This is a genomic window from Achromobacter spanius (assembly GCF_029637605.1).
Classification (GTDB): Bacteria; Pseudomonadota; Gammaproteobacteria; order Burkholderiales; family Burkholderiaceae_B; genus Achromobacter; species Achromobacter spanius_E.
On sequence record NZ_CP121261.1, the window covers coordinates 3,533,769 to 3,647,020 of the forward strand.

A 113,252-nucleotide genomic window follows, 5' to 3' on the forward strand; every position below is an offset into this window, starting at 1 on the left:
CCGCCGGGGCGACGAAGTCACCGTGATCGTGCCGCCCGGCATGCCGCAGGAATACCCCGCCGCCACGGACCTGATCGAAGGTGATCCCTCCAGTGTGGAGGTCTTGCATAACGCCGGCGTGACCCGCGCGCGCTATGTGCTGGCGCTGCGCGACGACGACGCCGAAAACGCATTCATCGTGCTGGCCGCCAAGGAAGCAACGGGCGAAGGCGGCGCGAAAACGGTGGCGCTGGTCAACACCAGCAAGCACCTGGAGAAGATCCGGCGCGTGCAGCCGGACCTGGTGTTTTCGGTGCAATTGCTGGGCGCGGAGTTGCTGGCGCGCGCCATCAACGGCGAACCCATGGACGGCCAAGCCATCGCGGACCTGTTCTTCGCCAAGGTCGAGCCGCAGGCGAAACCCGCCTGATCCTGCCGGCGCGCTTTACTGCGAGCCACGCCATGTGCAGCCGCTACGCCGCTTGCGCGCCAGGCGGCGAATGCCGCGCATACCAGGGCACGAAGTCGGCCGACGGCATCGGCCGCGCAAACAAGTACCCCTGAATGAAAGCCACGCCGCGCGTCGTCAGATAATCAAACTGCTCTTGCGTTTCGACCCCTTCGGCCACCACCGCCAGATTCAGGCGATGCGACAAGGTAATGATGACGTCGAGCACCGGCGCCTCTTCTCCGGACGGCATGATCGCCTGCACGAAGCCCTTGTCGATCTTCAAATAGTCGACGGGAAACTTCTGCAGGTACGACAGCGAGCAATGGCCGGTGCCGAAATCATCAATGGCCACGCGCACGCCCGCCGCGCGCAGCGTATCGATATTGCTGCGGGCCTGGCCGCTGTCCGAGATCAGGCTGCGCTCGGTGATCTCAAGCACAATCAACGGCCGGCGCGCCGCGACCTTGCCCACGAAGGCCTGGATGTCGGGCACCAGCGCAGCGCTGGACAGATGTTCGGGCGCGATGTTCACGCCCACATGAAAGTCGGGCGGCGTCACCCACGACTGCATGTCGCGCTCGATCAAGCGCAGCAGGTGCTGCGTCAAGGGAATGATCATGCCCTCCGCCTCGGCTGCGGCGATGAAAATGTCCGGGCGCACGAAGCCAACGCCAGGGCGGTTCCAACGCATCAGCGCTTCGACGCCTTCGCACTGCCCCGTCAGTTGTCCATACACGGGCTGATAGTGCACCTGGAATTCGTCGGCAAGCATGGCGCGGCGCAACTGCTCCTTGAACGACAGCCGGTTCAATTGCAGCCGATAAGCGGCGAAAGCCAAGCCCGCGCCAATCAACAAGGCCGCGGGCAGATAGCCCAGCAAGAGCTGCCGCCAGGCGTCGATCAGGCTGGCCGTGGGCGCCTTCACATGGATGGTCAGCGCCACGCGCCCGTTGTTGCGCGTGATCTCGTCGTACACGGGTTCAACGCCCGCGTCGGACGCCCCCCAGGAATCGCTACGGATCGGCGCCCCCTTGCCCACGATCAATTCCAGGCGATAGTCGCCCAAGGTGGCGACGGCGTTAAGCAAGTCCAGCACGTAGCGTCCATCCACGGCGACGGCGCCGCTGTATCCGGGCGCGCCCGGCTTGCCCAGCAGGATGGCGGGGCGATCCGGCGCCAACGGCGTACCCGCCACGGAAAACAGCCAGCGGTCGGGCGTGCCTTCGATGGGCCATTGGCGCAAATCGCCCAGTGCAAAATCCACTTCGCCGACGGCCGACGAACAATAGATGTGCCGCTCGTTCGACAAGACCAGGGAGCGAAAGTACGGGTTCAGCGTGCCCCAGCGGCGCAGTTGGGGCAGCACATCGGCACAGGGCTGCGGCGTCAGGTCCGCCACCTGGTCCAGCACGGGCCAGGCCTGCGCCAATATGTTCTCGACCTGCACACGGACAATCTGCGCGGCCGCTTCGGCTTCCATGCGCTGCTGCTTTTTGGCATAGAACCAGGTCTCTACAGCGCACACCACAACCGGAAGCACCAAGGCGAAGGCCACCGGCAGGTATCTCCAGGAAGGCACACGAACCGTCATTCCTGATGTGGGCAAAACCGCCTCGCTGAAAAGTTCAAACAGCGCCAAAAGGGCGTCGCTGCATGACACACCAAGCATGGCGTAACGTCAAGTTACTTTGGCGCCATCCCCGCGCGCGCTCGCGGCGCGCGCCACGCTGTGTTTGCGCCAGGTCATACATGGGCAAAGAGACGACGGACGCACGCTGGTATTACGGGCCCGCGCTGGGCTATTGTTGACTCACGCCATGCGCATCGCGCCGGCTGCCCCCAACCTGACGGCTTGAGGACTGATTCGTTACCCCTTACCCACTTCGACAAGGACGGATGATGAAGAAACCTACTGCCTCCAATCCCCAAGGAATCGCCGACGCCAACGCCGCCTACTGCCAACGGCTGGCGCAGCTTGCGCAAGACAGCCAACAACGCTGGCTGGAACTTGGCCGGCGCCTGGCCGACGAGAACGCCACCAAATACCTTTCCGCGCTGGCTCCGCTGCAGCAGCCCGGCGGCTGGCAAAACATCGCGCCCGCGTGGGGCGAAATCACCCGCAAGCAATGGCAAAGCCAGCTGGAAGCCAGCCAGGCCATCACGCACACGGCGCTGCAAGAACAAGCGGCGCTGGCAGCCGGGCTGGGCGAGGCCATGAGCGGCTGGTTCAAGACTGTCACCGGCGGCGGTATGACGCTGGCCTCGTCGCCGATGACGCAAATGTGGTCGACCATGTCCGACCAGATGGCCGCCGCGTGCTCGGCCATGCGCGACGCCAGCCAAGCAGGAGCGCACCATGACGGCTAAACGCACGGCACTGGTGACAGGCGGCGCGGGCGGCCTGGGCCGGGCCATCGCGCAAGCCCTGCACGACGCCGGCCACGACGTCATCGCCACGTATCACACCAGCGAAAGCGCCGCGCACGCCTGGGCGGAAGAGGAAGCGTCGCACGGCCGACGCTTCGCGCTATACCAGGTAGACGTCGGCGACCATGCCTCATGCCAGGCGTTGATGCAGCGGCTGGAACAGGACGAACGCACCATCGACATCCTGGTCAACAACGCGGGCATCACCCGCGACGCCCGGCTAGCCAAGATGAGCCTGGAAAATTGGACCGAGGTCATGCACAGCAACCTGGATTCCCTGTTCCACATGACGCAGCCACTATGCGGCGGCATGGCGGCGCGCGGATGGGGCCGCATCGTGAACATTTCGTCGGTGAACGGCAGCAAGGGCGCGTTCGGCCAGACCAACTACGCCGCGTCGAAGGCCGGCATTCATGGCTTCACAAAAGCTCTGGCGCTGGAACTGGCCAGCAAGGGCGTCACCGTCAACACCGTGTCGCCGGGTTACCTGGACACGCGCATGGTGCAGGCCGTGCCCGAAGACGTCTTGAAAGAAAAGATACTGCCGCAGATCCCGGTCGGGCGGCTTGGCCAACCCGAAGAGGTCGCCGCGCTGGTGGCGTTCATTTGCAGCGACGCCGCGGGCTTCATGACCGGCAGCAATGTCGCCATGAACGGCGGCCAGCATATGTATTGAGCGTCTGGTCCACCCTGCAGAAGCGCCCGCCCACGGCTTCCGTCGGCGGGCGCGCGGCGTAGACGCCTTGCTGCTTAGGTCCTGATAGACCTGAAGGCCCGCCCCGCGCGGGCCTTCCGCCGTTCAGCCGTTCAGCCGTCCTGGCGCATGCGGTGCATGGCCACCAGGTTCTTCTTGGTTTCAATGATGTGCGCTTCGACCAGGCTTGCCGCCAACGCGCCGTCCTGCTGCCGACAGGCTTCCAGGATGCGGTAGTGGTCCGTCTGCGGGCCTTCCTTGCCGGTGGCCTGCGACATCATCTCGTGCGTGTAGCGGTCGGTATTCAAGCCGTATTCCTCGATCAGCCGACGCAGCCGCGTGTTGTTCGCGGGCGCGCACAAGGCCAGATGGAAGCGGCGATTCAGCTCGGCCCATTCCGACACGGAATCGGCCTCGTCATAGGCCTTGAGGATGGCTTCCAGGTTGTCCAGGTCGGCCCGCGCCATGTTGGGCACGGCGGCACGCACGGCATAGCCTTCCAGCGCGATGCGAATGTCGAGCAGTTCGCAGATCTGGTCCACGTCCATGCGGATGACGACGGCGCCGCGGTTCAGGTGATAGGCCACCAGGCCTTCGGTTTCCAGCTGGCGCAGCGCTTCGCGCACGGGAATGCGGCTGGCCTGGAAACGGGTGGCCAGGGCGTCCTGCTTGAGCGGAGTGCCCGCTGGCAAGGCACCCGTCAGGATTTCGTAACGCAACTGGTCGCGGATGCGGTGCGGCAAGGCCTGGGCTTTACTGGACGTGCCCTTCGTTTTGGTCATGCTCATAACTATCGGGTATCTCTGGGCGAAGGACGGCGGCCTGCGGCAAGCGTCGATGAAGGTTGTTCCAACAGCGGGCTCCCATCGTAGCCGAATGGACCGCCGGCTGGAACCGTGGCCCAGCCTGGGCCAAAAGCCGCCGCCTGCCCCGCCCTGGCTGGCCTGATCTGCTTATTCAGGGCCATGCACGCCACTTGCAGCTAAGCGAAGCACAGCGCCCGCGCCTGCACCCTGCCTGGTTTTGGACGCACTTCCGGCCCAACTGATCCGCTTTTTTATCTGGATTCTGAATCTGTACTACATCGCGCCCCGGATCTACCGTTCGAAGCGTAGGACACCGCTTATCAGGAAGACCGCTATGCATGGCGACGCGCTATTGCTTGCCCGAATACAGTTCGGGTTCACCATTTCATTTCACATCGTATTTCCCGCCATCACGATAGGCCTGGCCAGTTACCTGGCCGTGCTGGAAGGCTTCTGGCTGCGCACGGGCAAGCCCGTCTATCGCGACCTTTACCACTTCTGGACCAAGATCTTCGCCGTCAACTTCGGCATGGGCGTGGTGTCCGGCCTGGTGATGGCGTACCAGTTCGGCACCAACTGGAGCTTTTTCTCGGACTTCGCCGGCAGCGTCACGGGGCCGCTACTGGCCTACGAAGTGCTGACCGCCTTCTTCCTGGAAGCCGGCTTCCTGGGCGTGATGCTGTTCGGCTGGACACGCGTAGGCCCGGGCCTGCACTTTTTCTCGACCATCATGGTGGCGCTGGGCACGCTGGTGTCGGCCACGTGGATCCTGGCGTCCAACAGCTGGATGCAGACGCCCGCCGGCTACGAAATCCTGGATGGCCGCGTCGTACCCACCGACTGGCTCGCCGTGATCTTCAACCCGTCGTTCCCGTACCGCCTGGCGCACATGGGCATCGCCGCGTTCCTGGCGACCGCGCTGATGGTGGGCGCGTCCGGCGCGTGGCACCTGCTGCGCGGTGACCGCAGCCCCGCCGTGAAGAAGATGTTTGCCATGGCGATGGGCATGCTCTTGCTGGTGGCGCCGCTGCAAGCCGTGGTGGGCGACTTTCACGGCCTGAACACGCTGAAGCACCAGCCCGCCAAGATCGCCGCCATTGAAGGCCATTGGGAAAGCGAACCCGGCGCCGGCGTGCCCCTGACGCTCTTCGGCATTCCCGACATGGAGCGCGAAGAAACGCGCTTTGCGCTGAACGTCCCGCGCCTGGGCAGCCTGATCCTGACGCATAGCTGGGACGGCCAGTTTCCCGGGCTGAAGTCGTATCCGCCCGAAGACCGGCCCAACGCCACCGTGGTGTTCTGGTCGTTTCGCATCATGGCCGGACTGGGCATGCTAATGATTCTGCTGGCCGGCTGGGCGCTGTGGACGCGCTGGCGCGGACGGCTGTATGAGTCGCGCGCGCTGCAACGCTTTGCGCTGTGGATGGGGCCATCAGGCATCGTCGCGATGCTGGCCGGCTGGTACGTGACCGAAATCGGCCGCCAGCCGTGGATCGTCTACGGCGTGATGCGCACGGCCGACGCGGCCACGCCGCATGGCGTCGGCGAACTGACGCTGACGCTGGCCTTGTTCGTGGTCGTGTACCTGCTGGTGTTTGGCGCCGGCGTGTCGTACATGCTGCGCCTGATCCGCATGGGCCCAAGCCCCGCGCCCGGCCACGCGCCGCTCTCGGGCGGCCCGGGTGAACCGCGCCAACCCTCGCGCCCACTGTCCGCCGCGTCCACGCTGGCGGGCATCGAAGCCGCGCCTCGCAAGCCTTCCGGAGTCTGACGCCATGGGTATCGACCTTGCATTGATATGGGCCGTCATCATCCTGTTTGGCGTGATGATGTACGTGGTCATGGATGGCTTTGACCTGGGCATCGGCATCCTGTTTCCGCTGATCCGCGACCGCGAAGAACGCGACGTCATGGTCAACACCGTGGCGCCTGTCTGGGACGGCAACGAAACCTGGCTGGTGCTGGGCGGCGCGGGCCTGATGGCGGCGTTTCCGCTGGCGTATTCCGTGATACTCAGTGCGCTGCACCTGCCGCTGGTGTTCATGCTGCTGGGCCTGGTGTTTCGGGGCGTGGCGTTCGAATTCCGCTTCAAGGCCGACGAACACCATCGCCCTTACTGGGACCTTGCCTTCGTGTTCGGCTCGGTCACGGCCACGTTCTTCCAGGGCGTGACGCTGGGCGCCTACATCGAAGGCATCGCCGTGGTGGGGCGTGCTTACCAAGGCGGCGCATGGGACTGGATCAGCCCGTTCTCGCTGTTCACCGGCCTGGGCCTGGTGGCGGGCTACGCCTTGCTGGGCTGCACCTGGCTCATCATGAAGACCGAAGGCCGGCTGCACCGCCACATGTGCGCTATCGCGCGGCCGCTGACATACACACTGCTTGCCGTGATCGTGGTGCTAAGCGTGTGGACGCCCTTGGCGCAACCGCAGATTGCGCAGCGCTGGTTCAGCCTGCCCAATATGTTCTGGTTTCTGCCCGTGCCGGTGCTGGTGGCCGCCGCCGGTTTCGACCTGATCCGGCGTGTGCGCGGCACGCCCGCCGCCGGCCCCTTCCTGCTGTCGCTGGCGCTGGTGTTCCTGGCCTACACCGGCCTGGGCATCAGCATCTGGCCCGCCATCATTCCGCCTGACATCTCGATCTGGACGGCGTCCGCGCCCCCGCAAAGCCAGGGCTTCGCCTTGGTCGGCGCGCTGCTGATCATTCCGATTATCCTGGTCTATACCGCCTGGTCGTACTACGTATTTCGCGGCAAGGTCCGCACCGGCGAGGAATTCCATTAATGCCTGCCTTGATGACACCCCCGGGCGCCACCCGCCCGACACCGGCTTCGTGGCGCAGCCGCCTGCTTTGGCTGCTGCTGATCTGGGCCGCCAGTGTCGCGGCGCTGGGCGTCGCGGCCTACGCGCTGCGGCTGCTGATGCGTGCCGTCGGCATGTCAACATGAGTCCGCGCGCCCACGCCTGCCCCACCCTTTTCCCTTTGAATCGGAACCGCCATGAAGCGCTATGAAAGGCTGACGGAAGACATCACCGCCTCAATCCGTTCGGGCTTGCTGCAAGTGGGTGACCGCCTGCCCTCGGTGCGGCAGACGAGCGCCAGCCGGGGCGTCAGCCCGTCCACGGTGTTCAAGGCCTATTACCTGCTGGAAGCGCGCGGCCTGATCCGCGCGCGCGACCGGTCCGGCTACTACGTGCTGCGTGCGCCGCAGGCCGCCCTGCCCGAGCTGGACGGCTTGTCCAGCGCCCCCGCCGGCCGTCACCCGGTGGACGTCAGCGACAACGTGCTGCAAGTGCTGAACGCCACGCTGCGCCGCGACATGACGCCTTTTGGATCCGCTTTTCCCAGCCCCTCGCTGCTGCCCTACGCGCGGCTGGGCAAATTCATGGCGTCGGCTGCACAGCGGCTGGACCCCTGGGGGTCCATCGACGACCTCAGCCCGGGCGACGCGGCGCTGCGCCGCGCCATCGCGTTGCGCTATCTGGCCGATGGCCTGACGGTGCCGGTGGACGACATCATCATCACCAACGGCGCGCTGGACGCGCTGAACCTGAGCCTGGCGGCGGTGACCCAGCCCGGCGATGCGGTCATCGTGGAATCCCCCACGTTCTACGCCGCCCTGCAATCGCTGGAACGCAACCAGCTCCACGCCATCGAAGTGGCCACGCATCCGCGCGAAGGCATCGACCTGCAAGCGCTGGAAGACGCCATCGTGCAGCACCGGCCGCGCGCCTGCTGGTTGATGACCACGTTCCAGAATCCGCTGGGCAGCCTGATGCCCGACAGAAAAAAGGAAGCGCTGGTCCGACTGCTGACCCGACATGACATTGCGCTGATTGAAGACGACGTCTACGGCGAACTGTATTTTGGCGAACACCGGCCGCGCCCGGCCAAGGCCTTCGACAAGGAAGGCATCGTGATGCACTGCTCGTCGTTTTCGAAGACGCTGGCGCCGGGTTACCGCGTGGGCTGGGTGGCAGGCGGACGCTATGCGCGGCAGATCATGCGCAACAAGCTCACCACCAGCCTGGCGACCGCCGCGCCCACGCAGGCCGCCATTGCCGCCTATCTGGAAAAAGGCGGCTACGACCGCCACCTGCGCCAGTTCCGCCAGGCACTGGCCGTGCAGCAAGGCGAACTGCTGCAAGCCGTGGCGCGCTATTTCCCAAAGGGTACGCGCGCCACGCGGCCCGCGGGCGGGTACTTTGTGTGGGTGGAATTGCCTGCGCACATCGACACGCTGAAGGTCCACCGCGCGGCGCTGGATCACGGCATCAGCATCGCGCCGGGGCCGCTGTTTTCGTCGTCGGGCGCCTTTCGGAATTTCCTGCGCTTGAACCATGGGCACCCGTGGAACGCCGACATGGAACAGGGGATGGCGACGCTGGGCAAGCTGCTGGGGGGTGGTTAGGGTCAGCGGTTTGTGATCAGCGGGTTCGTGGTGAGCGGGGTTGTCCTTAGCGACCCGTAGGCGCGGCCGCCGCGCGTGCCGCCTCGACCTCGCTCAGCAAGGATGCCGCGTCCGGTCTCAGGGGCAGGGCCAGCTTGCCCTGGCGGTCGATGGCGCCCCATTGGCCGCCCGTCATGTAGCTGTGCTCACCGTCCGGTGTACGGGCCGTGCGGCAGCCTTCGCACACCACGGCCAGCCCGCCGCTGTAGCGGTCGACCCATTCGTAAGGGGTGGCCAGCACGCGGTTGAGCCGCGTGTCGTAATAGGCCATGCCGCCCGACCACGGCCCGCGCGTCAGGCCGTCTTCGAAGTCATCCGCGAAATTGTCGAAGGTGACGACGGCTACCGATTTTCCATCGGGCCGTACCCAGCGCCACGATCCTTGCGTGAATACCGGCGACAAGCCATCCTCGTTGAAGTCCATGCGCCCAAGCACATCGGCCGCGAACACGACCGTGTCGCCCTCCATCCACGCACAATGATCGGCGGGTTCCAGCATGCCGCCGTCCTGCTTGGCGGCGTACAGGCATTGCTGGTCATGAGAGGAAGATGAACGCGTGGAGGCGGCATCCGTGGACGCGGTGTTCGCGGGAACAGGAGTCGCGGCAAGAGCTGCTGCCGGCAGGGCCGCCAGCAGCGTAAACAACAAGGTTTTCAGCATGCCGGAAATCCTAGCATGCGCCCCGCCGGCCACCGCCCCGCTTCAGTTTGCAGTCGCGCCGGAATCCTTCACCGCCTGTGCCCAGGTTGCAATCTCGGTCTGGATGAACTTGCCGAACGCGGCCGTGTTCACGTTGGAGGCCTGAGCGCCCTCTTCCATCAAGCGTTGCTTCACGGCGGGCGCGGCCAACGCGCCGCTCAAGGCCTGGTTAAGCTTCGCGACCACGGCGTCCGGCGTGCCCGATGGCGCCACCACGCCGTGCCACGACACCGCCTGAAAGCCCGGCAGGCCGGACTCGGCCATCGTGGGCACATCGGGCAAGGCCGGCGACCGTTCGGGCGACGTGACCGCCAGCGCGCGCAAGGTGCCCGCCTTCACATGCGGCAGCACGCCCGGAATGGTCGTGAACATGAAGTCGATCTGGCCGCCGATCAAATCGGTAATGGCGGGGCTGCCGCCCTTGTACGGCACATGCGTGAACGCCAGCTTCGCCGAACTCTTGAACATCTCGCCGGCCAGATGGCCCGGCGTGCCCGCGCCCGCCGACCCCATGTTGGTCTTGTCGCCCTGTCCACGGATGTAGCCGATCAGCTCCTGCACATTGGCGGCCTTGACGTTGGGGCCGATCACCAGCACGTTGGGCACCGTGGCCAACAGCGTGACGGGCGTGAAGTCCTTGACCGCGTCGTACGAAATGCGCGAATACAGTGACGGGTTGATGCCGTGCGTGCTGGCGGTGGCCAGCAGCAGCGTGTAGCCGTCCGGCGCGGATGTGGCCACCTGCTTGGCGGCGATGGTGCCGTTGGCGCCGCCCTTGTTCTCGATGATGATGGTCTGGCCCAGCGTCTTGCCCGCTTCGGCCGCGACGGTGCGCGCCAGGATGTCCGACGTGCCGCCCGCCGAGTGCGGCACGACCAGCGTGATGGGCTTGGTCGGGAAGGTCTGCGCATGCGCCACCGGCAGCAACGGCGTGAAACAGGCGGCCAGCGCAACGCGCGCCAGCAATCGGGGTTGGCTCATTGATGTCTCCTCGTTTGTAATCGAATGCGGCGCCCTTCCTGGGCGCCGTCATACCCGTGGCGGATAGGACCGGCGCTCAGTCCGACCCGAGTTGCAGCTTGTTGGGCTGGCGCTTTTCGATCGACCACTTGAGCAGCGCGGCCGAGCGGTAGATGCCGTGCGCGAACTTGCCGTAGGGCAGGGTCAGGAACAGCGCCATCACCACGCCCAGGTGAATGGCCAGCAGCAGCGCCATCGCGCTGCCATCACGCCCGGCCAACAGCGCCAGGCCGGTGGCGCTGGTCAGGAACAGCAGCACGATAAAGCCCCGGTCCATCGGTTTTTGCGCGGCATCGCCTTGCTGCGGATGGCGCTTGATGTTCAACCACAGCAGCCCGGCCGGCCCGATCAGCAGGCCGATGCCGCCCACCGTGCCCAGCAGCACCGGCGCGCTGAAGAACGGATACGGCGCCTGCTGGCCCAGCAGATAGTGGTACAGCGTGGCCACGCAGGTGGCCGCGAAACACAGCATGAAGCCGTAGAACGTGAAGTGATGAAAGCGCCGCCGCCACAAGGTGAAGGCGTCGTCCGCGTTGTTGCAGCCCTTGCCATGGCCGCCGTCCAGATAGCGCAGCCGCAACGCGTCGTGCGCGGCTTCAGCCACGGCCGCGCCGGACGCTGCCCCCGGGCTGACGTTGCGCCAGAAGCGTGTGACGCCCACCGCCAGGGCCAGCATCGAAAAACCAAATACCACGCCAAACATCAGCGCCAGCGTGTTGTGCGGGAACACGGCGTAGAAGTTGCCCGCCATGGGCTCATGAAACAGCCCGCCCGCCATCAGCACGGCCAACACCAGGAACAGCGCCAGGCCGCCGGCGGTGGCCAACGACAAGACCAGCCCGTTGCGCTTGTACAGCGTGCCCAGCGCGGCGGGCCAGGCGTAGTCGGTGTAGGTCTGCACGCGCACCTTGGCCATGGCCTGCGGCACGTTCACCGCGAATTCATGCGGCGGCGCGTACTGGCAGGCGTGCAGACAGGCGCCGCAGTTGTGGCACAGGTTGGCCAGGTAGTTCAGGTCGGCCTTGCCGAATTCCAGCCGGCGCGTCATGGCCGGAAACACCGCGCAGAACCCTTCGCAATAGCGGCAGGCATTGCATATCTGCATGACGCGCGCGACTTCGGTTTCGTCTTCGGTCAGCAAGTCGGCCTGTGGCTTGGCGGTCTTGCCGCGCCACTGGACGGGGTGCTCGACCATGGCGGCCGACATCGCAGGTTGCTCCGCCCCGGCGGGGCCGCCAGGCGTCGAGGAATGCGGGGTGGAAAACGACTGCGCCTCGCGGGCCAGGGCTTCAAGCTGCTTCATATCGTGCTCTTCGCAAGGGTCTGGGCGCGCGCGGCGGCGGCGGCCCGGGTGCCGGCAATACGGCCGAACGCCGTGCCGATGGACATGCCCACGCCCGCCGTATAGCCCTTGCCCAGCACGTTGCCGGCCATCATTTCGCCGGCCACGAACAGGTTGTCGCTGGGCACGTCGTTAAAGCGCACGGCAGCGGTGTCGTCCACCTTCAAGCCCAGATAGGTAAAGGTGATGCCGGGGCGCAGGGCGTAGCCGTAGAACGGCGCGGTATCGATCGGCCGCGCCCAATGTGTCTTGGCGGGCGCGATGCCTTCGGTGTGGCAGTCGTCCAGCGCGGTGTGGTCGAAGGTGCCGACGCGGCAGGCGGCGTTGTAGTCGCGCAGGGTTTGTTCAAAGGTGGCGGGGTCCAGCCCCAGCTTGTCGGCCAGCTCGGGCAGCGTGTCGGCCTTCACGCCGGGAAACACCGGCGGCATGAAGCGGCCGATGGCCTTGGCGTCGATGATGGAATAGGCGATCTGGCCAGGCTGCATCGCCGTCAGGCGGCCCCAGATGGCGTAGCGCTTGGGCCAGAAGTCTTCGCCTTCGTCGTAGAAGCGCACGGCGTCGCGGTTGACCACCACACCCAGCGACACGCAATCGATGCGGGTACAGATGCCACCGTCGTACAGCGGGGCGCGCGCGTCGATCGCCACGCAGTGCGATTGGGACGGGTCGCCGATGCCGTCCGCCCCCGCGTCCAACATGAATTTCAGCAGCACGCCCATGTTGAAGCGCGTGCCACGGATCAGGAAATTGTCGGCCGGCCATTCGCCGCGTTCGTTCTGGCCCCAGGCTTCGCGCAGCCACTCCCGGTTGGACTCGAAGCCGCCCGCGGCCAGCACACAGGCGCGGGCCTCGATGCGCTCATCCCCGATGCGCGCGGCCTTGAAACGGCCGTCTTCCAGTTCCAGCGCATCCACCGGCGCGTTGTAGCGGATCTGCACGCCCAGCGCCTCGGCGCTGCGGTAATAGGCATTCACCAGCGCCTTGCCGCCGCCCATGAAAAAGGCGTTGGTGCGCGCCACGTGCAGCGCGCCCGACAGCGGCGGCTGGAAGTTCACGCCGTGGCGGCGCATCCAGTCGCGACAGGTGGAAGATTCGCGGATGACCAGCCGCGCCAGGTGTTCGTTGGTCTGCCCGCCCGTGACCTTCAGCAGGTCTTGCCAGTATTCCTCTTCGGGATAGGCGTCGGTCAGCACGTCCTGCGGGGCGTCGTGCATGCAGCGCAAATTGCGCGTGTGCTGCGAATTGCCGCCCCGCCATTCGCGCGGCGCGGCCTCCAGCAGCAACACGCTTGCGCCAGCCTCACGCGCCATCAGGGCCGCGCACAGCGCCGCGTTGCCCCCGCCCACCACCAAGACATCCACCATGTCATTGCCCCTCACATCAAGGGGACGACTCTACCTATTGGATGGCCCGTGCGATATCAGGCGGGCGTCAACAGGTCTTCACGAATCGTGAAGAGCCACCACCGCCCATTTGCCGTCGCGCGCCAGGGTGCGCGACACATCGGCCAACACCAGCCGGGCGGCCAGCGCCGCGGGCGACAGTTCATCGTCGGACAGGCTGACCAGCAGATTGGGGCGAAACAGGTGGGCGTCTTCAATACGCGCCATGTGCAACTGCCCGGGCGCGATGCGCGCCGTGGCCGAACTGGGCTGGATGGTGGCCGCGTTGCCCAATTGCACCACGTCCATCAGCAACGACAGGCCATCAACTTCGGCCACCACGCGCGGCGTCTGCCCCAGTTGCAGAAACGCATTGTTGACCAGTGCCCGCAGCCCGTGGCGCCCGCTGGGCAGCACCAGCGGCAGATGCGCGATATCGGCCAGCCGCGTCGTGTCGCCGTCCGGCACGCCCGGCATGTCGCGCCGCGCGCACAGGAACAGGGGCTCGTCCAGCAGCGGCATGATGCTCCAGCGGCGCGCGGATTCGGCCTGGAACACGATGGCCAGGTCCAGCAGGCGGCCGTTGAGCATGTCGGCCAGATGGCCCGACAACGCCTCGACCAGATGCAGCCGAATGTCGGGGTAGCGCTCGTTCATGGCTTGCAGGAACGGCGCGCCCAGGATGGCGGCGGTGGTGGACGACAAGCCCACGCTGACATGGCCTGCCAGCCGCGCCTGCTGCGCGGCCTGCACGGCGTCATCGGCATGGCGCAGCGCCAGTTGCGCCTGCCTGAAAAACGCCAAACCCGCATCCGTTGGCACCACGCCACTGGCGCTGCGTTGCAGCAGCCGGGTGGACAGCTCGCCTTCCAGCCGGCTGATCTGCTGGCTGAGCGCCGACGTGACCATGCCGATGGACGTGGCCGCGCGGCCGATGCTGCCCGCTTCGACCACGCGCACGAAGTAACGCAGTTGGCGCAGTTCCATGCCTAGGCCGGAATGGTCAGGCCCCGCACCACGGCCGGACGAGCAACAAACGTTTCCAGCACGCGGGCCACGTTCTTGAACCGCGAGAACTCGACCAGGTTGCCTGCGTCGTAAAAGCCCACCAGGTTGCGCACCCACGGCAGGATGGCGATGTCGGCCACGGTGTATTCGTCGCCCATGACCCAGTCGCGGCCTTCCAGGCGCTGGTCCAGCACGGCCAGCAGGCGCTTGGATTCCGCCACATAGCGTTCCAGCGGACGCTTGTCTTCGTAGTCCTTGCCGGCGAACTTATGAAAGAAGCCCAGTTGGCCAAACATCGGGCCGATGCCGCCCATCTGGAACATCACCCATTGCAGCGTCTCGTAGCGCCCGGCCGTGTCCGTGGGGATGAACTGGCCGGTCTTGCTGGCCAGGTAGATCAGGATGGCGCCGGACTCAAACAGCGCCAGCGGCTTGCCGTCCGGGCCATTGGGGTCAAGGATGGCCGGAATCTTGTTGTTCGGGCTCAGCGACAGGAACTCGGGCGAAAACTGGTCCTGCTTGTCGAACGCGACCCGGTGGGCCTCGTAGGGCAGGCCGATTTCTTCCAGCAGGATCGACGCTTTCACGCCATTGGGCGTGGGCAGCGAATACAACTGGATGCGGTCAGGATGCTGGGCGGGCCACTTCTTGGTGATGGCGAACGAGTCTAGGGCGGTCATGCGGGGTTTCTCCAGGGGAGGCGGAAGTCGTGACGGGTTATTGCGCCGATCATCCTAGCGCAAATGCCGGAAAATCCGCTGAAATACCCACTTGCCGACCCGGCTGAACAGGGCCTGTCGGCCTGGTGCCCAGCGCTGTCGGCGAAATAGGGGTTCGTGACACAATTCGGCTCGCCCAACCCCATCCCCGGACGCCGCCCCGCAGCCCCCATGACATTTCCGATGCAGCACCCGTTTACCCCGCTATTGCTGGCCGCCGCCGCACTGCTGATGCCAACCGGCGCCCAGGCCGACGTCACGGCGGCGTCAAGCGCCACCCCGCCCCCCGGCATGGCCCAATACGGCGTGGGTCCGCATGGCCAGAGCCTGACGCTGACCTTGCTGAACAACCGCGACAGCGCGCCCGCGCCCAACACGCCCTACCGCCTGTTCCTGACGGGCAAGCAGGACGCCATTCGCAACACGCCCAGCCAGGACGGCATTCTGCACGGCACCACCGACGCCGAAGGCCGCACCGCCTGGGTGTGGACGGACAAGGCGTTCCAGCCCGAAGATTTCACGCTGATCCGCCGCGTGGGCGACGGCCCCTGGGGCCACTTTTTCCAACTGCATTCCAGCGGCAACGACAAGGAACCCGTGCCGGCCTGGCCCTACATCCTGACCATGCACCAGCGCTGGGGCGAACAATGGGTAGACCTGGGCTACACCACCCGCCAAGGCGCCACGGCCTATTTCAGCCACAACGTGCCGGCAGCCTCCCTGTCCCTGTCCATCGATGCGCCCGTCACCGACAACAGGGCGTGCTTTGACGAGCTGGACGCCATCAACCGCAAGTTCAGCCAGAACGATGCCGCCGGCGCGCAGCAGTTGATCCAGACCATGCAATGCGCCGACACCCTTCGCCAGCAACTGGATCTGGCTCAGCTATTGCTGATGGTCGGCCGGCAAGACGACGCGCGCCACTGGCTGATGCAATCACGCAAATGGCGGTTTCCGGAATCGTTCGCGCCCGTCGAAACCCCGCTGCTGAGCGACCGCCTGGGCCTGGAACGGCTGCTGGGCATGCCCGACCTGGCGCTGGCCGACGCACAGACGCTGCAACGTCGCCAGACCAAGCCCGGCCGCCCGCCCCGGGCAAGCGACACGGATTGGCCCAACGATATTGCCTATTACCTGGCGGACTTTCCCGACTACCTGCCGCAAGCCGAAGAGGAAGCGCGCCGGTCCATCCGCCTGTGGGGTCCCAACCCCTACAACCAGGGCACGCTGGGCTGGATCCTTAGCTTGCGAGGCGACACCGAGGAAGGCCTGCGCCTGATGCGCGCGTCGTACCGCGAGATATCGCGCAACGAGGAAATCGTGGCCGACTACGGCTTGGCGCTATGGCGCAACGGCCAGCCGGAACAGGCGACGCGCTTGTGGGACGAGGCCCAGGCGCAGTGCGTATGGGGCCGCCGCCTGTACGCGGCGATGCGCGAGGCGCAGTACGACGACCACCCCTATTTCCAGCCCTCGGATTCCGACGCGGTGCAAGCGTATCGGCAACGCTGCGACGGGCCTCGGATAAAACGCAAGACCGTAACTATTGGCCCGGCGTTGCCACCCGCCCCCGCCGCATGACGTTGCGTTTTCACCCGTCGTCGCGTTTTACTTTTCGTCCTTCATCTTCACGTCGCTGGCCGTGTCGGCCTTCAAGCCGCTGGTGTTGATCTTGCCGGGCGGCGGCGCGTCGATCTCGTCCAGATTGGCGGCGGCGGCAGCAGGCGCGGCCACGTCGTCCAGGTTGACGGCATCGGCCACGGGGGCCGTGGGCGCGGCGGGCTTGGCCTTGGGCGGCGCCTTCGGGCGCGGTTTGGCCGGCACACGCGGCTTGGTCACTTCAAGCGGGCGCGTGTACAGATTGCCGTCCTGGTAGACCAGCATGTAAGGCTTGCCGACGGCCGGCTTTACCGTTTGGCGCGCCGTCCACTGGCCGTTGGCCACTTGGAACGACAGCGGACCTTCGCAACTGCGATAGCTGTTCTGCCACTTGGACGATTGCACGCCCGACACGCGGTACACGTGATAGACGTGATTGCAGCCAAGTTCCGGCACATCCAGCGTGATCAGCGTCGCGCCCGGCACTTCGGACACATTCGCCACCATCATGGACGCGCCCTTGACCTCAAGCTCCATGACCTTCTTCTGGCCATACAGCTTGATGTCGTACGAATCGTTGTAGTAACGGCGCAGCGCCGCGCGCTCGCCATTGACGGTGAAAACCTGCTGTTCCTTGGCCAATACTTCGCCGAAATCCAGGCCCATCTTGCCCGAGCCGGTACTGACGCAACCGCTCAACGCCATCACGGCGGAAAGGGACACTATTGCGCAAAATGCACGGCTGCCATCGGACCCATTTGCCGCTTTTGCCGAAACCCATCCGATGAAAGCTGAAGACACTACACAACCCCTTGATATTGTTGAGTTTTACCCTGAATAGGAACATTCAAAATATACGTATCATTTAATGTCAAATGATTCGCAATGTTATACTGTAAACCAAAGCGAACAGGGGCAAGGCGAAAAGCATGAAGAAGGTTTGCGTGGCCGCGGCAATAGCCGCAAGCGTCGGCAGCTTGCCGGCGCACGCCGAGGCGTATCGCCTGGCATATTCCAAAGCGGAAAACATCGAGATCTTCATCGACCACGCCACCGGTTCGCCGTGGTGCGGTCCGCATCTGGATCTACGCGCCGTGTACGGCGCCGCCCCCGACGCCGCCGCGCTCGGCCGCTTGCTGCCCAAGATCGGCGTGCTGCTCGGCAAACAATGCCCGCAAGCCGTTGACCTGCGCTGGACCAGCGTTACAAACGCCGGCGCGCGCGTCGCGGACGGCACCAGCACCAAAGCCGCGGGCTGGGCGATGCAAGTTGCAGCCGCTGCCGCGCCGGCTGCGCCTGCAACACCCGCTACACCCGCTACACCCGCAGTAGCCGCAACTCCAGATGCCGCGCCCGCCGTCGCCGCAGCGCCAGCCGCAACGCAAGCGCCGGCTCCCGCAGCCGCCGCGCCGCAGCCCGCTCAAGTGGCAACGCCTGCGCCCACGGCCGCGGCACCGGCCGCCGCCGCACCGGCCGCCGTCGAGCCTGCCGCCCCCGCCGTGGCGGCAGCACCGGTTACCCCGCCCCCTGTTGCCGCTCCGGCCACTACCGCGCCTGCCGCTGTGCCTGCTGCCGCGCCTGCCACCGCACCTGCCGCAACCGCAGCCCCCGCCGCAGCCCCCGCCGCAGCCCCGACTCCCGCCCCCGCCGTGCAGACCGCCTTCGCCGTCAACGGCTGGACGCCGCCGTCGCCCGCCGCCGTCATGGCCGGCACGCAGCGGCTGAAGACCATGCAGGACCAGAACGGCTGCAAGGTCGTGTCGACGTTCCGCCTGGGCGAAGGCGCCCAATACATCACGCTGAAAACCGATGGCATGTCCTGCGGTCCCGACGGCTACGCCACGGGCAAGGGCCGGCTGCGGCTTGAGCGCTCCGACGGCGCGCGCATCGCGCAAAGCAACGACGTCTGGATGGCGGGCGGCATTCCGTTCACCTCGCCCGTTGCCGCCACCCGCCTGGCGCATGTCGACGACGATGGCTCCCTGTGGTTCCACCTGGACAGCGATCCCGCCAGCCGTTCCCATTATTTGCTGCGTGCCGAACGCATGTCGTATGGCAGCGGCCTGGATGTGTGGCGCTACACCCGCATCGACGTCGTCACCGAAAACGCGGACGTGTTCCGCAACGCCACCGACATCAAGGTGGCCGTGGACGGCGCACTGCGCGTGCTGGAGCGCACCGCCGTGCCGGACGCCGGCAATGCCCGCATTGTGTTCTCGGACGATTTCGAGCAAGGCGCTATCGGCGACAAGATCGAGCATCTGCTCTACATGATCACCGCCGACCGCCCGACCGACTGGCGCACCGGCAAGCCCCGGGGCGAGTGGCGCTACAACCTGCAGTACGCCCAGAACTACCTGTTCAAGCGCGACGAAATACTCGCCCGCAAGAAGCGCGAGGAACGGATGCGCCTGGCCAACCAGGAACGCGACAACCTGCGCCAATATCAAAATCTGGTTGATCAGGCCAAGAGCGACCCCAAGGGCATCCTGGGACGCATGCAGCGCGACGTGCGCTACGACCTGCTGACCGGCGGCGACTACAAGGCCCTGATGGCTGGCCGCAAGGCCGCCGTGCGCATGGTGATCCATGTGGACGACCACCAGGACAACGACGCCGTGGCCGACTGGCCGTATGAGATCCGCCTGCCCGGCCAGAAGGCCATGAAGGAAGGCTGGTATCTGGCGCCGGGCGAGCTCACGCTGGACACCAAGCGCCAGGACGACAACGGCCTGCCGCTGACCTTGCTGACGCTGGGCCAAGCCGCGCCCGTCGCTTGCCAGAAGGCGGGCTGCGCCGACCTGAACGACCCCTTGGTCGGCGCCCGCATGATGCTGGGCCTGCCGGACTGGACGCCGGAGAAGGCCCAGGCCGTCATCGACCAAGCGAACCAACCCTAACCGCCAGACGAGCAACCCAATGATCAAACAAAAGAAAGGCCTGATCGCAGGCGGTGTCGTCGTGGTGCTGGCCTGCGCCTGGTGGGGCTTGGGCGCCTACGCCTCCGGCAAGGCGGAAGACGAAATCGTGGCGCTGCTGGACAAGACCGGCCAGCGCGACATGGTGCGCTGGCAGAGCATTTCGGCGTCGCCCTTCGGGTCCGCCAAACTGAAACAGGTGACGGTCGGCCCGGCGGGCTCGCCCATCGCCCTGATCGACACCGTCAAGATCAGCGGCCTGCGCAACACCAGCGACCGCCGCAGCGGCGACGTCACGATCGAAGGCGCCGCCCTGCCCAACGGCACCAGCGTGCTCAGCCAGACAGACCTGGCCCGCCGCGCCGGCAAGCTGGACCTGCCGCCCGCCAACCTGCGGGTGCGCTGGGACTATCAGCGTGACGACGACAACGCCGAACTGCAATTGACCCTGGAACAACCCGAGGCGCTGAACGCCGAACTGGCGTTAAACCTGGAACGGGTCAACGGCGCGGTTTCCCTGGCGGAAGACCGCGACGCGCTGGTCGGGCTGGCCATGATGGGCATGATGGGCATGGGCCGTATCGACCGCGCGCTGGCGCCCTTGGCGGAACTGCGCGTCATGTCCGGCAGCCTGTCCGTGAAGGACGACGGCTACGTCAAACGCAGCGTGGAACTCTTCAAGCGTTACAACCTCACCGCCGAACCCGGCGAAGGCAACCCGGACAAGCAGCGCGCCAAGCAGTTCGACAAGCTGGTCAGCGACAGCCAAAAACGCTGTGAGGACCAAAAGTCCCTGGCCGGCTTCGACGACAACGACGACGCCTGCCAAGCCATCGCCCGCTTCGCCAGCGGCGACAAGCGGACCATCGCCCTGACCCTCAATCCCCGCAACGGCGTGTCGATCGCCGAATTGCTCTCCAGCGCCAACAACCAAGGCAAGGTTTTCGCCTTGCTCGCCCCCACGCTTGAGAACTGATCGGCGCCTATAATCTTCCGCACACGCTGCGTACGACGCGCTTGCCAAGGCGCAGCCGCGGGAGACTGACATGACACGCTCATTGATTCGTTTGCTTGCCCTGCTGGCAAGCGCCGTGGTGATAAGCGGCTGCACCTCCAGCCCGGGCGGCCCGCCTCACCCCGGCGCCGTCAACCCCTACAGTGAAGGCGGCTTTCACGACGCGGGTCCGAACTATCCGGATACGGGTCGCTGAACGAAGCCACGATCAGCCCGCATCCTGAATGGCCGCGATCACGCGGCCTAGCTCTGCATCGCGATCCGGCTCGTTGGCGCTGAGATAGCGGGGTTCCGGATAAGCGGCCAGTTGCACCACCACCAGCGCCCGACGCCGGTCTATGTATATGCGCTGCCCGGAATGGCCCATCGCCATCATCGCGCCGTCTTCGCGCAGCCACCAGCTATAGCCATAGCCCGTCAGCCCCAACGCCTGGCGGCTGGCGGCATGGAACGCTTCCGGTACCGCGTGCGCCACCGTTCCCGCCTGATCGATCCAGCCCTCCGGCAACACGCGCCGGCCACCGATGACGCCGTCATCCAAGACAAACTGCCCCACCCTCCCCAGATCTCGCAGCGCCATGCCGGCACGGCTACCGCCGATCTCCTGCCCGTTCTCGGATTCCAGTGTGTAGAAGGCGTCGAACTCCATGCCATAGGGCTGCCAGATCTTGCGCGACAGATAGTCGGCCAAGGTGCTGCCGGTTGCCGCTGAAATCAGTGCGCCCAGCAAGTACGTGTCGCCCGTGTTGTAGTGCCAGACCTCGCCCGGCGCATGCAGGCGGCGGCAGGCGCGCAGCAGCGCCAGCACACCGCCTGGCGTCTTGTCCGCCAGCGACTTGCTGTAGCGGTTCACATCCGACTGCTTGTCCGTGTAGTCCTCGGTCCACGCCATGCCCGAGCACATCGTCATCAGGTGGCGCACCGTCACCTGTTCGTAGGCGCAGCCTTGCATGGCGGGCAGATAGTGCGTGACGGGGTCGTCGATGCTGTGGATGGCGCCGTCCTGCACGGCCGCGCCCACCAACAGCGCGGTCACGGACTTGATGGTCGACATCGTGGACCAGCGGTCGCTCGGCCGCAGGCCCAGGCCGTAACGCTCCAGCACCACACGCCCTTTGCGTATCGCCAGCAGGCCGGCCACGTTGTTGCGGTCCATGAATTCCGGCAGGCCGCGTTGCACGCCTTCGGATTCGTACTGGACCTGGACTTCAGGACCGCGTTCCAGCTCGCGCGTAACCGGCCCGCGCGCCACGCTGCGGGTGGCGAACAACTGGTCGACGATGCGATAGCCGTAGGACTGCAAGCACGGCGGCCACAGCAGAAAATCTTCGCTGCGAGGCAAGTGAACCGTGGGTTGGGCAATGACCGCGGCGGCGGGCGGGGTAGACAAATCAGTCATGGGCAAGGCTCGATACGATGCCGCGCCGCAGGCATGCTGGAGCGCGGTCGGGAAAGGACGGGGTCAATCGTTCTGGATGCCCAGGCGCTTGATGATCGGCCCCCAGGTGGAAGCTTCGCGCTGCATGGCATCAGCCACCGCCGGACCACCAAAGGTCGCGGGTGGCAGCATATAGATCTGGGCCATCTGCGCGCGCGCGCTCGGGTCGGCCCAGAATGCCCGCGTTGCCTCGGTCAACCGAGCCAACACGGCGGGCGGCGTGCCTTTGGGCGCCATCAGGCCATACCAGCCGTCGCTGGGAAAATCCTTCGCGCCCACTTCGTAGATGGTGGGCACATCAGGGAGTTCGACCACGCGCTGGCTGCCGAAAACGACTAGCGGCACGGCCTTGCCCGTCTTGATCTGCGGGATCGCGCCCGACAGCGCATCCGCCGTCAGGTCGATCTGCCCGCCCACCAGATCCATCATGGCCGGCGCCGCGCCCTTGTACGGCACGTGCGACATCTGCAGGCCAAAATGCTGCGCCAGGAAAGCCACGTTCAGGTGCGTGGAATTGCCCATGCCGGCCGACCCGTAATTCAGGACACCAGGCTTGCTCTTAGCCACCTTGACCAGATCGTCAACGCTTTTGATGCCGCTGGCCGGATTCGTAACCAGCACTTGCGACGTGCCGGCAATCATCGTCACCGGATCAAAGTCGCGCACAGGGTTGTAGGCCAAGGTCTTGTACGAGAACGGATTCAACGACATGTTCGACGTGCTGCCGAACAGCAGCGAATAGCCGTCCGCCGGCTGCTTGGCGACGTAGGCCGCGGCGATGCTGCCATTGGCGCCGGGTTTGTTCTCGACAATGACGGTGCCGCCAATCGACTTGGCGACGTAGCTGGCCCAGGCGCGCGCCAACGCGTCCGCCGCACCACCGGCCGATACCGGCACCACGACCGAAACCGGCTTCGTTGGGTAATCCGCCTGCGCGGCAAACGGCGAGATCAAGGCGCAGGCCATGCTCAGGCCCACCAGCCAGCGGCGCAGCGGACCATCGGGATATTGCGTCGTTGCGGCATCACGAAAACATCGCGTCTGGACCATAGCGGCTCACTGAAAACGGGTGCCGGCATGCGGCGGAAATGAAGCGATCTTAGGATCGCCACTAATTGCCGTCCAATGCATAATCGGCTTACCTTGCATAATCAAAATGAATAATTTCCAGCAAAGGCGCATGAACCTTCAGCAGTTGGACCATTTTCTGGCCGTGGTCGAAACCCAGTCTTTCAGTCGCGCTGCCGACAAGCTGCACCTGACGCAACCCGCGCTCAGCCGCAGCATCCAGGCGCTGGAAGAGGAATTGGGCGGGCCGCTGCTGGAACGCGGCAAGAACAAGACGCTGACCGCGCTGGGCCAACTGGCACTGGCCCGCGCGCGCCGAGTGCGCGTCGAATTGGCGGAACTGCGGCGCAGCGCCAAGATTCTGGCCGACGTCGAAGGCGGCACCCTGCGCCTGGGGCTTGGCCCCGCGCCCACCGCGATGCTGTCCGTGCACCTATTGCAGCACCTGATGCAGCGGTATCCCGCCATCAAGGTGCAGCTCAGTGGCGGCACGGCCGACATGCAGTTGCAGGAACTGCGCGACGGCGAGGTCGACGCGCTGATCCTGCACCGCAGCCAGGTACCCGCGCACGACGACCTGACCTTGGATCTGTTTCCGCCCACGCCGCTGGGCTTTGTCTGCCGTGCCGGCCATCCGCTGCTGCAACATCAGCACGCCCTTAGGTTTGCCGAACTACGCAAATATCCGCTGGCCGCGAGCGGCCGCGCGATGAGCAATGATGTGCTCCACCGTCTGAACGAGTACTTCGGCAACCGCACCCACTTCCACGACGCCATCCAGTACCAGTCGAACGACGTCAACGCCCTGGTCGAAGTGGTGCGGCGCAGCGACGCTGTATTCTTCGGCGTGCTGCAAGTGGCCCGCGCCCTGATGGAAAGCGGCGAATTGGCGCCGCTGCATTTGTCGCCGCCGCTTGCGCTCAGCTCGCAATTCATGTTCGTCACCCTGGACGGCAAAACTCCGCCCCCCATACTGGAAAAAGTCCGCGACTGGTGCGCGGCACAGATGGCGGGCGGGCATGAATCCAGCGAAGCGGATAAGCCCGGCCAATCCGCTTAGCCCGACAATCCGATCAACCCGGCTGCGCCAACAAGCGCTGAATCTCCGCCTCCGTCTCCGCATACTTGCCTTCCCCAAAATGCCTGCGCGGTAAGCGGCATCACCGAGGCGGCCAGCGACGTGGCCAACAGCGCGCCCAGCGCGATTTTCTTGAACGTAGCGAACATGGTCATGCTCCTTGAATTGACGTGAGGGACGGTCAGTTGAAAAGGTTGCTGATCCAGGCGTAGGCCAGGAAGTCGTACTGGAAATAGATGGTGGCGGCGGTCAGGATCAGCAGCACGCCAAAGCCTTGCTGCAAGCGCTGCGTATAGCGCGACAGGCCACGCACCCTTGCCGCGATGGCCTGGCCGCCGTAGGCGATCACCAGCATCGGAATGCCCGCGCCGATGGCGAACATCAACAACAAAGTGCTGGATTGCGTCAGGTTCTGCGCCTTGGCGGCCAGCACCAGAATCGACGCCAGCACTGGGCCGGCGCTTGGCGTCCATACCGCCCCCACGGCGACTACAAGGCGCTGATGGCTGGCCGCAAAGCCACCGTGCGCATGGTGATCCATGTGGACGACCACCAGGACAATGACGCCGTGGCCGACTGGCCGTACGAGATCCGCCTGACCGGCCAGAAGGCCATGAAGGAAGGCTGGTATCTAGTGCCCGGCGAACTCACGCTGGACACCAAGCGCCAGGACCACAACGGCCTGCCGCTGACCTTGCTGACGCTGGGCCAAGCCGCGCCCGTCGCTTGCCAGAAGGCAGGCTGCGCCGACCTGAACGACCCCTTGGTCGGCGCCTATAATCTTCCGCACACGCTGCGTACGACGCGCTTGCCAAGGCGCAGCCGCGGGAGACTGACATGACACCCTCATTGATTCGTTTGCTTGCCCTGCTGGCAAGCGCCGTGGTGATAAGCGGCTGCACCTCCGGCCCGGGCGGCCCGCCCCACCCCGGCGCCGTCAACCCCTACAGTGAAGGCGGCTTTCACGACGCGGGTCCGAACTATCCGGATACGGGTCGCTAAGACTTTCCCCCATCCGCCCCGCGCCGCCGCCCTTGACGGTGCGCGAAACGCATAACAGCTTTGTGCGCCGGGTGCATCCCGCCGCAAGCCGGAAATCCTAGACTACCTGCACACAACAGGAGTCAAGGAGAAGGCTTTGCAGCCGCTGTTATCAAACGTGAAAGTGCTGGACCTGAGCCGCATTCTGGCCGGCCCCTGGGCCAGCCAGATCCTGGCCGATCTGGGTGCGGACGTCATCAAGGTCGAGCGGCCGGGCCTGGGCGACGACACCCGATCCTGGGGGCCTCCGTTCCTGAAGGACGAACAGGGCCAGGACACCAGCGACGGCGCCTACTTCATCGCCACCAACCGTGGCAAACGCTCCATCACGCTGGACCTGCAGACGCCTGAAGGCCAGGCGCTGGTCAAGGACCTATGCCGCGACGCGGACGTGGTGCTTGAGAACTACAAGGTCGGCACCCTGGCGCGCATGGGGCTGGACTATGACTCCCTGTCGAAGATCAACCCGCGCCTGGTGTATTGCTCGGTCACGGGCTTTGGGCAGACCGGCCCGCGCGCCGCCGAGCCGGCCTACGATTTCCTGATCCAGGCCATGGGCGGCCTGATGAGCGTGACGGGCGAACGCGACGACAAACCCGGCGGCGGCCCGCAGAAAGTGGGCGTGCCCATCGTGGACCTGACCACTGGCGTCTACGCCGCGCTGGGCATCGTCGCCGCCCTGCTGCGGCGCTCGCAAACGGGCCAGGGCGAGTACATCGACGTCGCCATGCTGGACGTGCAGGTCGGCCTCTTGGCGAACCAGGCCATGAACTTCCTGTTGGGCAACCGCGTGCCGCGCCGTACCGGCACCGCGCACCCGAACATCCAGCCGCAACGCACCTTCGCCTGCGCCGATGGCGACATCGTCATCGTGGTCGGCAACGACGCGCAGTTCGCCACCCTGTGCCGCGTGCTGGGCAAGCCCGAACTGGCGCAAGACCCCCGCTACGTCAGCAACAGCCAGCGCGTGACCAATCAAGCCACGCTAGACCCGATCCTGGACGCCATCATCGTCGCGCAGCCGCGTGCGCACTGGCTGGCGGCGTTAAAGGATGCCGGCGTGCCGGCAGGGTCCATCAACACCGTTCCCGAAGTATTCGACGACCCGCAGGTGGCGCACCGCGCCATGCTGCGCCGCCTGCCGCATCCGGCCGCCGGCACGGTGCCGCAAGTGATGAACCCCTTGCGCTTTGCCACGGCGGACTTGCGGGCGGACCGCGCCCCCCCGCTGCTGGGCCAACACACCGCTGACGTGCTGGCGGAACTGGGCCTCAGCACGCAACAGATCCAGGACTTGCGCCAGCGCAAGATCATTTGAACAAGACGGAGACTCTGGACCATGACCCTGCCTGAAAACTTGACCGGCCCCTACACCGCGCTGGACGTCACCGTGGACCACGGCGTGGCCGTCATCCTGCTGGCCAACCCGCCCGTGAACGCCCTGAGCACCGAGATGATGAACGAGTTGTCCTGGGTGCTGGACCGCATTTCGGAAACTCCGGAAGTACGTGCCGTGGTGCTGTCTGGCCAAGGCAAGACGTTCTGCGCGGGCGCTGACTTGAAGAACCGCGCGGCCATCATCAAGGGCCCGGGAGACCTGCCGCAGCATTCGCGCCGCACCCGTGAGTGCTTTCACGCCATCCGCGAATGCACCAAGCCCGTGATCGGAGCGATCAATGGCGCGGCGCTGGGCGCGGGCCTGGCCATCGTGGCCTCTTGCGACATCTTGCTGGCCGCGTCCACGGCGGTCGTGGGCCTGCCGGAAATCAACGTGGGCCTGCTGGGAGGCGGACGCCATGGCATGCGCCTGTTCGGCCATTCGCGCCTGCGCAGGATGATGCTGACGGGCCTGCGCGTGGATGGCGACGAGCTCTATCGGCTGGGCATTGTTGAAGCGTCCGTGCCCGCCGAGGCCTTGATGGACCGCGCCCTGGAATTGGCGCATGAGCTGGCGTCCAAGAGCCCCCTGGCCACCGTGCTGGCCAAGCAGACGCTGAACGCCATCGAAGACATGAGCCTGCGCGACGGCTACCGGTACGAGCAGGACATGACCGCCGCCATCGCCAAGACCGAAGACGCCCAGGAAGCGCGCCGCGCCTTCCTGGAAAAGCGCGCGCCCGTATTCCAGGGCAAATAAGGAGCCGTCATGAACGGAGCATTGGAGGGCGTGAAAGTCCTGGACCTGAGCCGTGTGTTCTCCGGCCCCTGGGCGGCGCAGATGCTGGCGGACTTTGGCGCCGACGTCATCAAGGTGGAACGCCCGGGCCGGGGCGACGACGTGCGGCACCAGGGCTACCCGATGCCCGACCGCAAGGGCGAACCCAGCGCGCAGACCTCTTCATTCGTGGCGATGAACCGTGGCAAGAAATCCCTGACGATCGATATCTCGCGACCTGAAGGACAAGCCCTGGTTCATCGCTTGGCGCAGGGTGCCGACATCGTGATCGAGAATTTCAAGGCAGGCGACCTGCGCCGCTACGGGTTGGACTATGCATCGCTGTCCGCGATCAACCCCCGACTGGTGTACTGCTCGATCACCGGCTTCGGCCAGACCGGCCCCTATAGCCACCTGCCCGGCTACGACCCCATCTTCCAGTCCATGAGCGGCTTGATGAGCGTCACCGGCGTGCCCGATGGCGAGCCGGGCGCCGGCCCCGTGAAAGCGGGCTATTCGGTGTCGGACCTGACGGCGGGCTTCTACGCCGTGGCGGCCATTCTGGCGGCGTTGCGGCATCGCGACCAGGTGTCCGGCGTGGGCCAGCATATCGACCTGGCGCTGCTGGATGCGCAGATCGCCGCCATTTCACACATCGGCATGAACTACCTGGCCAGCGGCAAACTGCCTGCGCGCATGGGCTCGGCCTCACAGATAACCGCGCCGTTTCGCGCCTTTGCCTGCCGCGATGGCCACCTGATGGTGGCCGTGGGCAACGACTCGCAGTTTCGCAGCTTTTGCTCGGTCATTGGCCTGCCTGCCTTGGCCGATGACCCGCGCTTTGTCAGCAATCCGAAGCGCGCCGCCGCGCAAACGGACCTGTCGCGCCTGATCGAGCCGGCCATGCTGGCGCGCACCGTCAGCGAATGGAATGACGCGCTGGCGGCCGCCAACGTGCCTTGCGGCCCGATCTACACGATGGATCAGGTATTCGAAGACCCGCAGGTGCGGCACCGCAAGGTACTGGGCAGCGTCTTGCATCCCGAACTGGGCGACATGCCCGTCATCAACAACCCGATTCATTTTTCCGGGACGCCGATCGCACCCGGCCTGCCGCCGCCCCTGTTGGGCGAACACACGGCGGCGGTGCTGCGCGGTGAATTGGGCCTGTCCGAAGACGAGATCGCGCGCCTGCACGCCGAGGGCATCGTATGAGCAACGTTGACCATGCGCTGATCGAAGAAATTCGCGACAGCGCCCGCGACTTTCTTTCGCGCCGCGATCAGCGGCAACGCAAGCGCACGGCAAGCGGAATCGATCGCGACTATTGGCGCGACATCGCCGACGTGGGCTGGCTGGCCATGAGCGTGCCCGAATCACTGGGCGGGCTGGGCCTGGGGTGGCACGCGATGGCGGCAGTGGTCGAGGAAGCCGGCCGCGCGCAATTGCCCGAGCCGCTGGTGGGCGCCGGCGTGCTGGCCGCCGCGCTGTTGGCGCGTATCGATCCCGTACCCGGATCGGCGCTGCGCGACACGTTGCTGCAAGACCTGTGCGCCGGCACGCGCATCATCGGCGTGGCCTGGCAAGAAACCGAAGGCCAGTTGGAAGCCGGCGAAGCCGCGGGCGTCTTCGGCGTCAGCGTCACGGCGCGCGAAGGCACATACGTGCTGAACGGCGAAAAGCGCCACGTCATTCCAGGCGATGGCGTAGACGGCTGGCTGGTAACGGCGGACGGCGAACAGGGCACCGCGCTGTTCTACCTGGAAGCCGGCACGCCCGGCCTGACCCTGCAAGCGCATGCGCGCGCCGACGGCACCGCCGCTTGCCACCTGAGCATCGAAGCCGCCGTGGTGCCCGCGCAAGCCTTGCTTGCCCGCCACGATGTGTTGGACGCCGTTGACGCTGCGCTGGACTACGGCCGGCTGATGCAGTCGGCCGAAATGATCGGCCTGGCGCGGCAAGTGCTGGCCGATACGGTCGCCTATCTGAATACGCGCCATCAGTTCGGCAAGCCGCTGTCATCATTTCAGGCCTTGCAGCACCGCTTGGTGGACGCCGTCATGCAAGTTGAGTTGGCGGCCAATAGTTTGCAAGATGCACTGAACACGCTGTGCGACACGCCGGCCGCGATAACGCAGCCGCCTGATGCCACCACGCGCAAGATCGTGGCCAGCCGGGTCAAGGCACGCGCGGCGCGCGCCAGCCTCGAAGCGTCACGCCTGGCCATCCAGCTACACGGCGCCATCGGCTACACCGAGGAATGCGACGTCAGCCTGTACTTTCGCAACGCGCTGCACCTGGCTGCGTGGCTGGGCAATGCCACGGCCCATCGGCAACGCTATGGCGCGCTGGCCGAAGACCCGTCGCCCCCTACCGATGACGCGGCTGTGCGGGATGACGCCCAAGCGGAGTTTCCCCGCGAGGCAGACTGGAACGCCATGCCGGAAGACGACTTCCGCGCCCTCTTGCGCCGCTTCTTCCGCGCGCGTTACCCCGCCCACTTGCGCCATGTGCCGTGGCGCCTGCATTGGGACGAGATCAAGGGCTGGTACTACACCTTGTCGCGCCAAGGGTGGATTGCCCCGTCATGGCCGCGCGAACACGGGGGCATGGCGCTGTCACCCGCACGGCAGATCGCCTTCATCGAAGAAGCCGAACGCTACGGCGTGGCGCGCGCGCCTGACCAGGGGCTGGTGATGCTGGGCCCCATCCTTATCCGATATGGCACCGACGAACAACGGGCGCGCTTCCTGCCGGGCATCCTGTCGGGTGAGGCGGTTTGGGCGCAGGGCTATTCGGAGCCCGACGCCGGGTCGGACTTGGCGGCCTTGCGCTGCGAGGCCGTGATCGATGGCGACGACCTCGTTGTCACCGGGCAGAAGACCTGGTCCACGCTGGCGCAGGACGCCACCCACATGTTCATGCTGGTGCGCACCGACAAGACCGTCAAAAAGCAGGCGGGCATCAGCTTCCTGCTGGTTGACCTGGCCAGCCCCGGCGTCAGCCGGCGCCCTATCCGGACGCTGTCCGGCCACGAGGAATTCTGCGAAGTGTTCTTTGACCAGGTGCGTGTGCCGCGCGCCAACCTGGTGGGCGAACTGAATGCCGGTTGGGGCATCGCCAAGGCGCTGTTGGGCTTTGAACGGCTGTTCTCGGGCAGCCCCAAGCATGCCAGCCATGCGCTGCAACAGATCTTCAGCGTGGCGCGGCAACGCGGTCTGCTGGCCGACCCCGCGTTCACCGACCGGCTTGCCGAACTGCGGCTGGACACCGCCGACCTGACCGCCATGTACCGCGTGTTCGCCGACATGGCGCGGGCTGGGCGCCCCCTGCCGCCGGAACTTTCCTTGCTGAAAATCTGGGCCACCGAAACGCATGAACGGCTGGGCGCGCTGCTGATCCAGATTGCCGAGGAATACGGCGGCGTGGAAATGCGGCTGGGCTATGGCGATGGCGGCGTCCACGCGCTGGCGCCGTATGTCAACGCGCTGGCCGCCACCATCTTCAGCGGCACCAACGAGATTCAACGCAATATCTACGCCAAACAGGTCCTGGGTCTGGACGGCGCATAACAACAGCGCGCCTACGCTTGGGCGCCATCAGGAGAGAGACAATGAAGAAAGCACCCGCACTGACGGTGGCGGCGGTATTGCTGGGCGCGGCGCTTGCGCCCGTGGCGCAGGCCGCGCAACCCTGGCCCAGCCAGCCCATCCGGCTGATCGTGCCCTACCCGCCTGGCGGCTCGGTGGACAACTTGGCGCGACTGCTGGCGCCGGCGCTGGGCCAACGGCTGGGCCAGACCATCGTGATCGAAAACAAGGCGGGCGCCAGCGGCACCATCGGCGTGGACGCCACGGTACGGGCCACGCCGGACGGCAATACGTTCGGCTTTGGCGTGCCGGGCGCCATCACCGGCCTGCCCCACGTCATGAAGGTGCCTTACGACGTCGGCAGCATTCAGTACGTGTCGTTGGTGGCCCGCATTCCGCAGGTGATCATGGTGAATCCTTCGTTGCCCGACAAGACACTGGCCGCCTTCGTCAGCAGCGCCAAGCAGCATCCGGGCAAGTACAACTACGGGTCCGCCGGCAACGTCACCACCCCGCATCTGGGCGGCGAACTGCTGAAGCAGCAGACGGGCATCGACATCATGCATGTGCCCTACAAGGGCGCTGCGCCGGCCGTTACGGCCCTGCTGTCCAACGAGGTGCAGATGTTTCCCGGGGATGCCTCCGCCGCGTTGGGCTTCATCAAGGCGGGCAAGCTGCGCGCCCTGGCGGTGGCCAGCCCCGAGCGTTTCGAAGGGCTGCCGGATGTGCCCACCACGCGCGAAGCGGGCTTTCCCGGTGTGATCGTGGAATCCAACTACGGCATCATCGCGCCCACGGGCACGCCCAAGGACATCGTGGACAAGATGGCGGACGCCATCGCCAAATCATTGGCGGACCCGACGTTGCGGCAAAAGATGATCGACCAGGGCGCCATGCCGGCCGCCACCACGCCGGACCAGTACCGCGCGCTAATGGAATCGGAATCCAAGAAATGGGGCGACGTGATCCGGCGCGGCAAGCTGGGGGTGGAATGATGCTGGGGAAGGCATGTCGCTTGGGGCTCGACGCCCCTTGCGATGTGATGTCCCTTGCAGTCTGATCCCCCAACCTCGCGCGCTTTGCCGTACGCTTATGCGTTCCTTCCTGCGACCCTAGCCCTGCCAACATGCCCTCCGCCAAAGCCACCGGCCTGAGCCTGGACCTTACCGCCGACCTGCACAAATGGCGGGCGTTTCTTGCCATTGCAGAGCTGGGCAGCATCACGCGTGCCGCGCTTTACCTGGACCAGGACCAATCGGTGCTCAGCCGCCGCATCAACGCCCTGGAACGCGAGTGCAACGCGCGGCTCTTCAACCGCACGGGGCGCGGCGTGCATTTGTCCGAGGTAGGCGAACGCCTGTTCCCCTTGGTGCAGACCTTGCTGGGCGACGCCGAGCGCCTGGAGCTGGAGCTGAACGGGCAGGCCCGCGAACCGGCCGGCGAGGTCACGCTGGGGCTGCTGCCGTCCACCGCGCATCCCCTCATCCGCCGCCTGTTCTCGCGCTTGCGCAAAAACTTCCCCAAGGTTCACCTGAAGATACTTGAGGGCTCCAGCGGCCAGATTGAAGAGTGGCTGACGGACAGCCGCGTGGACATCGCCATCCTGTACCGGTACGGCGACAAATGCCCGCCGGGCGAGCAGGCGCTGGCCTACGTGGATTCGTATCTGGTGGGCGCGGCGGGCGATGCGCGCACGCAGTCCGGCGAAGTCACGTTCGACCAGCTAAATGGCCTGCCCTTCATTTTGCCCGGCGCCCCTAATGGCTTACGCAACGCGCTGGACGGCCTGGCGCGGGCGCGCAAGATCACCATTGCGCCGCTCATCGAAGCGGACTCGCTGCCGCTGATGAAGTCGATTGTGGAACATGAACACATGTACACCGTGCTGCCCCTGCACGCCGTGTGGCAGGAAGTGCAGGAGGGCCGCCTGAGCATCGCGGCGCTGCGCGATCCCAGCATGGGCCGCATCATCTCCATGGCGTTTTCACGGTCCAAGGGACCGGGGCGCACGGTGATGGAAGTGGCGGCGCAGATCGAAACCCTGGTGCGGGAAATCGGTGGCGAAGGGGTCTGGCACGCCAGCCCCTGAGCCTTGCCAAACCTCCAGCAATCAGAAGCCGTATAGCCGCGCCGGATTGTCTACCCACACCTTGTTGCGCAGGACATCATTGCCCAGCCACTCGTACGCCACGTCCACCAATGCATCGGCCGACGGCGCCGAGGCGCCCATCCGCACAAACGGCCAGTCCGAGCCCCACAGCACTTGATCGGGGTTGGCGGCGGTGAACGCGTCGTGGATGAAGCGCGCGTTGTCGTAGTCGGGCGCGGCGCCCACCCGGCATAGCGTCAGCTTCATCCAGATGCGGCCGTCGGCAAGCAGGCCACGCAACAGTTGGAACGCGGCGTCTTCCGCACCTCGCGCCGGCACGAGGCTACCCAGGTGATCGATGACGATCGGCAGGTCCAGCGCGGCCAAGGCCGGCAGATGCTGCACATAGGCATCGCAAGGCGCCCACAACTGGGCGTGCAGGCCGAACTGCTTCATGCGCGGCGCTAACGTGGCGATCTGGCCAAAGCCCACGCTGCCGGGAAAGAGATTGCCCGCGGGGTCGCGCGCTTCCAGAAAACGCAGTCCGCGCACACCGCCATCCACCATGGCCTGCAACTGCGCATCCGTCACCGACGGGTCGGCCACCGCAATGCCGCGCAAGCGGTCGCGGCCTTGCGCCAAGGCATCCAGCAGCGCGGATGGGTTCACGCCATAGGGCGCGGGTTGCACCAGTACGCCGCGCGACGCGCCCAGCGTGTCCAACATTTGCAGGTAACGCGCCACGGGCGCATCCGGCGCCGCGTAGGACGACGCGTGTTGCAAGGGAAAGCGGTCATAGGGGCCGAACACATGGCAATGCGCGTCGCACGCCAAGGCGGGCAGCGTGTGCTTGGGCGTGACGGGCATGCGCGGCATTTCGGTATTCATGCTTGCCCCTTCTTTGATAGCGGTGCCAAGACGCTCAAGGCGGGCTGGTCCCCTTGCCGTGGGGTATCCAGCGGCGCGGGCGCATCGTCCGGCATCGGGATCTCGTGGGCGTTCAAGGTCATGGACACCATGGTGTAGTAGCCGATCACCGCCGTCAGTTCCACCACGCCCACGGCCTGCCAGCGCGCAACCGCCTCGGCATACAGTGCTGGATCCACCTGGCCGGTTTCTTGCAGTTGGCGCGCGAATTCGTAGACCACCTCATCGTCACGCGATTCGAACGACGGCGTGGCGCGCGACTGGATCGCGTCCAGCACCGCATCGGCAATACCCGCCGCGCGCGCCGCCTGCGCGTGGATATGCCATTCGATCTGGCTGTTCCAGCGGCGCGCGGTCACCACGATGGCCAGTTCGCTGACGCGCGGCGGCAGGCTGGTGCCGAAACGCAGCAAGGCGCCCAGCGCCTGCCAGCGCTCAGCCAGTTCCGGGCTGTGCAGCGCCGCGCGCAAGGGGCCGACCAGACGCCCGCGCGGGCCCGAGACAATCTTCTCGTACACGCGCTTCTGGTCGTTGGTCATGCTGTCGGGGGAAGGCAGCGGGATACGGCTCATCATCATCCTTGGTTCGGGGAATGCCACATTCACGGCGTTTCGTCAGGCTGGCTGCGCGCCACAGACGGACGCGCGCAAAAATCCAGGTGCCACGCGGCAAGCTGGGGATGCCCGGCGCGCCAGTCGATATCTGGAAAACGATAGTCCATGTACGACAGGGCGCAGCCGATGGCGATCACGCCCAGGTCGAAATCGCTTGCCGCCAGCGCGGGCGCTTCCGCTTCCAGCGCGGCCAGCACGGCGCGCACCTTCAGCGCGAAAGCGTCCAGCCACGCCGCCGTCTGCTTTTCCACAGGCTTGTTGCGCTCTTGCCGGAACAGCAGCAAGGCATCCAGAAAGCCGTCGCCCAGCGCCTGCCGGCGTTCGGCGATCAGACGCGCGGCGGCGTCCGCCGGTAACAAGCGGCCCCCGGCCAACCCGTTCAGGTAGGCACAGATCACCCGCGAGTCATACAAGGGCGTACCGTCGTCCAGGACCAAGGTGGGCAGCTTGATCAAGGGATTGTCCGCCACCAGATCCAGGTTGGGTTTGTCCATCGCGACCGGCGTTCGAACCAGTTCCACCTGGCCCTCAATGCCGGTTTCATACAGAACGATCATCACCTTGCGCACAAATGGCGATCTGGGCGACCAATGCAACTTCATCGTCTAGCTCCTTGTTCGTTAAGCGCCGCGACGCGCGTCAATGGCCTTGGGCCGGACGCACGGACGGGTCGTTCGCCGCGTCCGGCGCCAGCATTTGAAACAGGTCGCTGGTGTGCGCGTACCAGCCGGCGCCATGCATGCGCCCCAGCAGTCCCAGCGCGGGCGTATCCACATGGAAGCGCTCACGGTTCAGCAGCGCATCGTCGCGCAGATACATGCCCACCACGCGCGCCAACACAATCACGCGCTGCGGCGCGGCCTCGATCACCTGCCACACCTTGCACTCCAACGCCGCCGGGCTTTGCGCGATGCGGGGCGGCGCCACGATCCGCGAGGGCTGGGTGGAGAGGCCCGCGCGCACCAGTTCATTGACGCTGGCGTCGTAGTCCAGGCTGGTTCGATTCATCTGTTGAGCCAATTCGGCCGACACCAGATTGATCACGAATTCACCCGTGTCCAGGATGTTGCGCGACGTGTCCTTCAACTGGCCGCCGCGCGGGCCGATGCCCAACGCCACGATGGGCGGGTCGCTGCTGACCACGTTGAAAAATGAGAAGGGCGCGGCGTTCAGCTCACCGCGCGCCGATTGGCTGACCACCCAGGCAATCGGGCGTGGCACGACCACGCTGGACAGCAGCTTGAAGGCGTCGGCCGACGCCAGTTGGCTGAAATCAAAGTTCATGGCGGCATGCTCTGGCGTGAATGGCGGGAGGTCGTGTCATTTTGCCAGCAGCCCCAGCGAGCTCAGCAGCCGCTGCATGTCGGCACGGTCGCGGCGAACGTAGGCCTCGGCGTCAGCCGGGGTCAGCGACATCAGCTCGATCGCCTGCTCTTGCATGACGCGGCGGTATTCGGGGTCGTCGTTCACGGCCCTCACGGCGCTGCTCAAGCGCTGCACGATGTCGGGCGGCGTACCGGCAGGCGCGGCCAGGCTGTACCAGGTTGCCGCCTGCGCGCCCGGCACACCCGCTTCAGCCAGCGTGGGCACGTCGGGCAACAGCGCCGAACGCTTGTCGGCCGCGTAGGCCAAGGCAATCAAGCGCCCCTGACGGATGAACGGCAAGCTGGCCGACAGGTTCAGCATGGCCAGGTCGATCTGCCCGCCCACCACATCATTGATGGCGGGCGACGCGCCTGCGTACGGGATGTGGTTCAACTGCACATGCGCCGCCTGCTGAAACAATTCGGCGCCCAGGTGCGTGGCGCCGCCCACCCCCGCCGAGCCATAGCTGAGCTTGCCGGGTTCGGCCTTGGCGCGCGCCAGCAGCGTCGCCACGTCGCGGATGCCGCGCGATGGGTTCACCACCAGCATGATGGGTTGCACCGCCACCACCGAGCAAAAGGCGAAGCCGTCCACGCCGTCGTAGGGCGTCTTCTGCATCAGCGGCGTAACGACGTGGCCGGCGGAGGTGCCCAGCAGCAAGGTGTAGCCGTCAGGCTTGGCGCGGGCCACGAAGCCCGTGCCTATGGACGCGCCGCCGCCCGGCTTGTTTTCCACCACCACCGGCTGGCCCAGCCGCTTTTCCAGCGCACGGCCCAGGCTGCGCGCCACGACATCGGCGGGGCCGCCCGCCGCATAGGGGTTGATCAGGGTCAGCGGACGCTCTGGGTAGGCGGCCTGGGCGGCGGGCATCGCCACGGCGGCCATCACGCTGGCGGCCATCAGCAGGGATCGGATCATCGATGTCATGTCAGTCTGCCTTGGCGCCGGACTGCTTGATCACCTGTGCCCACTTCACCGTGTCGGTCTTGATCTGGGCCGCGAAGGCTTCGGGCGTGCTGTGCGTGGTCTGGATGCCGTAACCCGCCATGCGCTCGACCATCTGCGGCGACTGCATCACCGCGCCAATGTCCTGGTTCAGCTTGTCGATCACGGCGCGGGGCGTTCCCGCCGGCGCCAGCACGCCTGACCACAAGCTGACTTCGTACGTCGAGAAGCCCGGCGCTTCCGAAATCGACGGCACATCCGGCAGCACCGGCAGGCGCTTGCGGCTGGTCACGCCCAGCGCACGCACCTTGCCCTGCTTCACTTGTTCGATGAAATTGGAGGACGTATCGATCATCATCGAAATCCGCCCCGCCAGAAAATCGTTGATGGCGCCGGCGGTGCCCTTGTACGGGATATGGCGGATATCCACGCCGGCCGTCGACTTGAACATTTCGCCCGCCAAATGGCTGGTGGTGCCGGTGCCCGACGAGCTGAACGTCAGTTCACCCGGCCGCTGCTTGGCCAGCGCCGCCAGTTCCGCCACGGAATTCACGTTCAATTCCGGGTTCACCACCAGCAGGTTCGACGTCAGGTTAGTCAGCGTGATCGGCGCGAAACTCTTTTGCGGGTCATAGCGCAGTTTGGCGTACAGCGACGGGTTGATGGTCAGCACCCCCATCGTCGAGTACAGCAGGGTATAGCCGTCGGGCGCGGCGCTGGCCACGGCCTCCGCGCCGATCGACCCGCCCGCCCCACCCCGGTTTTCCACCACGACAGCCTGGCCCAGCTTGTCCCCCAGCCCTTGCGCCAGCGCGCGGGCCATCAGGTCCGTTGCGCCCCCGGCGGGAAACGGCACCACCAGCCGGATGGGATGGTCAGGGTAGGCGCCTGCCACGGCGGGTGCCGTCATTCCCACGGCGCACGCCATCGTTGCGCCCCCCAGCCACAGGCTGACCGACGTCAGCGCGCTTGCGATCTTCATGCTGTCTCCAAACCTTGGGTTTTTGTGTTTGGAGCATGGTATGCGGCGTACCGGGGTGGCGCTATGCGCGGTATCGCATATCTGCTTTGCGCCGCGCCATACCGACCGCGCCCCCCGTTTCCGCCCCTGCGAATCAACCCGGCTGCGCCAACAAGCGCTGAATCTCGGCCTCCGTCTCCGCATACTTGCCTTCCCCAAAATGGCGGTAGACGATCTGACCCTGCTTGTCGATCAGGTAGAAGGCCGGCCAATACTGGTTGCGGTAGGCATCCCAGGTGGCGTAGCGGTTGTCTTGCGCCACCGGGTAGGTGATGCCGAAGCGTTCCAGCGCCTTCTGCACGTTGGGCGTGGACCGTTCAAACGGGAACTCCGGCGTATGCACGCCCACCACCTCCAGCCCCTGGTCCTTGTACTTCTGATACCAGCTAGTCACGTAGGGCAAGGTACGCACGCAGTTGATGCAGGTGTAGGTCCAGAAGTCCACCAGCACCACCTTGCCGCGCAGCGACGCCAACGTCAGCGGGTCGCTGTTGAGCCAGTGCTCGATGCCGGTGAATTCCGGCGCGGGGGTCGGTTTGGAGGCGCCGGCCTGCGCGGTAAGCGGCATCACCGAGGCAGCCAGCGACGTGGCCAACAGCGCGCCCAGCGCGATTTTCTTGAACGTGGCGAACATGGTCGTACTCCTTGAATTGAGGTGAGGGACGGTCAGTTGAAAAGGTTGCTGATCCAGGCGTAGGCCAGGATGTCGTACTGGAAATAGATGGCGGCGGCAGTCAGGATCAGCAGCACGCCAAAGCCTTGCTGCAAGCGCTGCGTGTAGCGCGACAGGCCACGAACCCGGGCCGCGATGGCCTGGCCGCCGTAGGCGATCACCAGCATCGGAATGCCCGCGCCAATGGCGAACATCAACAACAAGGTGCTGGATTGCGTCAGGTTCTGCGCCTTGGCGGCCAGCACCAGAATCGACGCCAGCACCGGGCCGGCGCAGGGCGTCCACACCGCCCCCAACGACAGCCCCAGCACAAAGCCACCCGCATTGCCGCTGCCCGAGCCGCCCGCGTTGAACGCCAATTGCTGCAAGGGGCCGCCGATGCGGGCGATCAGGCGGTCGTAAGGTTGCGGCCAGATGCGCACCAGGCCGAACAGCGCCAGCAGCGCGATCGACGTGGACCGCACGGCTTCGTGTACCGTTGCATTCAGGGTGGACAACAGGCTTAGCGCGATACCCAGACCGGCAAACGCCAGCACGAAGCCGGACACGACGAACAAGGGACGCCAGCGGTCCGGCCGTTCCAGCGAGGTGCCCAGCAGCACCGGCAGCAAGGGCAGCACGCAGGGCGAGGCAATGGTCAGCATGCCGGCCAGCAAAGCGATGGGGGTGTTGATCAGGTCCATGGGGCAAGTCCTTTGGAAAGAGGCCCCATTGCACCCGCGCCGCGTATCCGGCTTGTGCCGGTTTTGCGTGTTTTTTCCTGGCTTATGTATCTGCCGCCAGGGCGTACACAGTACGACACACTTGCGGCGGCGGCCGGCGCTATAACCCGTTCATGCCCTGCTACCGGAGACCCTTATGAAGCGCATTCTGGCCGTACTGCTGTTGATGTTCGGCGGTTTCAGCACCGAAGCCGCCAAGCCCTTCCAATGCCAGCTCATCGCCAATACCCGACCGCGCCGCGACCCGCTGCCGCCGGCCGACCGCTGAAGGTGCCGCCTTGGATAAAATCCGCTTAGCCGCGCGCGTGCTTGCGCGCGTTGCCGCCCCAACCCTTTAGGCCACTGCAGATGGATCAGATTGATCACGTGATGATCGTCGACGACGATCGTGAAATACGCGAGCTTGCCGGCAACTTCCTGAAGAAGAACGGCCTGACCGTCACGCTGGCGGCCGACGGCCGGCAGATGCGTTCGCTGCTGGAAAACCTGTCCGTCGACCTGATCGTGCTGGACATCATGATGCCGGGCGACGACGGCCTGGTGCTGTGCCGCGAACTGCGCAGCGGCAAGCACCGCCGCATCCCGATCCTGCTGCTGACCGCGCGCAGCGACGACATGGACCGCGTGCTGGGCCTGGAAATGGGCGCCGACGATTATCTCGTCAAGCCCTTTGTGGCGCGCGAATTGTTGGCCCGCATCAAGGCGATTCTGCGCCGCACGCGCATGCTGCCGCCCAATTTCCAGGTGACGGAACCAGGCCGCGAGATCGCCTTCGGCGACTGGCGGCTGGACACCACCGCGCGCCACCTGCTGGATGAGAGCGGCACGGTGGTGTCGCTAAGCGGCGCCGAGTACCGGCTGCTGCGCGTGTTCCTGGACCACCCGCAGCGCGTGCTAAACCGCGATCAACTGCTGAACCTGACCCAAGGCCGCGACGCCGATTTCTTTGGCCGCTCGATCGATCTGCTGGTCAGCCGCCTGCGCCAACGCCTGCGCGAAGATGCGCGCGAGCCCCGCTACATCAAGACCGTGCGCAGCGAAGGCTATGTGTTCGCGGCGGCGGTCGACGTGTCGGAAGCCAACGAGTGAACCGCACCGCCCGCCCGCGTTCCTCCTGGCCCGGCACCCTGGTCGCGCGGCTGTTCCTGATTTTCCTGATCGGGCTGATTCTGGCTTATGGCCTGTCGTTCGCCTCGCTCTTCTACGAACGCTACAACGCCACCAAGAGCATGATGCTGGGCGACCTGGAACGCGACGTCGCCATCGCCGTGGACGTGCTGGACCGTCTGCCCGCCGATGAACGCGAAGCCTGGCTACCGCGTCTTTCCAGCGGGAACCGCCAGTACCTGCTGAGCGACGGCCAGGCCGATCAACCCTTGCGGCTGGACGTCGCGCGCAATGCCGCCAGCGCCATCGAAGCGGCGCTGGGCACCGCGCGCCCGCTGACCATACGCGCCATGGCAAACGACCCCCGACATATCCAGGCACGCGTCGTGCTGTCCGATGGGCAGCCCGTGGTGCTGGATATCCACCTGTCGTCGATGCGGCCCGAGCCCTGGCTGCTGGTGGTGCTGGCGGTGCAGTTGCTGCTGCTGATCGTTTGCGCGTGGCTAGCCGTGCGGCTTGCCGTGCGGCCGCTGACGCGCCTGGCTCATGCCGCTGAGACGCTGGACCCGAACACCAAGAGTCCCTTGCTGGAAGAAGGCGGCCCGGCCGAAGTGGCGCACGCCGCCACCGCGTTCAACGCCATGCAAGCGCGCATCGCCGCCCACGTGGCCGAGCGCATGCAGATACTGGGCGCCATCTCGCACGACCTGCAAACGCCCATCACCCGCATGAAATTGCGCACCGAGTTCATGGACGCATCAGAAGACCGCGACAAGCTGGCGCAGGACCTGAGCGAAGTGGAAAGGCTGGTGCGCGAAGGCATCGACTACGCGCGCAGCGCGCACGGCAAGGTCGAAACGCCTGCGCGCGTGGACCTGCACGCGTTTCTGGAAAGCCTGGTCTATGACTATCAGGACACGGGCAAGCCCGTCAGCCTGAACGGCGACCACGCCGGGCCCCTGATGACGCGCCCGCATGCGCTGCGCCGCATCCTGGGCAACTTGATCGACAACGCGCTGAAGTTCGCGGGTGCGGCTGAAGTGGACGTGGCGGTGCATGGCGACACGACGGTGTCGATCTTTGTGCTGGACCGTGGCCCCGGCATTCCCGAACACGAGCGCGCCGCCGTGCTGCAACCCTTCTATCGCCTGGAGAGCTCGCGCAACCGCGATACGGGTGGCACCGGGCTGGGCCTGGCCATCGCGCAGCAGTTGGCGGAAGTGGTGGGCGGCACGCTGGCGTTAAGCGCGCGGGAAGGCGGGGGGTTGGCGGTGGAGCTGCGGCTAGGCGGCTCTTAACGCAAGATTTTAAAAAGCGCGGCGCATCGATCTAGAAGGGACACCAGGATTACTGATGATCCAGCATCCTCTCGGGGGCAGCGCGAACATCCCACTGCCCCGCCAACAACCTCGTTGCCAATTCGCCGATACGCCTCAGCGCTGATTTCCGCACATGATCCAAGGGACCCGAAATACTGATTCGTACACAATTCCGGTAGGCCCGCGTAGCGCTGAAAATGGAGCCCGGGGCGATCAGAATCCCTTCGTCCAGACACAAGGCAAACAGCCTCTGCGCATCCAGCCCCCGCGGAAGCTCTATCCATAGGGCCGAACCACCATTCGGGTCCGTCACACACGTGCCAACGGGAAATGATGCACTGATTACCTTGCATGCTTCGCCAATATGCCCGCGGTTTGCTCTATGCAAGCGTCGAATATGGCGACCATATTGCGACTCCGCCAGTAGCTCCGCCAACGCCAACTCATTGATCGGGCAGTTTCCCACCGACATGGCTGACTTAACACGACGAATCTCGCCACCGAACCGGCCGGGGTGCAGCCAGCCCACGCGTAGCGCGGGCGAAACAGTCTTGGAATATGAGTTGCACAACAGTATCCATCCGTCATGATCAAACGACTTCACCGCACGGCGACTGCTTTCGTCATTGACCAAATCGTTATAGACCGCATCCTCGACCATCGGAATCTTGTTCTCGCGCAATAACTCCTCCAGACGCTTGCGCTCCGTCAGAGGCATGCATGCACCCGTCGGGTTGGAAAGCGTCGGTGCCGACAGAACCGCATCCACCTTGCCCTGCAGCACCGCCTGCTTCAGCGCATCAACCGACATTCCGTATCGAGGATGCGTCGGAATCTCAAGGCAGCGTAGATTCAGAATTTCCAGGATTCGCAGAAAGCCGAAGGAAGTTGGGGATTCCAACGCAACGGTGTTCCCGGGTTCCAGCAAGGCTGACAAACACAGCGTGATCGATTCGGTCGTGCCGCTGGTGATGATCAAGTCCTGAGGGTTAAACGCACACCCTAACGAAAGCGCTCGAAGCGCCACCATCCGACGCAATTCGGTCGCCCCTGCTGCACATGGAGAGCGGCCAACTGCCCCAGCGCTTCGCGGTACCGCACGCAGCAGCGCCCGCTCGATCGCGCTGGTCTGCACCGGGTCCAATGTGGGATATCCGGTAGCAAACGAAATCAACGCCGGGTCTTGCGCGCGCCCCATCACCATATCAATCAGTTCCGCCATTTCAACGCCAGAGACCAAATTGGGAGGCATGTTGACGCGTGACTCGACGGCGCTACGCGCGGACCTCACCACGAAGTGGCCTGCCTGAGGACGCGTTTCGATCAAACCTGAATCTTCCAGTATTCGATAAGCCTCGAGCACGGTCGATAGAGAGACGCCTTGCTGCTTCGCACACAGTCGCAACGATGGCAGCCTGTCTCCCAGCGCATAGACGCCGAACCCGATAGCGTCTTCCAACTGTGCCGCCACCTTCCGATACAGCGGCACGCCAAATCCTCCTTGCCTGCTCCGCATGATCCTGGCCCCCCGGTTGTATGGCAGCACAAATGGCGTCATAACTTCGTATGCGAAAGCGCGAATCTGACTTTTGTATCGGTCGAGTTTAGCGGTATTTGTATCTACCCAGATTGCCACCGGATCACCGATGATTTCTTCCAGCTCAGCAGCATGAAGCATGGAGAAATAACAAGTCATGACAAGCGTTCGCATAGAGACAATCGAGCTTTCGAAATCCGACGACATTGAGCCATTCTCGGTATACCGAAATGCTATCGATATGCTTGGAAGGCATCACGCATTTCTCGCCGAATCGGTAAGCGGTCCCGAGTTGGACTGCCAGCAATCGGTGGTCGCGATTCATCGCATAGCATCCATCTGTTTTCGCTCGACATCTGCAAACCTTCATGCAGAACCAGACGCCTGGCTGTGTATCCAGCAGGCAATTGCAGCCGTTCCTGGGCTCTTTTCGTTCAACGCTTCGGGCGACATATCCTTTGCGTGTACTGAAGACCTATGGGACTTCCTGGGTGCGTTGCTCGAGTCAACTTTCAATGTCAGCAGTGAATCGACCGAATTTCATCCGGGCTTCATTGTGCGCTTGGGCTACGACGCTGCAGCCTTGAACGAGAAGTCGGCACACGCAGTTTCCCCAGAAGATCCCATCCTCATACGGCTCGACCTATATCAGAATTTCGTAGTTTTCCGAGAGCGCGGCATTCAATTTCACGCATGTCATTTCCCGGGGCTGAAGAAGCCAGACATCGGGAGCTTAAGACGACTATGCGAACCCGCCCCCCCATTACCCCACTTGACCCCAAATGCCACAGAAATCACATTCTCAAGCACCCGAGAAGATTACTTGGAGCAGTGCCACACCGCGCTAGAGCACATCGCCCGCGGCGACATCTACCAAGTGCAACTGGGGCATGAAGTCCGAGTCAAATGCAATATTGATCCGGTATCCCTATACGCCAGCTTGCGCGAACAAAATCCCGCGCCTTACATGTTTCTTCATCAGTGTGAGGACATGACTTTGGTAGGTGCCAGCCCCGAGAGCTATGTGCGCGTCGAAGGGGGATGCGTATCAATGCGACCCATTGCGGGAACCCTTGCGAAGTCGCTTGCACTGACCGAGGCAACCCTTCGCAGCGAGCTTTCCGATTCGATTAAGGAAAACGCCGAACACGTCATGCTGGTTGACCTTTGCCGCAACGACATCGGAAAAATCTGTGAGCCCAACTCGCTCGACGTTCCTTCCTTCATGGCATTGGAGGCCTATCCGTCGTTGTATCACCTGGTGTCCTCCGTACAGGGCGCCTTAAAAAGCGAATGCAACGTCGTTGCTGTCCTGCGAGCTACATTCCCGGCCGGAACCATGGTCGGCGCGCCCAAGATTAGAGCCATGCAGATCATTGAAAAGCTGGAGGGCTCTCCCCGCGGGCAGTATGCGGGCGCGTTAGGGCTGATTGGTTTCGACGGATCCATCAATATGGCTTTATGCATTCGGATGGTTACCCAGACTGACGGCATTTATCGACTGCGCGCCAGCGCGGGAATCGTCTCGGACTCGAACCCCGAACGAGAATGGCTTGAGACGCTGGCCAAAATGCGGGTGATGCATCGGTGCTTGACCGGTGAGGAGTTGCTCGCATGAACGTACTTCTAGTGGATGCTTACGACAGCTTTGTATATCTGATCGATCATCACCTGCGATCTCTCGGACTTCTAACTCGGGTAATACGCTGCGATGACCCCGCACTGAACGAAGCTCTGCTTTACTCTCCCGCGTTCGTTGTCTTAGGCCCCGGCCCCGGGCGGCCAGAGAAGGCGCGGTATCCAGAGTTGGTTCGAGCCGCGGCCGGCCGCGTGCCAATACTCGGCGTCTGCCTGGGTCATCAAGGCATCGCACAAGCCTACGGCTGCAACATCGTCCAAGCCGTGACCTGCATGCACGGCAAGACCAGCAGCATCGTTCACGACAACCAGGGCGTATTCGGCGAACTGACAGACACGCCCTTTTTAGCCACTCGATATCACTCATTGGTGGTAGATCCCCGGAGCGTTCCCCCTTCACTTCAGGTCAGCGCTCACGCAGCCGACGACGGACACATCATGGGGCTAAGGCATAAAAGCCTTCCGGTAGAGGGTGTGCAGTTTCATCCCGAGAGCATCTGCACTCAGCACGGCGCCTCGATATTCACAGGTTTCATCCGCCGTCATGTGAAGACGATCTAAGCACGATTACATAAAGGGGCATACCTATGAATTCACCGAGATACGACGCTGTTTCATTTAGCACCGAACGCGCTGCATGGACCACTTGGTCAAAGCCGGGCGCTGATGGGCGGGTCAAGACGTTCTACTCCAACGGAAAGCGGCTCAGGCTATTGGAATTGCCCCCCGGGTTTGACGAGGAAAAGTGGTGCCTTGTCGGCCATCAGGGATACGTCTTTGAAGGGCGCTTCACGATCATCTTCGAGGACGGCACCTTTGATTGCCAGCCAGGCGACGCGTTTTCCATTCCAGACGGCGTACGCCACCGATCCAGAGGGTCCATGGACGGTCCCACTCGCGTATTCGTCGTGGACAATCACCAAAGCTGACCATGCCGCACACCACAAGCCTGACGCCTGGCTTGCGGACCTCCGCGAGGCGCCTGCACACGTCGCTGCGCGACGCCCTAAGTGACTATCGTGCTCGCGGATTCGCCGTTCGCGAGGCCGACGTCGGACTACGTCCAAATCTGGAGATCGCCGGGCATTACCGAACGCAGTTCGCCACCGTGCCAGGTAGCTCCAAAAGCGGCGACGAGCCCGTGGTCCTATACCAAACGAAAAATGGCGATTTCCCAGTATTGTTGGGATTATTTGGATCCCGGGAGCGCAATGAATGGTTGCTAGGGGCACGCGCCAGAGAAGGGGCGCACACGCTGATGCGCGCTGCGCTATCCAGACCGCTCCGCCCCTCTTGGGTCGCGAACCCGCCCTGCCGGGAGCAGCAGGCGCCTGATCGCTTGGCCGCGCTACCCACGCTCACCAGCACAAGCCAAGACGCAGGCTCCTTTATTACGTCGGGCCTTGTCTGCGCGGGAGAACCCAACAGCGGATTTGTCAGTCTGTCAATTCATCGGATGCGAGTTCTGGATGATGGGCATCTGACAATTTGGATACTTCCGGGCCGAGATCTCGATCACCTATATCGACAGGCGGCAAAGGCCGGACGCGCATTGCCGCTTTCCATAAATATTGGGGTGCCCCCCGTGGTGTACCTGACATCGTCACTGAGTTCACCACTCGTTGCCCCAGGTGGCGGCGAACTGGAAACCGCTGGCGTCTTGCTGGGGCGCCCCGTGGAAATAGCTCGGTGTGCCACGAATAGCGCGTTTTGCCTGGCGCAAAGCGAGATCGTTATTGAGGCTTCGCTGCTTCAGCAGACCGTCGCTGAAAGTTCAGGCAGCGGGTCAGATTTCAGCATGCCGGAGTTTCTTGGCTACATGGGAAAAGCGCAGGACAACTTGCCGGTCGTCCGCGTTTCCGGCGTTTTCCATCGACGCAACGCGATTTACCAGACATTCATTGGCCCTGGAAAAGAACAATCAGAGCTACTGGCGCTTGCGTCGGAAGCCGCAATATTGATGCACTTGAACCGCGTCGCTGAACCCCATTTGCGCGTAAAGGATGCGCATTATTTGGCTGCGGGCGGCGGCCAATTATTGTTGGTTCTTCAAGTTGAAAAGCGGCTTGACCATCCGGAATCCATGCCTCGATTGCGCGACGCCGTCATGCAATCGCATGCCTTGTCCAAAGGAATAATCGTTGTGGATGAAGACGTGAACATCCATTCGCCAGAAGACGTTTTTTGGGCACTGGCAACGCGATTCCAGCCTAGCGTCGACCTGTACGTGAGCTCAGGGGCCGCCGGTTTTTCGTTGGACCCGTCTCAGGCAGCAGGTTACTTACACGCAACAAACCCCGTCACCGACAAGTACCTGATGGACCTCACCGTTCCCTGCCACCTTCGCCCCCAGTTTGTCCGAACCTGAAGAGCGAACAACGGGCGTCACAACACCAAAGCGAGCACTGGCAATGTCCCTTTCCTTACCGAAATTCGTCATTCTGACCGGCTCAGAGCGAGCCCATGGAAACACCGACCAGATTGCTGCCTACATCAACGCCCTGCTGGACGGAATGGACTGCGCGACTGACGTTATCCATCTCCGAGAACATCACATTTTGCCTTGCGGCAGCTGCGGCGAGTGCAACATGCGCGCCAGCGCATGCCACATCGACGACGACATGCCGCTCGTCATTTCACGGCTGAGACAGGCGGACGGCATCGTATATGCAGCCCCCGTTCACGGCTACGGCATGGCCCATCCCATGCAGATCTTTATTGAACGTGCAGGCGTGGGTTACCTACGTTTCGAACGCCCGCTGGCCAACAAGGTGGCCGGAGCAGTCGTTACGGGAAGAAGGTATTCACATGAAGCGGTCGCCGCCCAGTTGATCAACAACATCCTGTTGAATCGAATGATTCTTGTCGGGAGCGGGTATCCCGCCATCGTCCATGGGGGATCGCCGGGAGCCGCGCTGCATGACAAAGAAGGCCTGGAGTCGATTCGCATGTTGATCGCCCGCATGGCGGGAATGGTCAACCTGATGCGCAGCTTGTCTCCCGAGGCCATTGTCCGGCATCTCAGCCCCGACACCAGCAACGAGCGCCATACGGGAAGCAGCCTTCCCTCTCATTATCAATCCGTACTTTTGGAGTGACTACTCATGCAAGCGTCAGAACCATTGCGTCAAATACGGGCACAGATAGATCAAATCGACGATCAGCTTGTTCCGCTACTCGCAAAGCGCATCAGGCTCGCTTTAGAGGCATCCGAACACAAAAACACCGATGATGAGATTCGCGGATGCGATCGCGTGCAGGAGGTGCTTGAGGGTGTGAAGTTACGTGCGCGAAAGGAGGGCGGAGCGGTCGACTCCATTTTGGCCATCTACACCTTTCTCGTTCAGGAGCTCACCACCCTGCAACTTCGAGCTAAGGCAGGTCAATCATGATCGCCCAGTTTTCCTATGAAAGGCGCTTGGTCGACGACTATCCCAACCTTCGTTGCATGGTCGCTTTTATTGGCGGGATATCGATTGATGCGGACTTTGACGACATCGTCAGAGCGAACCTGGATCAGGCTCGGGGCATGCTCACGCAATACGAATCCGAGAGCCGGATTCCATCCATCCAGCAATGGAGACAGGCATATCGTCGAAACGGCACGGATCCCACGAAATTTCGGATGGCCGCCGAGTCCATTCTGCGTCGACTACGCACGAGTGACGCATTCACGTCGGAACTCCATCCCTTCGTTGTCCTTTGTAATTCATTATCAGCAATGCATGCCTTGCCGGTCGCTGCACTTGATGCGGATTGCATCGACGGGAATCTGAAAGTGGGATATGCATCTGGTCACACGCACTATCTAGGATTCGACGGCGAAACCATCGTTGTCCCAAAGGGCGAAATCACTTTCGAGGACGATGCCGGGCAAGCACACGCCCGGCGATGGTCACACAGGCAAAGTGCCTTTTCCTCGATTTCCGAGCGCACGCAGCGAGCGCTCGTCATTGCCGAAGCCTTGCACGACTCAGCCGAACTCGATCTAGGCCGCTTGTTGGACAACCTGACCGACGCCGTTGCAAGCCGATGGCCCTCCGGAACGGTGTCAGGAAGATTGCTATCCCAGCAAGACCTCGTCGCTGGATGTCGCTCACCCTTTCTAGCGCGGCTAGTTTCCTATCCAGATATGGAGGTTATGAAATGACCACAGTGACGCGGTTTCTCTTGGACGAATCTCGCATCCCGACGACCTGGTACAACCTGGCGGCCGACCTACCGACTCCCGTTCCGCCATTACTGCACCCAAAGACGTACGCGCCCATACAGCCGTCCGATTTGGAGCACCTTTTCGCTCCTGAAATCATCCGTCAGGAAATGTCGCTCGAACGCCATATTCCCATCCCTGACGCCGTGCGGGACGTCTATCGCTTGTGGCGTCCCTCGCCGTTGATGCGCGCACACCGGCTTGAACAGGCGCTGGGAACTACGGCGCGCATCTACTACAAGTACGAAGGAGCATCGCCTTCGGGATCTCACAAACCAAACTCAGCCATCCCACAAGCCTGGTACAACAAGCAGGCTGGGATTCGAAAACTTGCCACGGAAACAGGCGCGGGGCAATGGGGCGCATCATTGGCATTTGCTGGCCAACTGTTCGGTCTGGAGGTCATGATTTATCAAGTTCGCGTGTCCTACGACCAAAAGCCCTATCGTCGCGCGCTCATGGAAACGTACGGCGCGACATGCGTGGCATCGCCGTCGTCGGGCACCGAAATCGGGCGTTCCGTACTCTCGCGCACCCCCGATCACCCAGGTTCGCTCGGCATTGCCATCTCGGAAGCTGTCGAGACGGTTCTAGCCTCGCCCGATACTCGCTACGCGTTGGGATCCGTTATGAACCACGTGCTGTTGCACCAGACAGTCATCGGGCAAGAGGCATTGCAGCAGATGGAAATGGCAGGGGACGATCCTGACATCATCATCGGATGCGCCGGAGGTGGGTCGAACTTTGCCGGCATTGCATTTCCCTTTATTGGTCAACAAATGCGGGGCGGGCGCTCGCGTCGTTATATAGCAGTCGAACCCGCAGCGTGCCCAACATTGACGCAAGGGCGATACGCATACGACTTCGGAGACACAGCAGGCATCACACCACTTGCCAAAATGCACACGCTGGGCTCCAGCTTCACGCCGCCTGGGCTGCACGCCGGCGGCCTTCGCTACCACGGCATGGCCCCCATGGTGTCGCACCTTGTTGAACTAGGTTTGATTCAGCCCCAGGCCGTGCAACAGATACCGTGCTTTTCAGCTGGCCAGCTTTTTGCGCGTTGCGAGGGGATTCTGCCCGCGCCCGAATCAAACCATGCCATCGCTGCGGCCATCCAAGAGGCGTTAAGGTGCAAACGTGATGGCACACGCGATGTCATTCTGTTCAACCTGTCCGGCCATGGACATTTCGACATGACGGCGTATCAGAGCTATATGACTGATAAGTTGGTAGACCTGTCACACGATGAACATGCATTGAACGAAGCGCTATCAGCCCTTCCTGTTGCTGGCTGACCAATGCATACCGCGGGGCTCGACAGCCCCGTGCGGTTAATCAATCCGGCTGCGGCGGTATAGCGTCATCGCCGCGGCCAAACCCGCCAACACCGCCGCGCAACTGCGGTTAAGCCATCTAAGAGCCCCACCCGACAATACTCGCACCGCATGATAGCCGCCGATCGCATACAGGCTCATCAAGGCAATGTCGATGATCGCGGTGAGGAGCGCGAAGGTGATGTACTGAGTCGCTACGCTAAAGCCGGTTTGAATGAATTGCGGCAAGAAGGCGGAGAAAAACAGCAACCCTTTGGGGTTTGACAACGCAACCAGCAACGAACGCAGAAATGCGGATCGACCGCTACGTGGAATGACCGCATCCGTCGAGGCTGAGGCGACAAGCGCGGTAGGGGCTCGCCACAAGCTCCAGGCCAGATACAAAAGGTAGAGTGCCCCAATCCATTTCACCACCTCAAAGAGCAGCGTGGATGCCTGCAGAATAGCGCCCAGGCCCAATCCCACAGCACCAATCAGGATCAGGTCGGACAATGCCGCGCCGAGCATGCCGCAGGCAGCTAGCCGGAAGCCTCCCGTAGCCCCGTTACTCAACGCGAGCAATGTCGTGGGCCCCGGAATGATGGTGACGGCCGATACTGCGACCACATACAAAAAAATAGTTGTTGTATCCATGCCGGTTTCCAAGAAATACACGTGCGCGCCATGCGATGCGTGCGGCAAGGATAACTTTTGCTTGGCAATCTGTCCGCAAGACCTGGCATTCTTTGCGCTGACGCGGCGACTACTGGCTGCCCTCTCCCACATACCCCAGCGCCGCGCTGGCCGCCGCGGCTTCTTTTTTCACCGCCGCCACGATCTTGCCGTTCGCCGACACATCGAAACCACCCGTCGCGCCCAGCGCCGTCAGCACCGCGCAGGGGCGGCCGGTGTGGTCGTACAAGGGCGCCGACACCGCGCTGATGCCGCGCAGGTTCGTGTCTTTCACCGTGGCGCAACCTGCCGCGCGCACCTGGCGCCGCAGCCCGCCGATGGGATCGTCGCGATCCAGCAAGGCACGCAGGTCGTCAGGCGACTCGGCCAGTTCGGCCAGCGCCATCTGCTGAATCGGCGCTTCGTCCAAGGCCCCCAGAAACGCGCGGCCGGTGGCGGACCACAGCATCGACAGCACCGAGCCCACGCGCACGTTCACCGTGACGGGCAACGCCGGTTCCTCGAAGCGAACAATGGTCGGCCCCTTGTTGCCCATGACGGCGATAAAGCACGTGACGGCCAAGCTCTCACGCAGGCGTATCAGCACCGGTTCGCTGATGCGCAAGGGGTCGGCCTGGCGCATCGCGGCCACGCCGACCATCAGCGCTTCCAGGCCCAGGTGGTACTGCTGGGTAGCCACTTCCTGGTCCACCAGCCCCTCGGCAATCAGGCTCATCAGGTAGCGGTGCACCTTGGCGGGGCTTTCGTCCACGTGCGCGGCCAGCGCGGTCAGGCTGGCACGGCCGCCCAAGCGGGCCAGCCCTTTCAGCACCACCATGCCGGTTTCTGCGGCCTGCACCCGTTGGCGGCGTTCGCGCGGGCGGGCGGCGGATTCCTCGTCGGGATCCGGGGCGGACGCTTTGGTGGTCGCTTTATTTGGCGACTTCGTGGACGCCTTGGTGGGCGTCCGGGTCGACGGCTTGGGGGGGCTCATAGCGGATGCACTTCCTGCAAATAGGGTGCGCGGACGACGACGCGCCGCGAAATCGGCTCCAAGGTTAACCCCTCTTGAAAATTTACGCATTGCGTATATGATTTACGCAAAAGAAGGGATGCCATCAGGTCATCCCAAAACGGAGACAGCCGATGCGCACCCCGAATCGCCCCCTGAAACGCACTTTCCTGGCCGGCCTGCTGGCCCTGCCCTTGCTGGCCTGTGCCAACGCTTTCGCCCAACAGGCGCCTGCCAACTATCCGTCCAAGCCCGTGCGCTGGGTGGTGCCGTATGCGGCAGGCGGCGGATCCGACTTTCTGGCGCGCAGCATCGGTCAGGGCTTGTCGGGTCGCCTGGGCCAACCAGTTGTGATCGAGAACAAGCCGGGCGGCAACACCGCCATCGCCGCGTCGGAAACCGCGCGCTCGCCGGCTGACGGCTACACCATGCTGTCGGCCGACAACGGCACACTGGTGTTCAACCCCGCGCTGTACAAGAAGCTGTCGTACGACCCCGTCAAGGACTTGGCGCCCGTCACGCTGATGGGCCGCTTTCCCATGATTCTGGTGGTGGGCCCGTCCATGAAGGTCAACACCGTGCAGGAATTCCTGGCCGAGGCCAAGTCACGCAAGGAAGGGCTGGACTACGGTTCCGCCGGCGCGGGCAGCCCGCACCATCTGGCCATGGAACTGCTGAAAGTGGAAACCGGCCTGACCATGACCCACGTGCCGTATCGCGGCGCATCGCCCGCGCTGGCGGACGTGGCGGGCGGCCAGATCCCCGCCATGATGGTCGACCTGGCCGCGGGCGCCGGCTTCATCAACGGCGGCAAGGTCCGCGCGCTGGCCGTCGCCAACCCGACCCGCCTGCCGCAACTGCCCGACGTGCCCACCTTCGCCGAGATCGGCCTGAAGAACGTGGAAGCGTCCGCGCAAGTGGGCGTGGTGGTGCCGGCCGGCACGCCGCCCGCCGTCATCGACGCGTTGAACAAGCAGGTGGTGGCCACCATCAATGACCCGGCCACGCGCAAGCGCCTGGTGGACTTCGGCATCGAGCCGGTCGGCAACACGCCCGCCGAGTACGCCGAGATGCTCAAGGGCGAACGCGCCCGCTGGCAGAAGCTGATCACTGATCTGAAGATCACGCTGGACTAAGTACTGGACTACGCGCTGAACCAGGCGCTGGCCTAAGCGCTGAATCAAGCGCTAGGCCAACCCCCGCGGCCTGCCGCCCACGCGGCAGGCCGATGCATCACGAATACACGGAAAGCATCATGAGCCAATCGCCCTCTTCCTCGCGCCCGTCGGGCTGTCCCATCGATCACGCGGCGCTTGCCGCGATGCAAAGCCCCACCGGCTGCCCCGTCAGCCCCCGCGCGGCCGAGTTCGACCCCTTTGGCGATGGCTACCAGCAAGACCCGCCTGAATACGTGCGCTGGGCGCGCGAGCAGGAACCCGTGTTCTACAGTCCCAAGCTGGGCTACTGGGTGGTCACGCGCTACGAAGACATCAAGGCGATTTTTCGCGACAACATCACCTTCAGCCCGTCCATCGCGCTGGAAAAAATCACCCCCACCGGCCCCGAGGCCAACGCCGTGCTGGAGTCGTACGGCTACGCCATGAACCGCACGCTGGTCAACGAAGACGAACCCGCCCACATGCCGCGCCGCCGCGTGCTGATGGACCCGTTCACGCCGGAAGAGTTGAAGCACCACGAGCCCATGGTGCGCCGCCTGACCCGCGAGTACGTCGACCGCTTCGTCAACGACGGCCGCGCCGATCTCGTCGACCAGATGCTGTGGGAAGTGCCGCTGACCGTCGCGCTGCATTTCCTGGGCGTACCCGAAGAAGACATGGAGCTGCTGCGCCAATATTCCATCGCGCACACCGTCAACACCTGGGGCCGCCCCAAGCCCGAAGAGCAAGTGGCCGTGGCGCATGCCGTGGGCAACTTCTGGCAGTTGGCCGGCAAGATCCTGGACAAGATGCGCCAGGACCCGTCCGGCCCCGGCTGGATGCAATACGGCCTGCGCAAGCAGCAGACGCATCCCGATGTCGTCACCGATTCCTACCTGCATTCCATGATGATGGCCGGCATCGTCGCCGCCCACGAAACCACCGCCAACGCATCGGCCAATGCCATCAAGCTGCTGCTGCAACACCCCGACGCCTGGCGCGAAATCTGCGAAGACCCCGACCTGATTCCCAACGCCGTCGAAGAATGCCTGCGCCATAACGGCTCGGTCGCCGCGTGGCGCCGCCTGGCGACGCGCGACGTCGAGATCGCCGGTGTACCGATCCCGGCAGGCTCCAAGCTGCTGATCGTCACGTCGTCCGCCAACCACGACGAAGGCCAATTCAACGACGCCGACCTCTTCGACATCCGCCGCGAAAACGCCAGCGACCAACTCACCTTCGGCTACGGCTCGCACCAATGCATGGGCAAGAACCTGGCCCGCATGGAAATGCAGATCTTCCTGGAAGAACTCACACGCCGCCTGCCGCATATGAAACTGTCGGAACAGGCGTTTTCCTACGTGCCCAATACCTCGTTTCGGGGGCCGGAGCATCTGTGGGTGGAGTGGGATCCGAAGCAGAACCCGGAACTTGCATCACCGGCATTGCTGAACGACCAGCACCCCGTGCGCATCGGCGAACCTTCGTCGCACGCCATCACCCGCCCCGTCGTCGTGCAAAGCACGGTCGAAGCCGCTGACGGCATCCTGCGCCTGCGTTTGGTGTCGCCCGATGGCAAGCCGCTGCCGCGCTGGACGCCGGGCTCGCATATTGATGTGGAATGCGGCGACACGGGCTTGTCGCGCCAATATTCCTTGTGCGGCGATCCTTCGGAGACCGGTGTATTTGAAATTGCCGTATTGAAGGAAACAGAAGGCCGAGGCGGTTCCGCATGGATGCACGCCAACGCGACACCCGGCGCGCGCCTGCGCATCCGTGGGCCGCGCAATCACTTCCGCATGAACGAAGCGGCCGACAAACTGATCTTGATTGCCGGCGGCATCGGCATTACCCCCATCAGCGCCATGGCGCGGCGTGCCAAGGAACTGGGCCTGGATTACCAACTGCATTACAGCGGCCGCGCGCGCACGTGCATGGCGATGCTGGACGAACTTACGGCGTTGCACGGCGACCGCCTGCATGCCCACGTCAAAGACGAAGGCACCCGCGCGGATTACGCGGCGCTGTTGTCCCAGCCGGATGCCGGCACGCAGATCTATGCGTGCGGTCCGCAAGGCTTGCTGGATGGCTTGTCCGCATGCTGCGCCGCGTGGCCCGAAGATGCGCTGCGCGTGGAACACTTCCATTCCACCTTGGGCACGCTGGACCCGTCCAAGGAACAGCCGTTTGAAGTCGTGCTGAAGGACTCGGGCATCGTCATCAACGTCCCGGCAGATCAGACCCTGTTGACCGCGCTGCGCGGTGCCAATATCGACGTGCAAAGCGACTGCGAGGAAGGCCTCTGCGGATCGTGCGAGGTGCGCGTGCTGGAAGGGAATATCGACCACCGCGACGTCGTGCTGACGCGCGCGGAACGTGACGCGAACAACAAGATGATGGCCTGCTGCTCGCGCTCGTGCGGCGGTGGGAAAGTGGTGTTGGAGTTGTGACGATCAACTGATCGCTTCCGCTACCAACCGCTTCGAAGCGGATACCATCCTTCAAGAATCGGATTGCTACACATTATCTAGTTCGACCATCCCACCCTTCGGAATTCGCCTGCGCCGTCACCCCGGCGCAGGCTTTTTTATGCCTTGTCGGTTAGTAAAAAAGGCGGTGTACATGCCGCCAGCAGGGAAACCACGCAGGCGGCAAACGCGCAACCCGCGTGCTAGCTTGCCTCACGCGGGCGTCATCCCAGCCAGCAACAGATGTATCGGAAGACTCGATCTGTGGGGAGCTGAACATGATGAAGAATCTGGCCATCTTCTTTGACGGCACGTGGAACGAACCCAACGACCGCACCAACGCCTACGAGCTTTACAAAGCCGCCCCGGAAACCAGCACGCAGGAAACCCTGTACATCGAAGGCGTCGGCACCCAAGGCCAAGGCCTGTGGGCCGCCATCGACAAATTCCTGGGCGGCGCATTCGGCGCCGGGCTATCCGCCAACATCCGCCACGGCTACCAATGGCTATGCCAACGCCAGGAAGCCGGGGACCACATCTTCCTGTTCGGCTTCAGCCGTGGCGCGTACTCGGCGCGCAGCCTGGCTGGCATGGTCCGCAAATGCGGGCTGCTTAAAAGCCCCACCGACGACAACGTCGCCGAAGCCTACGCGCTATATCGCGATGATTGCCATCCGTCTTCCATCGAAGCGCTTTCGTTTCGCACGCAATTTTCGCGCGATACCGACCTGCATTTTGTGGGGGTTTGGGACACGGTGGGCAGCTTGGGGATACCCGTCGGCGGCATTTCGTTTCCCGGGTTTTCCAAGTTCTATAACTTCCACGACACCGAACTCAGCAACCACGTCCACCATGCTTATCACGCGATCGCAACGAACGAATATCGCGAGCCGTATTTTCCGACCTTGTGGACGCGGCTGGTTAATTCCGAACCCCGCCCTGCGGACAGGCCAGTAGAGCAGCGCTGGTTTATCGGCGCGCATTCGGATATTGGGGGTGGGTATCGGGATGGAAGTTTGCAGACGCTGCCGGCTGCTTGGCTACAGGAGAAAGCGCGGCAGGTAGGCTTGGAGGCGGGCGTCGCGCACCGGGTGTCTACGGACTATGACCAGTGCCATCCGCATGACTCGTATAAGGAGTTCACGGAGAAAGTGCTGATTCATGTGAAGAAGCGCGCGCGGATGTGGGATGGCGCGGCGGTGCTGAATTTGACGGTGGATGAGCGGGTGGTGAGGCGGGTGGCAGGGAGTGCGGAATATTTGAAGGAGTTTCCGGATTTTAAGGAGGCGGTGGTGGGGTTGCCGGTGGGGCGGGGATAGCCCGCCTCAAAAAAACCCCGACGATTTCTCGTCGGGGAGTCCCTGCACACACAACACAGCTTGCTCAGTTCGAATACACCTTGATCTGGTCGCTTTTCAAGACATCCGGGGTCAGGTTCTTTTCAATCCAGCCCATCGACGTGTCTTCCACGCCCGGGGTGACCAGTTCCGCCGGCACGATCGTAATGTCGGCCAGGACCTTGAACGGGTACTTGTCGCTCTTCTTGGTCACGCCGAACAACTGCGCTTCCAGGGCTTGGCCGTCGGCGCGGTGCATTTTGACTTCGCGGCCGTAGCCTTTGAAGTTCACGTCGTGCATGGCGGCGGCCACTTGTTCCACGGTGGGCCAGGCGCCGCCGTTGTCTTTGATGGCTTTTTCGTAGCCGGCTTTCAGGCCTTGCAGCGCCTGCGCCATGTGGTAGACCGAATAGATGGGATACGCGCCCGTCTTGTCGTGGAATTTCTTCACGAAAGCCTGGTGCTGCGGGTCGTCCTTGGTTTCCGGGTGCAGGAAGTAGTGGTCGCCGCGCGCGCCGACGTAGACGCCTTCGGGCAAGGCGTTGCCCAGGCGTTCCAGCGAGCTTTCGGCCAGGGACAGCACGAAGGTGGAGTTCTTGAACAGGTTGCGTTGCGAGGCCTGGCGTACGAAGTTGTCCAGGTCGCCGCCCCACGAGGTGGACACGATGACGTCTGGGCGCAGGGCTTGCAGGCGGCTGATTTCGGTGGAGAAGTCGGCGGCGCCGAACTTGGGGAACATCTCGGCCACGACCTTCACGTCGGGCTTGAACTTCTTCAGCGCGGCCATGAAGATGTCACGCGAATCGCGGCCCCAGGCGTAGTCCTGGTTGACGATGGCGATGGTCTTGAAGTCGGGCTTGACCTTCATCAGGTACAGCACTTGGGCGACCATTTCGGTGGTGGCATTGGCTTGCGTGCGCACCACGTACTTGTACTTCTTGCCTTCCAGGGCTTTTTCCGTGCCGCAGTCCCACATCACGTTCAGCACTTTCAGGTCTTCGGCGACGGGGGCCACGATGTTGCAGTTGCCGCTGGAGATCGCGGACAGCATGACGCGGGTGCCGCCTTCGGCCAGGCGGCGGTATTCGGACAGCAGCTTTTCACCGCCGCCGCCTTCGTCGATGTAGCTGGGCACGATCTTCACGCCGTCGATACCGCCCGCGGCGTTGAGATCCTGGATGAGGATTTCGGCCGCGTCTCGAGCGGGCACACCAAACACCGAGGCCGAGCCCGACAGGAAGGTCGAGATGCCGATGTTCAGTTCCTTGGGCTTGTCGGCGGCGCCGGCCAGGGCTGCGAAGCCGGTCAGCAAAGTGGCGCCTAACAGGGCGGCGAGTCTTGAGGTTTTCATGGTCTTGTCTCCAGTGTTGTAGTCGGGTCTATGCCCTTAGAAAACGATGGCGTCGCGCAGGCTGCCGCCGGTGGCGAGGTGATCGAACCCCTCGTTGATCTGGTCCAGCGAAAACGATTTGCCCATCATCCGGTCCACCGGCAACTGGCCGGCTTTGTAGAGGTCGATGTAGCGGCTGATGTCGATGGCGGGCACGCCAGAGCCCAGGTAGCTGCCGCGTATGTCCGTAAGCTCCCCCTTCAGGTAGACACCGCCCGGTAGAATTTCGGAGCCTCCCTGAGTTGGAGATTCCCTTGAAGAAAAGCAGATTTACCGAGAGCCAGATCGTTGCTGTTCTGAAGGAAGGCGAAGCCGGCATGCCGGTCGCCGAGCTGTGCCGCAAACACGGCATCAGCAACGCCACGTATTACCTTTGGAAGAGCAAGTTCTCCGGCGTTCAAGTTTCCGAGTTGCAGAGGCTGCGCGAACTGGAAGCTGAAAACGCCAAGCTCAAACGCATGTTTGCCGACTTGGCGCTGGAGAATGCAGCGATCAAGGATGTCTTGAATCGAAAATCCTGACGCCGTCGGCCAGGCGCGAAGTGGTGGGACAGCTGGTGCAAGCCAAGCTCTCAATCACGCGCGCTTGTCAGATTGCCGGCCTATCGCGGGCGGCGTACTACAAGAAGCCAATGCCGGCATCTGAGCGGGATTCCCAAGTCATTGATGCTCTCAATGCCATTGTGACTCGGCATGGGCGTTGGGGATTCTGGAAGTGTTTCACCCGGCTGCGCCTCGACGGTCGCGGCTGGAACAAAAAGCGCGTTCATCGGGTGTACTGCGACATGGGTCTGAATTTGCCTCGGCGCTGCAAAAAGCGGCTTCCCGACCGACCGCGACAGCCGCTGGATCTGGCCACAGAGCCTAATCGTTGTTGGGCGCTCGACTTCATGCATGACGCTCTCTACTGCGGCCGGCGGTTTCGCACTCTGAACGTGATCGACGAGGCGAACCGGGAGTGCTTGGCCATCGAGGTAGGCGTGTCCATCCCGTCTGCACGCCTCATTCGGGTATTGAGCCGTTTGATCGACTGCTATGGGCCGCCTGACGCAATACGCCTGGATAACGGTCCGGAGATGATCTCAGAGGCGTTCACCCAATGGGCTAGCGCAAAGGGCATCGCGATCCGCTATATCCAGCCGGGCAAGCCAAACCAGAACGCTTTCATTGAGCGCTTCAATCGAACTTATCGAACCGAGGTGCTCGACGCGCACCTGTTCGCCAACCTTGAGCAGGTCCAGGCGATTACCGATCAATGGCTGGTCGATTACAACCAGTACCGCCCGCATGAATCGCTGGGTGGCCTCCCGCCGGTGCAATTCATGCCCCGGCTAACCCTTGCTCCGATCGTCTATCAACCGATGTCTACTTGACAGGGGTGCTTACGTGTCGCGCTCTTCGCCCACCATCTGCGAGAGCGACAGCGGGAAGCTGAACTTGCGCGATTTAAGGTGTCAGACTGCATTTTTATTCGCCCGTCCGATCAAACCCAAATAAATGTAGTCTGACACCTTAGTTTTACGGTGGATGAAAGGGTGGTGAAGCGGGTGGCAGGGAGTGCGGAGTATTTGAAGGAGTTTCCGGATTTCAGGAGTGCATTGGAACAATTGCCCGTAGGTAGGCATTAAGGATATGTATATCCTTCCAAATCCCTCCTGCCATAAAATCGGCTGAGCCCGGATTTTAGGGAAGCGAAAGAAAATCAGCCCGGAGGCGACTTCGGATCGAAACTTTGTCACAGGTACGGTAAAAAGAACGACAGGACGGTTTACAGCGTCGGTTATCCGCCCCGTCCCTTCATATTGCGGATAATCGCATTCCAATAACGGACTGCCGCTACATGCTGCTGGCGAGTAAGCCACGTGATGTTAGTGGGATCATTCGGGTTTCCGCCCAAAACTATAGGTTTTATATAGAACAATTCGAGTCCCTTGGGGCGCTTACCTTTCTCAAATATTGACGAGCCCACTACTGTTCATCCTTGAGCACGAACCACAACTTTTCAAAAGACTCCGATATTTCATCAGCGTATTCAACATCCATCCCAACAAAAGGGATGCGAACAACGGGAACATTCTCCGCTCGAAAATCAAAACCGTATCCTTCCCCCCCTCCATCAGAACCGAACAAAAATATCCCTGGAGCGAATTCTTCCACCTGATAATCCGCATTAAACGCAATCAGCTCCTCCGCCTTCCAGATAACTAGGTAGTTATCACCAACAAACCCCTCACCCCCATTGTGTGTAGCCAAAAAATCGAGATAATCCTGCGGCAACACAAAGGCCATGTTCCGAGACAGTTCATCCAACTCCAGTTTCGACGCCCCTGCATCTAAATCCCAGGCGGTTAAATCAATTTTATTTTCCATATACGATGTCCTCACTCTATTCTCTTCCCTCGACGTCCCTCTGAAGCCGGTTCCACCAAGGAGTCACTTCTTTTCTATGAACCGCCCTATCCAAAATGTCCTTGTTACTGAAATTGGTTGGGCTACCATTAAATTTGACAGGCTTTCTTTCATGCACGTCAACTTGAATGTTCACGAGGTCTAGCTCTTTCCTAATCCCGGCATTCGCCGAATTTTCCTGTGATTTAAGGTGTCAGACTCTGAGGTTTCCCCACGAATTTATCGCCGCCCTTCATTGAGTTCTGCAGTGCTCAATGGTGTTCGCAAGAGCTCAAGGACTGACGTTTCGGTCAATGCCAGAGTCCGTTCGGCATAGATCATGGCCCCAAGCGTAAGCAGCGAGATGGTCGGCCGGTCTTTCCGGTTGTTGGATTCATAGGCTGGCCTCAGTTTTCGGCTCTCAGCTAATTTGCCGACTAGCCACAGCAAGAACGTCGCTAACGCGTGGATCAACAACAAGATCTGCAGACGCGCGGCACCTGCGCTTTGACTATCCTCGAACGCAAACCCGAACTGATGGGATTTCAAGTTTCGGAAGGTGCATTCGATACTCATGCGCTTTCGGTAGACCTCAACAATTTCGCGCGCATTCGTATTGGCCAGCGACGGCGATGCACACAGCAGCCAAGGTTCGCTTTCCCGCCTGGCGCAAACCTCGCTGTGGCTGCTGCGCTTGCGCTGCTTGAACTGAGTCAATGCTTGGCGCTGTTGCGGCGGCTTTCGATACAGGACAAGCCGGGTTTGCACTGGACAGGAGCGGATCATTTGTTGTTCGCCCAGGTCCTGAGGACGCGAACTGGCGGTTGCATAATCCGCCGTGCAACGCCGCCACGGCTCGTCGCCCGAACGCAAAAACGTGCGCCCGCGGATGCGCCCCACCCAGTACCAGCCCAGTTGATTCAGATAGGTAAACCATGGTCCCCGGAACCCCGCATCGTTCACGATAATCGGCCGTAGACCTTCGGGTAGCAAGGACTTGAGCTTGGTCAGAAATGTCCTCTCAACACCCGGCGAGTTCTGATCGCGCAAGGGATGAACGCTCTCGTAGATAGGCACGGCAGCGCCGCGTATCCATAGTGCTGCACGCAATACCAGCCAACTTCGATCCGCCTTCAAATCGGACCAATCCACCAAGATAATGGGACGCGTGATCCCCGCCATGAACTGGCGGCACAGCAGTTGATAGAACATGGGGCGTTCGCTATGCAGATGACGGTTGCCCAGTAGCCGGTCCACGCGCTTGATCCGATGCCTTATCGCTTGTCCAGTCGGCAGTCCGCGCGCCAATCCGCTGAGTGTCAACCGGCGCGTTGCCATCGCACTTCGCACCGTGCTTATCAAGGCCTTGAGTCGGCTCAAATGTAGGCTAGGGATCGAATCCTGGAGCAGTTTCTGCAATACTCCGACTGCGTGCATGGCCTGGTCTTCCTTCAAACGGTTTGGTCGCCTGATGAAGGGTATAAGACTGGTGCCATGCACGCCCTAATCACCGCCAACCGAACCGTTTGACCCCACCTCACTGCACAGGCTGTTGATTCAAAATGAATTTCGCTGGAAATTCGTGGGGAAACCTCAGAGTCTGACCACCTTAATACAAGCCACTTCCTCACCGACGACGCGACGATAAAGCTGCTCTGGTGCGCTGCAAATCACCGTCAAATGGGGCGCCGCCACATACCATTGAACCGAAGCGACGCCCCCTTCTAAAAACAACATAAATGACAGAACTAAATTTGAGCAGAATTACTCATTAGCAAAACTTGCACTCTTGTTAACCAATGCGCCGGGCGCTCCCCGGAATAGGTAGGGTCAAAGTAGCATCCAAGAACCTCCACCATAAAAACTTTTAACTCGTCATCATTCATTTCAGCCGCAAGAATCGCATCTATCTCCATCGCCGCGCGAAGAAGATAATCTTTTGGTTCAGCTTTTAGAATGGCTGACAAAGCAAGCTCCTCCGTTGCAAATTCTTCGGGCCAATCCTGATGGAAATAGCAGCCTAGAAGTTGGCCCAGGGCGTCAAATTTTTTGTCTTTCATCGCGAGACAGGGAACCCTGTTAAAACGTTATAACCAAATGGCATACTGGAATTTCGCTGCAAAACAACCCGCGCATTACTAACATCGAGAGCCTTCTCAGTGCCGCGCACAACGGAAATTCCAACGAACTCAGTAGACGAAGCTGGATTGTATTCCAGAATCAATCTATTCCTGCGACCACTGACCCATTCTGATATTTTGGTGTGATTCGATTCCAGGACTTTTGACACCACATCCTCGGCGACAGCTCTCGTATAAAAGGAAGATGACGCAGAGATTCGGGGCTCTTGACCCAAGCGGCTCAGGAGCGAACTTTCGGTTTGGCCAACATGCTTCAAAAGCAAGTGGCCCCCGACATTCTCGTGAGCTTGCAGCCCTCCTCCTATAACAATTCGGCTGAAAGCCGTGTCTCCACCAAATGCGGCAGGCGAAATGTTCAAGGCCGTGGGCCGACTAGCCCTCCCGCCCAGCACACCGCCCAATAAAACTGCTGCGCCGCTACTTGCAGCCTCAAACTTTCCTTGAAATATACTTTCCAGAGTATTCTCAAGTGCACTGAACGGTGCACCGTAGTATTCGCCCAGCGTCCCTCCCGCCTTCGCAAATTTCCCCGTGTCGCTCCAAGGTTGGAACTCTTCCGCACGCCCAGTCATCACGGCTGTCGCAGCCAAACCTGTCAACCGCGCAGTATCCACAGCCATCAGCGGCATCTCAACCAAAGCGTCCTTCGCCCCGACGACAAAATCGCGTGTCAATGCACCTAATTTCTCGGCCATGCTCACAGGCTCGGTGTCCATCACCGATCGATTTGCACGCCCCTCCTTGAGCCCATAAAAGAATGACCCCTTCCCCCCCCAAGATTCGTTCGGCGCGACACCCTTGCGTGCCAATGCCAGCGCTTCCAAAGCCGCAGCGGAGTTATTCCCCCCGTTATCCGCCAGCAGTACCCCTTGGTGCCGTGGCTTGTCCTCGGACATGACCCGGACTAAGGCGGAGTAGAGATCGTTTTCCGACTCGCCGCTCGTATATGTCGGCGATTCACTTCCATTGACAGGAAGCCCCGCTCGAAGACGCGCCAAAGGCAGGCCTCCATCATCCATAGACAATGGGTCGCGCACGAAGGCGGCAAGATCTTGCTCGCTTATCCTGATGCCTTGACCCGAACGCCTGCGATCTGTCGACGGAGGCGATGACTCATCCTGCATCGCGTCGACAACAGCGTTCCCCAACGCATTCCCAAACGCATCAGTCGCAATCCTGACGTAGTCCGCCTTGCCGCCCGACAGCACCGTGGCGGCAACCCCTCCCACGGCGCCCGCGACGAAGCCGCGCGTCATTCTTTCGCCAAACACAGTCGCGTTGGGCAGAACTGTCGAACTCACCGCTGAGCCCACACCCGCGCCGATTCCGGCCGCTGCGACATTGGTCCAATTGAATCTGGATTGCAGCCCTGTCGCCACGGCGATGCCCTGGCTCACCGTCGAACTCACCGCCGCGCGCGCCACCGATTGCGTGACGCCCAGGCTTCCCCTGGCTGCATTTGCAATCTCGGCGTCTGACGCAAAGAAGTTTGCACCGTTGAAGGCAGCGCCCACGCCAGCCGTTACGGACTTCATGCATGACGCGTCGGACTGCGGCCGACGGCGTTCCAGACGCTAAACGAGATCGACGAGGTGAACCGGAAGTGCTTGGGCATTGCGACGGGCACGCCCGTTCCGCACGGATAATCGGGGACTTGAGCCGTAGCTCGGTCTAACATCGTGATTTCTAGGTTGTCACTTCAGTTAGTACGGCACGGATGAATCTCGGCGGCGTGACTGCTCGCTGCCGCTCAGTCTTCAACAGTAAAATAAACCATGCAAAACCTACTAGACATCGCGGCCGCTCCGCTGCAGAAAATTCGAGCCGTTTATGACGCCAAGACAATCCGCGTCTATCAGGCTTACTCAGATGCTGTTGCGGATACGGCCCTGGCACACGGAACGTTCGTGTCACCACCTTTCAAAATGGAGCGGATGACTTGGATTAAACCTTCCTTCCTCTGGATGATGTACCGGGCAGGATGGGGTCAAAAGGACGACGGCCAGAGACGTATTCTGGCTATAGACATCACGCGGGAGGGCTTCGAATGGGCTCTGACGCATAGTTGCTTGAGCCGCCCCCACCCCTCAATGAGCAAGGAGGAGTGGATGCGTGTAAAAAAAGAGGCCCCCGTGCGCATTCAATGGGACCCGGACCGCGACTTAATACTACAGCCTTTACCGTACCGGACAATTCAGATCGGCTTGAGTAATGAGGCCGTTCAGCTTTATGTGAATCAATGGATTTACCGGATTAGAGATGTAACACCCTTGGTTCGCGAGATTCATGCTCTTGTCGACGATAAGCAATTCGCAGAGGCAACCCGCAGGCTGCCCGCGGAACACGCGTATCAGTATTTAGATATATGAGCCAAATGGCCCATATACCACCCCCCCTTGCTCTATGAGTCCGTTGAATTCATTCTGATTAGGCAATGACTTCGCTTGATGGGGCCACTGCTCCAAAACATGCTGAGACCAACCGTTAACATCCATTTGTTGGATTGGCTGCAGGATCTCTTCGGGATGCAATCCATCTTCTAAAAGTCTCGCAAGGACCCTTTTTGTGGCTTCTACGTAATCGACCCCGGATGCGTAGCAACTGACATAAGCCCCCGAAAAATTCACTGGCATTACCGAATCTTCCATTCGAGTCACGTGAAGGGGAATAATGAAAACCTTTTCCAAAACAGACTCCGTTAAATCACAAATCATCAGGGTGAACCACCCGCGCAGTGCCAGGCCTAATGGCGTCACGTAGCCACTGAATTTGCTCAGGCGTCCTTAACCCGAACTGATCGGGAGCCTTATTTACGTCTACCCGCAACGGTGCAGATGGATGAAGTTTTACGTTAGCTTCCTTATCATAAATCGAGGCTTGCCTCAGCCGCGTCAAGAGCGAAACATCAACCTCCACAGCCGTAATGGTGGCATTGCCTCCTCGGTTGATACGAGCGAACTCCTTGGCTCGTTGAGGCTGTCCAAGGTTGACGAACATAGTCCGTTCGCCGCCCGCCTTGGTCGAAACTACTGGCACAGTTCCATCCTCCAAAATTCGAGGAGTGAAGCCAGCATCGTCAACCCGATACAACGTAACGCTCTCCCCGACGCTTGGAACTTTACCAGCATCGACCAAGCCCCTCGATTCCTTCGAAAGCCCCCCCGCCGCAATCCCTTGATTCGCCCTCGACGAGACAACTCTGGATCCCCGCCCTCCAATTACACCTCCAAAGATACCTGCCGCACCACTCCCAATTTAAGGTGTCAGACTACCTTTAAAGGACGTCCTCGAGGTCCGGGTGCCACTTTTCGTCCAAACAATTCCTCGAGCTCTCTCACAAACCTCTCATCCGATGTAGGAACACTCTTCCGACTGCCCGCTCTTATCGTCAATAGATCCGCCTCACTAACCTCAGAGTCCAAGTAGTTTCGATACGCAGTCCGACGCAAAATCTCCGAGTTTCCAAGTCCCAAATAGATAGGATGAAGATCCAAAACCTTATCAGGCCATAGGCCCATTCGGCCACGGTAGCTCGACCACGGATACTCTCCCGCGTGCGCAACCATGCCCGCCCTTACGGGATTCAATTCGATATAGCGGCAACACGCAAGCAGATACTTTTCGGTCTGAACAATACTCGACTTGAAGCGAGCCTCCCAAAGCGAACCCGAACCAGCGCGTTGAACATTCCACCTCCTGGTCGCCCGCCGCGCTAGTTCCTTCATCAGGCGGCTTATCGCGGTGGCATCCCGGCCTGGAGTCAAAAGCAGATGCACATGATTGCTCATCAAGCAATAGGCATGCACCTGCACGTCCAATTCCGCCTTCTTACTACATAGGTCATCGAGATACGCATTGCAGTCGTTGGGCCCATTAAACACATCTTTTCGGCTGTGGCCTCGCTGCACTACATGATGCGCACAATGAGGGATCAATACCCGCGGTAGCCTGGGTGCCATATTGCCCGTCCATTCAAAAAATATAGCAATTCAGCTTACATGGACTGCCAACATGGATGGCATGAAATAGGAGACGTTTTTGGCACGCAAGGACTGCAGACTTAAGAAATCGCGCACGCCCTGCCTGGCCAAGATATAAAAAATAAAAAATGCAGTCTGACACCTTAAAAAGCCCCAATAACTATATGCGTAGGACCTCGAGCGTGCCTGGCCAGGCTAAGGATTAATAGAACTGCAGTCTGACACCTTAAAAAAAGTCCGACCAGCTTCGCCTAGGCCCCGCCACCCCAAAAAAAAACCCGACGATTTCTCGTCGGGGAGTCCCTGCACACACAACACAGCTTGCTCAGTTCGAATACACCTTGATCTGGTCGCTTTTCAAGACATCCGGGGTCAGGTTCTTTTCAATCCAGCCCATCGACGTGTCTTCCACGCCCGGGGTGACCAGTTCCGCCGGCACGATCGTAATGTCGGCCAGGACCTTGAACGGGTACTTGTCGCTCTTCTTGGTCACGCCGAACAACTGCGCTTCCAGGGCTTGGCCGTCGGCGCGGTGCATTTTGACTTCGCGGCCGTAGCCTTTGAAGTTCACGTCGTGCATGGCGGCGGCCACTTGTTCCACGGTGGGCCAGGCGCCGCCGTTGTCCTTGATGGCTTTTTCGTAGCCGGCTTTCAGGCCTTGAAGCGCTTGCGCCATGTGGTAGACCGAATAGATGGGATACGCGCCCGTCTTGTCGTGGAATTTCTTCACGAAAGCCTGGTGCTGCGGATCGTCCTTGGTTTCCGGGTGCAGGAAGTAGTGGTCGCCGCGCGCGCCGACGTAGACGCCTTCAGGCAAGGCGTTGCCCAGGCGTTCCAGCGAGCTTTCTGCCAGGGACAGCACGAAGGTGGAGTTCTTGAACAGGTTGCGTTGCGAGGCCTGGCGCACGAAGTTGTCCAGGTCGCCGCCCCACGAAGTGGACACGATGACGTCTGGGCGCAGGGCTTGCAGGCGGCTGATTTCGGTGGAGAAGTCGGCGGCGCCGAACTTGGGGAACATCTCGGCCACGACCTTCACGTCGGGCTTGAACTTCTTCAGCGCGGCCATGAAGATGTCACGCGAATCGCGGCCCCAGGCGTAGTCCTGGTTGACGATGGCGATGGTCTTGAAGTCGGGTTTGACCTTCATCAGGTACAGCACTTGGGCAACCATTTCGGTGGTGGCATTGGCTTGCGTGCGCACCACGTACTTGTACTTCTTGCCTTCCAGGGCTTTTTCCGTGCCGCAGTCCCACATCACGTTCAGCACTTTCAGGTCTTCGGCGACGGGGGCCACGATGTTGCAGTTGCCGCTGGAGATCGCGGACAGCATGACGCGGGTGCCGCCTTCGGCCAGGCGGCGGTACTCGGACAGCAGCTTTTCACCGCCGCCGCCTTCGTCGATGTAGCTGGGCACGATCTTCACGCCGTCGATACCGCCCGCGGCGTTGAGATCCTGGATAAGGATTTCGGCCGCGTCTCGGGCGGGCACACCGAACACCGAGGCCGAGCCCGACAGGAAGGTCGAGATGCCGATGTTCAGTTCCTTGGGCTTGTCGGCGGCGCTGGCCAGGGCCGCGAAGCCGGTCAGCAATGTGGCGCCTAACAGGGCGGCGAGTCTTGAGGTTTTCATGGTCTTGTCTCCAGTGTTGTAGTCGGGTCTATGCCCTTAGAAAACGATGGCGTCGCGCAGGCTGCCGCCGGTGGCGAGGTGATCGAACCCCTCGTTGATCTGGTCCAGCGAAAACGATTTGCCCATCATCCGGTCCACCGGCAACTGGCCGGCTTTGTAGAGGTCGATGTAGCGGCTGATGTCGATGGCGGGTACGCCAGACCCCAGGTAACTGCCGCGTATGTCGCGCTCTTCGCCCACCATCTGCGAGAGCGACAGCGGGAAGCTGAACTTGGGGTTGGGCAAGCCCGACGTGACGGTGGCGCCGCCGCGCCGGGTCAGCTTGTAGGCGGTCTCGAACGCGGGCACGGCGCCCGCCATGTCAAAGCCGTAGTCCACGCGGCCGCCGGCCAGGTCGAACAGGTCGTCGTCCGTCTTGACCTGCTTGGGGTTGACCACGTGAGTCGCGCCCAGCTCTTTGGCCAGGGCGAGTTTTTCATCGCTGAGATCGACGGCAACGACGCGGCGCGCGCCTGCCGCCACAGCGGCCAGCAAGGCGGACAGGCCGACGCCGCCCAGCCCCACGATGGCGGCGGTGTCGCCGGCCTTGATGCGCGCCCGGTTCAGCACCGCGCCCGCGCCGGTCAGCACGGCGCAGCCGAACAGCGCGGCTTCGCGGTGGCTGAGTTCAACGTTGACTTTCACGCATGACCGGCGCGACACCACGGCGTATTCGGCAAAGCAGGACACGCCGGTGTGGTGGTTCAGGTATTCGTCGCCGATGTGCAGGCGGCGGTCGCCGCCCAGCAAGGTGCCTTGCGTGTTGGCGGCGGCACCGGGTTCGCATAGCGCGGGGCGGCCTTCCATGCAAGGATTGCAGCAGCCGCAACTGGGCACGAACACCATGGCCACGTGATCGCCGGGTTTCAGGTCGGTAACGCCGGGGCCGGTCTCGACCACTTCGCCCGATGACTCATGCCCCAACACGATGGGCACGCCGCGCGGGCGGTCGCCGTTGATGACCGACAAATCCGAATGGCAAAGGCCGGCCGCCTTGATGCGCACCAGCACTTCGCCCGTGCCGGGCGGGTCCAGTTCGACCTCGGTAATGGCCAATGGCCGGGTCTGGGCGTAAGGACCTTGCACCCCTACGTTACGCAACAACGCCGCTTTGATTTTCATGCGCTGACATCCAAGTAAAAGCCGTACGGACGAAAGGCCGGCCGGCGCACGCCGGCCGAATCCACACCCTTACACCGTGCGTCCGCCGTCCACGGGGAACTCCACGCCGGTGATGAACTCCGCCGCGTCGCTGGCCAAGAACAATGCCGCCGCCGCCACGTCCGAGGGCTGGCAGAAGCGGCCCAGCGGAATGGTGGACACGAACTTGGCGCGGTTTTCGGGCGTGTCGGGCAAGCCCATGAACAGTTCGAACATGCCGGTGATGCCCATCACAGGGCAAATCGCGTTGACGCGAATACCGTCGGGGCCCAGTTCCACGGCCATGGATTTGGACAGCACGTTGACCGCGCCCTTGGACGCGTTGTACCAACTGAGGCCGGGGCGCGGGCGGATGCCGGCAGTCGACCCCACGTTAAGAATCACGCCGCGCTTTTGCTTGCGCATCACCGGCACAACCGCCTGCGCCATGTGATAGATGGACTTGACGTTGATCTCGAACATGCGGTCGAACATGGCCTCGTCCACGTCCAGCATCGGCTGGTTCTTGTGGGTGATGGCGGCGTTGTTGACCACGATGTCGACGGACCCGAACTTCTCTTGGCACACGCGCACCACGTTGTCGATGTCGGCGCGGCTGGACACGTCGGCCTTCACGGCCAGCGCGGCCGCGCCCACTTCGCCGGCCACGCGGTCGGCGGCTTCCTTGTTGATGTCGGCAATGACGACCTTGGCGCCTTCCTTGGCGTACAGCTTGACGATGCCTTCGCCGAAACCGCTGCCCCCACCGGTAACGATGGCGACCTTACCCTGCAACTGACTCATGACTGGACTCCGTTAATGGCGTGGCGATCATTCGCCGTAGAACTGGATCAACGTTTTCGTGGTGCTCATTTCTTCCAGGGCGATAAAGCCCTTCTCGCGCCCGTGGCCGCTTTTCTTGACGCCGCCAAACGGCAGTTCAACGCCGCCGCCCGCGCCAAAGCCGTTGATGTACACCTGCCCGCATTTCATGGCGCGCGCCACGCGCTGCTGGCGTCCGCCGTTCTCGGTCCAGACCGCGCCCAACAGGCCGTAGTCGGTGGCGTTGGCCAAGCGGATGGCGTCGGCTTCGGTGTCAAAGGGCAGCGCCACCAGCACCGGCCCGAAAATCTCTTCAGTCAGCAAGGTGCTGTCATGCGAAGGCGCGGAGAACAACGTGGGTTTCACGAAGTAGCCGCCTGCGGGCACGCCGTCGGCAATGCCGCCTTCGGCCGCCACGGTCAGGCCGTCGGCCAGGCCCTTGGCGATGTAGCGGTTTACGCGGTCAAACTGCGCCTTGTTGACGACGGGGCCGCAGGTCAGGTCCATGTCGGGCGTGCCGGCACGCACCTTGGAAAACTCTTCGGCAAGCGCCTTCATGAACTCGGCGTAGACGCCGCGCTGCACCAGCAGGCGGCTGCCCGCCGTGCAGGTCTGGCCGGTGTTGTGGACGATGCCCTTCACGATGGCGGGGATGGCAGCCTTGGCGTTGGCATCGTCGAACACGATGTGCGCCGACTTGCCTCCCAGCTCCAGCACGCACTTGACCGCGTTGACGGCGGCCGCCTGCTGGATCAGCACACCGACTTCGTTCGACCCGGTGAAGGTGATGAAGTTGATGTCGGCATGGCGCGACAGGCTGGCGCCCGCCTCTTCGCCAAGACCCGTCACGATGTTCAGCGCGCCGGCCGGAAAGCCCACTTCCAAAGCCAGTTCGGCCACGCGGATGATGGACAGGCAGGCGTCTTCAGCCGGCTTGACCACGCTGGCGTTGCCCATGGCCAGGGCCGGCGCCACGCTGCGGCCGAACATCTGCGCCGGGTAGTTCCACGGAATGATGTGGGCGGTGACGCCCAGCGGTTCGCGAATCAGTTGAACCGAATAGTCCTTTTGAAACGGAATGGTCTGTCCATGTACTTTGTCGGCAGCGCCGCCGTAGAACTCGAAGTAGCGCGCCAGCACGGTGATGTCGCCGCGCGCGGTGGACATGGGCTTGCCGGTGTCGCGCGATTCCAGTTGCGCCAGTTCTTCATGGTGCGCCAACACCGATTCACCCAGGCGCAGCAGCAGGCGGCCACGTTCCAGCGCCGTCATGCGACCCCAGTCGCCATCCAGCGCGGCGCGCGCCGCTTGCACGGCGGCATCAACGTCGGCCTGCTGGCCGCGCGGAATGGTGGTGAACACCTCGCCATCCACGGGTGACACCACATCGATGGTGCGCCCATCCTGGGCATCGACCTGGCGGCCGTTGATAATCATCTGCGTCATGCAATGTCTCCGGTAGTCAATTCAAGGTGATCGAGCCGCGCTCAATCGTCCATATCTGGTCAGGGATGCCGCCCAGCAGCTTCACGTTGGATTCGGTGATGACCACGCACAACTCAGGCTGCAATTCCTTCAGGCGTTCCAGCGCTTCGGTGTAGTCGCGCGCGAGCTTGGGGGCCAAGCCCTGGAAGGGTTCGTCCAGCATCAGCAGGCGGGTGCCGACCATGATGGCGCGCGCCAGCGCCACCATCTTTCCCTGCCCGCCCGACAAGGCCGAACCCGAGCGGCCCAGCATGGGTTCCAGTTGGGGAACCACTTTCAGCACGGTCTGGATCCGGGCCGCGATGTCTGTCTTGGACTGGCCTTGCACCTCGCAAGGCAGGTTCAGGTTTTCCTGCACGGTCATGGTCGGGAAGATCACGCGGTCTTCGGGCGCGTAGCCCACTTTCAACGCGGCGCGCTTGTGGCCGGGCATGGCGCTGAGGTCGGCGCCGTCAAACATGATCTTGCCGGACTTGATCTTGGTCAGGCCCATGATGGTGCGCAGCAGCGTGGTCTTGCCCGCGCCGTTGCGGCCGACGATACCGATGGTCTTGGACGCGTCGAAGCTTGCGCTGACGTCGCGCAGGATGCGGTTGCCTGCCAGGTCTACGTTGATGTCGGATAGGTTCAGCATGGCTCAGGCCCCCAGCACTTCGCTTTTGATCTGCGGGTTGTTCAGCACTTCGTCCGGCGTGCCGTCGGCCGCCACCTTGCCCGCGATCCAGGCCGCCACGCGCGTGGCGTAGCGCGACACAATGTCCACGTCGTGCTCCACAAACCAACTGGTCACGCGGCGTTCGTCCAGCGCATGCATCACGGTTTCCATCAAGGCGAATTTGTCTTCGGACGCCACGCCGCTAGTGGGTTCATCCATGATCAGCAGCTTGGGGCGCAGTGCCAGCGCCATCGCCACGTCCAGCAGCTTGCGCTTGCCTTCGGGCAATTCAATGGACGCTTCGTCGGCTTCGGGCAAGAGGCCCACCAGGTCCAGCGTGGCGTCCACCTCCTTGTCGTCGATGGTGCTTTCCAAAGAACGGAACCAGCTCAGTTCCTTGTTGCGGCGCGCGGCGGCAATCTGCACGCACTGGCGCACGGTGTGCTCGGTAAACAACTGCGGCAACTGGAACGAACGGCCCAACCCCAGGCGCACGATCTTGCGCGGGGCCATCGCCGTGACGTCACGTCCGTCGAAGTACACCTTGCCTTTGGAGGGCGCCAGGTAGCCGGTGCAGATGTTGATGAAGGTGGTCTTGCCCGCGCCGTTCTGGCCAATGACGGCCAGGCGTTCGCCTTCATGCAATTCAAAGTTGATGTTGTCGGCCGCGATCACGCCGCCGAAGGACAGATGCAGGTCGGTGGTTTGAATAAGGGGTTTCATCATCAATTCCTGGCCGACGATTGCGCAGTGGCAGAAACGCGCGCCTGCAAGGTGGCGTTGGCGCCGGCGCGTGCCCGGGCTTGGTCGCGCTTTTTCGTGGCGATGCGTTGCATGATCTGGCCGACAAAGCCGGTGGGGAACATGAAGATCACCAGGATCAGCGTCAAGCCCAGCAAGAACTGCCACAGGCCGGGGAAGTACGCGGCCGACACCAGCTTCACGGTTTCAAAGCCCACCGCGCCCAGGAACGCGCCGGCGGCATGCCCGGCCCCACCCAGAATCGTGATGAACACGAACTCGCCCGACCGCAGCCACGACCCGATTTCCGGCGTGACCAGGCCCTGCATCAACGCCAGGATCGCACCCGAAAACCCCACCACGACGGCCGACAGCAGATAGCCTTTCCACATGATGAAGTAAGCGGAAAACCCCAGGTATTCAATGCGCGTTTCGTTCGTCTTGATGGCCGCCAGGGCCTGGCCGCTGCCCGACCGGAAATAGCGCTGCACCCACCAGGCCAGCACCAGCGACACAAGCAGCGTCAGCACCAGCAAGGCGCGTTCGAATGCATCGCGCTCCATCAGCACGCCGGCAAGGGCGGGCCGCACGATGCGCATGCCGTCCGAGCCGCCCGTCAGGGTGTACAGCTTGCCCAGCAGCGCAAACAGCACCATGCTCAGCGCCAGGTTCAGCATGCCAAAGAAGATGCCGCGATACCGCACCACGAACAGGCCGATCACAATGGCGGCCAGGAAGCTGGCCACGACCCCGGCCAGTATCAACACCAGCGCATCGGCGCCCGGCATGGCGCGCGCCAGAAAGGCCACCGTGTAGGCCGAGATGCAGGAATACATAGCGTGGCCAAACGAGATCTGGCCGGCGCGGGCCATCACCGACACGCCTAAAGCGGCGATGGCGTAGGTCAGGCCGATGACAATCGGCGTGATGGTCCACGAATAGGTGTAGCCAAGCAATAGCGTGGCCAGCGCGGCCAAGAGGCTGAGTACGGCGACTTTCATCAGATCCTCCGGGCTTGGGCGACGGTGAACAAGCCATGCGGCCGGATGATCAGCACCAGCACCATGATGATGTACGGCACCGCCACTTCAAGTTCGGGCGCGGCGTAGACGGCAATGGAACGCATGACGCCAATCAGCAGCGCGGCAATCAGCGCGCCGGTGATCTGCCCCAGGCCCGCCGTGGCCACCACGGCGAACGACAGCACCGTCATGTCGGTGCCGGCGCCGGGCACCAACGACGTGGTGGGCGCGGCCATCGCGCCGCCCAGGGCACCCAGGATGGTCGCGATCACGAACGTGACGTAGCCGATTTTCTTGGCGTTGATGCCCAGTGACGTGGCCACTTCACGGTTGTGCGTGGTGGCCACCGTCTGCTTGCCCAGCTTGGTGTGGCGCAGGAAGAATTCCAGGCACACGTAGGCCAGCACGGCGGTCACCGGCACCACCACCAGTTGGTAGGTGGTGTAGGTGATGTCACCAATTTCGATATTGCCCAGGCGGTTGACGACTTCACTGGCGCTATAGGGCTGCGCGCCCCACAGCAGGCGCTGAATGTCTTCCAGCATCAGGAAGCCGCCGAAGGTGATCAGCAGTTTCAGGATGGGGTCGTAGTTTTGCGCGCGGCGAATCAGCACGAATTCCATGATGCTGCCCAAGGCCAGGCCCACCGCGATGGCGGCCACGAACAAGGCGGCGAACAGCAGGAAGGGGGAATCGGTCTTGGGCGCCAGGAACATGACGAGGCTGGCGGCAGCGTAGCCACCAAAGGCATAGAAGGCGCCATGGGCGACATTCAAGATGCCCATCACGCCGAACACCAGGGTTAATCCCATCGACACCAGGAACAGCAGACTGGCGTACGCCACGCCATCCACCAAGGCGAGAGGCAGTAGATCCAAGGTCAAGCGTCTTCTCCCAATCCGCTAAGCACCTGCCGCGCGGGCGATGCGTTGCCTTGGCAACGTGCGTCCCCTGCACGGTGGTACGGGCATGTTGCCCGGGACGCGCATCGCGCGCCCTTGTCTCGTTATGGACCTTGCCGTGCCTGTTTCCGATGCAATGCGGATCAGGCCGGAAGGCGTTTATATGGACGGGTCCGATAGCAGGCCGCAACCGCTTTTCGTACTCGTCCGATGTGGAAAAGAAGTATAGGGATGCGCGTTTTCAGCGCCTATTTATCTTTGTGCAAGCCGGGTTTCACAAGCGATAGAGTGGCCGTGAAAGGCGTATTACCCACCTACGGGTTTACCTGCATCGCTGCCAAAGGCGCCCGCGTCTGGTAATTGGGGATGATGCGCAGATGCGGCTCGTCGGGCAATTGCACATAACGGCCTAGGCCATCCGGCGTAAGGGCCCCCACGTCCATGCGGGCCAGCGCGACGCCGTTGGCATCGTCGATGGCGATGCGCAAGACGGGCGGGTTCAAACCATAGGATTCGTCGGCATGCGGGGCCAGAATGCGGTCGCTGCGCGCGTGCGAGAACAAGGTCAGGAAGTCGGCAACGTCGAAGTCGGCAGCGGCTGGGGTTGCAAGCCAGCCTTGCGCGCCGCGTTGCAGCATCAACGTCCGCGGCGATGTCTGCACCGACGTCTGCGCAGGGATCAGCAAGGTAACGCGGGCCGCTTGATCCGCATTCCAGGCATACAGGCGCGCGGGCTTGCCGCTATCGTCATGCAGATGCGTGTGGCCGCTGTGCGTGGCGGGCGACTCCATGGCCTCGTGCCACTGCCACGCCGACAGCACCACCCCGGCCGCCAGCAACATCGGCCATGCGATGCGACGTCCCAGGTGAAGGCGCGCGGCGTTCACCGCCGCCTCCACCACAGCAGCAGGCCCGTCATCAAGGCCAGCAGTGGCAAGACAACAGTGCTGGTCCAGAACACCGTGCGCATCTGGCGGTTGGTCAGTTCAACGCGGCGGTTTTCGTAATGGCGTGGGCGGATCGTCAGCAAGGCGTCTTCGCCGGCCAGCAGCGTGACGGCGCTGGTGAAGAGCGCGCCGTTGCCCAGCGTGGCGAAATGGCGGTTGGTCGCAAAGTCGCTATCGCCCGCCACCAACAGGGTGGGCCGCGCTGATCCGTCCGTACTCGCTGCCTGCGCGTTGCGCGTGGCCAGCGCCATCAAGGTATGCCGCGTGCCGGCTTGACCCGGCAGGTGCGCCTGCGCGGACGTCTGCGCCAAGGGAATCACGGTCACGCCCGGGGGCAGGCTGTCGCCCGCGGGCTCCAGCACGGCCGCGCCAGGAAAAAAGCTTAAGGGCAAACCGCGCGTCATCTTGTGGCGGGTGTAGTCGCTGACGGCGGGGCTGCCGGCGTCGTTGCGGTAATGACTGCCCGGGTCCGCCAGCGCGCCCGCCGGCCGTGCAATACCGAAGTCGGCCAGCAAGGCATCCAGGCCGTGCTGCGTGTCAGGTTCCAGCAGCAGCAAGGTCTTGCCGCCGTTTGCCGTCCAGCGGCGCAGCGCCTGCGCGTCGTCCGCGCCGAAGGGCGTGCGTGGGCCAGTCGCCACCACCACAGCGCAGGCCGGCAGCGCTTGCGCCAGGCTGCCCGCGTTTACGGCGCGGGTGCCAAAGCCCAGCGTCTGCAAGGCATTGCGCGCCATCGCCATGCCGTGCTGCTCATGCACTTCGACGCGCGCCACCAGGTTTTCGTCGTCGCCGTGGTCTTCCAGATCGTCCAGCGACGTCAGGCTGTCCAGCATGGCTTCGCGATGCCCTTGCGTGAAGCACACCGTCTGCGCGCCCTGCTGGCTAATGCGGATCAGCGCGTTGGTGAAATCGGTTTCGGTGCCGCCGTTGATCGTCATCTTGCGGGTGTCGGCGGCCAGCACCGCGCTGCCCGCGAACTGGATGCCGGCCTCGCGCGCCTCGGCCGGGCGCAGCGCCGGGTCCACGCCGCGCACGCGAATCAGCGGGTTGGCATGTTCGTACTGGCGCAGCAGTTCCAGCGCATCCACCATGCTTTTGTTGCGCAGGTCGTAGAACCAGGCCACGTCCACCGGCTGCTTGATCTGGCGCGCCACGTCCAGGCTTTCTGGCGACAGGCTGTAGAGCCGTTGCGCAGTCAGGTCCCACCGGCCCAGATGGCGGGATGCCCACAGGTTCAGCGCCAGCAGCAAGGCCGCTACCGCCAATACCGGCAGCCATAGCCACAGCCGTCTGCCCGCGCGGCGCAAGCCGGGGTGGCCGTTCATCGCAGCCTCCAGCGCTTCAGGTTGACGGCCGCGATCATCAACGCCAGCACCGCCACGCTGGCCAGCGTTACCGTGGCGGGGCCTGGCAGCACGCCACGGATAAAGTCCACATGCTGCGCCGACAGGGACAGCGCCTGGAAAAACGGCGACAAGGCCGGAAAGGCATCCAGCGCGGCCGGGTAGTCCATGAACCACAGCAACACCAGGATGCCCCAGGTGGCGCTGGCCGCCACGATCTGGTTCGAGCAGGAGCTGGACACGGCAATGCCTATCGCCAAAAACAGCGCGCCGTAGAGGAACACGCCGATGTATCCGCCCACGATGGGGCCGTAGTCAGGCTGCCCGTACCATGCCAGCGGCAACACGGCGGCGCTTGTGCCCGCCAGCATCAAGGCCAGCACAGTCAAGCCAGCGGCGTACTTGGCCAGCACCAGCGTCGCGTCCGACAAGGGCAAGGTCAGCAGCAATTCCAGCGTGCCCTGCCGCGCCTCTTCCGCGAACGCACGCATGCTGACCAGTGGCATCACCAGGATCAGCAGGATCGTCATGTTGTGAAACGCCGTCACCATTTGCCCGGTGCTGACGAAGAACAGATTGAAGCTGAACAGATAGCCCGACAGCGCCCAGAACACGGCCACCACCACCAGCGCGACGGGTGATCCGAAGTCGGTGCGCAGTTCTTTTCGGTACAAGGCAAGAAAGCCGTTCATGCGCGCCTCCGCAACACCGGATCCCACGACACCGGATCATTTGGCGCCAGCGCCGCCAGCAAACGGGTTTCGACGGCATCGTGCAAGGACAGCACGGCGCGCACCTGGGCATGCGCCAGCACAATGCGCAGCACCTGGTCGCATACGGTGCCCGGCGGTTCGCCCTTGCCGGCCGTGTCCCAACTGATGCGCCACTTGCTCAACGCCGCGTCCAGCACCGTGGCGTCCACCGCTTGCACGCCTGGGCACGCCGACAAGGCGGCATGCAAGGCAGCGTGGCCCGCTGTGGGCAAGGCCAGTTGCAATTGCAGCGCCGACTGCGCCTGGCCCAAGGCTGCGTCTTCCACCAGATGGCCTTGGCGCAGGATGACGATGCGGGTGCACAAGGCTTCCACCTCTTGCATGAGATGGCTGCTGAACACCACCGCGCGCCCTTCGGCGCAGCGGCGGATCATGGCGCGCGCTTCCACGATCTGCACCGGGTCCAGGCCGTTGGTGGCTTCGTCCAGCAGCAGCACGGGCGGATCATTCAGCACAGCTTGCGCCAGCCCCACCCGTTGCCGCTGGCCCTTGGACAGGCGGCCGATGGCGCTGCGGGCAACGGCTTGCAAGTCGAAACCGTCGATGGCGCGTTCAATGGCCTGGCGCCGCGCGCGTGCCCCGCCGGCCACCTTCACGCCCGCGCCGAACTCCAGGTATTGCATGACCGTCAGCGCGTCGTACAGCGGCGCGCGTTCGGGCAGGTAGCCGATGTCAGCATTGCCACGGCCCGGCGCGGGCTCCCGCCCGCGCACCGTGACGCGGCCGCTGTCAGGCGTGTAAAACCCCGCCATCAGGCGCAGGGTGGTGGTCTTGCCGCTGCCGTTCGGCCCCAACAGGCCCACGATTTCCCCGGGCGCCACGGACAGGCTCAGGGAATGCAGGACCTGGCGGGGCCCGAACGACTTGCAGACCTGGTGCAACGCAACAGCCGGCTGCATGGGATGCCTTGGGTCGAGGTTGCGGGGTCGGGATTGCGGGGTCGGGTTTGCGCGGATCGATGCCGGGGCCAGCGCCTTAGTCAAAAACCTTGGTCTTGGCGTTCTGCGCGTGCTGCTCGGCGTCGTGGCTATACCAAAGCTGGCCCTGGCGCGCGTCGCGTATCTGCTTGAGCCGGTCAATCGCCTGCATCGACGCCGCCGTGTTCCAGGTAATGCCCGGGATGACGCCGGCCTCGTTCTCGGCGGTGTAGATGGCGTCCGCCGCCAGCAGCACCGTGCCGGTGTTCTTCAGTTTCACCTGCAATGACTGGTGCCCCTGCGTATGGCCCTTGGTGTCCAGCAGCACAATGGTGCCGTCGCCGAACAGGTCGAAGTCACCTTCCACCTGGATGAAGTCGTAGTCGCGCGTGGTGTCGAAGTCTTTCATGACATAGGCGGCGCGCTGGAATTTCTCGGGCCACCAGGCGGCGCTTAGCTCGGCCTTTTGCACCACGTGCTTGGCCTTGGGGAACATCTTGATGTTGCCGGCGTGGTCCAGGTGGAAGTGCGAATACACCACGTACTTCACGTCGCTGACGTCAAAGCCCGCGGCCTTCAACTGGCGGTCGATGACTTCGTCGCGGCCCTGGATGGAATTGAAGGCGCCGCACAGGCCCTGGCCCCAATAATTGGCGCAGTTGCCGTCGGCAGTGGCCTGGTTCATGCCGGTGTCGAACAGGACCAACCCGCGCGGGTGCTGGATCACGTAGGCGGGCACGGGGATCTTGATCTTGGTGCCCACATCGACCATGGCGGTCATGAAGCCTTTGTCCAGCTCAATCTTGCCCACGGACAGCTGCATCAGCTTGATGTCGGGCGGCGCGTCGGCGGCCTGCGCCCCCGCCCCTGCCATCATCGCCATCACGCCCACCGCACTTGCGATCTTCTTCCAGCTCTTGCTCATTGTCGTCTCCTCGGACCAACAGGGATGACCGCCACCACGTGGCAACGGTCGATAGCAAGCCGCCCGGTGTGTCCCGGGTTTTTTCAATAGGATTTTGCTGTGCGGGGTTGAAGGCGCGGCGGATCAGTTCGCCGGCCAGGACGGCATCTGACGGCCGTTTTCTCTGTTGCGCACTCTGACGCAGCGCCGCGCGGCTGCCAATTAAGGATTTATTAAGCTGGGCTTCACGGCGGCTGAACGGGTAGCAACCCTAAGGCGGATGCGACAAGGCATCCGGCCGGCGCCAGTCAAAGACGCTTGGCGCCAGCCGGATGCAGCGGGAGCGATGCGCGATCAGCCCGGGTGGCGGGCCTGCAATTCAGCGAACGACATCAGCGAACCCGCCAGCGCGCTGGCCATCACGGTGGGCGGACTGCCCAGCCACACGCTGCCCGGCCCCGAACGGCCGGGAAAGTTGCGGTTGATGGCGCTGATCGTCACCTGCCCGGCGTCCGTGGAGGATCCCGGCCCGCAATTGGCGCAGGCCCCGCATGAGGGTTGCAGAATGCGCGCGCCCACGGCTGCAAAGGTGCGGTCGTACCCTTGCGCCACGCAGTAGTCGCGCACGGCCGTGGTGCCGTATTGCAGATACAACGTGACCCCGTCGGGCAGGCGCAGCCCGCGTTGCACCGCCCAGGCCAGCACCTGGTGATAGGCGTCGAAGTCCTCGCGCTTGCCGGCCGTGCACGAGCCGCCGTAGGCGATGTCGATGCGCGGGCGCGTGACCAGGGTGGATAGCGCCACGCCGTTGCCCGGGTCGCCCGGCGCGGCCACCATCGGCGAAAGCTGCGTAGCGTCCACGCGCAAGGTGGCGGCGTAGTCGGCGTCGGGGTCGCTGTGCATCCAGGGCTCGATCGCCACGTCCACGCCACGGCGTTCGCGCAGGAAGCGCACCGTCTCGGCATCCGGCGCAACGATGCCCGTCAGGCCGCCCAGTTCGGCCGTCATGTTCGTCAAGGTAGCGCGTTCATCGACGGACATGGCCGTGACGGCATCACCGGTAAATTCAAACACCTTGCCCACGCCGGCGCCCGCGCGGATCTCGGGCAAGGCCAGCAAGTGCAGCACCACGTCCTTGGCCGTCACGCCCGGCGGCAAGGCACCCGTCAGTTCCACGCGCAGCGATGCGGGCAGCGTCAGGCGCACGGCGCCCGTGACGAAGGCGTTGGCCATGTCGGTGGTGCCAACGCCAAACGCCACGCATCCCAGCGCGCCACTATGTGGCGTATGCGAATCGGTGCCCACCACGACCTGACCGGGCAGCGCGTAATGTTCGGCCATCATCGCGTGGGAAATGCCGGCGACGTTGTTGCCCCCATCGCGCGCGGCTTCCAGTTCGGTCAGGGTGCGGTGATGCCGCAGCCCGTAGGCGTCGACAAAGTCCCGCTGCGCCTGGCACATCACGCGCACGTTGGGCACGATGCCGGCCTTGACGTGGTTGGGGCTTTCGTCGACATACGACGTGTGGTCTTCAAACACCACGATGCGCGCGGGGTCCACCAACCGCAGCGGGCGTCCGAAACGCGCGTGCAGCATGTGCGCGGCCATGCCGGTGTAGTACTCATGGATGAAGCGCCAGTCGGCGCGGAGGAACACGCCCGCGCCTTGCTGTGCGTCGCTGGACGTGACCGGCGTGGCCAGCACATGGCGCTGGATGATTTTTTCGAACAGCGTGCGTGGCGCGGCGGCAGTGTCCGTTGCGAGTTGCGTCGGCGCGTCCCCCGGCGCAACGTCTTGCAGATGTGCGGGATCATCGCCCGCCGCCACCTCTTGCAGATGCGCCTGTCCAAAGGCCGGCAAGCCGCCCGCTCGCACGATGGCGGCGGCCAGGTCATCGCGGTCCGCCACAATCTCGTCCACCGTGATGACGTCCCCGCGTTCAAGACGCGCGACCAGGCCCAGATCGGTGCTGGTGTACAGCCCGATGTTGTCGGCGTTCTGGCGGTAGATACGTTCAAAGCTCTCCGCAATCACCAGCCGCACGCCCGCCGATTTCTCGGCCATGGGGCTGTGTTCGCGCGACGAACCCTTGCCGTAGCGCTTGCCCGCCACGACCACATTGATGCCCGCGCGCTGGATGGCGTCGACGCCAATCGGTTGAACATTCGCCACCCGCAGGCCGGTGTACGGATAGCGCCCCAGCTTGTCGTCAAAGTGCGTCAGGATGGGCACCGGCGTGATCTCGTCGGTGGAGATATCGTCGCGCAACGGCGCGGCGGTTGACGCCGGAATGACAGCGCCTTGCAACTGCGCGGCGATACACGCCGGGTCTTGCGACAAGAACAACAGGTGAGGCGCGGCGTCCAGCACACAGCATGATGTGGAAGATGAAACCGTCATGGCTTTCCGTGGATGATTCGAGGACTCGTTCGGCGATGATCCGGTGGCTATTCAGCCGTTACCGCGGCGGCCTTGACCAGCGCCTGGCTCTTGGTGATTTCGGCGTTCAGCGTCTGCACTGCGGTTTCGGTGCTGCTGCCCTGCGACACGAAACCCTGTGGCGTCAGCGTCTTCAGCACGGCGGAATCCGCCATGGTCCGCTGCGTGGCGGCTTGCAGGGTGCGCACGATGTCGGGGGGCAATTTGGCCGGGCCGATCAGCGAAATCCACGCATCGTAGGCGTACCCCTTGACGCCGGATTCATCCAGGGTCGGCACATCAGGCAAGGCCGCCACGCGCTCGGGCGTGCTGACGGCCAGCGCGTGCAGCTTGCCGGCCTGAACCTGCGCCAGCACGGACGGCACGGCCAGGAACGCCACCTGGATCTGACCCGACATCACGTCCGTGATCAGCGCATTGCCGCCCCGGTACGGGATATGCATCATGTTCACGCCCGCCTTGGACTTGAACAGCTCGCCCGCCAGATGCAGCACGCTGCCGTTGCCGGAAGACCCGTAGTTGATCTTGCCGGGCTGCGCGCGTGCGGCGGCCAGCAGGTCGCCCACGCTGCGGTACGGCGAATTCTCGGCCACGACCATGACCAGCGGCGTGGTGCCGATGACCGATATCGGCGTGATGTCCTTGACCGAGTCGTACGGCATGCTCTTGTACAGGCTGGGGTTGATGGCATGGTTGGACGACACGATGGCCAGCGTGTAGCCGTCCGGCTTGGCGGATACCAACTGCCGCGTGCCGGGTATGCCGGCCGCACCCGCCAGGTTTTCCACAATCAGCGGCTGCGACAGGGTCTTGCCCAGGTGCTCGGCCACCACGCGGGCGACCACGTCGGCGGTGGAGCCCGGCGAGGTCGGCACGATCAGGCGGATGGGGCGGTCGGGGTAGCCGGCCGCTTGGGCGTAGGCCGTGGGCAGCATGGCGGCAAGCGCCAGCGTACAGCCGGCCAGGAATCTGGTGGTGAGGGTCATGATGTCTCCGTATCGTCGCAGCGGGGTCTGATTGCCCCGGCTTGGGTCCGCGCCCCAGGGTCAGGTCAAGGACGCGGTTTGACTATAAGGAGCGGCGAGCGATTGCCGAAGTGTCGTCTGGGCAGGCCAGCCATCGCAAACCGAGATGTCTGCTCAGCCTTGCTGGGCCAGGAACTTGACCAGGGTTGCGGCCGTTGCCGACAACTGCTGTTCACCGGGGAAGACGATGCACAGCTGGCGCCGCGCCCAGTCGTCAGATAGCGGCCGCACCACCACGTCCAGCGATTGAAGATAGAGTTCCGCCACTTGCTGCGGCATCACGGCAATACCTAGACCCGCGTGCGTCATGCGGCACAGCGCGTCCAGGCTGGCCACGCGGATTTTCACGGACAGCGTCGCGCCGATGGCGCGGGCCTGGGCCGCCAGCAATTGCGTCAGCGCGCTGTGTTCGCCCAGGCCGACAAAGGTTTCACCGGCGATGTCCTGCAAGCTCAGTTGCCGCGCGGTGGCGCGGGGATGGTGGGACGGCAGCATCACCGCAAGCCGGTCGCGCCGGTAGGGCAGTTGTTCCAGCCCTTGCGCCCCCGCAATGCGGTTGCAGATGCCGAAGTCAAACGCACGTTCGCGCACCAGTCGCAGCACATCAGGGCTGTGCTGCTCTTCCAGGTCGATGTCCACTTCCGGAAACAGGCGCTGAAACGCCGCCACGTCTTCGGGCAGGAACTGCACGATGGCCGACAGGTTGGCCACCACGCGCACGCTGCCCTTCACACCCGCATAAAAGCGCGACAGCTCGGCGCCCATGGATTCAACGTCGCCAATGATCTGCTGCGCGTGGCGCAACACCGTCTGGCCGGCAGGCGTGACCGAGACGCCGCGCGTGTGGCGCTCGATCAGCGGCAGGCCAATCAACGATTCCAGCTCGGCGATGCGGCGGCTGACCGCCGAGGGCGCGATGAATTCGCGTTCGGCCGCCCGCGCAATGCTGTTTTCCTGGCACACGGCCACAAACAGGCGAAGCGAGGTCAGGTCAAGTTTGCGTAGCAGGTTTTCCATGGCCGGAGATGGGCGAAAGCTAATGCGGCACGATCCGCATTGACGGGGGATCGTACACCAGGCGATCCCCCGCGTTCGCCCCTTAAGCCGCCAGCGACCCCGCCCGCGGATGGCGATAACGTTCCAGCAAACCCGCCTGACGCTCGCGTGCCGCCGCCACGCTTTTCTCCTTGACGTGCCCATAGCCCCGAATCGAATCGGGCAGCGTCGCCAGATCCAGCGCCGCGTCGCGATTGGCGGACGTCAACGTGCGCGAGAACTCGTCGGCCAAGGCCAGGTAGTCCGCCGCCAATTGCCGTTCCATGCGGCGTTCGTCGGTCTTGCCGAACACATCCAACCACGAACCACGCACCCGCTTCATCGGCGCCAACAGCTTGAAGGCCAGGCCCATCCACGCCCCGAAGGCACGCTTTTGCAAGCGCCCCTGCGCATCGCGCCGCGCGAAGGCGGGCGGCGCCAGGTAGTAACGCACGCGATAGTCACGACCCGGTTCACCTTCGAACTGCGCTTGCAGCTTGGCCTTGAACGCCGGATCCGTGTACAGGCGCGCTACCTCGTACTCGTCCTTGTAGGTCATCAGCTTGGCCAGGTATTGCGCCACCGCGCGGGTCACCTCGCCGCGCTGGCCGTCGGGCAAGGCGGCCTCACGCGCGCGCACGGCCTTCACTGCCGCCACATAACGCGCGGCATAGGCCTCATCCTGATACGCGCGCACATGCGCGGCCAACCGCTGGATCAGGCCATCCAGCGATTCGGGCAGCGCCATCACTTGCGCAGGCTTGGCCGGACGTAGCGCATCGATACCACGATGCGCGGCCTGCCGGCCCAGTTCGAACGCGGCCAGGTTCTTTTCCACCGATACGCCGTTGATCTCGATGGCACGACGCAAGCTGTCGCGACCCAACGGCAGCCCGCCGCGTTGCCATGCGTAGCCCAGCAACAAGGGGTTGGCGTAGATGGTGTCGCCCAACAAGGCTTCGGCCAGTGGCCCGGCATCCAGGAATTCGCAATTGCCGCCCGTGCTTTTCGCGACGGCGGCTTCGGCTTGCGCCCCCGGAAAGCGCCATGATGGCTGCGACAGGAACGCCGCCGTGGGCGCGGCGGCGCTGTTGACCACCGCGCGGCCGTGGTCCGGGCGCAAGCGCGACAGCACTTCAGGGGAGGCGGACACCAAGGCATCGCAGCCGATGACCAGATCCGCTTCGCCCAAGGCCACGCGGGTGGCGTGCAGGTCTTCAGGGCGGTTGGCCAATTGCACATGGCTGAGCACGGCGCCGCCCTTTTGCGCCAGGCCCGCCATATCCAAGACGGTGACGCCCTTGCCCTCGATGTGGGCGGCCGCCCCCAGCAGCGCGCCCACCGTCACCACGCCCGTGCCGCCCACGCCCGCGATCACCACGCGGTACGCGGCGCCCGGGGCAATGTGCGCGGGGTCCGGCAACGGCGCGTCTGGCATGGCCGACGCACCGCCGGCCACCGTGGGTTTGCGCAGCACCGCGCCTTCGGCCGTCACGAAGCTGGGACAGAACCCTTCCACGCACGAAAAATCCTTGTTGCACGACGATTGGTTGATGCGCCGCTTGGTGCCCATCGGCGTGTCCAAGGGTTCCACCGACAGGCAGTTGGACTTGACCGAGCAGTCGCCACAGCCTTCGCACACGGCGTCGTTGATGAAGGCGCGGCGCAGCGGGTCGGGATAGTCGCCGCGCTTTCTGCGACGGCGCTTCTCGGTGGCGCAAGTCTGGTCGTAGATCAGCACCGTGGTGCCTTCGATATCCCGCAGCGCGCGCTGCACGTCGTCAAGCGCCTTGCGGTGGTGCACGTCAATGGAAGCCGGCAGTGCGGCCGCACCGGTGTATTTGTCTGGCTCGTCGGTCACCACCACCGTCTTCACCACGCCTTCGGCCTGCATCTGCGCGGCAATCTGCGGCACGGTCAGCACGCCGTCCACCGGCTGCCCGCCGGTCATGGCAACGGCGTCGTTATACAGAATCTTGTACGTGATGCTGGCGCGCGCCGCGACCGCCGCGCGGATGGCCAGCAGGCCCGAATGAAAATACGTGCCGTCGCCCAGGTTGGCGAAGATGTGGCGTTCACTGGTGAAGTCCTTCTGCCCCAGCCATGCCACGCCCTCGCCGCCCATCTGGCTGAAGGTGTCGGTGTTGCGGTCCATCCACATCGCCATGTAGTGGCAGCCGATGCCCGCCACCGCCCGCGAGCCTTCCGGCACGCGCGTGGACGTATTGTGCGGACAGCCCGAACAGAACCACGGCTTGCGTTCTTCCACCAGCGTGGGGCGGGCGGCTTCGCGTTCCTTGGCGTCGATCACGGCCAGGCGCGCCGCGATGCGGGCGCGCAGCGCATCGGACAAATCGGCCTTGTCCAGGCGCGCGGCGATGGCGCGCGCGATCAGCGCGGGCGACAGTTCATAGCGCGCTGGCAACAGCCAGTTGCCGCGCGGCGAGGACCATTCGCCGCCGCCGTGCTCACGTTCATCGAACTTTCCGAACACACGTGGGCGCACGTCGTCGCGCCAGTTGTACAGCTCTTCCTTCAGCGCATATTCCAGTATCTGGCGCTTTTCCTCGACCACCAGAATTTCCTTCAGGCCGGTCGCGAACTCGCGCGCATCGCGCGCGTCCAGCGGCCAGATGCAGCCCACCTTCAGCACGCGGATGCCGGCTTCCTGACAGGCGGCGTCATCCAGCCCCAGATCGTTGAGCGCCTGGCGCACATCCAGATAAGCCTTGCCCGCCGTCATGATGCCGAAGTGCGCGCGCGGCGAATCGATCACCACGCGGTTCAGCTTGTTGGCACGCACGTAGGCAAGCGCCGCATACCACTTGTGGTCCAGTAGCCGCGCCTCTTGCGCCAGCGGCGAATCCGGCCAGCGGATATTCAGCCCGCCTTCGGGCAGGGCATCTTCGGGCAGCACGATGCGTACGCGGTCGGGGTTGACGTCCACCGACGCGCTGGATTCCACCACATCGGTCACGCATTTCATGGCCACCCACAGGCCGGTGTAGCGGCTCATTGCCCAGCCGTGCAGACCGTAATCCAGGTATTCCTGCACATTGGACGGATACAGCACGGGGATGCCGCTGGCGATCAGCACGTGTTCGGATTGATGCGCCACCGACGAGGACTTGGCGGCGTGATCATCGCCCGCCAGCATCAGCACCCCGCCGTGCTCGGCCGAGCCGGCCGAGTTGGCATGCTTGAGCACATCCACCGACCGGTCCACCCCGGGACCCTTGCCGTACCACATGCCAAACACGCCATCGCGCGTGGCGCCCGGAAACAGGTTGACCTGCTGCGTGCCCCAGACGGCGGTGGCGGCAAGGTCTTCGTTCACCCCAGGTTGAAACACCACGTCGTGCGCGGCCAGGTGCTGCTTGGCTTTCCACAAGGCCTGGTCCAGCCCGCCCAGCGGCGACCCCCGGTAACCCGAGATATAGCCGCCAGTGTTCAAGCCCGCCTGCTGGTCGCGCAGCTTCTGCATCAAGGGCAGGCGCACCAGCGCCTGGGTGCCGCTGAGATAAACGCGGCCAGTGTCCTGCGTGTACTTGTCTTGTAGCGACAGGCCATGGGTGTTGGCCGCGCCCGGGGGTAAAGGGGCATTCACGCGCTTGTCTCCTGCGGGTTGCTGGGGTTTTTTGAGTGTTTTTCGCAGTGTAGGAAGCGCGCTGGCTATCGTATATTCATAGTTTCAGGTAGCAGGTATTCGAAAAACAGATGGCTAATGACGTCACCTTGCGGCAGCTTCGGTACTTCGCGGCGGCCGCCCGCACGGGCCGGTTTTCCATGGCAGCCACCGACGAGCACGTCTCGCAATCGGCCGTCACCAACGCCGTGCTGGCGCTGGAGGCGCAGTTGGGTGTGCGCCTGTTCGACCGTCACCCGCACGGGGTGACGCTGACGCCGGAAGGCCACAACTTTCATCGGCGCACGCAAGACATCCTGGATTCACTGGATGACGCCATCCGCGAACCCGGCTTCCAGAGTTATGCCCTGCGCGGATCGGTGCGCATCGCGGCCTCGTATACGGTGCTGGGCTACTTCCTGCCCGACCTGCTTGCCCGCTTCCGCCGCCGCTACCCCGACGTGACGCTGGACCTGATGGACATGGACCGGCCGGACATCGAAGCGGCCGTGGCCAGCGGCGATGTCGAGCTGGGCATTGCGTTGCTGTCCAACGTGGAAAAGCGCGATCGCTTCGCGCATCAGGTGCTGGTCCGTTCGCGGCGGCAGTTGTGGACGGCGTCGGGCCACCCCTTGCTGAAAGCGTCCGCGCCGTCCTTGGCCGACATCGCCCGCTATCCCTACATCCTGCTGGAAGTGGATGAAGGCGAACGATCCATGTTGGGCTACTGGCGCACGCACGGCTTGACGCCCGACATCGCGCTGCGCACGCGGTCGATGGAGGCACTACGCGGTCTGGTGGCGCACGGCTTCGGCGTGACCGTGCTGTCGGACATGGTGTACCGGCCCTGGTCGCTGGAAGGCCGCAAGATCGAAGCCGTGCCGATCACCGACGCGGTGCCGCCCATGGAAGCCGGCCTGCTGTGGCACCCGCGCGCGGCCATGGCCAAGCCCGCGGCGGCGTTCCGGCAGTTCATGATGGTGGCCTGCGGGGTGTGAGCGCCAAGCCCCGGCCGAACGGGGCTTTCGAACGCGAGGGCACATCGCGCGCCAAGCCCTTCGACGAAATCAGCTTGCGCCTGTTCACCGTGCACGAAAACGAATTGCGCATGGTGCTGGACGGCCTGGCGATAGGCAACGCGCAACGCCGTGGCTACCGCAACCTGATCGCGCGCTACCGCATCCCGACGGCGCTGCGCTCGATGGACCGCGACACCACTGGATAACCACGATTTACAAGCCGATTCGTCTCTGTGCATGCTGCCGTGTTGATCCGGCGCAGACCGGGCGCAACATGGAGACGACATGCCTAGTCAGGAATCCCTGCATACCGCCCACATCCGCGAGATCGAACAGGTGGGCCGGGGCCGCCCCACGCAGCGCGACGCGCATGTGGTGCGCAGTTGGCTGCGCTGCCTGGATCAGTATCAGTTGGACCCCGCGCAGGCTTGCGAGGCTTATATCGTGCCGGATGGCAGGCTGCGAGAACATCGGCAGCAATCCGAAGCGCTGATCCGCATCGCCCGCAGCGGGCTGGACCATCTTTTTCGGCAGGTGGCCGGCCAGAACTATGTGTTGCTGCTGGCCGACCGGCAAGGCGTCACCGTGGAATTCCTGGGTGACCCCGCGCAGACGTCCAAGCTGCGCAAGGCGGGCCTGTACCTGGGATCGGAATGGTCCGAGCCGCGCGCCGGCACCTGCGCGGTGGGAGCCTGCCTGGAGACGGGCGAGGCGCTGACCATTCACCAGACCGACCACTTCGACAACACCCATACCCCGCTGTCCTGCACCGCCGCGCCGATCTACAACGCCGACGGGGAACTGGCCGCCGTGCTGGACATTTCCCTGCTGAGTTCGCCCAGCCTGAAGACCAGCCAGAATCTGGCACTGCATCTGGTCAACAGCACGACGCGCCGCATCGAACTGGCCAACCTGATGGCGCGCACGCGCAACGAATGGGTGCTGCGCTTTGCGCGATCGCCCGAATTCCTGGACGTGGACCCGGAAGCGGCGATCTCGCTGGACGGCGCGGGACGCATCCTGGGCATGACACATTCAGGCGCCAAGCTGCTGGCGCGCGCGGCCGGGCTGGACTGGCGCCAACCGGCCGGCCTGATCGGCCAACCAGTCACCCGCTTTTTCGACGTGCAATTGGATGACCTGGCCCAATACACGCGCGGCCACGCGCCGCAGGACCGATTGATCGTCGCGCGGGATGGCAACGCGCTGTTTGCGCACGCCATCGAACCCAACCGTAGCACACGCGGCGCCACTGTCGCCGTGCGCGGCACTCCTTCCGCGCTACGTGGGCTGGACGGCGGCGATGCCCGGATGGCGGCCTTGCAGACGCGCGCCGCCAAGCTCGCCCGGCAGGGCCTGCCTATCCTGCTGCAGGGCGAGACCGGGGTGGGCAAGGAGTACCTGGCGCGCGCGATTCACGAAGACAGCCGACGGCTGGGCCGCTTTGTGGCGGTGAACTGTGCCGCCATTCCCGAGTCACTGATTGAAAGCGAGCTGTTCGGCTACCTGCCGGGCGCCTACACCGGCGCCGCGCCGAAGGGCCGCAAGGGCCTGATCGAAGAGTCCGATGGCGGCACGCTGTTCCTGGATGAGATCGGCGATATGCCGCTGGCGCTGCAAAGCCGACTGCTGCGCGTGCTGGCGGAATCCGAAGTCACGCCCATCGGCGCCAATGCGCCGCGCGCGCTGCGCCTGGCACTGGTGTCGGCCTCGCACCGCGACCTGGGCGCGCTGGTGCGCGAGGGACGTTTTCGTGAAGACCTTTACTACCGCATCAACGCCGCCACGCTGACCGTGCCCGCGCTGCGCGAACGGCAGGACCTGGACTGGTTGATTGCGCGCATGCTGGCGCGTCATCAAGATGAATCCGGCGCGCCCGTGCTGTCGCCGGCCGCATTGCTCGCGTTGAAGGCGCATGCGTGGCCCGGCAATATCCGCGAACTGGCCAACGTGATCGCCGTGGCCGCCGCGCTGTGCGAACGCGGCATCATCGAACCGGGCGACCTGCCGGAAGCGCTGGCGCCGGACGGCGTCGTGGTATCGGCCGAAGAAGTGGCGTTGCGATCCACACTGGAAAGTTGCGCGGGCAATGTGTCCGAAGTCGCGCGACGGCTAGGCCTGGACCGTTCCACCGTGCACCGCCAGATGCGGCGCTACGGGCTGGGTCCGCGCGGGCGGCGCTAGGGCTTTCTGCACTGCGGGTTCCTCGCGCGACTTTCCGCGACCGGGCCGTAACTTGCCGCGCCGCTGCCAGTTAGGGCGCCTGGCCGTAACGTGCCATGCCTCGCCTAACTTGCCCCCGCGCCACAGCCCGGCGCCACAGGTGTGGCGTCGCGCCACGGTGGGTCGGCAGCGTATCCGCCCGTTCCCCCGTGCCACGGGCGCCCGGCGTTGCCGGCAAGCTGGCATGCCGTTTGCATAACAAGGGTTGGGTACCCACCGGCCGGCACAGGCTGGGGTTTGCCTCGGACGCCTGCGTCCGCCCCCCAACCACGCCCCCCCGGGCAAGGAGACAAGTTATGCAGACCGCCCCCGCCGACGCCGCTTTGGACGCGGTGCTCGCCCGTCTGAACACCGCGCTGGGCAACAAGGACATGGCCGCCATCGCCGGCCTGTTCCAGGACGAATGCTATTGGCGCGACCTGGTGCTGTTCAGTTGGAACCTGCGCACCTTCGAAGGCCATGCGCAGATCCGCGACATGCTGGCGCAACAACTGTCGCAGGTAGAGCCGGTGCGGTTCACTCGCGATGAGCGCGAAGCGTCGACCGACGACGGCGGCCTCTTGCAAGGCTGGCTGAACATCGACACCAACCTGGCGCGCGGCTACGGCCATATCCGCGTGAAGGACGGCAAGATCTGGACGCTGCTGACCACCCTGTCCGAACTCAAGGGCCATGAGGAACCCAGCGGCACGCGCCGCCCCCTGGGCGCCGAGCACGGCAGCCGCCGCGAGCGCCAGACATGGCTGGAAAAGCGCGAGCAGGAAGCCGCCGAACTGGGCTACACGACGCAGCCCTATGTGCTGATCATCGGCGGCGGGCAAGGCGGCATCGCGCTGGGCGCGCGGTTACGCCAACTGAACGTGCCGACGATCATCATCGAAAAGAACGAGCGCGCGGGCGATAGCTGGAGAAAGCGCTACAAGTCCTTGTGCCTGCACGACCCGGTCTGGTACGACCACCTGCCCTACATCCCCTTTCCCGAGAACTGGCCCGTGTTCGCCCCCAAGGACAAGGTGGGCGACTGGCTGGAGATGTACACAAAGGTGATGGAACTGAACTACTGGACGTCCAGCGTCTGCGAATCGGCGCGTTACGACGAAGCGAAGAAAGAATGGGAAGTTACCGTGCTGCGGGACGGCAAGCCCGTGGTGCTACGGCCCAAGCAGTTGGTGCTGGCCACCGGCATGTCTGGCAAGCCGAACGTGCCGCGCTTTGCTGGCCAGGACGAGTTCCAGGGCGAACAGCAACATTCCTCGCAGCACCCCGGCCCCGACGCCTATCGCGGCAAGAACGTGGTGGTGATCGGCGCCAACAACTCGGCCCACGACATCTGCGCGGCCTTGTGGGAAGGCGGCGCCAACGTGACGATGGTGCAGCGTTCGTCCACGCACATCGTCCGGTCGGACACCTTGATGGACATCGGCCTGGGCGGCCTGTATTCCGAACAGGCGCTGGCCAACGGCATGACCACGCGCAAGGCCGACCTGACGTTTGCGTCGCTGCCCTACAAGATCATGGCGCAGTTTCAGATTCCGCTTTACAAGCAGATGCGCGAACGCGACGCCGAGTTCTACGGCAAGCTGGAAAAAGCCGGCTTCATGCTGGACTGGGGTGACGACGGCTCGGGCCTGTTCATGAAATACCTGCGGCGCGGGTCGGGCTATTACATCGACGTGGGCGCCTGCGACCTGATCATCGACGGCAGCGTCAAGCTGCAATCCAACACCGATGTCAGTCACCTGGCGCGCGACGCCGTCGTGTTGAAGAACGGCGTGACCTTGCCGGCGGACCTGGTCGTGTACGCCACCGGCTACGGCTCGATGAACGGCTGGGCCGCCGACCTGATCAGCCCGGAGGTGGCCGACAAGGTCGGCAAGTGCTGGGGCCTGGGGTCGGACACCACCAAGGACCCCGGCCCCTGGGAAGGCGAACAGCGCAACATGTGGAAGCCGACCCAGCAGGAAGGGTTGTGGTTCCATGGCGGCAACCTGCACCAGTCGCGACACTATTCGCAGTATTTGTCGCTGCAACTGAAGGCGCGGCACGCGGGGTTGCCGGTGCAGGTGTACGGCATGCAACAGGTCCACCACAAGCGCTAACCGCTGTAGACGCCTCTGGTGCAAGCGGCCGCCCGGCCGCTTGCACCCTGTCGATCCACAAGGTAAATTGTTGACAATTCAGCGTTTCCATAGCGCTTTCACCCGATATCACCCCCACAAATCGGACCGATTGTTGACACCATGAGCAAAGTGCTGACCCTGCCGGGCGCTGCGCCCGGCGATGGCGAGACCTTGTCGGATCACATTTTCAAGAAGATCCAGGCCGCCATCGTCAAGGGCGAGATCGCCCCCGGCAGCAAGATTTCCGAGCCCGAGCTTGCGCGTATCCATGGCGTCAGCCGGGGTCCGCTGCGTGAAGCGCTGCATCGCCTGGAAGGCCAGAGGCTGCTGGTGCGCGTGCCGCATGCGGGCGCGCGGGTGGTGTCCTTGTCGCCGCAGGAATTGTCCGAGCTGTATGAAATCCGCGAGTCGCTGGAAGGCACCGCGTGCAGGCTGGCCGCCGAGCGCATGCCGCCGTCTGAAATCGCCGAGCTGCGCGAGGTCTTGCACGCGCACGAACGCGATGCCGCCTTTCAGGCCGGCGTGGGTTACTACCAGCAGGAAGGCGATTACGATTTCCACTACCGCATCGTCAAGGGCAGCGGCAACCAGATGCTGTTTCGCATGCTGTGCGACGAGCTCTATCAATTGGCGCGCATGTACCGCATCCAGTACTCGACCACGCCCAACCGCCCCCGGCAGGCCTACGCCGAACACCACCGCATTCTTGACGCCATTGCCGACGGCGATGGCGAGCTGGCCGAAATCCTGATGCGCCGCCATATCCGCGCGTCCCGCATCAACATCGAACAACAGATCGCGCAAAGCACGTTGCAGCGCACGGAGGCATGATGAACCATTCGTACCGCAAGACCCTGCCCGGCACCCGCCTGGATTATTTCGACGCGCGCGCCGCCGTCGAAGCCATCGCACCCGGCGCCTACGCCGGCCTGCCCTATACGTCGCGCGTGCTGGCCGAAAACCTGGTGCGCCGCTGCGACCCGGAGATGTTGACCGACGCGTTGAAGCAGTTGATCGAACGCCGCCGCGACCTGGACTTTCCGTGGTTTCCCGCGCGCGTGGTCTGTCATGACATCCTGGGCCAGACCGCGCTGGTGGACCTGGCGGGCCTGCGCGACGCCATCGCCGAGAAAGGCGGCGACCCGGCCAAGGTGAACCCCGTGGTGCCGGTGCAGTTGATTGTCGACCACTCGCTGGCGGTTGAATTCGATGGCACCGACCCCGACGCCTTTGCCCGCAACCGCGCGGTGGAAGACCGCCGCAACGAAGACCGCTTCCATTTCATCGACTGGACCAAGCAGGCCTTTCGCAATATCGAAGTCGTTCCGCCGGGCAACGGCATCATGCACCAGATCAACCTGGAGCGGATGTCGCCCGTGATCTACACGCAAGACGGCGTGGCGTTTCCCGATACGCTGGTCGGCACCGACAGCCACACGCCGCACGTGGATGCGCTGGGCGTCATCGCCATTGGCGTGGGCGGCCTGGAAGCCGAAAACGTGATGCTGGGCCGCGCGTCGTGGATGCGCCTGCCGGACATCATCGGCGTTGAGCTCACCGGCCGCGCGCAACCCGGCATCACCGCCACCGACGTGGTGTTGACCCTGACCGAATTCCTGCGCAAAGAGAAGGTGGTGGGCGCGTATCTGGAGTTCTACGGCGAAGGCGCCGCCAGCCTGACCTTGGGCGACCGCGCCACCATCTCGAACATGGCGCCGGAATACGGCGCGACGGCCGCGATGTTCTCGATTGACCAGCAGACCATCGACTACCTGCGCCTGACCGGCCGCGAAGACGAACAGATTGCGCTGGTGGAAACCTATGCCAAGACGGCGGGCCTGTGGTCCGACAGCCTGGCGACCGCCGAATACGAGCGCGTGCTGCGCTTTGATCTGTCGACCGTGGTGCGCACGCTGGCCGGTCCGTCCAACCCGCACCGCCGCCTGCCGGTGTCCGACCTGGCCGAGCGCGGTATTTCTGGCGTGGTGGAAAACGAGCCGGGCTTGATGCCTGACGGCGCCGTCATCATTGCCGCCATCACCAGCTGCACCAACACCAGCAACCCGCGCAACGTGATCGCCGCCGGCCTGCTGGCGCGCAACGCGCGCCGCGCCGGCCTGGCCCGCAAGCCCTGGGTGAAGAGCTCGCTGGCGCCCGGCTCCAAGGCCGTGCAGTTGTACCTGGAAGAAGCCGGGCTGCTGCCCGATCTGGAAGCGCTGGGGTTTGGCGTGGTGGCGTTTGCCTGTACCACGTGCAACGGCATGTCGGGCGCGCTGGACCCGGTCATCCAGCAAGAAATCATCGACCGCGATCTTTATTCCACCGCCGTGCTGTCCGGCAACCGCAACTTCGACGGTCGCATCCATCCGTACGCCAAGCAGGCGTTCCTGGCCTCGCCGCCGTTGGTGGTGGCCTACGCGATTGCCGGCACCATCCGTTTCGACATCGAACGCGATGTGCTGGGTGTGGATGCCAGCGGCAAGGAACTTCGCCTGAAAGACATCTGGCCCAGCGACGAAGAGGTTGACGCCATGGTGAAGGCGGCGGTCAAGCCCGAGCAATTCCGCAAGGTCTATGCGCCGATGTTCGGCATTCAGGAAGACCGCAAGGCAGGCGTCAGCCCGCTGTACGACTGGCGTGCGCAAAGCACCTACATTCGCCGTCCGCCGTACTGGGAAGGCGCGCTGGCGGGTGAACGCACGCTGCGCGGCATGCTGCCGCTGGCGGTGCTGGGCGACAACATCACCACCGACCACCTGTCGCCGTCCAACGCCATCCTGATGGACAGCGCGGCGGGCGAATACCTGCACAAGATGGGTCTGCCCGAAGAAGACTTCAACTCGTACGCCACCCATCGCGGCGACCACCTGACCGCGCAACGCGCCACCTTCGCCAACCCCAAGCTCTTCAACGAGATGGTGACGAACGACGACGGCACGGTGAAGCAGGGCTCATTGGCGCGCGTGGAACCGGAAGGCCGCGAGATGCGCATGTGGGAAGCCATCGAAACGTATATGGAACGCAAGCAGCCGCTGATCATCGTGGCGGGCGCCGATTACGGCCAGGGTTCGTCGCGTGACTGGGCCGCCAAGGGCGTGCGGCTGGCGGGCGTGGAAGCCATTGTGGCCGAAGGGTTTGAACGCATCCACCGCACCAACCTGATCGGCATGGGCGTCCTGCCGCTGGAATTCAAGCCCGGCGTGAACCGCAAGACGCTGGCGCTGGACGGCACCGAAAGCTATGACGTCATCGGCGAACGCAAGCCGCGTGCCGACCTGACGCTGGTCATCCACCGCCGTAACGGCGAGACCGTGCAGGTGCCGGTGACCTGCCGCCTGGATACGGCCGAAGAAGTCTCCATCTACGACGCCGGCGGCGTGCTGCAACGCTTTGCGCAAGACTTCCTGGAAGCCGAATCCGTGGCGGGCGCCACCAAGAAGGCCGGCTGATTTTCACTTGGACAGGCGGGTGCGCACGCGCCCGCCGCCTTCAACATTCCAGACATCAGGACAACCCATGGCTCATGCTCCCCAGACCAAGATTGCCGCCACCTACATGCGTGGCGGCACCAGCAAAGGCGTGTTCTTCAAGCTTGACGACCTGCCCGAATCCGCGCGCGTGCCCGGCCCCGCGCGCGACGCGCTGCTGCTGCGCGTGATCGGCAGCCCCGACCCGTACGGCAAGCAGATCGACGGTATGGGCGCGGCCACGTCCAGCACCAGCAAGAGCGTGATCGTGGGCAAGAGCACGCAGCCGGACCACGACGTGGACTACCTGTTTGGCCAGGTCTCCATCGACCAGCCGTTCGTGGACTGGAGCGGCAACTGCGGCAACCTGTCGGCCGCCGTCGGCCCGTTTGCCATCACCAACGGCCTGGTGGACCCGGCGCGCGTGCCCGACAACGGCGTGGCCGTGGTGCGCATCTGGCAGGCCAACATCAAGAAGACCATCATTGCGCACGTACCCATGACCGATGGCGCGGTGCAGGAAACCGGCGATTTCGAGCTGGACGGCGTGACCTTTCCCGCCGCCGAGCTGCAACTGGAATTCATGGACCCGGCCGAAGACGGCGACGGCGGCTCGATGTTCCCCACCGGCAATCTGGTGGACGACCTGGAGGTGCCGGGCATCGGCACGTTCAAGGCCACTATGATCAATTCCGGCATCCCGACCATCTTCCTGGACGCGGCCGCGCTGGGTTACACCGGCACGGAATTGCAGGACGACATCAACAGCGACACCGCCGCCTTGGCCCGCTTTGAAACCATTCGCGCGCACGGTGCGCTGCGCATGGGCCTGATCGAAAAACTGGAAGACGCCGCCAGCCGCCAGCACACGCCGAAGGTCGCGTTCGTTGCGCCGCCCAAGGCCTATGTTTCATCCAGCGGCAAGCAGATCAGCGCCGACAACATCGACGTGCTGGTGCGCGCGCTGTCCATGGGCAAGCTGCACCACGCGATGATGGGCACGGCATCGGTGGCCATCGCCACCGCCGCCGCCGTGCCCGGCACCTTGGTCAACCTGGCCGCCGGCGGCACCGAACGCGACAACGTCAACTTCGGCCACCCCTCCGGCACGCTGCGCGTGGGCGCGCAAGCGCAGTTGGTGGACGGCGAATGGAAAGTCACCAAGGCCATCATGAGCCGCAGCGCGCGGGTGTTGATGGAAGGCCGCGTGCACGTGCCACGGCAGGGGTTCTAAGCGCGGGCTGGTGGTGACGGGCTCCTGGAGGCGCTGATTTGGTAATGCAACTGCATTACCATTCCAACATTCCGCTTAGGAGACCGCCATGCCTGCGACCCTGGAAATTGAATCGACCCTGACTGACCGCTACCAAACCACCATTCCCGATACCGTGCGCAAAGCGCTCGGGCTCAGCAAACGCGACAAGCTTCACTACAGCATCCGGCCCGGCGGAGAAGTCCTTTTGACGCGTGCCGACACGTCGAACGACGACGATCCGGCCATCTCTGCCTTCCTGACCTTTCTTGCGCAGGACATCACCGCGCACCCTGATCGCCTGCAAGCCCTTCCCGCCAGCTTGGCGGATTCCTTGCGCGACCTGGCTTCGAAGGTGGGTCAGCTGGATCTGAATGCACCGCTGTCCGAGGCGGACGAATGAGCGCCAAAGCAGGCGCGGTCAGCATCCATGGCTGGACGATTTACCTGCATCCTCTGTTTCGCCAACAACTGGAACAGCTAGCCAGCCAAGTGGCCGCGCAGCGCGCCAAAGATCCTGACGGTTATACAAAACGCAATGCCGCCAAGCGTCTCGCGGCCATCACGAAGCTGGCATTCGAGATCATCCCCGAAGATCCCAGCCGGCTGGAATACCGGCAAGGCGGCACACTGGGCGCGCACCATAAGCACTGGTTTCGCGCCAAGTTTTTTCAACAATACCGCTTGTTTTTCCGTTACCACGCTGCCAGCAAAGTGATTGTCTTTGCCTGGGTGAACGACGAGAACACCAAACGCGCCTATGGGCATGACGATGACGCGTATCAACTGCGAGCAAACACTCGCAACCCCCATTTTTACCCGGTTTTTTAGGCCTCAAGGGTAGACGCCGCCCTCGTCTATCCCTATACTCCTGGGCTGTTGTTACTCATCACCGGACTCTGACGATGCATCGTCATCCCAGAGCACCCGTCACACGGTCGCGCACAGCGGCCCGGCGCCAGCGCCGAAACACCACCACCCAGCCGCCAGGCTTATACCGGCGGCTGCGGAACAAAAACCTGCTTACCCAGCAGGACCATTGCTCACCGCATTGAGCTGCGCCTGCATCCAGGGCTTCGAGCTACGGCGTCGAATCACGCGTTCTGACTACGCGCTCGAACGACGTCTTCGTTTCCATGATGCGCCGGCCCTATGCCGCGGCAAGACACCATCACGGTGTGTCTTGTGTCTTGTCCACCCCGGGCTGCCATCCCCTGCCCGGGCGGGCAGGCACGTGATCGCGCGCGAAATGTGCAACCCCCGCGCTCGCGATCAATGGTGTTTCGTGTCTGACGTCCACGAGCTAGGACCTACAAGATGCAAGAGAGTGTTTTCTTCCAGTTATCGGCCACCACGGCCATTTTGTTGTTGGCCGGCTTCTACGGCGCCACCTTCCTCATGTCGCTGCTCATCGGCGAAAAAAACGAGAACGTGGATGGCTTCATGGTGTCCAACAACGCGGTCGGTTTCGGGCTGTCGGCCGCCAGCATGATCGCCACCTGGATCTGGGCGGCGTCCTTCTACGCCAGCGCCACATCCGGATTCAAGTACGGTTTGTCGGGCCCGCTGCATTACGGCTTCTGGGGCGCCTTGATGATTCTGTTCATCTACCCCTTCGGCAAACGCTTCAGACAACTGGCGCCCAAAGCGCACACACTGGCCGAAGTGATCCACGCGCGCCACGGCACGTCCAGCCAGATGATCATGGCGGTGTCGAACATTTTGGGCAGCTGCATTAGCCTGATGGTTAACTTCACGGCGGCAGGCGCGCTGGTGTCGATACTCAGCCCGCTTACGTTCATCCAGGGCGTGCTGATCGCCGGGCTGGGCGTGCTGTCCTACACGCTGTGGTCGGGCTTTCGCACATCAATCATGACCGACTTCGCGCAACTGGCGGCGATGATCATCGCCGCCGTCATCATCATCCCGCTGATCTTCTTCAACGCGGGCGGGCCAGACTTGCTGCAAGCGAACATGTGGCGCTTGAGCAGCGATCAGGCCGACTTCTATTCGACGAAAGCCATCCTGGAACAAGGCGCGCCCTACTTCGTGGCGGTGCTGGCCTATGCCATCGGCAACCAGACCATCGCGCAACGGCTATTTGCCGTACGGGAAGACTTGATCAAGCCCACGTTTCTGACGGCCACCATCGGGTACGGTGCAGTGGTGATCGGGCTGGGCATGCTGGGCCTGCTGGCCTTGTTCGTGGGGCTTGAACCCGCCAACGGCGACATGAACAACATCATTCCGCAGATGGCGTCGACCTACCTGCCTCCGTTTGGCATCGCGCTGTTCTTTCTGCTGGTGGTGGGCTCGCTGTCGTCCACCGCCGATTCCGATCTGGCTGCGCTGTCGGCAATCGTCATGACCGACGTCTACGCCAAGAACCTGGCGCGCGGCCGCCCGGACCCGCGCCGCATGCTGTGGTGGGGCCGCGCCACCATGATCATCGCCACGATGATTGGCGTGATCTTCGCAAGCCTGCGCCTGGACATCCTGGTCATGCTGGTGTTCGTGGGCGCGTTGTGGGGCGCCATCGTCTTTCCGGTGATCGCCAGCTTTTATTGGGACCGCGTCAACAACCGCGCATTCGTCTGCTCGGTGCTGTCCGCCGTGGCGCTGTTCACGATCGCGCGCTTTGAGCTGCTGCCCATGACGGGCGTGATCGCGGTGTTCTTTGAAATCTGCGCGGCCGTGGGCGGCGGCGTGGTGCTGGGCCTGATGACGTTCGGCTTTTTGGGCCGCACGGCCGCGATTGTCGTGGGCACAATTGGTGTCGTCGTCATGCTGCCCGCCTTCATCGGCAACTTGCGCGACTACATCGTGCTGCTGGCGTCCCTGACGGCCTATGGCGCCAGCGCCATCGTGTGCGTGGCGCTCAGCCTGCGCAACCGCGAACGCTTTGATTTCACCCTGCTGGCAGACCGCGTAACGTCGTTCAATCACGAGCAGGAGGTCATGTTGAAAACGCCGCCCTCAAAGCTCGCCACTGACGCCGCGCAATGACGCACCTGCCTCAACAACAAGGAGATTGATATGTGGTTAACCGCCTATTTTCTGATCTGGCCGGCGATATCCGCGGCCATTCTGGCGATCTTGTGCGTGACGCTGTGGAGGGATATCAGCGCGGCGAAGCAAAGCGGAAAGTCAATGATCTGACGCTGCGGCCAACACCTTCAATACCGCCGCTCCCGTTGCCACGATGTTCCCAGCGACGCTTAATTCCCCACGCATGAACACCAGGCTGGACGTGGCGCGCAGCAACTGCCCGCGCACTTCCAGAAACTGGCCGGCGCGGGCCGGTGCCAGGAAATGCGTGTCCAGTTGCACGGTGACGCACGCGCGGCGGTCCAGGGCTTGCCAGGCGATGGCACTTAAGCCGTGGTCCAGCAGTGCGGTCAAGAGGCCGCCGTGCACCACGCCGGCGGGGTTCAGGTGATCCGCGGTTGCCAATAATCCGTACGCCCAGGCTTGCGCTTCCTTGCGTACCCCCTCGTTGAACACCCCTTCCTTGCGCACCCACAACGGCCCGATCAACCCCGCGAATCCAGGCAGCGTCTTGCAATGCCAACCCTCGGCGGCAAGTGATTCGGCGGTGACGGGTGGTGGCATGGGTTCAGCTCCGGGTGGACAACAGTTGCGATAGCGTGTGCGCTTCGGCTTGCAGGTCCTTGGCCAATGCGTGCGCGCGAGCATCGTCCAATTGCTCGGCCAGCCCGGCGGCCACCAGGGAATGCGTCATCCGGTTGTGGCTGTTCAGCACCGGCACCGCAATCACGACGACACCGTTGATGTAGTGGTTGCGGTCCAGGCTGTAGCCGTCGCGGCGCACGGCGTCCACGTCGGCTTTCCATGCTGCGTAGTCGGGCGCCTGGTCCCAGCGCAGGGCCTTGAAGCGGCGTTCCAGTTCTTTATCCGATAGCTCGGAAAACGCGGCAACCAGGCGGCCCGTCGCGCTGATCAGCGCGGGAAAGCGGCTGCCCACGTCCACATGCAAGCGGAACGGCGCGGTGGAACGCGACAGCGCCAGCACCACCATGTGCTCGCTGCCCGCCACTTCCACACCGATCGCGGTGACGTTCGCGGCGCTGGACAGCTTGTCCAGCACGGGCTGCACCAACGCCGGAAACGGACTGCTTTCGATCACGCTACGCGCCAGCGTCAGCATGCCCACGCCCAGGCTGTAGCGCTTGGTGCCGGCATCGACTTTCACCAAGCCCTCTTCCACCAGCACGCGAAGAATGTGCAGGCAGGTGCTGGTCACCATGCCGAGCTCCTGCGAGATCGTCTTCAAGGTCATGGCTTCGCCACCACGGCCCAGCAATCGCAGGATGGCGATCGACCGCGTCACCGCCGGCACGGCGCGCACGCGCGGGCCCGTGCCGGCAGCGGATTCCTGGGAACTGGCTTCACTCATCTGGCTCTCCGATTTTTATTGCGGCAAGCATACCTTGGGCGGGCTTTGGCCGGTGACCTCGACTCCGCCACTAAATTGTATATATACAATCAATAGACGTCATTGACAATTCAAAAGCCGACGCGCATAGTCTGTCCAACCGCTTGCCGACCCACACAGGTACGACGACATGACGACGTTGACGCAGACCACTTCCTACGCAGACGCCCAGGCGCTCTGCTCGCCGGACAAACTTTGGGAGCTGTTCGACGGCAACCGTGAGCGCATGAACATCGCGCACGAATGCATCGACCGGCACGCGGGCAAGGACCAGCCCGCGATCATCCTGGTGCGGGCGGCGGGAGGTGATGAAACCTTCAGCTTCCAGCAGATTGCCGAGGCATCCTCCCGCTTTGCGCACTATCTGGTGGATCAGGGCATACGCCCCGGCGACCGCGTGGCGGTGATGCTGGAACCCTCGCTGGCGTTCTACGTGGCGATGTTCGGGGCCATGAAAATGGGCGCGATCGCCGTGCCGCTGTTCACCTTGTTCGGCCCGGATGGCATTCGGTTGCGCGTGCAGGACTGCAAGCCCCGCATGCTGGTCACCAACGCGGAAAAGGCACCCATGGTGGCGGCCGCCGACGACATGCGCGTCGTCATCGCGGATGACGGCTTCGTCGCCGCGCTGGCCCCCTATCCCGCGCACTACGACTGCAACACCCTGGCGGACGACCTGGCCATCTACCAATACACGTCCGGCACCACCCGCGAACTGCCGGACGCCGTGAAGCACACGCACCGCGCGCTGGTCACGCTGATGCTGGCGGCGCTGTACGGCACCGGCGTGCGGCCGGGCGACCGCTACATGTGCCCGTCGTCACCGGCCTGGGGCCATGGCTTGTGGCACGGCACGCTTGCCCCCTTGGCGCTGGGCGTGACCATCGGCGCCTACGCCGGCAAGTTCAACGCCGAACGCCTGCTGCAAGCGTTGCAAGAACACGGCTTCAACAACATCTCGGCCGCGGCCACGCACTACCGGATGATGCGCAACTCCGGCGCGGCCGGCCGCTACCGCTATCAGCTCGACAAGGTGTCCTTTACCGGCGAGCCCATCGACAGCGAAACGTCCGCCTTTGTGGAAGCCACCTTCGGACGTCCGGCGTGCAGCATGTACGGCACCACGGAAATCGGCGTGTGCCTGGTGAACTATCCCGGCGCGTCCGACTTCACGGTCAAGCCGGGGTCGCTGGGCAAACCCGTGCCGGGCTTGCGCGTGGAAGTGCAGGACGCCAACGGCGCACCCTGCCCGCCCGGCGTGACGGGCGAACTGAAACTGTGGCGCCGCGACGCCTGGGTCGCCACCAAGGACCTCGGACGCGTCGACGAAGACGGCTACTTCTGGCATGGCGGCCGCGCCGACGACGTCATCATCTCGGCGGGCTGGACGATGAGCGCCGTCGAGATCGAAGACGCCATCCTGAAGCATCGCGACGTAACGGAAGCCGCCGCCATCGGCGTGCCCGACGCCTTGCGTGGCCAGGTCGTGAAAGCCTTTGTGGTGTCGGCCCGCCCGGGCGACGACGCCTTCGTGGAAGAAATCCAGAACACCGTGCGCAGCCAACTGGCCCAGCACGAGTACCCGCGTCAGGTGGTGTTCGTGCCTGAACTACCCAAGACGCCGGCCGGCAAGATCCATCGCCGAAAACTGCGGGAGCAAGAGCTTGCCACCGCTGAAGCTTCAACCCCCGACACCCCGAAAGCCGTGCCCGCCGCGCACGTCTGACCCATCCCCAGGAGACATCATGTTGACCAAGACCAAAACTGAACGTAGTTTCCCGACCATTACCGAACGCGGTCTGGACGAACTGCGCGCGCGCATCGGCGTAAAGATCGGCGCCACCGCCGAGCCGTGGTGCTACGAGGCCACGCGCGACAACATCCGCCACTACGCCCACGGCATCGGCGACGACAACCCCCTGTGGTCCGACCCCGAGTACGCGGCCAAGACGCAGCATGGCGGCATCATCGCCCTGCCCAGCTTTCTGTTTTCCACGAGCCGCATCGTGTCGGGCTACGTGGGCGGCTTGCCCGGCGTGCACGCCATGTGGTCGGGCGCCGACTGGACCTGGCACAAGACCGTCAAGCGCAACGATGTGATCTCCACCGAAGCGCACCTGAAAGACCTGATCGAACACCAGACCCGTTTCGCGGGCCGCGCGATCCAGCAGATCTACCACGTGGACTTCTTCAACCAGGACGGCGACAAGGTGGCCGAGGCCGATAGCTGGTGCTTTCGCACCGAACGCGACCATGCTCGCGAACAAGGCAGCAAGTACAAGGAAGTGCGCGCCCGCGAACCGCGCCGCTACAGCCCCGAGGAAATCAAGGAAGCCTACAAGCTATATGCCCAGGAAGAAGTGCGCGGCGCCACGCCCCGCTACTGGGAAGACGTGAAGGAAGGCGAGGAACTGCCCGTGATGTTCAAGGGGCCGATGACGGTAACGGGCTTCATTGCCTATGCGCAGGGTTGGGGCGGCCTGTACATTCGCGCCAACAAGCTGGCCTGGCAACTGATCGACGCGCACCCGGGTGTGGGCATCACCAACCGCTTCGGCATTCCCGATGTGCCCGAGCGTGTGCACTGGGAAGAGGAATTCGCGCTGGAAGTGGGCGCCCCGGGTGCCTACGATTACGGTCCCGAGCGCAATTCGTGGCTGACGCACCACCTTACCAACTGGATGGGCGACGCTGGCTTCCTGCGCAAATCCACGTGCAAAATCCGCCGCCACAACCCGGAAGGCGACATGCTGTTCTTCAAGGGCCGCGTCACGCGCAAGTTCGTGGAAGACGGCCGGCATCTGGTTGAAATCGAACAGGAAGCGCGCAACCAGGACGACGAGCTGTCCGTACTGGGCACGGGCGTGGTTGAATTGCCCACCCGCGGATGACGCGCGGGTTGCGTGGGCGCATCGACTGCCCGCGCAGCCTGATTCCCGACGGCTGACCGGCCGCCGCTGCTTGCCATGATCGCGCGCTGGCGGATCGCCGCCCGCGCGTTGGACATGACCAAAACGAGGTCAATGATGTCTGGTTCATCGGAGCACGCTGCACACGCCCCGCCTGCCCGCGCCGCTGGTGCGCTTGACGGCATACGGGTGATTGATCTGTCCCGGGTGCTGGCCGGGCCGCTATGCACCCAGATGCTGTCGGATCAGGGTGCCAGCGTCATCAAGGTCGAGCCGCCCGGTGGCGATGAAACGCGCGCCTTGGGCCCGCCCGTCAATGCGGACGGCGACGCCGCCTACTTCACTGCGGTGAACCGGGGCAAGCGCGCCATCGGGCTGGACCTGTCATTGCCAGGGGGCCGCGAGGTGTTGTTGCGCCTGCTGGAACAGGCCGACGTGCTGGTCGAGAACTTCATTCCCGGCACGATGGCCAAGTGGGGGCTGGACTACGAAGCCGACTTGAAGGCGCGCTTTCCCCAACTGATTTACTGCGCCATCTCGGGCTTTGGCGAAGACGGCCCGCTGGGCGGCCTGCCCGGCTACGACGCCATCCTGCAAGCCATGTGCGGGCTGATGAGCGTGAACGGCGACGCGGCCAGCGGCCCCACCCGCATCGGCATTCCCATCGTTGACCACCTGACGGGATACACCGCGCAGTCGGGCATTCTGCTGGCGCTATACCACCGCGCCCGCACGGGCCAGGGCCAGCGCGTGGACGTCACCTTGTTCGACACCGCGCTCAGCCTGCTGGTACCCCACGCCGCCAACTGGATGCACACGCAGCGCACGCCCGGGCTGATGGGCAGCGCGCATCCCAACATCGCGCCCTATGACCGCTTTGCCTGCCGCGATGGCGACATTTTCCTGGGCGTGGTGAACGACCGGCAGTTCCGAAAATTTTGCGACTACATCGGCTTGGCGCCCTTGCTGGAGGACGGGCGCTTCACGTCCAACCGCCAACGCCTGCAACACCGGGACGCCTTGCGCGAGGCCATCGAAGGGGCGCTGCGCGATCGCGCGCGCGAGGCGGTCTGCCATGACCTGATGCGGCTGGGCGTGCCGGTGGGTCCGGTCAATAGCGTGCCCGAGGCCTTCGAGCAGGCGCATACGGCGCATCGCGGCATGCGTATTGATCGCGACGGTTACCACGGCATCGGCCCTGCCACGCGCCTGGCGGAAGCACCTACGCGCGTGGGCCGCCTGCCACCCGCTTTTGCGCAGCACACGGACGAGGTCCTCCGGGAGGCCGGCCTCGACGACACCCGCATCGCAAGCTTGCGGGAGCAAGGCGTTCTGCCGCCGCGCAGGCCTCCGCCCAAGCCGTAGCAGCACGAACGCAAGCCCATAAGAAAACCCAGGAGACCACCATGAAATCACTACGTTTGATCGCCGCGCTGGCGGCATCCCTGCTGTGCACGCAGCCCGTGGCGGCGGCGGACAACTATCCTTCCAAGCCGGTGCGTATCATCGTGCCGTATCAGGCGGGCCAAGGCACCGACGTGGCCGCGCGCTATCTCAGCGACTACCTGGCCCGCGAACTGGGTCAACCCTTCATCGTTGAAAACCGCCCTGGCGCGGGCGGCAACATCGGCGCGTCCGAAGCGGCTCGCGCCGCGCCTGACGGCTACACCGTGCTGATGGGCACCAACGGCACCCACGTGCTGAACCAGTTCATTTACGCCTCCACCAACTTTGACCCCGCCAAGGATTTCGAGCCGATCATGCTGGTCAGCTCGTTTCCGATGGTGTTGGTGACCACGCCGGCATCCCCCTACAAGAGCCTGGCAGACCTGCGAGATCCGAAGAAAGCCAAGCCCGACAGCGTCAACGTCGGCATGCCCAGCACCACGGCGCGCCTGGTGTTCGAACTGCTCAAACAGCAAGGCGTAGCCAGCATTCGCGGCATACCCTACAAGGGTTCGGCCACGGCCACCACCGATTTGATGGGCGGCCAGGTGCAGATCGGCATCGACACCGTCAGCGCCGCGCGCTCGTTCATTACCGGCGACAAGCTGCGCGCGCTGGCTGTCACGTCCTTGAAGGAGTCTGCCCTGCTGCCCGGCGTGCCGCCCGTGTCGGCGCAGGGCCTGCCAGACTTCCAGGTGATCGCGTGGAACGGGATGTACGCGCCCAAGGGCACGCCGCCCGCCGTGGTGCAGAAGCTGAACGCCGCGCTGGTCAAGATTCTGAAGCAGCCCGACGTGCAAAAGCGCCTGCTGGAACTGGGCCACGAACCGGGCGGCGGCACGCCGGCGGAGCTGGATGCCTTCGCGCGCAGCGAACGGCTGAAGTGGGAACCGCTGATCCTCAAGGCGGGGTTGAAAGCGGACTAAAGGCCGCGGCCATTTTCCGGCCGACCCGTTCGACATCCTGCTGGTGAACGACAACGCCCGGGCCATGTGCCCGGGCGTTTGCGTTTGACTCGGCAAACTAGCAGTTCTGATAGCTCCAGGGTTTACCCCAACAGAATTAATACCTATAACATCAGAGAATATAACTATTAGAACAACCACACCCCTTCGGAGACAAACCATGGCGATGCCCACCCTCAAGCATTTCATCAACGGCCAATACGCGGAGTCCAAGGGCTCCGAGTATTTTGATCTGATCAGCCCCGTTACCGGCCAGCCGATCGCCCGCTCTCCCAACGCCAACGACGCTGACGTGGACGCCGCCTATGCCGCCGCCAGCCACGCCTTCAAAACCTGGGGCCGCAGCACCCCGTCGGCACGCCAGCAAGCTCTGTTGAAACTGGCCGACGCCGTCGCAGCCAACAGCGACCGCCTGGTTGAAGCCCAAAGCCGCAACACCGGCCAGCTCAAGCACTTGATCGCCTCGGAAGAAGTGGCGGTGTGCGTAGATCAGATCCGTTTCTTTGCCGGCGCCGCCCGCTTCCTGGAAGGCAAGGCCACTGGCGAATACATGGAAGGCCTGACGTCCAGCATCCGTCGCGAACCGCTGGGCGTGGTGGGCCAGGTCACGCCCTGGAACTATCCGCTCATGATGGCCGTATGGAAGATCGCCCCGGCGCTTGCCGCGGGCAACACCGTGGTGCTCAAGCCCAGCGACAGCACGCCTGAAAGCACCTTGCTGCTAGCCGAAATCGCCGCGCCGTTCTTCCCCGCTGGCGCCTTCAACGTGGTGTTGGGCAATGCCGCCACGGGCGCCAAGGTGGTGTCGCACAAGACCCCCGCGCTGGTATCCATTACGGGTTCGGTACGCGCCGGCCTGCAAGTGGCCGCGTCCGCCGCCGCCAACCTCACGCGCGCCCACCTTGAACTGGGTGGCAAGGCGCCGGTCGTCGTCTTTGAAGACACCGACCTGGACCGCGCCGCGCAGCACATCGCCATGACGGGCTTCTTCAACGCCGGCCAGGACTGCACCGCCGCCACGCGCGTCATCGTCGCGGAATCCGTCCACGACGCTTTCGTTGAAAAGCTGGTGGCTGCCGCCCGCGACACGCGCTTCGGCGAACCCGACGACCAAGACGCGCTGTACGGCCCGCTGAACAACGCCGCGCAACTGGAGCGCATACAGGGTTTCATCAAGCGCCTGCCCGCCCACGCCCGGGTTGAAATCGGTGGCCGCCACGCCGCGCGCGCCGGCTATTACTTCGAGCCCACCGTCATCACCGGCCTGCAACAGCAAGACGAAGCCGTCCAGACCGAAGTCTTCGGCCCGGTCATCACGGTGCAGAAATTCGTCGATGAAGCCGACGCCATCACCAAGGCCAATGACGTGGAATACGGCCTGGCCGCCAGCGTCTGGACGCGCGACCACGGCCGCGCCCAACGCCTGTCGCGCGATCTGGATTTCGGCACCGTGTGGATCAACACGCACATCCCGCTGACCGCCGAAGCGCCGCATGGCGGATTCAAGCGTTCGGGCTATGGCAAGGACCTGTCCGCCTACGGCTTTGAAGAGTACACGCGCGTCAAGCACGTGATGAGCTCGCACGATTAACCCCGGAATCGCCATGACCACGACTTCACATTCCACCCCGCCCAAGGCCAATGTCCTGCGTGACCTTGTCGCCCGCGCGCACCATGAACTGTTCACGCTGCGCGACACCGGCGCGCTGGAGCGCTATTTCTCGCCGCGCTTCATTGAGCATTCGCCGCTGGTGAAAGACGGCGCGGACGGCCTCTTCATGCTGGTGCAGGAACATCCCGACTTGCATCACGAGGTTTATCGCGTACTGGTGGACGGCGACCTGGTCGCCATCCATGGCCGCTACACCGGCCTGGGCGCGCAAGCCCTGGTGGGCTTCGACATCTACCGCGTGGCTGACCACCGCATCGTCGAACACTGGGACGGCCTGGTCCCGGAAGCACCACCCAACGCCAGCGGCCGCACGCAGCTGGATGGCCCCACTCAGCCCAGCGCAGGCCAAGACGCCGAGGCCAACCGCGGCCTGGTCATGGCCTTCTTCACCCGCGCCCTGATCGAAGGGGACTATTCCGCCTTCAACGATTACTGCAACGGCGTAGGCTTCCACCAGCACAGCCCCGACATCGCCGACGGCACGGTGGCCGTGGTCGACTTCCTGAACCAGTTGCGGGAAACCGGCCACGGGCTGCAATACAGCCGCGTGCATCGCAGCGTGGCCGAAGGCGACTTCGTGCTGACGCATTCGGAAGGCAGCATCGCCGGCGAGCGCCATGCCTACTTTGAACTGTGGCGCGTACAGGACGGCAAGGTCGCCGAACTGTGGGACGCCATCACGCCGGTGCCCGAGGACAGCCAGGCGCAGCATCGCCACGGCATCTTCTAGCGCTGCCATGGCATGATGCACGTTTCCCATTCCCGCCCCGGAGTCCCGCCATGACCGCCCACGCCATCGTCTACGCCCCCATCGGCCAAGGCACGCGCTCGGAGCAGGTGGTCGAACGCTTAAGCAACGCGATCGTGGCCGGCCTGCTGCATGCCGACGAGCAACTGCCCAACGAGAACGAGCTTTCACGCCTGATGGGCGTGTCGCCCGTGACCATGCGCGAGGCCTTGAACACCTTGCGCGCAAGGCAGTTGATCGATACCCGGCGCGGGCGCAATGGCGGCAGTTTCGTGTGCCCGGTACCGGCGCAGATGATGCACGACCGCCATCCGCTGCGGCTGGCCACGCCGGGCGACCTGGCCGACCTGGGCGAACTGCATTGCGCCGTGGTCGGCCACAGCGCGAAGCTGGCCGCGCAACGCTCCACCGCCGATGAACATCAGCGGCTGGCGCGCGAGATCGATCAGTTCCAGGCGGCGGCCGACCCGCAGGCGCGTGCGCAGGCCGACATGCGCTGCCTGCTGATGCTGGCCACCCACGCGCAATCCGCGCGGCTGGCCAACCAGGAACTGGCCATCCAGGCGGAATGGGCACCGCTGGTCGCGTCCATTTACCCGCACGCGGCGCTGCACACCGGCATCGTCAACGCCTATCGCCGCTTGCAGGCTGCGCTGCTTGCCGGCGACGAGTCCGCCAGCAGCGCCTGTGCCCAGGACATGATCGGCATGCAAACCGACCACCTGCTTGAACACAAACTGCGGTTGGACGCCACGGCGCCTCCGCCACAACAAACCTAGGGCCGCTGACGCTGGCGGCAAGCCTGGGGAGGAGACGGCAGATGAACGAAGACGCTCATATCGACCGCGCCAACGGCATTCTGGAATGCGTCCTGAACGACGCGCAGAACACCGCGGGCGCGCTGGCTGAAGCGGCGGCCCAGATCCTGTCGGGGCAGACCCCGGCGCCGGGCAGCGGCCTGCGGCTGTCGGGCGAACACCGCCGCGCGCTGCAAACCCATATTCAGGTGGCGTTGCAACTCAACCCCTGGTGCAATGGCGCGGGCTTTGCCAGCTACGCGGCACCGGTCGGGCCCGACGACGGCTACTGGACGCTGGAATGGTGGCAACAGGAAGGCCCGTCGATGCAGCAGGCGCAGTTGGATCGCAACCAGGAAACACGGCGGCGCCTGGACTTCCGCGCATTCGCCTGGTTTGACCAGCCCGCGCGCTGCCTGCGCCCCGTGGTGGAAGGCCCCTATGTCGACTACATCTGCAACGGCGCCTACACCATCACCGCCGCGCATCCCGTGTTGGTCCAGGGCGCCTGCGCCGGTGTTGCCGCCGTCGACGTGCTGGTCTCGACACTGGACCGCATGCTGCTGCCCGCCTTGCACGCGATTGGCAAGCCGGCGCTGGTGCTCAATGCCGATTCGCGCGTGGTGATGTCCACCGCCCACCGCATTCGCGCTGGCAGCTTGTGGCGGCCGCGGCACGATGACCGACTGATCGGCGCTCCCCGCGCGCTGCGCCTGGCGGTACTGCCCGCCGCGTCGCCGCGCACGGCATTCGGCCTGCCCGGCCCCTTGGGGCTTCCGCACCTTAGCGGCCACACATAGCTGGGCAGACCCCGCTGGGCAAACCTAGCTGGGCACACTGCGCCGGCTCCCCTTGAGCAGCCACATTTGATCGGCCCCAACTTGATCGGCTCCCTTGCCCGGCCGCCTTGACCGGCCGCCTCCCCTGACGGGCTGACCCCACGCGGGTCGTGCCCGCCACACCTATTTTTTTGGCGCTTCCCCGCCGCCCGCGCCCTAGCCGGCGCGGATGGCGCACATCTTTTGCAAACAGGAGAACCTTCATGAAGTGGTATCTGCAAGCCCTTAAACACTACGCCGTCTTCGAAGGACGCGCGCCGCGTCGCGAATACTGGATCTTCGTGCTGTGCCAGATCTTGATGGTGCTGGCGATTTCAGCCGTGGAACGCGCGCTGGCCATCGCCAACCCTGAAATCCTGTTCGGCTGGTACACGGCGGGCTTTCTGCTGCTGACCTTTCTTCCCGCATTGGCGGTATCGATACGCCGCCTGCACGACACCGGGCGCAGCGGCTGGTGGGGCCTTCTGCATGCCGTGCCGGTCATCGGCACGCTGCTGTTGCAGGCCTTCATGCTTGCCTCGGGCGCCCCTGGCCGCAACCGCTACGGCGCCGCTCCCTCCCTTGCAACGGCCTGAGCCGCTCGCACAGCCTTCAGGAACCTAGCCATGACATTGAATCGACGCGAATTCATCCTCAAGACGGCGGCCGCATCGACCGCGGCTTCCGCCGTTGGCGCGCTGGGATTGTGGCCGGCGGCCTCCTCCGCCCTGTCCTCTCCACAGTCCTCCGCGCCACTGACCACGGTGCCGCTCACCAACACCGCCCTGCGGCCCGCTCAACTGCTGCAAGACGCACGCAAGATCCCTACCCAACTGGGCATCGACCCGCGCATCTGGAACTGGCGCCATGACGCCAGCCCGTCCGACCCCATGCCCGCCAACTATTACGAAGCGTCGCTGTCCGAGTGGCCGTCGTTTGGCGCCCTGCCCGGCGACCTGGACTGCGACGTCGTCGTCATCGGCGGCGGTTTGCTGGGCGCGTCTACCGCGCT

Annotated in this window: 106 protein-coding genes and 1 pseudogene (2 of these 107 cut by a window edge); 57 read left to right on the plus strand and 50 right to left on the minus strand. The window is 63.7% G+C overall.

Annotation, left to right across the window (positions count from 1 at the left end; translation table 11 throughout):
• Positions 1-409: the 3' end of a voltage-gated potassium channel protein gene (gene kch / locus P8T11_RS15710; RefSeq protein ID WP_268081085.1), read on the plus strand. The gene continues 803 nt to the left of window position 1, outside the view; only the last 409 of its 1,212 coding nucleotides appear in the window; its start codon lies beyond the left edge, outside the window; it ends in the stop codon at positions 407-409.
• 43 nt (positions 410-452) lie between these two features.
• Here kch and P8T11_RS15715 read toward each other — a convergent pair whose 3' ends face one another.
• Positions 453-2,009, minus strand: a complete 1,557-nt coding sequence (locus P8T11_RS15715) for an EAL domain-containing protein (RefSeq protein WP_326494516.1) — start codon at positions 2,007-2,009, stop codon at positions 453-455.
• A 320-nt stretch (positions 2,010-2,329) separates the two neighbouring features.
• On the opposite strand from P8T11_RS15715, the gene P8T11_RS15720 reads away from it, so the two are divergent.
• Positions 2,330-2,797: a hypothetical protein gene (locus P8T11_RS15720; protein WP_326494515.1), complete on the plus strand. Its 468-nt coding sequence runs from the start codon at positions 2,330-2,332 to the stop codon at positions 2,795-2,797.
• Complete coding sequence (phbB, locus tag P8T11_RS15725; RefSeq protein ID WP_268081082.1) at positions 2,787-3,533, plus strand: acetoacetyl-CoA reductase; 747 nt, start codon at positions 2,787-2,789, stop codon at positions 3,531-3,533. The genes P8T11_RS15720 and phbB overlap by 11 nt, the downstream gene beginning before the upstream one ends.
• Before the next feature lie 131 nt (positions 3,534-3,664).
• Here the strand turns inward: phbB and P8T11_RS15730 are convergent, their stop codons facing one another.
• Positions 3,665-4,333 (minus strand): GntR family transcriptional regulator, encoded by a 669-nt coding sequence (locus P8T11_RS15730; protein ID WP_268081081.1) that lies wholly within the window; start codon positions 4,331-4,333, stop codon positions 3,665-3,667.
• A 358-nt stretch (positions 4,334-4,691) separates the two neighbouring features.
• Between P8T11_RS15730 and P8T11_RS15735 the strand changes: the two genes are divergently transcribed.
• Genes P8T11_RS15735 through P8T11_RS15750 form a run of 4 tightly spaced genes read left to right on the plus strand, consistent with a single transcriptional unit; the run spans position 4,692 to position 8,768 of the window.
• Positions 4,692-6,128: a cytochrome ubiquinol oxidase subunit I gene (locus P8T11_RS15735; protein WP_268081080.1), complete on the plus strand. Its 1,437-nt coding sequence runs from the start codon at positions 4,692-4,694 to the stop codon at positions 6,126-6,128.
• A 4-nt stretch (positions 6,129-6,132) separates the two neighbouring features.
• Positions 6,133-7,140 (plus strand): cytochrome d ubiquinol oxidase subunit II, encoded by a 1,008-nt coding sequence (cydB, locus tag P8T11_RS15740; RefSeq protein WP_268081079.1) that lies wholly within the window; start codon positions 6,133-6,135, stop codon positions 7,138-7,140.
• Between the two features lie 11 nt (positions 7,141-7,151).
• A complete protein-coding gene (locus tag P8T11_RS15745) occupies positions 7,152-7,304 on the plus strand; it encodes a DUF2474 domain-containing protein (RefSeq protein ID WP_418910328.1) in 153 nt (50 codons plus the stop codon).
• A 51-nt stretch (positions 7,305-7,355) separates the two neighbouring features.
• The gene (locus tag P8T11_RS15750; protein WP_268081077.1) at positions 7,356-8,768 is read left to right on the plus strand and encodes a PLP-dependent aminotransferase family protein; all 1,413 of its coding nucleotides are present in this window, start codon (positions 7,356-7,358) and stop codon (positions 8,766-8,768) included.
• 46 nt (positions 8,769-8,814) lie between these two features.
• Here the strand turns inward: P8T11_RS15750 and P8T11_RS15755 are convergent, their stop codons facing one another.
• From P8T11_RS15755 to P8T11_RS15780, 6 genes are all read right to left on the minus strand, one after another.
• Positions 8,815-9,468, minus strand: coding sequence for a hypothetical protein (locus P8T11_RS15755; protein WP_268081076.1), 654 nt, complete (start codon positions 9,466-9,468; stop codon positions 8,815-8,817).
• 42 nt (positions 9,469-9,510) lie between these two features.
• Positions 9,511-10,488 (minus strand): Bug family tripartite tricarboxylate transporter substrate binding protein, encoded by a 978-nt coding sequence (locus P8T11_RS15760; RefSeq protein ID WP_268081075.1) that lies wholly within the window; start codon positions 10,486-10,488, stop codon positions 9,511-9,513.
• 76 nt (positions 10,489-10,564) lie between these two features.
• A complete protein-coding gene (gene tcuB, locus P8T11_RS15765; protein WP_277550057.1) occupies positions 10,565-11,830 on the minus strand; it encodes a tricarballylate utilization 4Fe-4S protein TcuB in 1,266 nt (421 codons plus the stop codon).
• On the minus strand, positions 11,827-13,233 hold the full coding sequence (gene tcuA / locus P8T11_RS15770; protein ID WP_050449450.1) for an FAD-dependent tricarballylate dehydrogenase TcuA: 1,407 nt from the start codon (positions 13,231-13,233) through the stop codon (positions 11,827-11,829). The genes tcuB and tcuA overlap by 4 nt, the downstream gene beginning before the upstream one ends.
• A 78-nt stretch (positions 13,234-13,311) precedes the next feature.
• A complete protein-coding gene (locus tag P8T11_RS15775) occupies positions 13,312-14,238 on the minus strand; it encodes a LysR family transcriptional regulator (protein WP_268081074.1) in 927 nt (308 codons plus the stop codon).
• Positions 14,239-14,240: 2 nt separating this feature from the next.
• On the minus strand, positions 14,241-14,939 hold the full coding sequence (locus P8T11_RS15780; RefSeq protein WP_268081072.1) for a glutathione binding-like protein: 699 nt from the start codon (positions 14,937-14,939) through the stop codon (positions 14,241-14,243).
• A 210-nt stretch (positions 14,940-15,149) separates the two neighbouring features.
• On the opposite strand from P8T11_RS15780, the gene P8T11_RS15785 reads away from it, so the two are divergent.
• On the plus strand, positions 15,150-16,559 hold the full coding sequence (locus P8T11_RS15785) for a tetratricopeptide repeat protein (protein ID WP_268081071.1): 1,410 nt from the start codon (positions 15,150-15,152) through the stop codon (positions 16,557-16,559).
• A gap of 27 nt (positions 16,560-16,586) precedes the next feature.
• Here the strand turns inward: P8T11_RS15785 and P8T11_RS15790 are convergent, their stop codons facing one another.
• Positions 16,587-17,300, minus strand: coding sequence for a hypothetical protein (locus tag P8T11_RS15790; RefSeq protein ID WP_268081070.1), 714 nt, complete (start codon positions 17,298-17,300; stop codon positions 16,587-16,589).
• Positions 17,301-17,506: 206 nt separating this feature from the next.
• On the opposite strand from P8T11_RS15790, the gene P8T11_RS15795 reads away from it, so the two are divergent.
• From P8T11_RS15795 to P8T11_RS15805, 3 genes are all read left to right on the plus strand, one after another.
• The gene (locus P8T11_RS15795) at positions 17,507-19,477 is read left to right on the plus strand and encodes a hypothetical protein (protein ID WP_268081069.1); all 1,971 of its coding nucleotides are present in this window, start codon (positions 17,507-17,509) and stop codon (positions 19,475-19,477) included.
• Positions 19,478-19,496: 19 nt separating this feature from the next.
• Entirely contained in the window at positions 19,497-20,471 is a 975-nt protein-coding gene (locus P8T11_RS15800) for a hypothetical protein (protein WP_268081068.1), read from the plus strand.
• A 70-nt stretch (positions 20,472-20,541) separates the two neighbouring features.
• Positions 20,542-20,706 carry a hypothetical protein gene (locus P8T11_RS15805; protein ID WP_268081067.1) on the plus strand — a complete coding sequence of 55 codons (165 nt, stop codon included), beginning with the start codon at positions 20,542-20,544 and terminating at the stop codon, positions 20,704-20,706.
• A 12-nt stretch (positions 20,707-20,718) separates the two neighbouring features.
• On the opposite strand, the gene P8T11_RS15810 is transcribed toward P8T11_RS15805, so the two are convergent.
• Positions 20,719-21,909 carry a serine hydrolase domain-containing protein gene (locus P8T11_RS15810; protein WP_268081066.1) on the minus strand — a complete coding sequence of 397 codons (1,191 nt, stop codon included), beginning with the start codon at positions 21,907-21,909 and terminating at the stop codon, positions 20,719-20,721.
• A gap of 63 nt (positions 21,910-21,972) precedes the next feature.
• Positions 21,973-22,998 carry a Bug family tripartite tricarboxylate transporter substrate binding protein gene (locus tag P8T11_RS15815; protein ID WP_268081065.1) on the minus strand — a complete coding sequence of 342 codons (1,026 nt, stop codon included), beginning with the start codon at positions 22,996-22,998 and terminating at the stop codon, positions 21,973-21,975.
• 130 nt (positions 22,999-23,128) lie between these two features.
• On the opposite strand from P8T11_RS15815, the gene P8T11_RS15820 reads away from it, so the two are divergent.
• On the plus strand, positions 23,129-24,076 hold the full coding sequence (locus P8T11_RS15820) for a LysR family transcriptional regulator (RefSeq protein WP_268081064.1): 948 nt from the start codon (positions 23,129-23,131) through the stop codon (positions 24,074-24,076).
• Here the strand turns inward: P8T11_RS15820 and P8T11_RS15825 are convergent.
• Positions 24,073-24,243: a hypothetical protein gene (locus tag P8T11_RS15825; protein WP_268081063.1), complete on the minus strand. Its 171-nt coding sequence runs from the start codon at positions 24,241-24,243 to the stop codon at positions 24,073-24,075. The genes P8T11_RS15820 and P8T11_RS15825 overlap by 4 nt on opposite strands.
• A 32-nt stretch (positions 24,244-24,275) precedes the next feature.
• Positions 24,276-24,617: pseudogene (locus P8T11_RS15830) on the minus strand (cytochrome c biogenesis CcdA family protein); the annotation flags it as partial.
• Between P8T11_RS15830 and P8T11_RS15835 the strand changes: the two are divergent.
• The 8 genes from P8T11_RS15835 (at position 24,597) to P8T11_RS15870 (ending at position 32,969) form a co-directional block, all read left to right on the plus strand.
• Entirely contained in the window at positions 24,597-24,935 is a 339-nt protein-coding gene (locus tag P8T11_RS15835; RefSeq protein WP_268081062.1) for a hypothetical protein, read from the plus strand. The pseudogene P8T11_RS15830 and the gene P8T11_RS15835 sit on opposite strands and share 21 nt — an antisense overlap.
• Entirely contained in the window at positions 24,932-25,096 is a 165-nt protein-coding gene (locus P8T11_RS15840; RefSeq protein WP_167400968.1) for a hypothetical protein, read from the plus strand. The genes P8T11_RS15835 and P8T11_RS15840 overlap by 4 nt, the downstream gene beginning before the upstream one ends.
• A gap of 136 nt (positions 25,097-25,232) precedes the next feature.
• Entirely contained in the window at positions 25,233-26,453 is a 1,221-nt protein-coding gene (locus P8T11_RS15845) for a CaiB/BaiF CoA transferase family protein (RefSeq protein ID WP_268081060.1), read from the plus strand.
• A 21-nt stretch (positions 26,454-26,474) separates the two neighbouring features.
• Positions 26,475-27,272, plus strand: coding sequence for an enoyl-CoA hydratase/isomerase family protein (locus P8T11_RS15850; protein WP_268081059.1), 798 nt, complete (start codon positions 26,475-26,477; stop codon positions 27,270-27,272).
• Between the two features lie 9 nt (positions 27,273-27,281).
• Positions 27,282-28,505 carry a CaiB/BaiF CoA transferase family protein gene (locus P8T11_RS15855; protein WP_268081058.1) on the plus strand — a complete coding sequence of 408 codons (1,224 nt, stop codon included), beginning with the start codon at positions 27,282-27,284 and terminating at the stop codon, positions 28,503-28,505.
• A complete protein-coding gene (locus tag P8T11_RS15860) occupies positions 28,502-30,862 on the plus strand; it encodes an acyl-CoA dehydrogenase (RefSeq protein ID WP_268081056.1) in 2,361 nt (786 codons plus the stop codon). The genes P8T11_RS15855 and P8T11_RS15860 overlap by 4 nt, the downstream gene beginning before the upstream one ends.
• Positions 30,863-30,903: 41 nt before the next feature.
• A complete protein-coding gene (locus P8T11_RS15865; RefSeq protein WP_268081055.1) occupies positions 30,904-31,875 on the plus strand; it encodes a Bug family tripartite tricarboxylate transporter substrate binding protein in 972 nt (323 codons plus the stop codon).
• A gap of 131 nt (positions 31,876-32,006) precedes the next feature.
• Complete coding sequence (locus P8T11_RS15870) at positions 32,007-32,969, plus strand: LysR family transcriptional regulator (RefSeq protein ID WP_259250434.1); 963 nt, start codon at positions 32,007-32,009, stop codon at positions 32,967-32,969.
• Between the two features lie 21 nt (positions 32,970-32,990).
• Here P8T11_RS15870 and P8T11_RS15875 read toward each other — a convergent pair whose 3' ends face one another.
• From P8T11_RS15875 to P8T11_RS15910, 8 genes are all read right to left on the minus strand, one after another.
• The gene (locus tag P8T11_RS15875; protein ID WP_268081054.1) at positions 32,991-33,857 is read right to left on the minus strand and encodes an amidohydrolase family protein; all 867 of its coding nucleotides are present in this window, start codon (positions 33,855-33,857) and stop codon (positions 32,991-32,993) included.
• Positions 33,854-34,468: a carboxymuconolactone decarboxylase family protein gene (locus P8T11_RS15880; protein ID WP_268081053.1), complete on the minus strand. Its 615-nt coding sequence runs from the start codon at positions 34,466-34,468 to the stop codon at positions 33,854-33,856. Before P8T11_RS15880 ends, P8T11_RS15875 begins: the two co-directional genes overlap by 4 nt.
• 29 nt (positions 34,469-34,497) lie before the next feature.
• The gene (locus tag P8T11_RS15885; protein WP_268081052.1) at positions 34,498-35,112 is read right to left on the minus strand and encodes a glutathione S-transferase N-terminal domain-containing protein; all 615 of its coding nucleotides are present in this window, start codon (positions 35,110-35,112) and stop codon (positions 34,498-34,500) included.
• Positions 35,113-35,149: 37 nt separating this feature from the next.
• On the minus strand, positions 35,150-35,794 hold the full coding sequence (locus tag P8T11_RS15890; RefSeq protein WP_268081051.1) for a flavin reductase family protein: 645 nt from the start codon (positions 35,792-35,794) through the stop codon (positions 35,150-35,152).
• A gap of 36 nt (positions 35,795-35,830) precedes the next feature.
• A complete protein-coding gene (locus tag P8T11_RS15895; protein ID WP_418910297.1) occupies positions 35,831-36,802 on the minus strand; it encodes a tripartite tricarboxylate transporter substrate binding protein in 972 nt (323 codons plus the stop codon).
• A 1-nt stretch (position 36,803) separates the two neighbouring features.
• Complete coding sequence (locus tag P8T11_RS15900) at positions 36,804-37,802, minus strand: Bug family tripartite tricarboxylate transporter substrate binding protein (protein ID WP_268081049.1); 999 nt, start codon at positions 37,800-37,802, stop codon at positions 36,804-36,806.
• Between the two features lie 133 nt (positions 37,803-37,935).
• Positions 37,936-38,475, minus strand: coding sequence for a thioredoxin family protein (locus P8T11_RS15905; RefSeq protein ID WP_259250442.1), 540 nt, complete (start codon positions 38,473-38,475; stop codon positions 37,936-37,938).
• Positions 38,476-38,507: 32 nt separating this feature from the next.
• Positions 38,508-39,197, minus strand: coding sequence for a cytochrome c biogenesis CcdA family protein (locus P8T11_RS15910; protein WP_268081048.1), 690 nt, complete (start codon positions 39,195-39,197; stop codon positions 38,508-38,510).
• A gap of 175 nt (positions 39,198-39,372) precedes the next feature.
• Between P8T11_RS15910 and P8T11_RS15915 the strand changes: the two genes are divergently transcribed.
• From P8T11_RS15915 to P8T11_RS15925, 3 genes are all read left to right on the plus strand, one after another.
• A complete protein-coding gene (locus P8T11_RS15915) occupies positions 39,373-39,504 on the plus strand; it encodes a hypothetical protein (protein ID WP_268081047.1) in 132 nt (43 codons plus the stop codon).
• 80 nt (positions 39,505-39,584) lie between these two features.
• The gene (locus tag P8T11_RS15920) at positions 39,585-40,325 is read left to right on the plus strand and encodes a response regulator (protein WP_259250447.1); all 741 of its coding nucleotides are present in this window, start codon (positions 39,585-39,587) and stop codon (positions 40,323-40,325) included.
• Complete coding sequence (locus P8T11_RS15925) at positions 40,322-41,641, plus strand: sensor histidine kinase (protein WP_268081046.1); 1,320 nt, start codon at positions 40,322-40,324, stop codon at positions 41,639-41,641. The genes P8T11_RS15920 and P8T11_RS15925 overlap by 4 nt, the downstream gene beginning before the upstream one ends.
• A gap of 49 nt (positions 41,642-41,690) precedes the next feature.
• Here P8T11_RS15925 and P8T11_RS15930 read toward each other — a convergent pair whose 3' ends face one another.
• Positions 41,691-43,358: a PLP-dependent aminotransferase family protein gene (locus P8T11_RS15930; RefSeq protein WP_268081045.1), complete on the minus strand. Its 1,668-nt coding sequence runs from the start codon at positions 43,356-43,358 to the stop codon at positions 41,691-41,693.
• Here P8T11_RS15930 and P8T11_RS15935 point away from each other — a divergent pair.
• The 8 genes from P8T11_RS15935 to P8T11_RS15970 are packed head-to-tail and all read left to right on the plus strand — an operon-like array spanning position 43,357 to position 50,345.
• Positions 43,357-44,817 carry an anthranilate synthase component I family protein gene (locus P8T11_RS15935; protein WP_268081044.1) on the plus strand — a complete coding sequence of 487 codons (1,461 nt, stop codon included), beginning with the start codon at positions 43,357-43,359 and terminating at the stop codon, positions 44,815-44,817. The genes P8T11_RS15930 and P8T11_RS15935 overlap by 2 nt on opposite strands.
• Complete coding sequence (locus P8T11_RS15940) at positions 44,814-45,398, plus strand: anthranilate synthase component II (protein ID WP_268081043.1); 585 nt, start codon at positions 44,814-44,816, stop codon at positions 45,396-45,398. Before P8T11_RS15935 ends, P8T11_RS15940 begins: the two co-directional genes overlap by 4 nt.
• Positions 45,399-45,424: 26 nt before the next feature.
• A complete protein-coding gene (locus P8T11_RS15945) occupies positions 45,425-45,766 on the plus strand; it encodes a cupin domain-containing protein (protein ID WP_268081042.1) in 342 nt (113 codons plus the stop codon).
• A gap of 2 nt (positions 45,767-45,768) precedes the next feature.
• Positions 45,769-47,205, plus strand: a complete 1,437-nt coding sequence (locus P8T11_RS15950; RefSeq protein WP_268081041.1) for a UbiD family decarboxylase — start codon at positions 45,769-45,771, stop codon at positions 47,203-47,205.
• A gap of 43 nt (positions 47,206-47,248) precedes the next feature.
• Complete coding sequence (locus tag P8T11_RS15955; RefSeq protein WP_268081040.1) at positions 47,249-47,935, plus strand: flavodoxin family protein; 687 nt, start codon at positions 47,249-47,251, stop codon at positions 47,933-47,935.
• 6 nt (positions 47,936-47,941) lie between these two features.
• On the plus strand, positions 47,942-48,229 hold the full coding sequence (locus tag P8T11_RS15960; protein WP_268081039.1) for a chorismate mutase: 288 nt from the start codon (positions 47,942-47,944) through the stop codon (positions 48,227-48,229).
• Positions 48,226-48,987 (plus strand): B3/B4 domain-containing protein, encoded by a 762-nt coding sequence (locus tag P8T11_RS15965; RefSeq protein ID WP_268081038.1) that lies wholly within the window; start codon positions 48,226-48,228, stop codon positions 48,985-48,987. The genes P8T11_RS15960 and P8T11_RS15965 overlap by 4 nt, the downstream gene beginning before the upstream one ends.
• Positions 48,984-50,345, plus strand: a complete 1,362-nt coding sequence (locus tag P8T11_RS15970; protein WP_268081037.1) for a TrpB-like pyridoxal phosphate-dependent enzyme — start codon at positions 48,984-48,986, stop codon at positions 50,343-50,345. Before P8T11_RS15965 ends, P8T11_RS15970 begins: the two co-directional genes overlap by 4 nt.
• Positions 50,346-50,381: 36 nt before the next feature.
• Here P8T11_RS15970 and P8T11_RS15975 read toward each other — a convergent pair whose 3' ends face one another.
• Together P8T11_RS15975 and P8T11_RS15980 are read right to left on the minus strand one after the other, a co-directional pair.
• Positions 50,382-51,017, minus strand: coding sequence for a LysE family translocator (locus P8T11_RS15975; RefSeq protein ID WP_268081036.1), 636 nt, complete (start codon positions 51,015-51,017; stop codon positions 50,382-50,384).
• Between the two features lie 109 nt (positions 51,018-51,126).
• Positions 51,127-52,029 carry an IclR family transcriptional regulator gene (locus P8T11_RS15980; protein WP_268081035.1) on the minus strand — a complete coding sequence of 301 codons (903 nt, stop codon included), beginning with the start codon at positions 52,027-52,029 and terminating at the stop codon, positions 51,127-51,129.
• Between the two features lie 152 nt (positions 52,030-52,181).
• Between P8T11_RS15980 and P8T11_RS15985 the strand changes: the two genes are divergently transcribed.
• The 3 genes from P8T11_RS15985 to P8T11_RS15995 all read left to right on the plus strand — a co-directional run bounded on the left by P8T11_RS15985 (position 52,182) and on the right by P8T11_RS15995 (position 56,991).
• Complete coding sequence (locus tag P8T11_RS15985) at positions 52,182-53,183, plus strand: Bug family tripartite tricarboxylate transporter substrate binding protein (RefSeq protein WP_268081034.1); 1,002 nt, start codon at positions 52,182-52,184, stop codon at positions 53,181-53,183.
• A 119-nt stretch (positions 53,184-53,302) separates the two neighbouring features.
• Entirely contained in the window at positions 53,303-55,654 is a 2,352-nt protein-coding gene (locus P8T11_RS15990) for a cytochrome P450/oxidoreductase (RefSeq protein ID WP_268081033.1), read from the plus strand.
• Between the two features lie 296 nt (positions 55,655-55,950).
• Entirely contained in the window at positions 55,951-56,991 is a 1,041-nt protein-coding gene (locus tag P8T11_RS15995; RefSeq protein WP_268081032.1) for a DUF2235 domain-containing protein, read from the plus strand.
• Positions 56,992-57,055: 64 nt separating this feature from the next.
• Here P8T11_RS15995 and P8T11_RS16000 read toward each other — a convergent pair whose 3' ends face one another.
• Together P8T11_RS16000 and P8T11_RS16005 are read right to left on the minus strand one after the other, a co-directional pair.
• Positions 57,056-58,360: an ABC transporter substrate-binding protein gene (locus P8T11_RS16000; protein ID WP_268081031.1), complete on the minus strand. Its 1,305-nt coding sequence runs from the start codon at positions 58,358-58,360 to the stop codon at positions 57,056-57,058.
• A 36-nt stretch (positions 58,361-58,396) separates the two neighbouring features.
• The gene (locus tag P8T11_RS16005) at positions 58,397-58,555 is read right to left on the minus strand and encodes a hypothetical protein (protein WP_268081030.1); all 159 of its coding nucleotides are present in this window, start codon (positions 58,553-58,555) and stop codon (positions 58,397-58,399) included.
• A gap of 98 nt (positions 58,556-58,653) precedes the next feature.
• On the opposite strand from P8T11_RS16005, the gene P8T11_RS16010 reads away from it, so the two are divergent.
• A protein-coding gene (locus tag P8T11_RS16010; protein WP_418910268.1) for an IS3 family transposase occupies positions 58,654-59,771 on the plus strand; the annotation gives its coding sequence in 2 pieces (ribosomal slippage) (positions 58,654-58,903 and positions 58,903-59,771; 1,119 coding nt in all).
• Positions 59,772-60,366: 595 nt separating this feature from the next.
• Here the strand turns inward: P8T11_RS16010 and P8T11_RS16015 are convergent.
• The 4 genes from P8T11_RS16015 to P8T11_RS16030 form a co-directional block, all read right to left on the minus strand.
• Complete coding sequence (locus P8T11_RS16015) at positions 60,367-60,768, minus strand: SMI1/KNR4 family protein (RefSeq protein ID WP_268081029.1); 402 nt, start codon at positions 60,766-60,768, stop codon at positions 60,367-60,369.
• 258 nt (positions 60,769-61,026) lie between these two features.
• On the minus strand, positions 61,027-62,223 hold the full coding sequence (locus P8T11_RS16020; RefSeq protein WP_347404748.1) for an IS4 family transposase: 1,197 nt from the start codon (positions 62,221-62,223) through the stop codon (positions 61,027-61,029).
• Positions 62,224-62,534: 311 nt separating this feature from the next.
• Complete coding sequence (locus P8T11_RS16025; protein ID WP_268081028.1) at positions 62,535-62,846, minus strand: contact-dependent growth inhibition system immunity protein; 312 nt, start codon at positions 62,844-62,846, stop codon at positions 62,535-62,537.
• Positions 62,843-64,462 (minus strand): RNase A-like domain-containing protein, encoded by a 1,620-nt coding sequence (locus tag P8T11_RS16030; RefSeq protein WP_268081027.1) that lies wholly within the window; start codon positions 64,460-64,462, stop codon positions 62,843-62,845. The genes P8T11_RS16025 and P8T11_RS16030 overlap by 4 nt, the downstream gene beginning before the upstream one ends.
• Positions 64,463-64,702: 240 nt before the next feature.
• Here P8T11_RS16030 and P8T11_RS16035 point away from each other — a divergent pair, with 240 nt between their 5' ends.
• Positions 64,703-65,296, plus strand: coding sequence for a DUF4291 domain-containing protein (locus tag P8T11_RS16035; RefSeq protein ID WP_100854360.1), 594 nt, complete (start codon positions 64,703-64,705; stop codon positions 65,294-65,296).
• A gap of 894 nt (positions 65,297-66,190) precedes the next feature.
• On the opposite strand, the gene P8T11_RS29245 is transcribed toward P8T11_RS16035, so the two are convergent.
• From P8T11_RS29245 to P8T11_RS16120, 18 genes are all read right to left on the minus strand, one after another.
• On the minus strand, positions 66,191-66,886 hold the full coding sequence (locus tag P8T11_RS29245) for an REP-associated tyrosine transposase (protein ID WP_418910296.1): 696 nt from the start codon (positions 66,884-66,886) through the stop codon (positions 66,191-66,193).
• 346 nt (positions 66,887-67,232) lie between these two features.
• Complete coding sequence (locus P8T11_RS16040; RefSeq protein WP_268081026.1) at positions 67,233-68,537, minus strand: ABC transporter substrate-binding protein; 1,305 nt, start codon at positions 68,535-68,537, stop codon at positions 67,233-67,235.
• 36 nt (positions 68,538-68,573) lie between these two features.
• Entirely contained in the window at positions 68,574-69,698 is a 1,125-nt protein-coding gene (locus tag P8T11_RS16045; protein WP_100854354.1) for a zinc-dependent alcohol dehydrogenase family protein, read from the minus strand.
• Between the two features lie 69 nt (positions 69,699-69,767).
• Positions 69,768-70,520, minus strand: a complete 753-nt coding sequence (locus P8T11_RS16050) for a glucose 1-dehydrogenase (protein ID WP_268081025.1) — start codon at positions 70,518-70,520, stop codon at positions 69,768-69,770.
• 27 nt (positions 70,521-70,547) lie between these two features.
• Entirely contained in the window at positions 70,548-71,984 is a 1,437-nt protein-coding gene (locus tag P8T11_RS16055) for an aldehyde dehydrogenase family protein (RefSeq protein ID WP_268081024.1), read from the minus strand.
• A 16-nt stretch (positions 71,985-72,000) separates the two neighbouring features.
• On the minus strand, positions 72,001-72,657 hold the full coding sequence (locus tag P8T11_RS16060; protein ID WP_259250473.1) for an ABC transporter ATP-binding protein: 657 nt from the start codon (positions 72,655-72,657) through the stop codon (positions 72,001-72,003).
• Positions 72,658-72,660: 3 nt separating this feature from the next.
• Complete coding sequence (locus tag P8T11_RS16065; RefSeq protein ID WP_050449412.1) at positions 72,661-73,401, minus strand: ABC transporter ATP-binding protein; 741 nt, start codon at positions 73,399-73,401, stop codon at positions 72,661-72,663.
• Between the two features lie 2 nt (positions 73,402-73,403).
• Positions 73,404-74,420: a branched-chain amino acid ABC transporter permease gene (locus tag P8T11_RS16070; protein ID WP_268081023.1), complete on the minus strand. Its 1,017-nt coding sequence runs from the start codon at positions 74,418-74,420 to the stop codon at positions 73,404-73,406.
• Entirely contained in the window at positions 74,420-75,325 is a 906-nt protein-coding gene (locus P8T11_RS16075) for a branched-chain amino acid ABC transporter permease (protein ID WP_050449410.1), read from the minus strand. The genes P8T11_RS16070 and P8T11_RS16075 overlap by 1 nt, the downstream gene beginning before the upstream one ends.
• 332 nt (positions 75,326-75,657) lie before the next feature.
• On the minus strand, positions 75,658-76,230 hold the full coding sequence (locus P8T11_RS16080) for an electron transporter SenC (protein WP_268081022.1): 573 nt from the start codon (positions 76,228-76,230) through the stop codon (positions 75,658-75,660).
• Entirely contained in the window at positions 76,227-77,612 is a 1,386-nt protein-coding gene (locus tag P8T11_RS16085) for a GldG family protein (RefSeq protein ID WP_268081021.1), read from the minus strand. Before P8T11_RS16085 ends, P8T11_RS16080 begins: the two co-directional genes overlap by 4 nt.
• Entirely contained in the window at positions 77,609-78,322 is a 714-nt protein-coding gene (locus tag P8T11_RS16090) for an ABC transporter permease (protein ID WP_268081020.1), read from the minus strand. Before P8T11_RS16090 ends, P8T11_RS16085 begins: the two co-directional genes overlap by 4 nt.
• On the minus strand, positions 78,319-79,302 hold the full coding sequence (locus tag P8T11_RS16095) for an ABC transporter ATP-binding protein (protein ID WP_268081019.1): 984 nt from the start codon (positions 79,300-79,302) through the stop codon (positions 78,319-78,321). The genes P8T11_RS16090 and P8T11_RS16095 overlap by 4 nt, the downstream gene beginning before the upstream one ends.
• 76 nt (positions 79,303-79,378) lie before the next feature.
• Entirely contained in the window at positions 79,379-80,245 is an 867-nt protein-coding gene (locus tag P8T11_RS16100; RefSeq protein ID WP_268081018.1) for an N-acyl homoserine lactonase family protein, read from the minus strand.
• 333 nt (positions 80,246-80,578) lie between these two features.
• Positions 80,579-82,624, minus strand: a complete 2,046-nt coding sequence (locus P8T11_RS16105) for an aconitase family protein (RefSeq protein WP_268081017.1) — start codon at positions 82,622-82,624, stop codon at positions 80,579-80,581.
• Between the two features lie 47 nt (positions 82,625-82,671).
• Positions 82,672-83,649, minus strand: coding sequence for a Bug family tripartite tricarboxylate transporter substrate binding protein (locus tag P8T11_RS16110; protein ID WP_268081016.1), 978 nt, complete (start codon positions 83,647-83,649; stop codon positions 82,672-82,674).
• Positions 83,650-83,802: 153 nt separating this feature from the next.
• A complete protein-coding gene (locus tag P8T11_RS16115; RefSeq protein WP_268081015.1) occupies positions 83,803-84,705 on the minus strand; it encodes a LysR substrate-binding domain-containing protein in 903 nt (300 codons plus the stop codon).
• 82 nt (positions 84,706-84,787) lie between these two features.
• A complete protein-coding gene (locus P8T11_RS16120) occupies positions 84,788-88,330 on the minus strand; it encodes an indolepyruvate ferredoxin oxidoreductase family protein (RefSeq protein WP_268081014.1) in 3,543 nt (1,180 codons plus the stop codon).
• A 110-nt stretch (positions 88,331-88,440) separates the two neighbouring features.
• Here P8T11_RS16120 and P8T11_RS16125 point away from each other — a divergent pair, with 110 nt between their 5' ends.
• The 11 genes from P8T11_RS16125 to P8T11_RS16175 all read left to right on the plus strand — a co-directional run bounded on the left by P8T11_RS16125 (position 88,441) and on the right by P8T11_RS16175 (position 101,588).
• Entirely contained in the window at positions 88,441-89,346 is a 906-nt protein-coding gene (locus P8T11_RS16125) for a LysR substrate-binding domain-containing protein (protein WP_268081013.1), read from the plus strand.
• Entirely contained in the window at positions 89,343-89,573 is a 231-nt protein-coding gene (locus P8T11_RS16130; RefSeq protein ID WP_268081012.1) for a hypothetical protein, read from the plus strand. The genes P8T11_RS16125 and P8T11_RS16130 overlap by 4 nt, the downstream gene beginning before the upstream one ends.
• A gap of 79 nt (positions 89,574-89,652) precedes the next feature.
• A complete protein-coding gene (locus P8T11_RS16135) occupies positions 89,653-91,551 on the plus strand; it encodes a sigma-54-dependent Fis family transcriptional regulator (RefSeq protein WP_268081011.1) in 1,899 nt (632 codons plus the stop codon).
• 335 nt (positions 91,552-91,886) lie between these two features.
• Positions 91,887-93,689 (plus strand): NAD(P)/FAD-dependent oxidoreductase, encoded by a 1,803-nt coding sequence (locus P8T11_RS16140; RefSeq protein WP_277550034.1) that lies wholly within the window; start codon positions 91,887-91,889, stop codon positions 93,687-93,689.
• A gap of 141 nt (positions 93,690-93,830) precedes the next feature.
• Positions 93,831-94,541, plus strand: coding sequence for a GntR family transcriptional regulator (locus P8T11_RS16145; RefSeq protein ID WP_050445729.1), 711 nt, complete (start codon positions 93,831-93,833; stop codon positions 94,539-94,541).
• Positions 94,541-97,159 carry a Fe/S-dependent 2-methylisocitrate dehydratase AcnD gene (acnD, locus tag P8T11_RS16150; protein WP_268081010.1) on the plus strand — a complete coding sequence of 873 codons (2,619 nt, stop codon included), beginning with the start codon at positions 94,541-94,543 and terminating at the stop codon, positions 97,157-97,159. Before P8T11_RS16145 ends, acnD begins: the two co-directional genes overlap by 1 nt.
• A gap of 67 nt (positions 97,160-97,226) precedes the next feature.
• The gene (gene prpF, locus P8T11_RS16155; RefSeq protein WP_268081009.1) at positions 97,227-98,411 is read left to right on the plus strand and encodes a 2-methylaconitate cis-trans isomerase PrpF; all 1,185 of its coding nucleotides are present in this window, start codon (positions 97,227-97,229) and stop codon (positions 98,409-98,411) included.
• Positions 98,412-98,499: 88 nt separating this feature from the next.
• Complete coding sequence (locus P8T11_RS16160) at positions 98,500-98,832, plus strand: type II toxin-antitoxin system PrlF family antitoxin (RefSeq protein ID WP_268081008.1); 333 nt, start codon at positions 98,500-98,502, stop codon at positions 98,830-98,832.
• The gene (locus tag P8T11_RS16165; RefSeq protein ID WP_268081007.1) at positions 98,829-99,260 is read left to right on the plus strand and encodes a type II toxin-antitoxin system YhaV family toxin; all 432 of its coding nucleotides are present in this window, start codon (positions 98,829-98,831) and stop codon (positions 99,258-99,260) included. The genes P8T11_RS16160 and P8T11_RS16165 overlap by 4 nt, the downstream gene beginning before the upstream one ends.
• 486 nt (positions 99,261-99,746) lie before the next feature.
• Positions 99,747-101,435: a sodium:solute symporter family protein gene (locus P8T11_RS16170; protein WP_268081006.1), complete on the plus strand. Its 1,689-nt coding sequence runs from the start codon at positions 99,747-99,749 to the stop codon at positions 101,433-101,435.
• Between the two features lie 30 nt (positions 101,436-101,465).
• A complete protein-coding gene (locus P8T11_RS16175) occupies positions 101,466-101,588 on the plus strand; it encodes a putative transporter small subunit (protein WP_230694475.1) in 123 nt (40 codons plus the stop codon).
• On the opposite strand, the gene P8T11_RS16180 is transcribed toward P8T11_RS16175, so the two are convergent.
• Both P8T11_RS16180 and P8T11_RS16185 read right to left on the minus strand, forming a co-directional pair.
• A complete protein-coding gene (locus P8T11_RS16180; RefSeq protein ID WP_268081005.1) occupies positions 101,577-102,041 on the minus strand; it encodes a PaaI family thioesterase in 465 nt (154 codons plus the stop codon). The two genes, P8T11_RS16175 and P8T11_RS16180, sit on opposite strands and share 12 nt — an antisense overlap.
• 4 nt (positions 102,042-102,045) lie before the next feature.
• The gene (locus P8T11_RS16185; RefSeq protein ID WP_100854330.1) at positions 102,046-102,846 is read right to left on the minus strand and encodes an IclR family transcriptional regulator; all 801 of its coding nucleotides are present in this window, start codon (positions 102,844-102,846) and stop codon (positions 102,046-102,048) included.
• A 169-nt stretch (positions 102,847-103,015) separates the two neighbouring features.
• Between P8T11_RS16185 and P8T11_RS16190 the strand changes: the two genes are divergently transcribed.
• From P8T11_RS16190 to P8T11_RS16235, 10 genes are all read left to right on the plus strand, one after another.
• Positions 103,016-104,611 carry an acyl-CoA synthetase gene (locus tag P8T11_RS16190; RefSeq protein WP_268081004.1) on the plus strand — a complete coding sequence of 532 codons (1,596 nt, stop codon included), beginning with the start codon at positions 103,016-103,018 and terminating at the stop codon, positions 104,609-104,611.
• A 19-nt stretch (positions 104,612-104,630) separates the two neighbouring features.
• Positions 104,631-105,776 carry an FAS1-like dehydratase domain-containing protein gene (locus P8T11_RS16195; RefSeq protein ID WP_268081003.1) on the plus strand — a complete coding sequence of 382 codons (1,146 nt, stop codon included), beginning with the start codon at positions 104,631-104,633 and terminating at the stop codon, positions 105,774-105,776.
• Positions 105,777-105,908: 132 nt separating this feature from the next.
• Positions 105,909-107,159, plus strand: coding sequence for a CaiB/BaiF CoA transferase family protein (locus tag P8T11_RS16200; RefSeq protein WP_268081002.1), 1,251 nt, complete (start codon positions 105,909-105,911; stop codon positions 107,157-107,159).
• A 41-nt stretch (positions 107,160-107,200) separates the two neighbouring features.
• The gene (locus P8T11_RS16205) at positions 107,201-108,166 is read left to right on the plus strand and encodes a Bug family tripartite tricarboxylate transporter substrate binding protein (protein ID WP_268081001.1); all 966 of its coding nucleotides are present in this window, start codon (positions 107,201-107,203) and stop codon (positions 108,164-108,166) included.
• Between the two features lie 199 nt (positions 108,167-108,365).
• On the plus strand, positions 108,366-109,796 hold the full coding sequence (locus P8T11_RS16210) for a gamma-aminobutyraldehyde dehydrogenase (RefSeq protein WP_268081000.1): 1,431 nt from the start codon (positions 108,366-108,368) through the stop codon (positions 109,794-109,796).
• Between the two features lie 13 nt (positions 109,797-109,809).
• Entirely contained in the window at positions 109,810-110,607 is a 798-nt protein-coding gene (locus P8T11_RS16215; protein WP_268080999.1) for a nuclear transport factor 2 family protein, read from the plus strand.
• A gap of 50 nt (positions 110,608-110,657) precedes the next feature.
• Positions 110,658-111,404 (plus strand): FadR/GntR family transcriptional regulator, encoded by a 747-nt coding sequence (locus tag P8T11_RS16220; RefSeq protein WP_268080998.1) that lies wholly within the window; start codon positions 110,658-110,660, stop codon positions 111,402-111,404.
• Positions 111,405-111,445: 41 nt separating this feature from the next.
• Positions 111,446-112,222 (plus strand): cache domain-containing protein, encoded by a 777-nt coding sequence (locus P8T11_RS16225; protein WP_268080997.1) that lies wholly within the window; start codon positions 111,446-111,448, stop codon positions 112,220-112,222.
• A gap of 242 nt (positions 112,223-112,464) precedes the next feature.
• Positions 112,465-112,836, plus strand: a complete 372-nt coding sequence (locus tag P8T11_RS16230; RefSeq protein WP_268080996.1) for a DUF805 domain-containing protein — start codon at positions 112,465-112,467, stop codon at positions 112,834-112,836.
• A gap of 30 nt (positions 112,837-112,866) precedes the next feature.
• Positions 112,867-113,252, plus strand: partial view of an NAD(P)/FAD-dependent oxidoreductase gene (locus tag P8T11_RS16235; RefSeq protein ID WP_268080995.1) — the 5' portion only. The gene runs 1,180 nt beyond the window's last position; the window shows 386 of its 1,566 coding nt (coding positions 1-386); the start codon lies at positions 112,867-112,869; its stop codon lies beyond the right edge, outside the window.

What these genes read in the sequence shown, in the direction of transcription:
- P8T11_RS15720 (WP_326494515.1), top strand. Translation starts at nt 2,330, where the DNA reads ATGAAGAAACCTACTGCCTCCAATCCCCAAGGAATCGCCGACGCCAAC.
- phbB (WP_268081082.1), top strand. Translation starts at nt 2,787, where the DNA reads ATGACGGCTAAACGCACGGCACTGGTGACAGGCGGCGCGGGCGGCCTG.
- P8T11_RS15730 (WP_268081081.1), bottom strand. Translation starts at nt 4,333, where the DNA reads ATGACCAAAACGAAGGGCACGTCCAGTAAAGCCCAGGCCTTGCCGCAC.
- P8T11_RS15735 (WP_268081080.1), top strand. Translation starts at nt 4,692, where the DNA reads ATGCATGGCGACGCGCTATTGCTTGCCCGAATACAGTTCGGGTTCACC.
- cydB (WP_268081079.1), top strand. Translation starts at nt 6,133, where the DNA reads ATGGGTATCGACCTTGCATTGATATGGGCCGTCATCATCCTGTTTGGC.
- P8T11_RS15745 (WP_418910328.1), top strand. Translation starts at nt 7,152, where the DNA reads ATGACACCCCCGGGCGCCACCCGCCCGACACCGGCTTCGTGGCGCAGC.
- P8T11_RS15750 (WP_268081077.1), top strand. Translation starts at nt 7,356, where the DNA reads ATGAAGCGCTATGAAAGGCTGACGGAAGACATCACCGCCTCAATCCGT.
- P8T11_RS15755 (WP_268081076.1), bottom strand. Translation starts at nt 9,468, where the DNA reads ATGCTGAAAACCTTGTTGTTTACGCTGCTGGCGGCCCTGCCGGCAGCA.
- P8T11_RS15760 (WP_268081075.1), bottom strand. Translation starts at nt 10,488, where the DNA reads ATGAGCCAACCCCGATTGCTGGCGCGCGTTGCGCTGGCCGCCTGTTTC.
- tcuB (WP_277550057.1), bottom strand. Translation starts at nt 11,830, where the DNA reads ATGAAGCAGCTTGAAGCCCTGGCCCGCGAGGCGCAGTCGTTTTCCACC.
- tcuA (WP_050449450.1), bottom strand. Translation starts at nt 13,233, where the DNA reads ATGGTGGATGTCTTGGTGGTGGGCGGGGGCAACGCGGCGCTGTGCGCG.
- P8T11_RS15775 (WP_268081074.1), bottom strand. Translation starts at nt 14,238, where the DNA reads ATGGAACTGCGCCAACTGCGTTACTTCGTGCGCGTGGTCGAAGCGGGC.
- P8T11_RS15780 (WP_268081072.1), bottom strand. Translation starts at nt 14,939, where the DNA reads ATGACCGCCCTAGACTCGTTCGCCATCACCAAGAAGTGGCCCGCCCAG.
- P8T11_RS15785 (WP_268081071.1), top strand. Translation starts at nt 15,150, where the DNA reads ATGACATTTCCGATGCAGCACCCGTTTACCCCGCTATTGCTGGCCGCC.
- P8T11_RS15795 (WP_268081069.1), top strand. Translation starts at nt 17,507, where the DNA reads ATGAAGAAGGTTTGCGTGGCCGCGGCAATAGCCGCAAGCGTCGGCAGC.
- P8T11_RS15800 (WP_268081068.1), top strand. Translation starts at nt 19,497, where the DNA reads ATGATCAAACAAAAGAAAGGCCTGATCGCAGGCGGTGTCGTCGTGGTG.
- P8T11_RS15805 (WP_268081067.1), top strand. Translation starts at nt 20,542, where the DNA reads ATGACACGCTCATTGATTCGTTTGCTTGCCCTGCTGGCAAGCGCCGTG.
- P8T11_RS15810 (WP_268081066.1), bottom strand. Translation starts at nt 21,909, where the DNA reads ATGACTGATTTGTCTACCCCGCCCGCCGCCGCGGTCATTGCCCAACCC.
- P8T11_RS15815 (WP_268081065.1), bottom strand. Translation starts at nt 22,998, where the DNA reads ATGGTCCAGACGCGATGTTTTCGTGATGCCGCAACGACGCAATATCCC.
- P8T11_RS15820 (WP_268081064.1), top strand. Translation starts at nt 23,129, where the DNA reads ATGAACCTTCAGCAGTTGGACCATTTTCTGGCCGTGGTCGAAACCCAG.
- P8T11_RS15825 (WP_268081063.1), bottom strand. Translation starts at nt 24,243, where the DNA reads ATGTTCGCTACGTTCAAGAAAATCGCGCTGGGCGCGCTGTTGGCCACG.
- P8T11_RS15835 (WP_268081062.1), top strand. Translation starts at nt 24,597, where the DNA reads ATGGCTGGCCGCAAAGCCACCGTGCGCATGGTGATCCATGTGGACGAC.
- P8T11_RS15840 (WP_167400968.1), top strand. Translation starts at nt 24,932, where the DNA reads ATGACACCCTCATTGATTCGTTTGCTTGCCCTGCTGGCAAGCGCCGTG.
- P8T11_RS15850 (WP_268081059.1), top strand. Translation starts at nt 26,475, where the DNA reads ATGACCCTGCCTGAAAACTTGACCGGCCCCTACACCGCGCTGGACGTC.
- P8T11_RS15855 (WP_268081058.1), top strand. Translation starts at nt 27,282, where the DNA reads ATGAACGGAGCATTGGAGGGCGTGAAAGTCCTGGACCTGAGCCGTGTG.
- P8T11_RS15860 (WP_268081056.1), top strand. Translation starts at nt 28,502, where the DNA reads ATGAGCAACGTTGACCATGCGCTGATCGAAGAAATTCGCGACAGCGCC.
- P8T11_RS15865 (WP_268081055.1), top strand. Translation starts at nt 30,904, where the DNA reads ATGAAGAAAGCACCCGCACTGACGGTGGCGGCGGTATTGCTGGGCGCG.
- P8T11_RS15870 (WP_259250434.1), top strand. Translation starts at nt 32,007, where the DNA reads ATGCCCTCCGCCAAAGCCACCGGCCTGAGCCTGGACCTTACCGCCGAC.
- P8T11_RS15875 (WP_268081054.1), bottom strand. Translation starts at nt 33,857, where the DNA reads ATGAATACCGAAATGCCGCGCATGCCCGTCACGCCCAAGCACACGCTG.
- P8T11_RS15880 (WP_268081053.1), bottom strand. Translation starts at nt 34,468, where the DNA reads ATGAGCCGTATCCCGCTGCCTTCCCCCGACAGCATGACCAACGACCAG.
- P8T11_RS15885 (WP_268081052.1), bottom strand. Translation starts at nt 35,112, where the DNA reads ATGAAGTTGCATTGGTCGCCCAGATCGCCATTTGTGCGCAAGGTGATG.
- P8T11_RS15890 (WP_268081051.1), bottom strand. Translation starts at nt 35,794, where the DNA reads ATGAACTTTGATTTCAGCCAACTGGCGTCGGCCGACGCCTTCAAGCTG.
- P8T11_RS15895 (WP_418910297.1), bottom strand. Translation starts at nt 36,802, where the DNA reads ATGACATCGATGATCCGATCCCTGCTGATGGCCGCCAGCGTGATGGCC.
- P8T11_RS15900 (WP_268081049.1), bottom strand. Translation starts at nt 37,802, where the DNA reads ATGAAGATCGCAAGCGCGCTGACGTCGGTCAGCCTGTGGCTGGGGGGC.
- P8T11_RS15905 (WP_259250442.1), bottom strand. Translation starts at nt 38,475, where the DNA reads ATGTTCGCCACGTTCAAGAAAATCGCGCTGGGCGCGCTGTTGGCCACG.
- P8T11_RS15910 (WP_268081048.1), bottom strand. Translation starts at nt 39,197, where the DNA reads ATGGACCTGATCAACACCCCCATCGCTTTGCTGGCCGGCATGCTGACC.
- P8T11_RS15915 (WP_268081047.1), top strand. Translation starts at nt 39,373, where the DNA reads ATGAAGCGCATTCTGGCCGTACTGCTGTTGATGTTCGGCGGTTTCAGC.
- P8T11_RS15920 (WP_259250447.1), top strand. Translation starts at nt 39,585, where the DNA reads ATGGATCAGATTGATCACGTGATGATCGTCGACGACGATCGTGAAATA.
- P8T11_RS15935 (WP_268081044.1), top strand. Translation starts at nt 43,357, where the DNA reads ATGACAAGCGTTCGCATAGAGACAATCGAGCTTTCGAAATCCGACGAC.
- P8T11_RS15930 (WP_268081045.1), bottom strand. Translation starts at nt 43,358, where the DNA reads ATGACTTGTTATTTCTCCATGCTTCATGCTGCTGAGCTGGAAGAAATC.
- P8T11_RS15940 (WP_268081043.1), top strand. Translation starts at nt 44,814, where the DNA reads ATGAACGTACTTCTAGTGGATGCTTACGACAGCTTTGTATATCTGATC.
- P8T11_RS15945 (WP_268081042.1), top strand. Translation starts at nt 45,425, where the DNA reads ATGAATTCACCGAGATACGACGCTGTTTCATTTAGCACCGAACGCGCT.
- P8T11_RS15950 (WP_268081041.1), top strand. Translation starts at nt 45,769, where the DNA reads ATGCCGCACACCACAAGCCTGACGCCTGGCTTGCGGACCTCCGCGAGG.
- P8T11_RS15955 (WP_268081040.1), top strand. Translation starts at nt 47,249, where the DNA reads ATGTCCCTTTCCTTACCGAAATTCGTCATTCTGACCGGCTCAGAGCGA.
- P8T11_RS15960 (WP_268081039.1), top strand. Translation starts at nt 47,942, where the DNA reads ATGCAAGCGTCAGAACCATTGCGTCAAATACGGGCACAGATAGATCAA.
- P8T11_RS15965 (WP_268081038.1), top strand. Translation starts at nt 48,226, where the DNA reads ATGATCGCCCAGTTTTCCTATGAAAGGCGCTTGGTCGACGACTATCCC.
- P8T11_RS15970 (WP_268081037.1), top strand. Translation starts at nt 48,984, where the DNA reads ATGACCACAGTGACGCGGTTTCTCTTGGACGAATCTCGCATCCCGACG.
- P8T11_RS15975 (WP_268081036.1), bottom strand. Translation starts at nt 51,017, where the DNA reads ATGGATACAACAACTATTTTTTTGTATGTGGTCGCAGTATCGGCCGTC.
- P8T11_RS15980 (WP_268081035.1), bottom strand. Translation starts at nt 52,029, where the DNA reads ATGAGCCCCCCCAAGCCGTCGACCCGGACGCCCACCAAGGCGTCCACG.
- P8T11_RS15985 (WP_268081034.1), top strand. Translation starts at nt 52,182, where the DNA reads ATGCGCACCCCGAATCGCCCCCTGAAACGCACTTTCCTGGCCGGCCTG.
- P8T11_RS15990 (WP_268081033.1), top strand. Translation starts at nt 53,303, where the DNA reads ATGAGCCAATCGCCCTCTTCCTCGCGCCCGTCGGGCTGTCCCATCGAT.
- P8T11_RS15995 (WP_268081032.1), top strand. Translation starts at nt 55,951, where the DNA reads ATGATGAAGAATCTGGCCATCTTCTTTGACGGCACGTGGAACGAACCC.
- P8T11_RS16000 (WP_268081031.1), bottom strand. Translation starts at nt 58,360, where the DNA reads ATGAAAACCTCAAGACTCGCCGCCCTGTTAGGCGCCACTTTGCTGACC.
- P8T11_RS16015 (WP_268081029.1), bottom strand. Translation starts at nt 60,768, where the DNA reads ATGGAAAATAAAATTGATTTAACCGCCTGGGATTTAGATGCAGGGGCG.
- P8T11_RS16020 (WP_347404748.1), bottom strand. Translation starts at nt 62,223, where the DNA reads ATGCACGCAGTCGGAGTATTGCAGAAACTGCTCCAGGATTCGATCCCT.
- P8T11_RS16025 (WP_268081028.1), bottom strand. Translation starts at nt 62,846, where the DNA reads ATGAAAGACAAAAAATTTGACGCCCTGGGCCAACTTCTAGGCTGCTAT.
- P8T11_RS16030 (WP_268081027.1), bottom strand. Translation starts at nt 64,462, where the DNA reads ATGAAGTCCGTAACGGCTGGCGTGGGCGCTGCCTTCAACGGTGCAAAC.
- P8T11_RS16035 (WP_100854360.1), top strand. Translation starts at nt 64,703, where the DNA reads ATGCAAAACCTACTAGACATCGCGGCCGCTCCGCTGCAGAAAATTCGA.
- P8T11_RS29245 (WP_418910296.1), bottom strand. Translation starts at nt 66,886, where the DNA reads ATGGCACCCAGGCTACCGCGGGTATTGATCCCTCATTGTGCGCATCAT.
- P8T11_RS16040 (WP_268081026.1), bottom strand. Translation starts at nt 68,537, where the DNA reads ATGAAAACCTCAAGACTCGCCGCCCTGTTAGGCGCCACATTGCTGACC.
- P8T11_RS16045 (WP_100854354.1), bottom strand. Translation starts at nt 69,698, where the DNA reads ATGAAAATCAAAGCGGCGTTGTTGCGTAACGTAGGGGTGCAAGGTCCT.
- P8T11_RS16050 (WP_268081025.1), bottom strand. Translation starts at nt 70,520, where the DNA reads ATGAGTCAGTTGCAGGGTAAGGTCGCCATCGTTACCGGTGGGGGCAGC.
- P8T11_RS16055 (WP_268081024.1), bottom strand. Translation starts at nt 71,984, where the DNA reads ATGACGCAGATGATTATCAACGGCCGCCAGGTCGATGCCCAGGATGGG.
- P8T11_RS16060 (WP_259250473.1), bottom strand. Translation starts at nt 72,657, where the DNA reads ATGCTGAACCTATCCGACATCAACGTAGACCTGGCAGGCAACCGCATC.
- P8T11_RS16065 (WP_050449412.1), bottom strand. Translation starts at nt 73,401, where the DNA reads ATGAAACCCCTTATTCAAACCACCGACCTGCATCTGTCCTTCGGCGGC.
- P8T11_RS16070 (WP_268081023.1), bottom strand. Translation starts at nt 74,420, where the DNA reads ATGAAAGTCGCCGTACTCAGCCTCTTGGCCGCGCTGGCCACGCTATTG.
- P8T11_RS16085 (WP_268081021.1), bottom strand. Translation starts at nt 77,612, where the DNA reads ATGAACGGCCACCCCGGCTTGCGCCGCGCGGGCAGACGGCTGTGGCTA.
- P8T11_RS16090 (WP_268081020.1), bottom strand. Translation starts at nt 78,322, where the DNA reads ATGAACGGCTTTCTTGCCTTGTACCGAAAAGAACTGCGCACCGACTTC.
- P8T11_RS16095 (WP_268081019.1), bottom strand. Translation starts at nt 79,302, where the DNA reads ATGCAGCCGGCTGTTGCGTTGCACCAGGTCTGCAAGTCGTTCGGGCCC.
- P8T11_RS16100 (WP_268081018.1), bottom strand. Translation starts at nt 80,245, where the DNA reads ATGAGCAAGAGCTGGAAGAAGATCGCAAGTGCGGTGGGCGTGATGGCG.
- P8T11_RS16105 (WP_268081017.1), bottom strand. Translation starts at nt 82,624, where the DNA reads ATGACGGTTTCATCTTCCACATCATGCTGTGTGCTGGACGCCGCGCCT.
- P8T11_RS16110 (WP_268081016.1), bottom strand. Translation starts at nt 83,649, where the DNA reads ATGACCCTCACCACCAGATTCCTGGCCGGCTGTACGCTGGCGCTTGCC.
- P8T11_RS16115 (WP_268081015.1), bottom strand. Translation starts at nt 84,705, where the DNA reads ATGGAAAACCTGCTACGCAAACTTGACCTGACCTCGCTTCGCCTGTTT.
- P8T11_RS16125 (WP_268081013.1), top strand. Translation starts at nt 88,441, where the DNA reads ATGGCTAATGACGTCACCTTGCGGCAGCTTCGGTACTTCGCGGCGGCC.
- P8T11_RS16135 (WP_268081011.1), top strand. Translation starts at nt 89,653, where the DNA reads ATGCCTAGTCAGGAATCCCTGCATACCGCCCACATCCGCGAGATCGAA.
- P8T11_RS16140 (WP_277550034.1), top strand. Translation starts at nt 91,887, where the DNA reads ATGCAGACCGCCCCCGCCGACGCCGCTTTGGACGCGGTGCTCGCCCGT.
- P8T11_RS16145 (WP_050445729.1), top strand. Translation starts at nt 93,831, where the DNA reads ATGAGCAAAGTGCTGACCCTGCCGGGCGCTGCGCCCGGCGATGGCGAG.
- acnD (WP_268081010.1), top strand. Translation starts at nt 94,541, where the DNA reads ATGAACCATTCGTACCGCAAGACCCTGCCCGGCACCCGCCTGGATTAT.
- prpF (WP_268081009.1), top strand. Translation starts at nt 97,227, where the DNA reads ATGGCTCATGCTCCCCAGACCAAGATTGCCGCCACCTACATGCGTGGC.
- P8T11_RS16160 (WP_268081008.1), top strand. Translation starts at nt 98,500, where the DNA reads ATGCCTGCGACCCTGGAAATTGAATCGACCCTGACTGACCGCTACCAA.
- P8T11_RS16165 (WP_268081007.1), top strand. Translation starts at nt 98,829, where the DNA reads ATGAGCGCCAAAGCAGGCGCGGTCAGCATCCATGGCTGGACGATTTAC.
- P8T11_RS16170 (WP_268081006.1), top strand. Translation starts at nt 99,747, where the DNA reads ATGCAAGAGAGTGTTTTCTTCCAGTTATCGGCCACCACGGCCATTTTG.
- P8T11_RS16175 (WP_230694475.1), top strand. Translation starts at nt 101,466, where the DNA reads ATGTGGTTAACCGCCTATTTTCTGATCTGGCCGGCGATATCCGCGGCC.
- P8T11_RS16180 (WP_268081005.1), bottom strand. Translation starts at nt 102,041, where the DNA reads ATGCCACCACCCGTCACCGCCGAATCACTTGCCGCCGAGGGTTGGCAT.
- P8T11_RS16185 (WP_100854330.1), bottom strand. Translation starts at nt 102,846, where the DNA reads ATGAGTGAAGCCAGTTCCCAGGAATCCGCTGCCGGCACGGGCCCGCGC.
- P8T11_RS16190 (WP_268081004.1), top strand. Translation starts at nt 103,016, where the DNA reads ATGACGACGTTGACGCAGACCACTTCCTACGCAGACGCCCAGGCGCTC.
- P8T11_RS16195 (WP_268081003.1), top strand. Translation starts at nt 104,631, where the DNA reads ATGTTGACCAAGACCAAAACTGAACGTAGTTTCCCGACCATTACCGAA.
- P8T11_RS16200 (WP_268081002.1), top strand. Translation starts at nt 105,909, where the DNA reads ATGATGTCTGGTTCATCGGAGCACGCTGCACACGCCCCGCCTGCCCGC.
- P8T11_RS16205 (WP_268081001.1), top strand. Translation starts at nt 107,201, where the DNA reads ATGAAATCACTACGTTTGATCGCCGCGCTGGCGGCATCCCTGCTGTGC.
- P8T11_RS16210 (WP_268081000.1), top strand. Translation starts at nt 108,366, where the DNA reads ATGGCGATGCCCACCCTCAAGCATTTCATCAACGGCCAATACGCGGAG.
- P8T11_RS16215 (WP_268080999.1), top strand. Translation starts at nt 109,810, where the DNA reads ATGACCACGACTTCACATTCCACCCCGCCCAAGGCCAATGTCCTGCGT.
- P8T11_RS16220 (WP_268080998.1), top strand. Translation starts at nt 110,658, where the DNA reads ATGACCGCCCACGCCATCGTCTACGCCCCCATCGGCCAAGGCACGCGC.
- P8T11_RS16225 (WP_268080997.1), top strand. Translation starts at nt 111,446, where the DNA reads ATGAACGAAGACGCTCATATCGACCGCGCCAACGGCATTCTGGAATGC.
- P8T11_RS16230 (WP_268080996.1), top strand. Translation starts at nt 112,465, where the DNA reads ATGAAGTGGTATCTGCAAGCCCTTAAACACTACGCCGTCTTCGAAGGA.